This window comes from Lentzea sp. NPDC004789 (assembly GCF_053601075.1).
Genome location: NZ_JBSGBE010000008.1, coordinates 170786 through 286128 on the forward strand (window position 1 = coordinate 170786; position 115343 = coordinate 286128).

Below are 115343 nucleotides of genomic sequence, written 5' to 3' on the forward strand. Positions count from 1 at the left end.
GGCATCAGCTATCCGAATCACCCGGTTGGCCTTGTACGTCGAGGCAAAACCAGCCCAAATCCGACAACCAGCGGATGTTGTCCGGCCGTCGGTTGCCCGAATGAACAGAAGTGGTTGCCCTACCGGGATTTGCGGACGGTGACCTCGGCGGTTGCCGCGTCGCCCGGAACGAGGCGGCTGACGGCGCGTGCGGCGAGCAGGAACCACAGCAGGTCCCAGCCCGCGATGGTCCAGAGCGCGAGCGGGGCGGGTGGGCCACCGGAGCCGATCATCACCGGGATCAGCACGAGGACGGTGTACAGGCCCAGGGCGAGCGGCAGGAGCCGGGACGACCCGGTCCAGGCCTTCGTGCGGATCGTGGCGGCTCCGGCGGTGATGAGACCGGCTCCGGTCAGGATCGGGGCGACGCCGAACAGGACGTCGGCGAGGCCCGGTGTGCCCGGCCAGATCAGTTCGGCCGCGGCGAGCAGGAGCTGGCCCGCGATGGCCGCGGCCAGGCCCAGGCGGGCGAACCGGCCGCGCCCGGCGGCTCCTGAGCGCGCCAGCGCGACGACGGCCGACAGCTCGCCGAGGTGGATCACGGCCTGGATCAGCCAGCCCGCGGACGGCTGCCAGCCGGCGATCGCCGACCCGCCCGCGTACACGACGCCGAACCCGGTGATCAGGAGGGCGGCCACGCCCGCCGGGGACTTGTTCATCTGGAGCTCCTCACGGTGGTGAACGGACTGCGGACACCGTGACTCGCCGGACGGGGCCGGGGCAGCCGGGCCGGCACCCGTTGCGCAACAGGTGCCAGCACGCTTGTGGCCGGTGCGTTCACCCCGCACCATCGCGGCATGGTCCGGTTCGGGATGCGTGCGCTGCCGACGGCGCTGCTGGCGCTGGCCGTCCTCGGCGCGGTCGCGTCGGTGCCGTTGTCCCTCGGCCGGGAGCCGCTGTACGACACCGTGTGCTACCCGCTCAACGGGATCGGCCTCGCGCTGGCCGGGGCTCTGGTCGCCTCGTACCAGCGGGCGAACCCGGTCGGCTGGTTGCTGGCCGGCATGGGCGTCGAGGCGTCCTGGGTCGAGTTCGCCGGAGGCTACGGCCACCACCCGGAATGGCCGGCCGCCGACACGATGGAGTGGGTCGGCAACTGGGCCAACATGCTCGGCATCGGGGCGACCGGGCTCGTGCTCACCTTGTTCCCGACCGGCCGGGGACTCGGCCGCGGCCGGCGGGCGCTCGTGTGGGCGGGGGTGGTGTCGATCGGTCTCCTGACGTTCGGAGCGGCGTTCTCGCACACCTCCGACGCGGCCTTCCGGTCGGGACGCAACCCGTACGCGGTGGACGGTCTGGAACCGGTCGGCCTGGCCGGTCAGGTGCTGTTCTCGACATCGCTGGTGACGGCGATCGCCGTGCTGGTCGTCCGGTTCGTCCGGTCGAGAGGTGTCGAGCGGCAGCAGTTGAAGTGGGTGGCCTACGCGGTGAGCCTGCTGGCGGTCGCCGGCCCGCTGGCCATCTTCCTCTACGACGACAGCGTTCTCGTCCAGATCGCGATCGCGGTGATCGCCACCGCTCTTCCCGCGGCGATCTGCGTCGCGATCCTGCGCTTCCGGCTCTACGACATCGACATCATCATCAACCGGACGGTGGTCTACGGCCTGCTCACCGTGCTCCTCGCCGCGGCCTACCTCGGCGCGGCCTTCGTCCTCGGGGCACTGCTCGGCCAGCGCGGGTCACCATGGGTGACCGCCGGATCCACCCTCGCCACGGCTGCCGCGTTCCGGCCGCTGCGCTCGCGCGTCCAACGCGCGGTGGACCGGAGGTTCCGGCCGGCCCAGTACGAGGCGTCCGCTCGCGTCGACGCCTTCCTCGCCGACCTCCGCGCCGGCACGGCGGACCCCGAAGGACTCGAAGCGCTGCTGCGAGCGGTCACCGAACGGCCCGACCTCGAACTGCGTTACGTCCTGCCGAACGAACCGGTGCCGCAGCAGCGGACCGGCGACGGCCGCGTCCACCGGATCGTCGAACGGGCCGGTACCCCGCTGGCCGTCCTGACCTACGACGACACCGCGCCGGACACCACGCGACTCCTGGTGGAAGTCGTCGAACGAGCCGGCCTGGCGGTCGAGATCGGACGGTTGCGCGCCGAGCTGCACCGGCAGCTCCTGGAGGTCGAGTCCTCCCGCGCCCGCATCGTCGCGGCCGGGTACGAGGAACGCCGGCGCCTGGAACGGGATCTGCACGACGGGGCCCAGCAACGGCTGGTCAGCGTTGGTCTGGCACTGCGCCACATCCAGTTCTCGCTCGGCGGCACGCCGGCGGCCCAGGCCATCGACGACGCCGTCGAGGACCTGACGACCGCCATCTCCGAGCTCCGCGAGCTGGCGCACGGCGTCCGCCCTGCCTACCTCGACGACGGACTCGACGTGGCCCTGCGCGATCTGGCGAGCCGGACCCCGCTGCCCGTCACCGTCCACGTCGGACCGAACCGCTTCCCGCCCGACACGGAGGCCACCGCCTACTTCGTCGCCTCCGAAGCGCTGACCAACGCGGTCAAACACTCACAAGCGACCAATGTGGAGATGCAGGTCCGGGTCACCGGCGATCTGCTGGTGCTGACGGTCCGCGACAACGGTGTCGGCGGCGCCCGGCCGGCCGGCGGAAGCGGGCTGCGCGGGCTCTTCGACCGGGTCGCGGCCCAAGGCGGCCGCCTGGACCTCGAAAGCCGGCCCGGCTCGGGCACCACCGTGACCGCGGAGCTGCCATGCGGATCGTGATCGCCGAAGACCAGGTCCTTCTGCGCGAAGGGATGGCCCGGCTCTTCGCCGACCGCGGCCACGACGTCGTCGCCGCCGTCGGGAACGCCGAGGCCCTGCGGTCGTCGGTGGACCTGCACCGGCCCGACCTCGCCGTGGTCGACATCCGCATGCCACCGACCTTCACCGACGAGGGCACCCGAGCCGCTCGCACGATCAAGGACACCCATCCGGACCTGGGCGTGCTTCTCCTGTCGCAGCACATCGACACCAACCACGCCGTCGCTCTGGTCAGCCGGCCCGGGTTCGGCTACCTCCTCAAGGACCGCGTCCTCAACGTGGAGGACTTCCTCGCCGCCGCCCGGCGAGTCGCCGACGGCGGCTCCGCGCTCGACCCCCACGTGGTCGGCGCGTTGATGGCGGCCCGCCACGACGATCCGCTCGCCACGCTGTCCGCGCGGGAACGCGACGTCATCGCGTTGATGGCGGAGGGGCTCAACAACCCCGCCATCGCCCGGCGCCTGGTGGTCAGCGAACGCACCGTCGAGGGCCACGTCCGGCATCTCCTGCTCAAGCTCGACCTCGCCGAGTCCGACGACGGCCACCGCCGGGTGCTCGCGGTCCTGACCTACCTCCGCCGGAACCCACCCCCTCGTCAGGAGATGCGGTAACCGATCCCCGGCGTCGACACCATCACCGGCTCGGAGTCGGCGGACGGCGAGCGGTGGCACACCGCGGCGACGGTGCGGCTCGACGGACTTCCCGCCACCGCGCAGGTCGGCCTCTTCGCCGCCTCGCCCGGTGACCTCACCCTCCGCGGAACCGGCGTCGGCGGCGCGACGGAGGAAGTCCGGTTCACCCAGGCGGTCGGCGCCTTCGACAACGTCGCGGTGGAGGGAGCGACCGCCGGCACGTGGCAGAGCGAACCGGTCGGCGAGATGAACCACACCGACTGGGAGAAGCACCACAACCCGTCAGGGGCCGTGGAGAAGAACGGCGTCATCACCATCAGCGGCACCGGCGACATCGGCCCGATCGGCGACGGCGCCGCGCACGGTCCCGAGAGCTCCCTGAGCGGCCTGGTGATCGCGCTGGTCATCGTGATCGTCGTCGCGGCCCGCCACGGCGCCCGCGCGGCGCACGGCTCCCGGCCGGTGATCGCCGCACGTGCGGTGATCACCGGTGCGGCCACCTTCGTCACCGGACTGGTCGCCGTCGCCGTCGTTCTCCCCGTGAGCACGGCGATCCTGAGGAGCAACGGCGTTGCGGTGCAACAGATTCCCGCGCTGACCACCGTGCGGCTGGTCGTCGGCGTCGCGGCGGTGCTGGCGCTCTGCGCCGTCCTCGCTCACGCGCTCGGCGTGCTGGTGCGCCGCGGCTGGGCGGCCGTCCTCATCGGACTGTCGCTGATCGCACTGCCCTTCGCGGTGTCCACGGCGCCCCTGCTGCCCGACCCGGTCGCCGGCTGGTTGTTGCGGCTCACCCCGGCCGCCGCGTTCGCCGTCGAGCAGACAACGGCCGAGTACCCGCAGGTGGTCGCACACTACGCGCCGTCTGCCGGGTACTACCCGTTGCCCTGGTGGGCAGGTCTGATCGTGCTGGTCGCCTACACCGCTCTCGCGGTGGTGCTGGGCAACGTGCGAACGCTCAGCCCTGCTTCCGGGCTCGACCACGCGGCGCGGCGACAGCGGGTGCGCGGAGGTCTTCGAGGAGCTCCATCTGACCGGTGATGACGCCGGTGAGGATGAGCCGGGCTACGGCGAGCAGTTCGGCGACGTGCGGACTGGTCAGCGAGTAGAAGACGTTGGAGCCTTCCTTGCGCGTGGTGACGAGTCCGGCGCGACGCAGCACGGCCAGCTGCTGGGAGAGGTTGGCGGCTTCGATGCCGACCTCGGGCAGCATCTCCGCGACGGAGTGCTCGCGCTCGCTGAGCAGTTCGAGCACCCGGATGCGCGCGGGGTGGCCGAGGTTCTTGAAGAACTCCGCCTTGACCTGGTACAGGGGCCTGCTCATCGAAGCCCCTTCCCGCCGACCGTCATCATTTGCTGATCCTCCCTGGTGGATCCCTGCTGGCGCGACCCGGGATGCGTGTCAACGGGGTTCAGCAGTTGCTGATCTTACCAGTTTCGCAACCCAGGCCGTGGTGTGCGGTCATCGCGCCGCCTCCCGGTGCAGCGCGTCCGCGGCGAAGTCCGCGATCTGGCGGGTGAGGGTGTCGTCGGCACGCCGGGGCAGTTGTTCGCCGGGCGGGGTGGCCGCGGACAGCGCCACGGCGCAGGCGTGCTGCACTTCCGGGGTCAGCCGCGCGTGCGGGTGCCGGGTGAGCGCGAGCAGCAGGCCGGGCAGCGCCAGCACCGGGTCGCGGGCGGGGTCCGGCACGATCACGGCGGGTGCGGCGTGGCGCGGCCAGGCGAACCGGCCACCTCCCCCGACCAGGTTGATCACCGCGTCGGCGTTGGCGGCGATGCGGCGCAACGGGAACGCGAGCGCGTCGGAGGGGTTCCACGTGGTGATGTCCCGGATGCCCGCGGTCAGCAGCACGGGGTTGAGCAGCGGCATGGTGTTCGCGCCGGCGATGACGACCCGGCTCGTCTCCAGCGTGCGACCGGCGCGGCCGAGCGAGGTGAGCAGCGCCGCGGTCAGCGCGATCGCGGTGCAGTCCCGGTCGGTGAGCACCGGGATGCCGACGACGCAGGCGCGTGCCTTGTGCTCACGTTCGGGCGTGGCGCGGACGAGCAGCACCGCGCTGGTGCCGTCGGGAAGGTTGGGCAGCCCGTAGTCCGAGGCGATCACTCGGGTGGCGAGCCCCGTCTGCTCCTCCACCAGAGCGGCGTAGCGGCGCAGCACGGAGGTCGTGGCGGCGATACCGCCCACCACGGCGACGACCGCGCGTTCCGCGGTCAACGTCCGAGTCCCGAGTTCTCCAGCAGCGCCGGATCGATCCAGCCATCGGTGTCGATGCCGTGCTGGGCGGCCCGGTCGAGCAGGTCGCGGATCCGGGCGCTGTGCAGGTGCATCTCGTAGTCGTGGCCCGCCTCCCGCGCTTCACGCAGCGTCAGCGAGGCCTCGGCGACCTTGCGCCGCAGCTCTGCTTCGAACTCGCTCATCGTCCTCAACACCCCTCCTCGTCCGCAGGCTCCATAATCTGCACACTTAAACAACTATGCAAGTGTTTGGGTCCAGCGTCACTACAGGTCGTTGCCGGCGTAGGACAGGTTGAAGCTCTTGTTGGTCAACGGGAAGTCGGGAACGATCGTGTCGGCCATGGCGACCGGCAGTGCGGGCCAGTTGAAGAAGCTGGGGTCCACGATCTTGACCCGGCTCAGCCGCCCGTCGCCGGCCAGCTCCACGCGGTGCACGATCGTGCCGCGCCAGCCCTCGACGATGCCGACCCCGCCGCCGGCGGTGGCCTCGGCCGGTGCGGTGGCGGTGGTGCGGCCGCCGAGCATGTCGACCAGGCTGGTGATCATCGCGATGGACGTCGCGAACTCCTCCACGCGCACCAGGAAGCGGGACAGCACGTCACCGTCCGTGCGGGAGTGCGCGGTGCGGGGGAACTCCGCGGACAGGAACGGGTGGTCGTGCCGGGCGTCGACGTCCAGACCGCTGGCACGGGCGACGACACCGAGCGCGCCGAGGTCGGCCGCCTGGCCGCGGCTCAGCGGAGCGGTGCCGGTGAACCGGTCGGCCACCACGGTGTTGGACAGGGCCAGCTCGGCGATCTCCGCCGCGTCGGCGCCGATCGAGGCCAGCTCACGGGGGTCGGGCAGGGTCTTGACCGTGGCACCGCCGGGGTGCACGGCGCCGCGCAGCAGCCGGTGACCGGTGACGGTGTCGTTGAGGCGCAGCAGGCGCTCGCGGACGCGCTGGGAGTGGGCGTTGAGCACGCCGTGGGCGACGTCGTTGCACAGGGCGCCGAGGTCGGTGATGTGGTTGTAGAGGCGTTCGAGCTCCAGCAGGATCGCGCGGATGCGTTGCGCGTCCTCGGGCACCGGCCACCGCCAGGCGTTCTCGACGGCGAGGCAGTAGGCGAGCGTGTGGCCGACCGTGGTGTCGCCGCTGACCCGTTCGGCCAGTTCGACCCCCTCCTGCGGGGTGCGCCCGTTGAAGAGCTTTTCGAGTCCTCTGTGGGCGAACCAGAGGCGGGCCTTGAGGTTCAGGACGGTCTCGCCGACCACCGAGAACCGGAAGTGGCCAGGGCCGATCATGCCGGCGTGCACCGGGCCGACCGGGATCTCGTACACCCCCGGCCCCTCGACGGTGCGGAACGGGTACGGGCCGTCGACGCTGCCGAACTCGGGCGGGTCGCCCGCGTCGGTGAGCATGGGGTACCAGCCCTTCGGCCAGTGGAAGTGGCGGACCAGCCGGCGTGGCAGCGGGTGGCCGGTGGGCACGATGCCGAACAGGTCGTGCATCTCGCGTTCGAACCGTCCGGCGGCGAACGACAACCCGGCCAGGCTCGGCACCTCCGGGGTGTCCCGGTCGAGCGCGACGTGCAGCTCGACCCTGCGCGCCGGGGCGGCGGCGGTGAACAGGTACACCGCGCGCAACCGGTCCCCGTCGTCGTGCCCGGCGACCAGCGCGAGCCGGAACCCCCGGTACAGCAGGGCCTCGGCCTCGCCGGGCAGCTCGGCCGGGAGGAGAGCTCTCGTGATCATCGCGTCACCGCCAGCGGATGGGTGGCCAGGTCGAGCAGGTCGGGCAGTGGTCCCGCGGCGACGCCGAGCACGGCGCAGGCGAGGAGCCCACCGGCCAGGGCGAGCGGGACCGCCGGCGCACCTGCCGCGTCCGAAGTGGACGGTTCGCCGAGCAGCATCCGGCTGGTCCGGACGAGCAGGGCCGCGGCGATCACCAGCACGAGCAGCAGCGCGGCCGCGGTGAACCAGCCGAGTCCCGCGGTGAAGCCGGCGCGGACGATGCCGAGCTCACTCGCGAACAGGCTGAACGGGGGCAGGCCGATCAGGGCGAGCACGCCGAACCCGAAGGTCGTGGCGAGCACGGGATGCCTGGCGAGCAGGCCGCGCACGCCGTCGATCCGGCTGGTGCCGGTGAGCTGCAGGACGCGGCCGGCGCCGAGGAACAGCACCGCCTTGGCCAGCCCGTGCCCGAGCACGTGCAACAGTGCCGCGGTCAACGCCAGGGGGCTGCCGATCGCGGCGCCGAAGGCGACCAGGCCGAGGTGTTCGATGCTGGAGTAGGCCAGCATCCGCTTGTAGTCGCGCTGCCCGATCAGCAGTGACGCGGCCAGTGCGAGCGAGGCCAGCGCCATCACGATGAGCAGGGTGCGGGCGAACGCGGTGCCCAGCGCGGCGTCGCTGATCACCTTGACCCGCAGGATCGCGTAGAACGCCACGGACAGCAGCACTCCCGACATCAGTGCCGACACCGGCGCCGGGGCCTGGGAATGCGCGTCGGGCAACCACGCGTGCAGCGGCGCCAGGCCGGCTTTCGTGCCGAAACCGAGCACCAGCAACGCGATCGCGATCCGGGTGACGCCGGGATCCAGCCCCGGCGCGTGCGCGCTGAGCGCGACCAGGTCCAGGCCCGCGGTGCCGGGAGCGCGGGAGGCGGCGAAGTTGAGCACGATCGTGCCCAGCAGCGCGAGGGCGATGCCGGCCGAGCAGATCACCACGTACTTCCACGCCGCCTCGACCGAGGCGCGGGTGCGGCGCTGCCCGACCAGGAACGCCGTGACGATCGTGGTGGCCTCGACCGCCACCCACAGCACGCCGAGGTTCGCGGCGAGCACCGCGAGCGCCATCGTGGCCAGGAAGAGCTGCACGAGCAGGCTGTGCCGGGCGGCGGTGCGGTGCGTCGCCCGGCCGGCCTCGACTTCCGCGCGGAAGTACGCGGGTGTCGCGGCGGTGGCGATCAGCCCGACGGCTCCGATCACCAGCAGCATGAACGCGGACAACGCGTCCGCGCGCAGCAGCCCGGCCACCGCGGTCACCGGTCCGGACCGGCTCACCCGCACCGCCAGCGCGAGCGCGACGGCCAGCACGGCGGCCGCGGACGCGGCACTGACCCAGGTGGTGGCGCGGCGCCATCCGAAGACCAGGTGGACGAGCGCACCGAGCACGGGCACCCCTACGGGAACGAGCAGTGTCATCAGTCGCGCAACTCCCGCAGTTCGTCGAGGTCGGTGTCGCCGAAGGTCTCCCGCATCCGGGTGGTGAGCACCTGCAGGACCAGCACCGCCAGCAGCACGTCCAGCGACACGCCGAGCTCCACCACGAGACCGACGCCGGTGGTGGTGAGGAAGCCGACCGCGGTGATCCCGTTGTCCATCAACAGGAACCCGACCAGCTGCGACAGCGCGCGCCGCCGGGTGACCAGCACGAAGAACCCGATCAGCACCACCGTCACCCCGACCGGGATGGCCTGGGTCGCCGCGGACGGCGCGAGTGCCACCAGCGGCTGGGACACCGCGTAGGCCAGCAGCGTCAACGCGGCGGCGGCCAGCAACGACGCCGACACGTTCACCAGCGGCCGGGTCTCCCCCTCGCCCGCCAGCGCCCGGCGTAAGAGGTACGGGAGCAATCCCGCGCGCAACACCAGCACCCCGACGGCGACGATCCACAGCTCGGCGGAGTTCTCCTGTGCCGCAAGCACTCCCACGAGCACAGCGAGCGCCACGCCCTGCAACGCGAACACCCGGATGATCACCGCGAGCTCGCGGCGCCACAGCACCAGCACCGCGGTCAGCAGCAAGGCACCGCAAGCCAGGTACAACAGCTGCACGGTTCTCCTTTCAGGCCAGGAAGAACGAGGCCGCGACGGCCAGCAGGGCGAGCAGGAACGACCCGGCCAGCAGCTCGGGCACCCGGAACAGCCGCAGCTTGGCGACGAACACCTCACCGGCCGCGAGCAGCCCGCCCAGCAGACCCACCTTCACCACCAGCGCCAGCACGCCGATCAGCACCGCCAGCGGCGTGGCCTCGGCAGCGATTCCCCACGGTGCGAACAGGTTCGCCAACAACCCGAGGAACACCGACAGCCGCATGGCCGAGGCCAGTTCCACCAGCGCCAGATCAGGGCCCGCATACTCCAGCACCATCGCCTCGTGGACCATCGTCAGCTCAAGATGCGTCGACGGGTTGTCCACCGGGACACGGCCCGTCTCGGCCACGATCACGACGACCAGCGCCACCGCGGCCAGCAGGCTCACCGGCGAGATCACCCGCGCCGGGTCGTGCAGCGTCGACGAGACGATGGCGCTCAGGTTGGTCGACCCGACCCGCACCGACAACGCGAAGATCGCCACCAGCAGGGTCGGCTCGACCAGCGCGAGGATCGTCATCTCCCGGCTGGCGCCCATCCCGCCGAACGCCGTACCGGTGTCCAGACCGGCCAGGGCGAGCGCCACCGCGCCCAGCGCGAGCAACGCCACCACCGCGAACAGGTCCGCCACCGGATCCAGCGCGGACTCCGTCGCGACGAACGGCACCACCACCGCGACCACCAGCGTCGTGGCCACCAGCACCAGCGGCGCGAACCGGAACACCTCGCTCGTGCCCCGCGGTGCGACCCGCTCCTTGCGCAGCAGCTTGCGCAGATCGCGCCACGGCTGCCACACCCCCGCCCCCGCGCGTCCCTCCAGCCGGGCCCGCACCTGCCGCATCAGCCCGACGAGCAACGGCGACCCGGCCACGATCAGCACCGGCTGCACCACCCCGCCGACCAGCCCGAGGGCGCTCATCGCGTCACCGCCAGCAGGATCAGCACACAGCAGACCGCGTAGAAGCCGTAACCGAGGTAGCGGTGCACGCTGCCCGGCGCCAGCCTCCGCCCGGCCCGGCCCCACCCGGCGACCAGGCTCAGCACCGGTTCGTAGAGGCGCCGCTCGATCCGGTCGGGCACCTTCCGCCGGTACTCGACGGCCTGCACGAGATAGCGCGACTCCTGGTGGTGCGACACGTCCACGTCCAGCTCCGGTTGCACCACGTCGTCGAACACCCGCTGCAACGGCTCGGCGAACGACGTCGCGGTGTACTCCGTCCGCGCCGACATCGGTCCCCCACCGCAGTCCCACAACCGCGCCTCGCGACGCGCTCGCCGGGTCGCGGCCGCCCGGACGACCCCGGCCACCACGACCACGGCGCCCACCAGCCCGAGAGTCAGCAACAACGGCGACAACGCACCGGTGGCCTGCCCCAGCCGCAGCGTCACGTCGCCGGAGACCGCGGTCTCCCCGGCCGCGGCCTGGACCGCGGGCAGGACCGCGGCCGGCCACAACGCGACCACGACGCAGACCGCCGCCGCGATGCCCATGCCGGCGAGCATCGTGAACGGGCTTTCGTGCGCGCCGGCCGCGGCCTCGCTGCGCGGTTTGGCGAGGAACCCCACGCCGAAGGCCTTCACGAAGGTGGCCACCGCCAGCCCCGCGGTCAGCGCCACCGCCGCCACCGCGACCGGCATGGCGACCGCCGCCGCCACCCCGCCCGCGGGCAGGCCGTGGATCAACGCCTGCAGCAACAGCCACTCCGACACGAACGCCGTTCCCGGCGGCAACGCCGACGCCGCCAGTGCCCCCAGCCCGAACGCGGCCGTGGTCACGGGCATCACCGGCCGCAACCCGCCCAGCGCGTCGAGGTCGCGGCTGCCGGTGGCGTGCAGGATCGAGCCCGCCGCCAGGAACAGCACCGTCTTGAACGCCGCGTGCCCGGCCACGTGCAGCAGTGCCGCGGTCAACGCCAGCGCCGCCAGGGCGTGATCACCGGCGGAGGCGAACAGGCCGGCCGCGCCGACCCCGACGAACACCAGCCCCATGTTCTCGGTCGTCGACTGCCCCAGCAGCCGTTTCAGATCCGAGCTCATCGCGGCCTGCAGAATCCCGTACACCGCCGACACCGCGCCCAGCGCGAGCACCAGGAGCCACCACCAGGCCGCGCCGCCGCCGAGCAGATCGACGCCGACCCGCACCACCCCGTAGACACCGAGGTTGACCATCGCCGCCGACATCAACGCCGACACGTGACTCGGCGCCTCCGGATGAGCCCTCGGCAGCCACGCGTGCAACGGCACGATGCCCGCCTTGGACCCGAAACCCACCAGCGCCGCCACGAACACCACACCCGCCACCGCCGGTGACAGATGCCTGCCGGCCTCGCGCAACGCGGTGAACGAGTCGTCCGAGGCGTGCGCGACGAACACCATCAGTCCGATCAGGACCGACACGAACCCCAGGTGCGTCATGACCGCGTACCACCGGCCCGCCGAGGCCACCTCCGCGCCGCGCCGGTGCTCCGCGACCACCAGCACCAGCGACGCCAGCGCCATCAGCTCCCAGCACACCAGCAACGTGCCCACGTTCGCCGCCGAGGGCACCAGCACCATCGCCACCACGAACACCGGCAACGCGGCCTGCACGCCACCCCGTCCGTCCACATAGGACATCGCATAGGCGCCCACGGCCACCGCGACGCCGCCGGTCACCGCCACGAACAACCCGCCCAGCGGATCGAGCGTCAGCACCACGCCCGACAGCGGCAACATCCCGGGCAGCGCAACGGAGAACCCGCCACCGGCCGACGCCGCCACGCCCGCGACCACCGCGGCCGCACCCGTCAACGCCGTCCCCGCGCCGACCACGGCCGCCCGCACGCGAGCCACGGCCAGCAGTGCCGTCACCAGTCCGATGGCCACCACCGCCGCCATCCCCGTCGCAGCGAGGTTCATCGGCCGGTCAGCTTCCGCAGTCCTTCGACGATCGCCTCCGGCCGCGGCGGGCAGCCAGGGATCTCCACGTCGACCGGCACGACGTCGCGCACCGCACCGACCACCCCGTAGGCGCCCGCGAACACCCCGCAGTTGCGGGCGCAGTCCCCCACCGCCACCACCAGCTTCGGCGCGGGCACCGCGTCGAACGTCCGCCGCAACGGCTCGGCCATGTTCCGCGTCACGACCCCGGTCACCAGCAACGCGTCGGCGTGCCGCGGCGAAGCCACCAGCCGCGCGCCGTACCGCTCGCCGTCGTGGACCGGCCCGAACGCCGAGCCGATCTCGACCTCGCACCCGTTGCACGAGCCCGCGTCGACGTGCCGGATCTGCACCGATCCGCCCAGCACCGCCGCCCGTTCGGGCCGCTCTCCCACCGGCGGCGGTGGCGGAGGTTCGGCCACTCGCCCGGTCCGGCGGATCTTGCGCCACAGACTCAGCACGCTCGCTCCCGCGGTGGAGTCGGTCAGTTCGGAGAAGAAGGTGCGGTCATCCCGCCGTCGGGGGAGGGACACGGGATGACCGCGGCTCACGGCTGAACGTTGCGAGGGACTCCGCCTTGAGCCGGTACAGCGGCTTGCTCACCAGCGCACCCCTTCCCGCTCGCGTGTCGCTTGGTCGCACGCTTCAGCACTTGCTAACCTTAGCAAGTCTTGAAACAGTACAACCCGACAGGACCACACCGATGTCGGGAACACCCGCTCAGCTGCGCGTGAAGCTCGTCGCGTCGTGCGGCTTCATCGACGTGCCGCCCGAGACCGAGCCGAGGAAGGCGCCATCCCGTGACACTGCGCGGAACCAGACCCAACCCGCTCCAGTGGCTGTGGTACGCGGTGGGCGGGCGACTCCCCCAGCGCTGCAACCCGTGGGTCCTGCACGACGTCACCTGCCGCACCTGGGCGGTGCGGCACTTCGTCCGCGCCTTCGTCCAGATGTCGCCGATCCTGCTGCTGCTCCTGCTGCCAGGACCGCTGCTGATCAGGATCCTGTCGATCCTGCTCGGCGTGTTCGTCGGCTACTTCTACTCGATGACCTACATGTGGCACACCACCGAGCAACGCCTCGTGAAGCAGGGTTTCGAGAGGGGCCTCGGCGCCCGGACGCGCCGCGCGAAACACGCCGAGGCGGACGCCCGCGCCAAGGCCGCCTACGAACGGCTCTACCGCGGCAACTCCTGACCCCGGGAGCGGGTCAGGAGTTGCCGCGGCCGTTGATCGGGCCTACCGGTCAGCTGAAGAACAGGCGGGCGGGATCGGACCAGCCGGCGGCGATCATCTTGTTCTCCTGGTACGGGAACGCGTCCAGGCCCTTGACGTTGGTCCAGGACCAGACCGTGCCGTCCGTGCGCGCGGTGACGATCTCGGCCTTGCCGTCACCGGTGATGTCGGCGAACCAGGTGCGATCGGAGGTCCAGCCGGAACCGATCTCCTGCGAGGTGTCGTAGGTGCCGTAGCCGAGACCGTTGAGGTTGCGGTAGGCCGACACGGTCTGGCGTTCGTCGGCGTTCACCGTGATGAACTCCGCCTTGCCGTCGCCGTCGACGTCCGCGAACCGGACGGCCTCCGGAGCCGCCGTCGTGACCTTGACGATCACCGGGGTGGTCGAGAACGCCGTGGACTGGCCGCGGTCGTTGAGCCCGAAGAGGTTGCGGTAGACGCGGACCCTGCCGTCGGTGTCGAGGGAGATGCGGTCCGCGCGACCGTCACCGTCGATGTCGGCGAACTTGATCCGCTTGGTCTCGCCGGGCGCCGAGCCGATCACGATCGGGTCGATGAACGGGAAGCCGTTCATGCCGTTGACGTTCCGGTACGCCTTGATCGTGCCGTCCGCGGCCACGTTGATGATCTCGGACTTGCCGTCGCCGTCGATGTCCGCGAACCACGTGCGGTCCGGCGTCCAGCCCGTGCCGATCTGCTGTCCCTTGAACGGGTAGGCGCCGTTCTCGTTGAGGAACGCCCGGACGGTGCCGTCGGCCGCCACCGAGATGATCTCGTCCTTGGCGTCACCCGAGATCGACGAACCGGTGCGGGGCGTCGCCGGGAGGGCGGCCGGAGCCACGACGCCCTGGAACGTCCTGAGCTCGTCGACGTTGCCGTTGAAGAACTCCCCCGCGCTGCTGCGGCCCACCGACAACACGCCCGTGGAGTTCCAGCCGGCCACACCCGTCACCGTGCTCTTCAGGGTGTCCGGGCTGTCCTGGTAGCCCACGGTCAGCTTCAACGTGCGTGCGTCGGCGTCGTACACCGCCACCAGGTGCGTCCACTTGTTCGCCACCGCGTCCGCCTTGGCACGCCACCACGTCGACGGGTTCGACGACGCGTTCGGCATCTCCGCCGACCACTGCGCACCGTCGTACCTCAGCGCGAACGGGTCCACAGTGGACGGACCGCGCTGCACCACGACGGCTCTGGCCGTGCCGGTGTCGTTGAGCTTCGCCCACACGTCGACCGAGAACGACTGCGCGGTGTTCAGCACGGACTCGTTCGTGCTCGCCGAGCCGCTGGTGCCGTTGAGCGCCAGACCACCGGCACCCGCCACACCCTGACCCCACGACGCGCCACCGGCCAGGTTCAGCTTGAAGTCACGGGCGTACGGCGAGGAGTCGAACGCGATGGAACCGCTGTTCTCGTTGAACTTCCACTCGCCCACGTTCTGGGGAGCGGCCGTGGTGACGGACTCCGGCTGGGTGATCGTGCGGTTCCAGGCGCGCACCTCGGCCAGGTCGCCGTGCCACGGCTCGGCGGCCGCAGAGTTGCTCAGCGCCTTGCCGATCCACAACTGGCCGGTGGCGCTGAAACCGTTGTCCACCACAGCGATCGTGCGCTGCAACGCGCCGTCCACGTACAACCGCACCTCACGGTCAAGGCTGTCGTACGTGCCGGTCAGATGCGTCCACACGTCCTTGACCGCGGCCGCGTCGGACACCGCGGCCTTCCGCACGGCGTTCGCGGCATCGCTCTCCGCCAGCGAGAAGTTCCACTTGTGCGACGCGGAGTCGTAGCCGAGCTTGAACGCCGAAGCCGCCGAACCCTGCTGGCTCACGACCGTGCGGCTCGCGGTGTCATCGGTGAGCCGAACCCACGCCGACACCGAGAAACCCTTGCTCGTGTCGACGACCTTGGCCGTCGTCGCACCGTTCGCGACCGAGCCGGTGAAACCGACCGACGTCTGGCCACCCGCGGTGCGACCTGCCCTGGCCGGATCGAGGCCGGTCACGGTGAGGTCGTGGCCGTTGCCGGTGGCGTCCAGCGCGGGATCGTCACCGTTGAACCAGGACGCCTCGTTGACCTTGGCGCCCGCCACGGTGAACTGGAACGACTTGCGGGTGAAGTTGCCCGCCTTGTCGTAGGCCTCCACGAACAACGTCTTCGGGCCCGACGACGGCGGCGTCCAGCGGACCGGAGTGCCGACCGGGACCTCCACCGAGGGCGGATCGGTGAAGCCCCACTTGAACTTCACGACATCGGTCGACGTGCTGGCGAAGGTGAACGTGTCCGCGATGCCGAGCGAACCACAGCCCTCCGCAGCGCAACCCGTTGTCCGGTAAACGGAAGAGCTGAAGGTCGGCGCGTCCGGCGGGGTGACGTCGACGGCGAACTCGCACCAGCCGGACGGCGCACCCCAGCGCATCCAGTCACCGGCCGTCACGCGGTACTGGTAGTTGCCGGTGGCGATGCCGCGGCTCGCGATCGCCCACGGGCTGCCGGTCCTCGCCGCGGTACCCAGCACGCCGGGGTAGAGGTGGTAGTAGTCCGCCGCCCACGGCACCTTGGCGACGATGTCCGGCGCGCCGTCGGCGTTGAAGTCCGCGATGGTCCGCGCCTCGGCGCCCGCCCAGCCGGTGTCGATCTGGTAGCGAACGGGGTTGCCGCTGTAGGCCGCCCTCGCACCGCTGCCGAGGTACAGGTACAGGACGCCGCCGTTCTCGGTGATGACATCCGGCTTGCCGTCGCCGCTCTGGTCGACGACACCGAGGTAGGTGTACCCGCTCCAGCCCCCGCCCAGGGACACCCGCTGCGCGCTGAACGGCACCCGCGCACCCTCACCGGGGTACAGGTAGAGCACGTTCTCGACGTCCCTGGTGATCAGGTCCATCTTGCCGTCGCGGTCGTAGTCGGCCAGGCCCGCGAAGGTGTAGCCGTTCCAGTTCGGGCCGAGCTGGACCCTCGCCTGCGTCGACGGGGCGCGCTTGCCCTCGCCGGGGTAGAGCCACAGCAGGCCGGTGTTGTCGTCGCGGGCGATGATGTCCTTGTTGCCGTCGTTGTCCCAGTCGGCGACACCCGCGATGGTGAACCCGTTCCAGCCGCTGCCGATCTGCACGCGGTCGCCGACCCTCCGCCCGGAAGGCGTCTCCACGGTCGGCATCAGGTACAGGTAGCCGTCGGAGTCGCGGACCAGCACGTCGGGACGACCGTCGTTGTCGTAGTCACCGGTGCCGACCAGGGTGTCCGACGCCTCGATGACACCCGAGCGGAAGCCCTCCGACAGGGCGATCGTGTGTTCGGCGGTGGTGCTGTTGCCCCACGGGTAGTGGTCCGCGCTCGACGTGGGGCCGAAGGAGCCGTCGGGACGCATCCGGCGCCACTCGAACCGGGAGTTCATCGGCTCGCCGGGGTCGGGATCGCTCACCCTGGCGCGGATCGTCGGCGTCGCGGTCGGCACCAGCGGACGGGCGGCACCGGTCGCGCAGGCCTTGCCGTCGACGGAGAGCTGGTCCGGCACGTTCGGGGTCGAGTTGTAGTCGATGGCGAGCACCGCGGAACCCGCGTTGAAGCGCTTCCAGGAACTGACGGTGCCTTCGTCGACGTACAGCACCATGGTGAGGTGGTCCCAGCTGTTGTCCGCCGCGGACTTGATGGCGTCGGTGAAGGGGAACTCGACGTCACCCGGCCCCGCGCAGTTGTGGACCGCGCCGACCTTGCGGTTGGCCCCGACCGTCGAGCCCCACTTGGCGTCCCACAACCATGCGGGCTGGTTGTTCCAGGTGGTGCCGTTGGCGATCCCGTCGCTGGCCCGCAACGTCGCGTTGGAGTTCGGATTGCAGGTGAACGACCACCTCTGCTCGATCCGGAACGACGCGCCGGTGACGTTCTTGCCCTTGACGCCGGAGGTGTCCATCCGGAAGTACGAGCGGACGTTGTACTGCGCGCTCAGGCACGAACCGGTGGACGACACGTCGTCGCAGATGCGACCGGTCCCCGCTCCGCCCTTGTCACCCGCGTCGGACAGGTAGTCCTGGCCCTGGTTGTTGCGGCCCTGCCAGAAAGCGCTGTTCTCATGGCCGCTCTTGTTGGACACCAGCGTCCACGCGTTGTCGTACAGGCGGCCCGACCACGACGGGTCGATCATCACCGGGTACTGGGCGTCGTTGAGCAGCCCGGCGTCCGGGGTGACCGTCAGCTCGCCGTTGGCGGCGGTCACCGGCATGGTCGCCCGGCGCTTCTTCTTGCCCTCCACTGTGGACTTCGACAGCACACCGACGTGCGCCACGTTCTCCTGACCGGAGTCCCACATCACCGGTGCGGGCGAGGCGAAGACGACCTTGCCGGCCGAGTCCTTCGCCTCCAGACCACCATCGGCCGCGTGCGCGGTGATGCCCTTGGTCCCGAACCCGAAGGTGACCCTGGAGAGCTTGGGGTTGCGCGCCGCCTCGCGGTTCTTCACGACCAGCACCTGCGCGAACCCCTGCGCCGACGCGGTGAGCTTCAGGTCGACGCCCGGCAGCACCTCCGGGTAGGTGGCATCCGCGCCGGACAGCACCGGTTTGGGCAACGGCCCGAACGGCCAGGTGATCGCGAGCTCGCGGTCACCGTCACGCAGCTTCGCCGCGGGTCCGGTGCCACCGGCGGAGAACTCGACCGGCAGCACGGCCGCGGCCGGCGTGACCGTCTGGCCGTTGACCCGCAAGGTCGTGTCCACCCGGGACCACGAGCCGCCCGGCTGACGGGCGAAGCGCGGCTCGGCCGACTGCTCCTCCGTGTAGCCACCCTGGGGCTTGGCGAACGTCTGCCTGTTCTCCGAGCGCAGGGAGATGATCTCCACGCGCTGGTCGCAGCGCTTCGCCATCTCGATGGCGGCCTGCGGAGTCTCTTGTGCGTCAACGCACTCAGGAGCGGCCACCACGGCCGGAACGGGCAGCACCGGCAGCACCATCACAGCCGTGACCAGCAACGTGCGCAGACCGAATCTGCGCGCTCTTGAAGCGCGACTCATGTTGATGCCCCCCAGGCGTCCGCGCGTGTCTCCCGACAACCCGCGTCAGTTCAAGCTCGCCGGAAGCATGCATGCCCGACGAGCGAATGGCAAGAGCTTCCGGCACCCGGACCACAGCACCCCAGGACACGAACAAGAGCCGGAGCGGCCGCGGGTGAGTCCGGTGTGGACAGTGACGTCCACACCGGCGGGTTCACTCGTGCCAGTTGTTGGCCACGATCGGTGACACCGAAGCCAGGTTCCTGACCTTGTCCGGCGCGAAGGCGTACGCGTTGAAGACGGCGGGACTGGTGATCCACCGGTACCCGCCCAGGTGGCCGTCCCAGACGTAGATGGCGTCACCGGGCCCCTTGGCGAGGTGGCCGTCGCTCAGCGTCCCCCAGCCGGTGTAGCAGTCGGCGAAGAGGTTGTCGTAGATCACGACACCGCTCTCGGTCCGGAACAGGCTCAGGTAGACGTCCGGGCTCGGGATCCAGTACAGGCGCCCGTCCGGGTCGACGACGTAGATGGCAGGCGACGACGAGGTCTTGACGCGCTGGCCCGGTACCGGACAGGCGCCGGTGGCCGCCGCCGTCCTCACCAGGGCCGCGCTCCCGGCCGTGGTGCCCGAGACAGCGCTGCCGGCGCCCGCGAGCAGCGCCACGACGACGAACGCGAGCGAGAGTGCTTTCCCCATGTTCGATTCCCCCCAGGTCAAGTGCTCGGAGAATGTACGTGGCGCTGCGCACTCCCGTCCAGGAGATGTGCTTCACGGCCGGACCGGCAGGAACCTCAGACCGCGGAATCGTGGACCGGATCGATGGGAGTGATGACGCCGACGCGGTCCTCGACGGCCTGGGCGGCGTCCAGGATCCAGCTCTCCCGGAAACGACCACCGATGATCTGAACCGAGCCGGGCAGCCCGCCGGCGACCCCGGTCGGCACGGTCGCCGCCGGCAGCCCCAGGCACGGCACGAACGTCATGGGCCACTGCGCCCAGATGAGCTCGCTCGCCCGCTCCAGCGAGGCGAAGTCGGCGCCGTGCTCCGGTGCGCGGACCGCCGAGAACGGTGTCAGGAGCAGGGGAACATCGGTGAAGTGGTTCTCCATCAGGGACAGGAGCTCGTTGCGCCGGGTGTGGCCGCGCAGGAACGTCTCCAGGGTCGCGTCCGGCCCCCAGGCCGCGTCCTCGACGGCGAAGTTGTACTCCATGGCCTGGCGCAGTTCCGCGCCGCCGACGGCCAGCATCTCGGGTGCGCCGATGCGCAGTTCCTCGAAGAGCAGGAGAAGCCAGAGCCGGTGCGCTTCAACGATTTCCGGGAGGTCCACCTCGACCGTCCGGTAGCCCGCGTCCTCCAGCCGGGTTGCCGCCTCGTCGACCGCGCGCAGGTTCTCCTGGCAGGTGTCGACGCCGGGCACGGCGCGCACCACGCCGATCTTGGTGCCTGGAGGCAGCGCCGGTTCGTCCCGGTAGCCGACCGGCAGCGAGGCCGGGTCACGCGGGTCGTGAGTGGACATTGCGCGGAGGGCGAGGCGCAGGTCCTCGACGTGCCGTGCGATGGGGCCTTCCACCGCCATGACGGTCTCCGCGATCGACGGGGCATGGCTCACGAGCGACGGCGCGGACCACTTCGGCACAAGACCCGCGGTGGGACGGATTCCGGTGACACCGCAGACCGCCGCGGGGTAGCGGATCGAACCACCGATGTCGTTCGCGTGCGCGATCGGCACGATGCCGGCCGCCACGGCCGCCGCGGCGCCGCCGCTGGAGCCTCCCGGGGTGCGCTCCGCGGTCCACGGGTTCAGCGTGCGGCCGAACAGCTCGTTCTCCGAGAACCAGCGCAGCCCCCACGCCGGCAGATTGCTGCGCCCGACGAACACCGCTCCGGCCGAACGCATCGCGGCGACGACGGAGGCGTCCTCCTCGGCCACGTTCCGGGCGGCCTCGACGACCCCGCACGTGGTGGCGTGGCCGGCCTGGTCGGTGTTGTCCTTGATCGAGACGGGGACGCCGTGGAGCAGCGCGCCGCGGTCGGACCGCGGGCGGGCGTCGAGCTCGCGGGCCGTGGCCAGCGCCTCCTCCGGTGACGTGCTGACCAGTGCGTTGATCGAGCCGTTCACGGCGTCGCAGCGATCGAGGTGCGCTGTCACCACTTCGGTCGCGCTGATCTCGCCGTGGCGGATCGCGTCGCGAAGTGACGTCGCCGACCAGCGCCAGAGGTCGGTCGGCTTCTCGGTCTGGCTGCTCATGACCGGGCATCTCCTTCTTCGTGGGGAACTGCTTCGTCACGAGCCAACAGCGCGATCGTCTGCGGCCGGACTCGTCGCAGCACGAGGCCGCCGAGGAGGCCGAGGACGAGCACCGCGGGGACCACCGCCACGAGTGCGTCGTTGGTCTCCTTCGGCGCACCGGTGAGCACGTCGAGATGCTGGACCACGACGTAGACGACGGAAGCCATCAGGACGGCGGCGATCACCGAACTCCCGACGAGGAACGTTCGTCGCGCGATCGACCGGCGACGGAGGAAGAACGCCACCGCGGCAGCGGCCGCGAAGCCCTGCAACACGATGATGCCGATGACGCCGGGGGTGTTCACCTTGATCAGCAGGTCCTGGAACGGATCGAGGCCCGCCAGCGCGAAGACGACCACGACGGTCAGGGCGAGCACGCTCTGCACCGCACCGGCGAACGCCGGGCTGCCGGATCGGTTGGTGCGCGCGAACATCCGCGGAAGCGCACCGCTTTCCGCCATGCCGAAGACGTAGCGGTTGATGGCGTTGTGGAACGCGAGCTGGGCCGCGTACACGCTCGTGACGATGAGGACGTACATCGCGTGCTCCGCCCACGCGCCCACGTACTGGTGGATGGTGACGAAGAACAGCGCCGCACCCTGCTTCCCGGCGGCGGACTGGACGTCGGACCGACCGAGCGCCTGCACCACGGTCCAGGCGATGAAGCAGTAGAAGATGGCCATGAACGCGACCGCCGCGTAGGTCGCCCGCGGGATCGTGCGTGCGGGATCGCGTGCCTCCGCACGGTACAACGCCGTCGACTCGAAACCCATGAACGCCGCGAAGCAGATGCCGAGGACCGCCAGCACGCCGCCCTGGAAGACGTTGCCCGGCTCGAACGACGCGAGGCCGAGGCCTTGGGCGCCACCGCGGACGACGATGGCGATGGCCATGACCGCCATGGATCCCGGACTCCAGGGTGATCAGTGCGACGAGCACCTTCGCGCCGACGTCGATTCCCAGTGCTCCCAGCACGAACACGGCGACGACCGCGATCGCCGAGACCACCCACCACGGAACGCTCACGCCGAAGATGTTGTCGAGCGCCGCACCGGCCTGGGTCCCCAGCAGGCCGTAGGTGCCGATCTGCAGCAGGTTGTAGGACACGATCGCGAGCACGGCGGCGGCGAACCCGGCCACTCCCCCGAAGGCATGTCCGATGTAGACGAAGAAGCCGCCGGTCCGCTTGATGTGCGCCGCCATCGCGGTGAAACCGATCGCGAAGACGATCAGGACGACGCCGGCCAGCAGGTACGCGCCCGGCACGCCGACGCCGCCGATGGCCAGCGCGATCGGGGCGACACCGGCCATGACCGTCAGCGGCGCGGCCGCCGAGACGACCGTCGCCGTCACGCCGACCGTGCCGATCGAGTTCGCCCGCAGGGTCGCGGACGGCGGTGGTGTGGAGCTCGGCGACGTGGAGGTGGAGGGGTGTGCGGACATGGCGACCTCGATCCGGTGCCCGAATGTGGTTCGCCCAGCATCATTGTGGACTGAGTCACAGTCAAGAGGTTTGTACGAAAACTGGCACGCGCACCTCGAATACTCCAGTCAGAACAGACCTTGCCTCGCGAACGAGCCTCATGCATGATTCGTACGAACGTACGAGATTGCGGAGCCGAGGGGTGCCCATGGAACGAGGTGACCGACCGGTGGCAGTCGTCACCGGCGCGGGCAGCGCGGACGGGATCGGCTTCGCCTGTGCTCGCCGGCTGGCGGTGGACCACGCGGTGGTGATCGCGTCGACCACGGACCGCATCCACGAGCGCGTTCACCAGCTGGGCGGCGAGAAGTCGGGCGTCGTGGGCTTCGTCGGCGACCTGACCGTCTCCGCGACCGCCGACGCGCTGATGGCCCTCGCGCTCGACGCTTTCGGCAGGATCGACGTCCTGGTGAACAACGCCGGTCTGGCAGCGGTCTCGGGCACCGAGGAACCGGCGGCCGTCATGTCCACTTCGGACGACGACTGGCGTGCGGCCATCTCGCGCAACCTGGACACGACCTTCTACGTGACGCGGGCGGCCGTTCCCCTTCTCACGGACCAGTTGGGACGGATCGTGAACGTGTCGTCCGTGTCGGGTCCTCTGATGGCGTACGCGAACGACGCCGCCTACCACGCGGCGAAGTCAGCCGTGATCGGACTGACGCGGTCCGTCGCCGTCGACGTCGCGTCACGAGGCATCACGTGCAACGCGGTGGCCCCAGGTTGGATCGCGACGGCCTCGTCGACGCCTCACGAGCTCTCGATGGGCGCGGCCACACCGATGGGCCGCCCCGGCGACCCGGACGAGGTCGCCGCGGTCGTCCGGTTCCTCGCCTCGCCCGCGGCGTCCTACCTGACGGGCCAGATGATCGTGGTCGACGGAGCCAACTCGATCGCGGAGGAGCGCGGTTCGCGGAGTGCGGCCGCCATGGTGAAGAGTTCGTCACCATGACTCGTACCGAGGATCTCCCCGACGACGTGATGGGCATGCCCCCGAGCCGCAAGGGAGCGAGGCGCAAGACCGAGATCATCGACGCGGCGCTCCGCATCATCGGCAGGGAGGGCATTCTCGGGGTGTCCATGCGAGCCGTGGCGGTCGAGGGATCGGTACCGCTGGGCACCGTCACGTACTACTTCACCAACAAGGAAGAGCTGATCGAAGCGGCCTTCCTGCGCCACACGCAGCGGGAGACCGCCCGGATCGTCAGCGCGATCGCGCGGCTGGGCACGCTCACCCGCGCCGATCTCGCCCGCGGGCTCGCCGACTTCGTCATCCAGGGCCTGTCGGAGTACCGCGAACAACTGAGAACGGAGTACCAGTTCCTCAACGCGTCGGTACGGCACGAGAACCTTCAGCGGGCCTCAGCCGCCTGGCTGCAGAGTCTGGCGGCGCACCTCGAGGAACGGCTCACCGCGTTCTCCTCCTCGAACCCGAAGACCGACGCGAAGCTGATCCTCTCCGTCATCTCGGGTCTGGAGATCGACAACCTGAGCGCCCCGCTGACACCGGCGGACGAACGCGCGATCCGAGCCGTGCTGGAAAGGCTCTTCCACGGCCTCGGCGAACTCTGGGACCAGGAACGGGAGTGATGGTGGAGAGCGTTTTGCGGGCCGGTCGGCCGCGGTTGTCGCCCGGCGGAGCCGCCGCCCTGCTCGGTGAGCTGTTCGGGGTCGCCGCGGACGACGCGCGGGACCTCGGCAGCGAACGGGACCAGGCGTTCCTCGTGCTCTCCGGCGAGAACCCCGTGGCGGTGCTCAAGGTCTCGAACCCGGCCGAGGACCCCGAAGTCCTCGACATGGAGGCCGCCGCGGCGCTGCACGTGCACCGCGTCGACCCCGGCCTGCGGGTGGCCCTGCCGTGGACGGTTCCGGGCCGTCCCGACACTTACCGCGCCAAGTGGAACGACGGCGAGTGCTGGGTGCGCGCCTACGACGTCCTTCCCGGAGCCGGACGGGTCAGCGCGACGGCGCTCGACGACCGCGCGTTGCGCGCCTGGGGCAGCACGTCGGCCCGGCTCGGCCGGGCTCTGCGGGGGTTCACCCACCCCAAGGCCCATCGCACGATGCTCTGGGACGTCCAGCACACCGCCCGCGCGCGTGACCTGCTCGCGCACATCCCGGACGACGTCCAGCGGGCCGCGGTGGAACGGGTCGTCGACCGGTTCGAGGAGGTCGTGGCCCCGGCGTGGCCGCGGTTGCGCGCGCAGGTCGTGCACGGCGACTTCACCGTGGACAACGCGCTGACCGCGGCCGACGGCACGGTCACCGGGATCGTGGACTTCGGCGACATGAGCCACGCGACGCTGCTCACCGATCTCGCGCCGCTGCTGGAGTCACTGGTGGGCGGGCGGACCGGCGAGGAGATGTTCCGCGCGGCCCGGCTCGTGCTCGACGGGTACCAGCAGGTCACGCCGCTCGAACCCGAGGAGGTCGACCTGCTCGGTGAGGTGTGGGCGGCCAGGTCGGCGCTGACCATCGCGATCAGCGAGTGGCGGGTCGCGCAGGGGCTGGAGGACCCGGTCTTCGCGCGGCGCTACAACGCCTCCGCCGCGGCGACGATCGCGAGTCTCGAGGCGGTCGGCTGGGACGGCGCCCGCCGCCGGCTCGGAGGCAGCCGGGCCGAGGCGCCCACCGCCGGGCTGGCGCGGCGGCGTGACGCCGTCTTCGGTCCGGCCGCCGAACCGCTGTCCTACGACGAACCGCTGCACGTCGCGTCGGCGGAGGGTGTGTGGATCACCGACGTGGCCGGCCGGCGGTACCTGGACGGCTACAACAACGTGCCGTGCGTGGGGCACGCCCATCCACGCGTCACGACCGCGATCTCCCGGCAGGCGCGCCGGATCAACACCCACACCCGCTACCTCTCCGAGCCCGCCGTCGAGCTGGCCGAACGGCTGGTCGCGTCGTGCCCGCCCGGCCTGGACACCGTGCTGTTCGTGAACTCCGGATCGGAGGCCAACGACCTCGCCTGGCGGCTCGCGCGCGCCGCGACCGGTCACGACGGCGCGCTGTGCACCGACTTCGCCTACCACGGTCTCACCGAGGCCGTCGCCGCCGTCTCCCCCGAGGAGTGGCTCGACGGACGCGGCCCCGACCACGTGCAGACCTGGACTCCGCCCGACCCCTACCGCGGCACGGCGCTCGGCGAGGAGTCCTTCGCGGCGGCGCTGGAACGGCTGAGAGCACGAGGTCACGAGCCCGCGGCGGTCTACCTGGACGCAATTCTCACCAGCGAGGGCGTCGTCGACCTCGATCCGGCGTACGTCCGCGCGCTGCACCGCCGGACGAAGGCGGCCGGCGCGCTGTGGGTCGCCGACGAGGTGCAGTCCGGCCACGGGCGCACCGGGGAGGCGCTGTGGGCGTTCTCCCGCTTCGGGATCGAGCCGGACTTCGTGACCCTCGGCAAGCCGATGGGCAACGGGCACCCGGTCGCCGCCGTGATCACCCGCAGCGACCTCGTGCGGGCCGTCGTCGGCCGGACCCTCCTCTTCAGCACCTTCGGCGGCAACCCGGTCTCCGCCGCCGCGGCACTGGCGGTGCTCGACGTCATCGACGACGAACGCGTGCTCGACCGGGTCCGCCACACCGGCGAGACGCTGCGCGCCGCCCTGCGCGAACTGGCGGACCGCCACCCGTCGATCGGCGACGTCCGCGGCGTCGGGCTGGCGGTCGGTGTCGAGATCGTTCATCCCGGCAGCACTCAGCCCGACCGCGCGACCGCGGTCGCCGTCCGGAACGACATGCGCGGCCGTGGCGTGCTCGTCGGCACGACCGCGCGGGCCGGCAACGTCCTCAAGATCCGGCCGCCGCTCGCCTTCACCGACCGGGAGGTGCCGTTGCTCGCCGACGCGCTCGACACCGCTCTCACCGACCGGACCCACCGCCGGCGCGATCGTCGTTGCTAGCCAGGTAATTGGCCGGGCGCCCACCGTTCATGTCGTAGACCGTGATCTCGCCGCACAGCTTCGACAGGAGGTGGTTCACCGCGTCCGAGGCGCTCATCCCCTGTTCGGCCATCAACTGGGCGAGGCGGCCGGTCACGGTCGCGGCAGCGAACGACGTGCCCTCCCACACGGCCCAGCCGGCCTGGTAAGGGCCTGTCACCTCCTCGCCCCTGGCGTACAGGCTGAGCCAGCTCCCGTAGCTGCTGAACTCGGCCACCCTGCCGTCCGCGGTGGCTGCTCCCACGGAGATCACTCCGGGAAGCGCGGCCGGGTAGTTCCTGAGGGTCGAGGCGTTGTTGGCCGCCGCCGCGACAACGACGATTCCTTGTGACTGTGCGGTTTCGACCGCTTCCTGCAGCGCGACGGGTGCCGCGTGTTCCCACGTCGCGCCCCCGAAGGACAGGTTGATCAGGTCGACCTGCCCGACGAGCTCCATGATCGCTTCGGCGACCTGCTCGTCCTCGCGCTTGCCGTCGGCGTCGCTCACCACGCCCTTCATCCGCACCACGGCGCCAGGAGCGTTCAGCAGCACGACTCCCGCGACGAACGAACCGTGCCCGCGCAGGTGCTCGTCGAGTTGGCTCGGCTCCGGATCCCCGGAGACGCTGCGCTTCAGGAAGGGGTGCCGCGGCTGCGCGATACCGGTGTCGACCACGCCTACGCGCACGGGGCTCGCGGCGGCGCTGGGCGTGGTGCGGTTGTCCGATGGCGACAGGTCGATGATCGCGGGGAGGCCGGCTGCGTACGGGTCGCGACCGCCATAGAGGCCGTAGTCGACCATGATCTCACTTCCTTCTTACGGATGAGCATCTCGTCAACCAGATGACCCAACCACCGTTCCCTGATACACAGCGCGAATGACACTCGTTCGGGCTGAGGCGGCGGTGGACCTGGCGTTCACCGCACCGGCACGGGCGCGGCGGATCGCCGAGGGGTTGCTGGGCGGTGACGACGAGACGGTGTCGGTGGCACGGCACGCGCTCGGCCTGGCGAGCGCGGCCGTCGGCAGGCTCGACGACGCCGAACGTCACCTGACTGAGGCGATCGGCCTGGCCGAACGCGCGGGCCTCGCGGCACGGGCGGGACAGGCGCGGGGGTCGTTCGGCTACGTGCTGACGCTCACCGGCCGCACGGCGGAGGCGCTGTCGGAACTGGACCGGGCCCAGCCCGCGGTGAGCGGGGTGTCGGCGGCACGGCTGCGGATGCAGCGGGCGTTGATCCTCACCGAGATCGGCCGGTACGACGAGGCCGCCGACGAGTTCGCGGAGGCGTTGGAGCTGCTCGGCGGTTCCGACGACCTGCTCGAAGCGAAGATCCGCAACAACCGCAGCATCCTGCGGGCCCAGCAGCGGGACTGGCGTGGTGCGGAGGACGATCTGCGGCTGGCCGAACGGCTCTACACGTCGACCGGCCACAGTGGACGGACCGCGACGGTCTACCACAACCGCGGGGTGGCGGCGGCCGCGCACGGTGACGTCCCGGCCGCGCTGGCCGCCTACGACGAGGCCGCGCGGCGGTACCAGGAGGCGGGTCGCAGTCCGGGCCTGCTGCCGATCGAACGGGCCGAGGCGCTGCTGTCGGTCCGCCTGGTCGCTCCCGCCCGACAGGTCGCGGAGGCGGCGGTGGTCGAGTTCGCCCGTGAGCACAACGCGGTGGACCTGGTGCAGGCCAGGCTGCTGCTCGCGCGTGCCGCGCTGGCCGACGACGACCCGGCGACCGCGTTGACGCAAGCGGCCAAGGCCCGCCGGTCGGCCAGGCGGCAGAACCGGCCGGGCTGGGCGGCGCTGGCCGACTACCTGGCGTTGCGGGCGCGGTGGCAGGCAGGCGCGCGCACGGCCGCGACGTTGCGCGCGGGGACTGCGGTGGTCGAGGCGTTGATGAGCACAGGGTGGGTGGTGGAGGCGCTGGAGGCGCGGCTGATCGTGGCCCGGCTCGCGCTGGAGCTCGGCCGGACCGAGCAGGCGAAACGGGAGCTGGCGGCGGTGGCGCGGGCCGCCAGGACCGGGCCGGCCGAGCTGCGGGCGCGGGCGTGGCACGCGGTGGCGCTGCTGAGGTTGTCCGACGGTGACAGCAGGGGCGCGCAGGCCGCGCTGCGTGCCGGGATGGACGTGCTGGCGGCGTTCCGCGACAGCCTGGGCGCCTCCGAGCTGCGGGCGCACGCGTCCGGTCACGCGGGTGAGCTGGCCGCGACGGGACTGGAGCTGGCCGTCGCGTCCCGGCGACCGGCCGCGGTGCTGGCGTGGGCGGAGAGGTGGCGTGCGGGGGCGTTGCGGATGCGCCCGGTGCGGCCTCCCGACGACGCGGAGCTCGCGAAGGATCTCGCCGAGCTGCGGCGCGTGGTCGTCGAGCAGGGCCGCGTCACCGACCAGCGGGCGTTGCTGCGCCGCCAGTCCGAGCTGGAGGAGGCGATCCGGGCGCGGGCGCGGCACGCCACCGGGATCCGGGCGCCGGACCGGGTGCCGTCCGCGGCCGGGCTGCGTGCGGCACTGGGGCCGGCCGCGCTGGTCGAGTACGTGGAGACCGGGGAACGGCTGTACGCCGTGGTGCTGGCCGGCACGCGGCTGCGCCTGCGGGAGCTCGGTTCGCTGGCCGTGGTGAAACGGGAGATCGAGGTCCTGCGGTTCGGCCTGCGGCACCTCGCCAACGAGATCGGCACGGCCCGGTCCCTCGCGGCGATCGCGGACCGCGTCGACCACGCGTCGGCGTTGCTGGACGAGGCGTTGCTCGCCCCGCTGCACGCCGAGATCGCCGGGCGGCCGCTCGTCGTCGTGCCCACCGGCGCACTGCACGCGTTGCCGTGGCGGGCGTTGCCGGGGTGCACGGCCAGGCCGCTGACCGTGGCACCCTCGGCCGCGCTGTGGCACCGGGCGGTGACCAGCACCCGCGTCTCCAGCGGCAGCCACGTGTTCGCCGCCGGACCCGGCCTCGACCACGCCGCACCGGAGGTCGCGGCACTGGCTCGGCGGACTCCGGGCGCGTCCCGGTTCACCGGGCGGCGCGCCACGGTCGCGAACGTGCTGGCGGCGCTGGACGGCGCGGAACTGGGCCACGTCGCCGCACACGGCGCCTTCCGCGCGGACAACCCGCTGTTCTCTCAGCTGCGGCTCGCCGACGGCCCGTTGACGGTGTACGACCTCGAACAGCTCACCGAACCTCCGCGGCTCGTCGTGCTGTCGGCGTGCGACACCGCCAACTCCGAGGTGCGGCCGGGCGACGAGCTTCTCGGGCTGGCGGCCGCCCTGCTCGCGCTGGGCACCCGGACGCTCGTCGCGTCCGTCGTCCCGGTGCCCGACCACGCGAGCAAGCGCCTCATGCTGCGCTTCCACCGGCTGCTCGCGCACGGCCACACGCCGGCCGACGCGCTCGCCGCGGTGCAGCAGGGCCACACCGACATGGGCTTCCAGTGCTACGGAGCAGGCTGACGGCTGCGGACGCCGAGGACGTCACACAGACCCGACAGCGCGACGATCCGGTCCGGTGCGCTGCCCGCGAGCGTGATCGTCTCCAGCCCGCGCCCGGCTCCGCGCGCCTGCTCCGCGAGTTCCAGCAGGAGTGCGACGCCCGAGCTGCTGAGGTAGCCGAGAGCGGTGAGGTCGAGGCCGATCGCGCGCCGGTCCGCCGAGCCGACCACGTGTCCGAGCAGCGGGTCGCGGAGTGGACCGGACGTGTGCGCGTCGAGATCACCGGTCAGGCGGAGCACGAGGACGTCTCCGGCACCCTCTTCCGCCGTCAGGTCGACCGTGTCGGCCGGCACCGGGGCGACCGGTGAGGGCGCGCCGGTGGGTGAGGTCGCCGGTGCGACGGAGAACCCGAACCGGATCGTCGTGCCGGACTCGCCCTTGTCGATGTCGGTCTCGTCGGCCATCGTGCGGATCAGGTGCAGACCACGCCCGCGATGACCGGGGTCCTCCGGCTCGGGGCGCCATGTGCCGTGGTCCGCGACGGTGACCTGCACCGTCGTGCCCACTCGGGTGACGTGGGTGTCGAACGTGCCGGAGCCGCCGGCGTAGGCGTGGTCGATCACGTTCGCGGCGGCCTCCCCGTACGCGAGCAGCACGTCGTAGGCGAGGTCCTCGGACAGGCCGGCCGTCGCCGTCCACTCGGAGACGGCGCGGCGCAGCACGGCCAGCTGCCCTGCCTCGGCCGGCGCCGTCCGGTGCAGCGGCGGCGGCAGGAACCGGGCCACGACCAGCGCGGCGTCGTCGTCCTGGCCGTCGGCGAGCAGCACGTCGATGATGGCGTCGGTCAGCTCGGCGGCGCCCTTGGCGTGTTCGGCCCGCACCACGCCGACCAGCCGGTCGAGGCCCGTGTCCAGCACGGTTCCGCGCCGCTCGACCACGCCGTCGGTGTACAGCACGATCGACGCGCCCGGCGCCAGCACGGTGCCGGACTCGCCGTAGCGCGCCCGTCCGCGAGTGCCCAGCACGGCGCCCGCGCCACCCGCGAGCAACCGCGCGTCCCCGTCGCCCGCCACCACGGGCGGAGGGTGCCCGGCACTGGCCCAGCACAGCTGCCCGGTCGTCCAGTCGAAGGTGAGGCACGCGCAGGTGCTGCCGGCGGCGCCGTTGACCCTGGAGGCGAACGTGTCCAGCCGCTCCAGCGCCGCGGCGGGCGAGTGCCCGTCCAGCAGGTAGCCGGCCAGGGCGCTGCGCAGCTGTCCCATCACCGCGGCCGCGGTAGGCCCCTTGCCGACCACGTCACCGACCGAGAACCCCACGACGGTCTCCGCGATCGGAAGCACCTCGTACCAGTCGCCGCCGATCTGCGCGTGGGTCGAGGCCGGCAGGTAGCGGGCCGACGTGTCGAGCCGGTCCAGCACGGGCAGCTCCCTGGGCAGCAGGCTCAGCTGCAGGGCACTCGCGATCTCGTGCTCGCGCTGCAGCAGCAGCTCCCGCTGGGCCTCGGCGCGCTGCCTCTCGGTCACGTCGCGGCCGATGGCCTGCAGTCCGGTCGGGGTGAGCTGAACGCTCAGCTCCAACGCGACGATGGCGCCGTCGGAGCACCGCATGGTCCACACCACGGTCTGCTGGTCGGCGAGCTCCGGGCGGGCCTGGTCCTCGTCGAGCACCACCAGCTCCGCGGCGTTGCGGCCGACCAGCTCCTCGCGCCGGTACCCCAGCAGCGCGCACGCGGCCGGGTTCACCTCGACGAACCGCAGTTCCCGGTCGAGCACCCAGATGCTGTCGGTGGAACGGTCGATCAGCCGCCGCAACCGCTGTTCGCCCTCCCGCAGGGCGCGGTCGGCGTGGGCGCGCTGCATCGACTCCCAGCACCGGTTCACCACCACCGACACGAGGTCGATCTCGTCCTGCGTCCACCGCCGACTGCTCGCCTGGTGGACGGCCATGGCGGCGACGAACCTCCCACCGCGCAGCAACGGCAGGCAGATGACCGCGCGGATGCCGGTCAGCCGGTACGCGGCCAGATCGTCCTCGTCGAGCCTCGGGTCGTTCGCGCTGTCGACGACCACCCACGGCTCACCGGCCCGCATGGCGCGCAGGGCACCGGAACCGAACTCCCGCATGGCGAACCGCCCCGGCAGCGGCGGCAGACCGGTCGCGTGGTCGCCGCTCATGACGAAGTGGTTCTCGTCCTCCTCGGCCCTGGCGTAGGCGCAGCGGTCGACGTGGAGGTGCTCGCCGAGCAACCGGGTCGCCAGGGACATCAGGGCCTCGGCGTCGTCGAGCTGCTGCGACTCCCGGTCCAGCACACCGAGGAACCGCTCGCGGTCGGCGTCGGCGCGGTCGCGGGTGACGTCGACCAGCACGCCGTCGAGCAGCTGCCGCGCGCCCGCCTCGTCTCGGCGGACGCGGACCTTCTCGCGCAGCCACAGGACATCGCCCCGTGCGCTGAGCGCGCGATACGTCAGCTCGTACTCGTCGGCCTCCTCGCACCAGCGCAGGCGTTCCACCTCGGCGCGGTCCTCCGGGTGCACGATCGACGCCCAGAACTCGCGTTCCGCGAGCCAGCGCCGGACCGGATGACCGAGCATCCGCTCGGCGTGCCGTGACACGAAGACCACCCGGCGCGTCCGGACATCGGCCTGCCACACCACCGCCGCGAGGTCGTCGACGAGCGAACGCAGTGGCTCTGGATCCCCTTCGGTGGCGCGCACGTGGTCAGCGTGTCACGTCGGGGAAGCTCCGGCGAACGACGTCACGACCAGGCCGATGTTTGTTTCGCGGCCGAGAAGGGTATGGGTTCCACGATCAAGACATGGTGATGGAGGACATCATGGGCACGGCTGATGGCGGCGGCCTCAGAGAGCTCGCCGAGACGCTCAGCGACGTTGCGAGAACACTGCAGGCCGAACCCGACGTCAGTGCGACGTTGCGGGCGATCGTGAAGGCCGCCATCGACTACATCCCGGCCGCCCAGCACGCGGGCATCTCGTTGATCGAGGACGGTGAGATCCGGACCGTCGAACCGACCGACCACATCGTCGAGATCATCGACCAGCTGCAGTACGACCTGCGCGAAGGGCCGTGCGTCGACGCGATCACCGAACACCGGACGTTCCGCGTCAGCGACGTCGGCACCGAGGCTCGGTGGCCGGCCTTCGGCCCAGCGGCGGCACAGCAGGGCATCCACTCGTTGCTGTCCTACCGGTTGTTCGTGACCCACCGGACGCTCGGCGCGCTCAACCTCTACTCCAGCCACGTCGACGCCTTCGACCAACGCACCGAACAGGACGGCCAGCTCTTCGCGACGCACGCCGCGATCGCGCTGATCGGTGCGCAGCGGGAGGCGCAGCTCGGCACGGCCGTCGAACGGCGCGACGTCATCGCCACCGCCAAGGGCATCCTCATGGAACGGCACGACGTGGACACCGCTTCCGCGTTCCGGATGCTGGTGGAGACCTCCCAGTCGAGCAACCTCAAGCTGCACAAGGTCGCGACGTGGCTCGTGGAGAACCGCAGCGAGATCTAGCGGATCAGCCCTGGTCGCCGTGGCGGATCGCCACCACCGCGATGTCGTCGGTGGCCGGCTGGTCGCCGACCATCGTGGCCATGATCCGGATGCAGGCCGCCTCCGGGTCCGTCGAGGTGACGACCCGGCGCAGCCGCTCCAGGCCCTCGTCCAGGTCCTCTCCCCTGCGTTCCACCAGACCGTCCGTGTACAGGACGATCAAGGTGCCCGCGGGGACGTCGACGTCGACGCTCCTGCGGCCGGTGCTGGCGAGGTCGTAACCGACGGGCGGGCCGAGGGGAAGCGACGCGAACCGCGCTCGGTCTCCCGGCGTGGCGAGGACGGGCGGCAGGTGTCCCGCCGAGGCGAGGCTCATGCGGTGGGTCGCGGTGTCGATGATCGCGTAGGCGACCGTGGCCATGGTGTCGGTCTCGAAGTGGCTGGCCTTGCGGTCGAGCTTGCCCAGCACCTCCGCGGGATCGGCGTACTCCAGCGCGTAGGCGCGCAACGCACTCCGCAACCGTCCCATCACCACAGCGGCCTGCAGCCCGTGGCCGACGACGTCGCCTATCACGACGCCGATCCGGTCGCCGGGCAGCTGGAACACGTCGTACCAGTCGCCACCGACACCGCTCTCCGCGCCGGGGACGTAGCGGGCCGCCAGCTCCCACCCCTCGGTGCTCGGCAGGCGCGCCGGCAGCAGGCTCTCCTGCAACAGCGCGGCCGCGGCGCGCTCGGACCGCGTCCGGTCCATGTACACCGCCACCGCGAGGCGGTCAGCGACCAGGTGGAGGGCGTCGACCTCGTCGTCGGTGAACCGGCGTGACGTGGTGCTGCCGACGTGCACGACGCCGGTCAGCTCTCCCTCGGCGATCATCGGCACACCGAGCAGCACCTGCAAACCGTGCTCCCACAGCAGCGGGTTGACCACAGTGGACTCGTCGACGCGCTCGATCTGCACCGGTTCCCGCAGCTGGGCCACGCGACCGGCGAAGCCCTTGCCGACCGGCACGCGCACGCCCTGGAAGACCTCCTCCTCCAGCCCCGAGGCCGCCCTGGCCACCAGCTGCCGGCCGCTGCGATCCACCAGCAGGACCGTGACGGTGTCGACCGCGAGCAGGTCGCGCACGCGCCTCAGCAGGACCTCCAGGAGCTTGTCCAGCTCCAGCTGTCTGAGCGTGCCGTCCGTGACGGCGTTCAGGACCTGCAGACGGATCGACGAGCTTCGGGCCTCAGCCATGTCGAACTCCGTCCACGCCGATCGTGCCCAAGACACTACTTCGTGTGGCTAAGGGATGGTGAACTCGGTACCCGTGTGTTTCAGGCCGGTTCCACGGCCACCAGGCTCCCCTTCCTGCCCAACGGGTCGGTGAGCTGCGCGTGGTACCTCACCGCGCCGGGCGGCACGGTGCAGGTGAACGCGGGCGACGTGGGCGAGGTCACCAGGTCGACCAGGGCTCCTGCCGGGGTCTCCGCCCACAGCTGGACGCTGCCGGGTGGCAGCGCTCCCGAGATCACGTCACCGGGGCTGAAGGTGAGCAGTCCGGTCAGGTCCGGGACCGCGGCCGGCACGCGCATCGCGGTGGCGGGCAACGAGGTCCGGCTCCACATCGACTCGACATCACCCGTGGGGACGCCCGCGGGGGTGCCGACGGTGCTCGGGATCGGCAGCACCCCCGGTGGCAAGGCGGGCTCCGGGTCGTGCCGTGCCTCGGCCCAGTAGGTGGCGCGCTGGTAGTCCGCCAGCGGGCTGTCGGTCCACGGACCCCGGACCGTGGCGACCACCGGCACGTAGCGCGGTTCGGCGGTCATCGCGCGAGCACGCCGGATGCGCACCTCGCCGTCGAACCCGGCATCGACGGAGACGCTGCCGTCGTCCGCCACGGTGACCCTCACGGTCGGCGGAGCGGGTCGCTCGGTGTGCGGCACCGCCACCGGAACCAGGCCGCACTGGGCGAAGTCGGACTCGACGTTGCCCTGCGTCAGCGGCACGATCCGGACGAACAGCACGCCGCGCAGGCTGCCGGGCACGCTGTGCCGCAACGACACCACGCCCGCCGCGGCGGTCAGCGGCGGATCGGTGATCAGGCTGAAGTCGGCCTTGTCCCGCAGTTCCGCCCGGCGGGCCCAGATCGCCCCGGCCAGCGAGGCGCGCAGCGGATCACCGGGCAGCCTGCCGTCCACCAGGCCGATGCCCAGCGCCGCGGCGAGCCGGTCGGACGTGGTCAGGTACACCCGGTACCGCGCGTCTCCCGGCCAGGTCAGGGCGAGCTCGCTGGCACCGGTCGCGTCGCGGCGGCCGGACCACAGCAGCGCAGGACCCGTGCGCACCACCGGAAGCGGCCGGGGGTCGTGCACGGTGACGACCGAACTGGCCACTGTGGACTGCACCCCGGCGGTGTCGGTGAACACCGCGTCCACCACCACGTCCACCGACGATCCCGGCGTGGTCGCCGGAACGTCGAAGAACTCCACCATCTCGGCCTGGGCCGCCACGGTGCGAGACGTGCCCGCGACGGTCAGCGCCAGACTCGCGACGGGCAGCCCCCCGGCCTCCGTCCGCACCGGAAGCTCGACGGAAACCCTGATCTCGCCTGGAGATCGAGGGCTCGTGTCGGCACGGTCGAGCGCGGCGGCGAGAACGTGGCTCTGCGGCACCGGAGGCCGGGGCGCGGGGCGGGGAGGCGGCGACGCGGAGACCGCCGCGGGTGCGCCCCAGCGGCCGAACCGGTCTGCCTGCACCACCTGCCACGTCGCCGGTTCCGGCGGCACCGACGGATCGGACAGGGTGCTCGGCCGTTCCCCCGTCATCGTGGTGGCCGGAGCGCCCTTCGGCACCCGGCCCGCGAACAACGCCACCGCCCGCCCGAGGGTGAACCGATGCCTGCTGAGAGCGCCTCTGGCCAGGGCGACCGGGCCGGCGGGCGGCGCGCCGTGCAGCAGGATCTGCTGCTGCCACGTGTCATCACCGCCGTGCCACCGTCCCGGTGGCACCGACAGCGAGGGCGCGTCCGGGACGTCGGGCGTCGCGCCGACCCCGGCGGCCAGCGGCAGGAAACGGATCTCGCGTGGGCTTTTGTACCTGTCCTGCACGGCCGTCAGATCGAACTTGGCGGCGGCCCGGTTGGCCAGGACCTGGCTGAGCGGGGTGTCCACCGGGATGACGTCACGCAGCCGCCACGGACCGAGCCGCTTGGTGCGGTGGATCCCGAAGAACGCGCCGACCACCACGACGAACGGGCGGTCGCCACGAGGTGGCTCGATCGGCAGCACCGTGGCGAGACCCAGGTAGCGGGCCAGGCCCGGATCACCGGCCTGGATGGTGAGCGCCTGCACGCACGGCGTGGTGCTCGTCGTGTCGCGCGGAACCAGGTGCGCTCCCGGCGCCACGAGCGTGCCAGGTGGGTTGGTGCGCTTGAGGATCGCCTGATCGGGCACGTCCGGACCGAAGAACGCGGTGTCGATCCACGGGTGGATCGACGAGTGCAGGTTCCGCACGCGGTCGGACTCGTCGCCGGGTCCGACCGGCGTCCCCGGCCCCAGCGGCTCGTCCGGTGGTCCGAGCCTCCTCGGCGCCCCCGCCTCGACCCGGTCGAACGCCGGCCCTTCCCCCGCTCCGCCCGCGTACCACGGCGCGTCGCCGATCGGCAGCCCGAACGGCCGGTGCCACTCGATCCGCTCGGCCTGCCGGATCGCGTGCCGAGCGGAGAAACCCATGACGTTGCGGACGATCCCGCGGCCGGACAGACGTAGCCTCCGGATCGCGCTGGCGCCGAAGGAGTACGGCTCCTCCGACCGCCGGGCGAACGGCCGGCCGTTGCCCACCGTGTCCAGCGCCTCGACCACGGCGGGCCCGTCGACGAGCACGACCACCCAGATCCACGGCTCGCCCGAGTCGTCGCCCAGGACCACGTCGACCGGGCCGTGCAGGTCGAGATCGATCGGCCCCGCGATCCGGTTCCCCTCGCGGTCCAGGAACTGCGCGGGCACGTCGAACACCTGCTCCGGTTCGAACACCCCGCAGACGAACGGGTGCAGCGGCCAGCCGAGGATCGGGTGCAGCGACAACGCCGCGTGCACGCCGTCCCCGGCGTCCAGGTCTCCGCGCACGCCGAGAGTGCTCAGCCGCAGCAGCGCTTCCAACGACTTCAGGGCCGTCATGACAGCTCCTCGGCGAATGCGGGCGAGGTGGGGACGACCGCGCGCGGCACGAACGACGTCTGCGCCGCCGCGGCCGGATGTTCGAGCACGGTGAGCGACAGCAGTGGTGGCAGCCAGGTGATCGGCCCGATCCGGCGCCGCCGCGGCACGACCGGCGTGCGGGTCAGGTACAGCACCCTGGTGCCGGTGGCGTTGCGGCGCACCACGTCGAACGGCACGCTCATGCAGTCCAGCGCGCCCAGCCGCAGGCGGCCCGGGCGTTCCAACGGCTCGGGGCTCTCCAGCAGCACCCCGCCCAGCCGCCACGGCCCGGCGTCCGGCCGTGACCACAGCAGCGTGCAGGCGCCGTCGGGATCCGGTTCCCACAGGGCCAGCCCGAGCTGGTCCAGGAACACCGCGAGCACCGAGTCGGCATCGCGATCAGTGGCGGGCACGCCGGTGAGGTCCAGTGAGGGCGCGAGCAGGTCACCGGTCGTGGCACCGTTGAGCGGCGCGGTGAACCCGAGCGCGGTGACCTGCTCGCGCGGGTTGCGGTAGCGGGAGGTGGTGAACACGACGCCCGGCAGCGCGATGCCCAGTTCCGCACCGGTTTTCGGCACCTGGACCGCCAGGTCGTAGGTCGCGCCCGGCACCAGTCCGGCCGGGCCGCCGAGCGTGCTTCCCTGCAGGGGCACCGGACAGCCGCTGAGCGCGGCCATCTCCAGCTTGCGCTGGTCGACGACGAGCTGCTGGTCCTTGGCCTCGGCCCAGATCTCGGCCAGCACGGCGGCGATCGCGGCGGGAGGCTGCGGAGGTGAGCCCGGCGGGAGGTCGGTTCGCTGCAGCACCAACGAGATCCGGTGCTGGTACTTCATCGCCAGTGCGCCCACGTGGTCGGCGCTGAAGTGCGCACCGACCGGATCATCGGAGTAGTAGTTCGCCACCCGATCCGTCGGCGTGTAACCCAGCAGGTAGCGCCGCAGGGAGCTGACGTCGAACTTGTCCTGTGCCACCAGCCTCTCCGCCAGGTGGCCCGGAGTGGTGGCACCGACCTCGGTGTGCCCCAGCGCCGGATAGCCCTTCGGCGGTGGCGTCGGTTCCGGAACCGGTGCGGTCCGGAACCAGTAGGTGACCGGGGCGTGGGTGAAGGCCTTTTTGCCGACCTCCTTCCCGTTGTCGGTGCGCTTGCCGACGCACGCCATGGTGACCTCGACGCCGTAGGTCGTGCCGGGTTCGAGCAACGTCCGGCGGTCGCCCTTGGCCTTGCCCAGCAGCAGCCCCTTGTCCTTGCTCGCGGCCGCAGCGGCGGCGGCTGCTGCGGCCGCGTTGTCCCGCGCGGTCTTGCTCTGGCCGTGCAGGCCGAGGATCGCCAGGTTGGCGCCGACCGGGTACTGGAGCACGATCTGCGAGACCAGCACGCCGGCGTTGCTGGTGAGCACCACGAGGGTGTGGCCGGCCGTGCCGGGCAGGTACGAAGGCACCCAGCCACTCGCCGACACCTGGCCGGCCGAGAAGTCGTCCACCAGCAGCACCAGCACGTCCGGCACGACCTGATCGTCCACAACGGTCAGAGTCGCGTGCTGCAGACCCAGTTCGTGCGCCAGGTACCGAGGCGCCACGAGCCCGGGGAGGCCCAGCGCGCCGCCGAAGTCGTGGCCGCCGCCGGACAGCGGCGCGGAGAACACGATCAGGCCGCCGGGCCGGTAGTTGACCTCGCCCGGCATGCCGAGCAACGCCGGCCGCACCGGCAGCTCGCGGAAGGTCACGTCGACGTCGACCCAGAACCGGGACACCAGCGGGTCACCGGGACCGGCCTCCGGCGGCATCCGCCAGCCGTCGCCGACCGGTTTCGCCGGTGCGCCGAGCGCCCAGCCCCCGGCCGCCCGCGGCTGGATCTGGCAGTGGCCGACCTCCGGTTCGAGCGGGTCGTGCGGCAGGCTCTTGCCGCCGTCGGCGAGTCGCGAGGTCCACAACGCGGTCTGCCACGTCAGCAGGGCCAGCTCGCCCGCGACACCGCCGGACGCCGCGCCACCGGACACCTTCGGTTGCTGCCACGCGGCTTCGAGGTCGCCGGCGACCGGCGTGCCGGCCGCGGTGATCAGCCGCAGGCCGGTGAGCGCGAACTCGTAGCTCAGGTCGTCGGCGCCGGTCCGGCCGGTGCTCGTGGCGACCGCCGGGTAGCTGCTCTTCCACGTCGTCCCGTTCAGCAACGCCTTGCCGAACTGCGCGGACGCGAACCCGGCCGGTCCCGGCACCACCGGGAAGCCGAGGAGCGGGATGACGTCCGGCCAGACGAACGGCGGGTCGCCCGCCTTCACCGCCTCACCGGTGCGGCGGTAGGCGTGGTCGCACAACGTGACCTCGGGCAGCGGCCAGTCCTTCTCCGGAGGTTCGGGCACGGACTTGTCCTCGTCCCCGATGGTGATCGTGACGCAGCCGGAGATCTCGAAGAAGAACAGGTCGACCTCGCCGCACACGGAGAACTTGGCCCACCGCACGTCACCCGGCCCGATCTGCGCGTCGATGTCCGCCGACGCGCCGATCGACACCGGTCCCAGGTGCAGCGAGCCTTCGAGATGGCCGTGGCCGCGCACCACGAGAGGCGAGGTGCCGATGCCGAACTGGGCGTCCGCCGCGAGCTCCAGCCAGATGATCCCGGCGCCGAACACCGCGTGGAAGCCGGCGCCGAACGCGACGGCGAACCCGTTGAGGTCGAAGTCGCTGCGCCCGCCGACGTTGTGGATGTCCTTGCCGTGCACCATGAGGAAGGCCTCGGCGCCGAGGTCGAGCAGGTCGGGCAGCACCCGGACCCGCACCGGTCCCGGTGTGCGGCCGTCGGCGCCGTCGGATCCGATGTGGACGCGCCAGTCGGGGTTGTTGCCCGGGAACACCGCGTCGATCGGGACCAGGATCTCCAGCAGGGGCTTGAGGTCGAAGCTGCCGCGCAGCCCGATCAGCACACCGCTGCTGTCGTAGACCAGGACGCCGGTGATCGCGCCCTGCGAGATCGGCTGGTCGTTGCTCGCGAGCCGTCTTCGCTCGCCGAGGAAGCCGGCGTCGAGGCCCGCGCGGAAGGTGAAGTTCGGGGCGGTGAGCAGGATCCGGCCCGCCGCGCTGAACGCGAAACCCTGGTCCGGCAACGTGCCCACCACCGCGGCGAAGCCGAACATCAGGTCACCGGCGGAGAAGTGGGTCTGCTGCGGCGTCCACGCGAGCTGGAACTCGACGGGGTCCCGGTCACGCGGCGGCAGGTCGGGCAGCGCGTTGAAGCCGAACGCGCCACCGATCGAGTAGAGGCCGAGCCCGGTGGGCCCGAGCGGGATCGCACCCGGCAGGTCGACGCCCAGCTCCAGCACGATCATCTGCCCGACGAGCTTGAGATACGCCGCCGCCGCGAGGTTCAGCGGCACGATGTCGACGCCGAGCGCGGCTTCGAACCCGTTGCCCACCAACGCGAGCTTGCCCCGTCCGTTGATCACGCCCGGCACGGCCAGACTCGCGTCCAGCCCGCGCAGCGACACGTCCGGCACCGGCCCGCCGTCGAAGGTGGCCCTGACGGTGGCACCGCTGACCTTGACCGGCCCGAGGTCGAGGGTGAACCGCAGGTCGATCTCGAACCAGGTCGACCCGTGCCCGGCCCGGTTCCCGGTGACGTCGAACGGCGCACCCGGCACCCGCCAGCGTCCTGGGTCCTCGACGTCCGTGCTCGCCTGGTCGAACGACAGGTGGAACTTGCCGAGCCCGTCCGCGGCCGGGTCGATCTCCAGCCGGACGTCGCGGTGGCGCACCCGCATCGGCACGTCGTCCTGCATGCCGATGCTCAGCCCGGCGAAGTCGATCGACTTGACCAGCACGTCGACGCTGTAGTCCAGCGCCAGCACCAGTTTCGGCGTGCCGACGGTGCCGATCAGGGTCACGCCGTGCACGACCACCTTGCCCTGCTTGCAGAAGCTCGACAGCACGGCCGCGACACCGAGCAACGACACCAGCCCGGCGCTCGACGCGTCGCCGGAGGGCGCGGTGCTGGCCGGGGTGTCCGCGAGCAGCGCCTCGGCCAGCGCCGCGGCGGTCACGAACACCCGTGCCGCCACGTTGCCCGCGAGCCCGTCGTCCACGGCGACCCGGACCAGCCCGTCCGGCCCGTCGCTCACGACCGTGACGTCGAACTGCTGCACGGAGGCGCTCTGCCGGGTGTCGCGCGCGTATCTGGCCCGGAGCCTGAGCGGCCTCCCCGCCGCGACGACCACCCCGCCGACCGGCGTGTCGAGCGCGCCGTCGACGTCGAACTCGGCACTCAGGTCGATCAGCGTCGGCACACACGCGGCCAGCGACAACGCCCCCGGATCGTCCCACTCGACCACCCCGCGGATCCGCGGCCTGCCGTCCGCCGCGGGCACGTCGACCTGCGCGCGCGCCTTCACCCCGGACGGCACACCGAGCGCGAACTGAACGGGCGCGACCGTGCCACCGACGTAGGGCACGCCGCGCGGCAGGAACAGCTCGGCGTCGACCGCGATGCCGTCGTCGATCACCAGCCCGTCCGGCACGTGCAGCCCGAAGGCACCGCCGGGCAGCACCATGAACGGCGGGTCCAGCGGCACGTGACCGTTCGGCATCAGCCGCATGGTCGCGGCGGCTCCCGGCGTGCCCTCCAGCCGGAGCACCGCCGACAACAGGGCCTTCACCGGAGCGCCGGTCGGCTGCACCCACCGCTGCAGGCTCCGCCCCGCGCCGGAGCTCTGCGGGGTGCCGCCGGTCAGGCCGGGCACGGTGACGCCTGTGCCGGCGATCGTGATGTCCGCGCGGAACCCCGCGGACAGCGTGACGGTCACCGGCAGGCCGGGATCGAGCTGCAGGGACGCGAAGCCCGGCAACGTCTGCGCCGACTTCACCTCGGCGGCGGCCACCCCTTCGCCGGCCGGCCACGCTTCCGACTGCACGGCGTCCATCACGCGCTTGACGTCGCCGGGAAGCGCGACCGAGGCCGTCCAGCCCAGCAACGCGAGGTGGTCGGTCAACGAGGAGAAGGCCATGGCGGGCTCCCGTCGGTGGGGTCACCACCGGAGTCGCCTGGCAGCGGCACAACGTTAACCCCGCGATCTCGCCGGTACCTTCGGTGGGTGACCACACCCGACTGGACCTCACCGGAGGAGAGCGTCGCCGCCTTCCTCGACGACTACGACCGGCTCGGCAGTGACGGCGGCGGGCTGGACGGCGTGTTCGCCGCGACGTTCCTGGCACTGGATCCTCATCGGGCGCTCGCCCTCACCCCGCAGCAACTCGGAGCGGCCCTGCCGGCCAGGCGCAAGATGTTCGCCGACGCCGGTGTCACCGCGTTGCGGCGGCAGTCAGCCCGGCAGCAACGGCTGGACGACCGGCACGTCCTGGTGAGCGCCGAATGGCTCGCGGAACGGGCCGCCGGGCCGCTCACGGTCGCCTCGACGTTCCTGCTGCGGCAGGAGGACGACCGCCACGAGATCGTCGTCTACCTCAACCACACCGACCTGGCGCAGCTGCTCTGATCAGCGCTTCCGCCCGACGGCCGCGAGGCCGGTGAACCGCTCGGGATGCTCGTCGACCTCGTCGAGCGACTCCGGCCGCCACAGCGGCAGGTACACCACACCGGGATCGACCACGTCGAAGCCGCCCAGCAGCACCTCCAGCTCGGCGCGCGAACGCATGGACATCGGCGTCGCGGTGCGCTGGTACAGCTGCTGGTGCTCGTCCGCGCGCTGCGGCTGCCCCTCGTGCGTCGCGTGCGAGACCACGAGGAAGCTGCCCGGCGCCATGGCCTCGCGATAACCGGCGATGACCGCGGCCGGGTCGTCGGCGTCCGGCACGAAGTGCAGCACCGCGACCATCATCACGGCCACCGGCTTGCTGAAGTCGAGCAGACCGGTGACCTCGGGACGCTGCAGCAGCAGGTCGGGGCGCCGCAGGTCGGCGTGGACGACCGACGTGCGCGGATCGTCACCGAGGATCGTGCGACTGTGGGTGACGGCGACGGGGTCGATGTCGACGTAGACCACCCGCGCGTCCGGATCGGCCGACCGCGCGACCTCGTGGACGTTGCCGACGGTGGGGATGCCGGAGCCGAGGTCGAGGAACTGGTTCACCCCCGCGGCGACGCAGAACCGCACCGCGCGGCGCAGGAACGCCCGATTGGCCTGCATGATCAGTGGCAGGTCCGGCCACATCTCGATGGCCCGCTCGGCCATCTCCCGGTCGGAGGCGAAGTTGTGCGCCCCGCCGAGGTAGTAGTCGTACACGCGGGCGGCGCTGGGGCGGTTGAGGTCGATGTCGCTGGGCACCGTGTTGGACTCCGATGGCATGCGTTCCTCGCTTCCCGCGCCTGATCGCCGTCACGTTAGCCGTACCGGGTGAGCGCCCGCACGCCGGGAGGGACAGCCCACACGCCGCGCAGGCACGCCCGCACGCCACACGCCAGGTGGGCAGGTCACACGCCAGGTGGGCAGGTCACACGCCGGGCGGAGAGTCCACACGCCAGGCAAGCGAGCCACACACCCGGCAAGCACGCCATACGCCGGGCACGCACGCCATACGCCAGCCGGTGAGCTCACATGCCAGGCAGGCAGCCCACACTCCGAACAGGCAAGCCACACGCCAGGCCGCAAGCCCACACGCCCAGCAGACAAGCCCACACGCCAGGCCGCAAGCCCACACGCCGAGCAGACAAGCCCGCAGGTCAAGCAAGCTCCGCCAACCGAGCAAGCGAGCCCCGGCCACCGAACACGCAAGCCCGCCGAACAGGCGAGCCCACCGAACAGGCGAGCCCACCGAACAGGCGAGCCCACCGAACAGGCGAGCCCACCGAACAGGTGAGCCCGCAGGGCCGTGCCAGGCGCCGTCGGCGCCTGGCAAGGCCCCCACGATCAGCCGATCGCGATGGCGAAGATGTGCATCGCCGCCTCACCCTTGTTCGCACCGTTGCTGATGTCCGGCAGGGTCAGGTACTTCACCGTCTTGCCCGCCTGCAGCGGAATCGGCGCGTAGTACATGCTCACCTGCTGGTTGTTCCGCCCGGTGCTGGTGTTGAGGTAGGGAACGGAGGCCACGATGTCACCGCCGGTGGCCGCGTTGGCCCACCAGTCGGCGAACGAGACGGTCGCAGACTGGGTGGTGCCGTCGGTGTAGGTCACCGTCGCCGTTCCGGACGGGCTGCCGTAGTCACCCGCGCCGATCAGGCCGAGGGTCTTGCCGGAGCCGGAGATCTCGATGATCTGGCCACCGGCGTCCCCACCGGCCACCACGTTGTCCTTGGTGCCCGGCGACGAGCTCGGCCAGGTGAACCTCAGTCCGTTGTGGACGAACGTGGCACCGGGGGTCAGGCTCGGTGTGGCGGCTGCCAGTGCCTGGGCGGAGAAGCTCGCGCCGCCGCCGTCGAAGTTGCCAGGAGCGGTGTTGTTGTCGTCGGTGATGCCGACGTTGTCGAACGCCGCTGCCAGCGAGGGGTACGGGGCGTGCGGCAGGATCAGGGTCGTCGAGTCGCTTGAGGTGCCGCGGCCGTTGGCGGAGGTGAACGTCGCCTGCGCGGAGACCCCGAACTTGCCGGGCTGGGTCGTGGCGGGTGCGGTCACCTGCCAGGTGGTGGTCACGGTCTGCCCCGGCGGGACGGTGGCGAACCTGGACGGCGTGGTGGCCTGGACGGTCCACCCGCTCGGCGCGGTGAGCGTCATCTCGACGTCGCGCAGGGGGCGGGCGTTCGCCGGGTTGGGCAACGTCGTGGTGGCGGTGAAGGCCGTGCCCGGTGACACCCGCGTGGGCGCGCTGAGCGTGAACGGCTGTTTCACCACGACCGGCGTCGTGCCGGTGACGCCGTTGACGGTGACGCTGATGGTCGCCACGCCGGGTGCGACCGTGGTGACCTTGCCGGTCCTGCTGACCGTGGCCACCTTCTGGTCGCTGCTGCGGTAGGTGACGTGTGCCTTCGTCAGGTCGACGAACGACTCGTCGTTGTTGACCGCCTCGACGACGCTGTCCGCGACCGGGTGCTCGCCGGGACGTCCGGTGGTGTCGGCGATCCACGGGTTCTTGCCGGTCAGGTCCATGCTCTGGCCCGGCGCGAACACCGTCTGGGCCGGCTGCACGGTGACGTACTGGACGCGGGGCTTGATGGTCCCCTTCACCGTCACCGGTCGCGCGGTGACGACGTGCTCGGCGTCCGCGCCCACGCCGAACGCGTACTGTCCGTTGTAGACGGTCTGCTTGCGCTGCTGCTGGTCCCAGAACGCCAGGTCGCTGATCCGCACCTGGACGGCGACGTGCTGCGTCTGGCCGGGCTTCAGCACGGCCGTCTTCTGGAAGCCGGCCAGCCTCTTGCGGGGCAGTTCCACGCCGGGCACGGTGAACGGCGTGGCCACGTACACCTGGGCCACGGTGGCGCCCGGCACCGAGCCGGTGTTGGTCACGTCGGCGTGCACGGTCACCCGGCCGTCCGCGGTGACCGACCGCGCGTTCGTCGCCACGTGCGAGTACGCGAACGTGGTGTAGCTGCCGCCGTAGCCGAACGGGTAGGTGGGCTCGCCGGTGAAGTACTGGTACGTGCGGCCGATTCCACCGGTCTGGGACGGCGTGAGGCCGTAGTTCTTCACGTCCGGCAGCTGCGTGTCGTCCTTGTACCAGGTGAAGTTCAGCCGCCCGCTCGGGTTCTGCTTGCCCAGCAGCACGTCCGCGAGCGCGGTGCCCTGGCTTTCGCCGTTGTAGCCGCTGAACACGATGGCCGGGAAGTTGCCCCGGACGTCGTCGAGGGTGACCGGGCCGTTCGACTGGATCGCGAGCGCCGTCCGGTGGTTGCCGACCGCGCCGACCTGGTCGATCAACGAGCGGTAGGCGCCCGGCATGGCGATGGTGGTGCGGTCCTTGCCCTCGGTCGCCAGGTTCGTGTCGGTGCCGACGAACACGACCACCAGGTCCGCGGAGGAGATCGCGGCCAGGGTCTGCGCCGAGCACTTCGCCGGGGTGGTCGACGTCGTGGACGTGCCGCAGGCGTCGAAGGTGACGGTGGCGGCGGGGTTCGCCGCCTTGACCGCCGAGGTGATGCCCTGGACGGGGCTCACCTGGACCGCCGGGTCACCGGAGTAGCCGCCCAGGGTGACCACACCGGCCAGGTCGCCGACGATCACGACGTTGTTCAGCTTCGCCGGATCGGCGGGCAGCAGCTTGGCGCTCGTGCCGGGAACCGCGTCGTTCTTCAGCAGCACCAACGAGTTGGCGGCGATCTTCGCGGCCAGCGCCTGGTGTTCCTGGCTCTGGATCCGGTCCTTGGTGATCTTCGTGTACGGCACGCTGCCGGCCGGGTCGAACTCGCCGGTCTTCATGCGCGTGGTGAACACGTGCACCAGCGCGTTGTCGATCACGGCCTCGCTGAGCACGCCCGCCTTGATCGCCTCCTCGATGTTGGCGACGGTGGCCTCGGCGCCGGTGCAGTTGAGCTGCGTGCCCGCGCGCAACGCGTACGCCTGCCCGCCCGCGGCACCGGAGACCTTCGCCCCGGTCGCGGTGTTCGTCCAGACGGCCGAGCCGTCGACGGTCGCGGTGGTCCAGCCCGGCGGCGCCCAGTTGTGGCTGCCCGGCGCGTACACGTCGCCGACGGCACCGCAGTCGGACGTGGTGTAGCCGTTGAAGCCGTAGGTCCGCTGCGCCAGCGTGTTCGCGAGGTACGTGTCGGCGGGAGCCGGGGTGCCGTTGATCGCGTTGTACGACGTCATGAGCCCGTTGACGTGCGCGTCCTCGATCAGGCTGCGGAACTGCGCGGTGTAGTAGTCGCGGATGTTCGCGTCGGTCGTGTCCGAGCTGTCCGCGTGCCGGTTGTTCTCCACGTCGTTGAGCGCGAAGTGCTTCGCGGTGGCCGCGACCTTGAGGTAGCGCGACATCGGCTGCCCGGTGGGCGTGTGGCCCTGGTAGCCGTTGACGAACGCGCCCGCCATCCTGCCGACGAAGAACGGGTCCTCGCCGAACGCCTCGTCGTTGCGGCCCCAGCGCGGGTCGCGGTCCATGTTCACCGTCGGCGCCCAGTAGGTCAGCACGCCGTAGTTCGACTTGTCCGGGCCGATGTTGTTCTGCGCCACGCCCCACAGCGACTTGTCCAGCATGCCGCGGGCCTCGTCGGAGATCGCCGTCGTCTCCTGGTAGAGCAGCGCGGGATCCCACGACATGGAGCTCGCGAAGTTGGTCGGGAAGCTGGTGGCGTGCACGCCGCCGCCCACTCCCCCGTCGTTCGTGTTGGCGCCCAGCAGGTTGAGCCCGTGCTGGCCTTCGCTCCAGTAGGTGTACGGCTGCACGCCCAGCCGCGGGATGCCCGGCGCGCTGTTGGTGCGCAGCTGCAGCACCTTCTCGCCCAGCGTCATCCGCGACACCAGGTCGGCGGCCCGTTCGGCGAAGCTGTACCGGGTGTCCAGGTAGACCGGCCGGTCGCTCGCGGCCTGGGCCGGCACGGCGGGCACCACGAGTGCCACGACCAGCACCGCCACTACGCCCACCCACCCACGTCGGCGACGGGTCAGGACTGGGGACATGAGTACCTCCGACATCGCAGGTGGCTCTCGTCGTTCTGACGCTATTAGGCGGCGGCAAGCTAGCGCGAACCACAGACTTCGCCAGTTTTGGACAGTAGGCAAGGTCCATCCGGGTCCTCGGCGGGGTCACTTAACGTCAAAGTCGGCTGAACCGTCCTGCTACCGTGACCGGATGCCGCACCCCGTGCCCGCTGTCCGGCCGACGCCCGATCCGCCGGTGAACCTGCGCAGCCTGGGCAGGGTGCGCGTGCTGGAGGCGCTGGCCGAGTCACGGCGGCTGTCGCGGCCGGAGCTCGTGCGCCGGACCGGGCTCGCGCGGGCGACCGTCGGCTCGGTGATCGCCGACCTGATCCGGGCCGGCGTCGTGACCGACGAGAACGCGAGTCCGCAGGACGGCCTGCGCACCGGCAGGCCGGCGCGAACCCTGTCGCTCAACCGGAACGCGGCCTACGCGCTGGGCGTGGACATCGGCCGTGATCACGTCCGGGTGGTGCTGTGCGACCTGTTCGGCGAGCCGGTGTGGGATCGCGACCTGCACCGGCTGGTGGACGACGACGCCGACGCCGTCCTCGCCGAGACCGCGGACCTGATCGGGCAGGCCCGGCTGGCCACCGGCGTCCCGGCCGAGCGGATCCTCGGTGTCGGTGTCGGCATCGCGTGCCCGATCGACCGGCAGGGCACGTTGCTCGCCGGGGGCATCATGCCCGGCTGGGTGGGTGTGCGGCCCACCGACGAGCTGCGGGAGCGGACCGGGTTCGCGGTGCGGCTGGTGAACGACGCGAACGCCGCCGTGCTCGCCGAACACCGTTACGGCGTCGCACGGCAATGCGACGACGTCGTCTACATCAGACTGTCCACCGGCATCGGCGCGGGCGTCATCTCCGACGGCCGGCTGCTGCTCGGCGCGGGCGGCCTCGCGGGCGAGCTCGGCCACGTCATCGTCGAGCCGTCCGGCGCGATCTGCCGGTGCGGCAACAGGGGCTGCCTCGAAACCGTCGCGAGCCCGGCCGCGATCGCGAAGCTGCTGTCGGCGAGCAGTGGCGGGCCCGCGTCGACCGCGGAGCTGATCGACCTGGTGCGCGGCGGCGACCGCGGGGCGATCCGGGCGATGGAGGACGCCGGTGACGCGGTGGGCCGCGCGCTCGCCCAGGCGGTCACGATCGTCAACCCGGAACTGGTCGTCATCGGCGGTGAGCTGGCCGCGGTCGGCGACGTCCTGGTGGCGCCCGTTCGCCGGGCCGTGCAACGAAACGCGATGAGCTGGCACACGAGCGAGCTGCGCCTCGTACCCGGCGCGCTCGGCGACAGCGCGGGGGTGCGGGGCGCGGCGGCACTCGTGCTGGCGGACGCGCCCGAACGGCTGGCGGTCCTCGTCGCCGGCTGATTTCCTTGAAACTCTCCGGGAATTGCGATCAGCGCGGATCTGAGGGAGTCACCGACGTGGTCGAGACGCACGACATCGTTCGCCCGCCCGCCGAGCTCAGTGCGGCCATCGCGGCCATCGGCAGCGCGACGGCCAGCGCCGAGCTCAGCCGCATGGGCATTCGCAGCGCGTTCATCCGCGGGCCGGTGTCGGTGACGCCCGGCGTGCGCGTGGCGGGCCCGGCGCTGACGCTGCAGTTCCTGCCGAAGCGGGAGGACCTCTACCCCGTCGACGAGTACGCCGCGCCGGAGAAGCAGCTGCACCGGCACGTCATGTACCACGCCCAGCCCGGCGACATGATCGTCGTCGACGCGCGCGGCGACATGGGCAGCGGTGTGTTCGGCGAGATGATGCTGACCTACTTCAAGGGCCGCGGCGGTGCCGGAGTGGTGGTCGACGGGTGCCTGCGCGACATCGGCGAGGCGCGCAAGCTCGGCCTCGGGCTGTGGATCCGCGGCGCCACACCGAACTTCCACGCCCAGACCGACATCGTCCCGGCCGCCGTCAACGTGCCGGTGGCGTGCGGTGGCACGCTCGTCGAGCCGGGCGACATCGTGGTCGCCGACGACGACGGCGCGGTCGTCGTGCCGATCAAGCTCGCACCGGCCCTGCTGGCCGCCGCCCAGGAACACGCGGAGTGGGAGGAGTTCTCCCGCATCCGGCTGGCCGAGGGCGGCGACCTGCGGCGGTACTACCCGCTGTCGGAGGAGGCCCGGCCCGAGTACGAGCGGTGGCGTGCCGAGCAGGGCCGGGCCTGACCTCTCACCCCTTCACGGCCCCGGCGGTGAGGCCCTCGGTCAGGAACCGCTGCCCGAACCCGTACATGAGCACGACCGGGACGCTGATCATCAGCGAGGCCGCGGCCAGCTGTCCCTGCGGCACCACGTCACCGAAGATCATCGACTGCATGCCGACGGGCAGCGTCTTGTAGTCGTCCTTGGTGATGAACACGAACGCGAACAGGAACTCGTTCCACGCGTTGGTGAGCGTGAACAGCGCGACCGCGAGCAGCCCCGGTTTGGCCAGCGGCAGCACGATCCGCACGAACGCGCCGAACCGCGTGCAGCCGTCGACCAGCGCGGCCTCCTCCAGGTCGGCCGGGATCGACTTGAAGTACCCGACGAGCAGCCACGTCGCGAACGGCAGCGTGAACGTCGGATACGCGAGCACGAGCGACCACAACGAGTCGTTGAGCCCGATCCCGCTCATCAGCTGGTACAGCGGGATGAACAGCAACGCGCCCGGCATCACGTAGGTGAGCAGGATCGTCACGGTGAAGCTCTCCGAGCCCCGGAACCTCAACCGCGCCAACGCGTATCCGGCCAGCGCCGCGCAGACCAGGGCGATCGCCGTGGAGGCCACCGACACCAGGATCGTGTTGACGTACCAGGTGCCGAACGCCCGGCCGGTGAACAGGTTCGTGAACTGCTCGGTCGTCCACGGCGTCGGCCAGAGGTCGTCGGTGCGCGCGACGATCTGGTCGTCGGACTTGAAGGCCGTGACCGTCATCCAGTAGAGCGGGGTGAGCACGAAACCCAGCAGCCCCAGGAGCGCGATCCCGCTGCCGGTGCCGCTGACCAGACGGGCGGCCAGCCGGTTGCCCCGCGCGGCGAGCACCGACACGAGCCGTCCGACCGCGGCCGCGAGCACCACGAACACGCCCAGCACGAGCGCGGCCTTCCACACGATGTGCGGCGACGCCCAGGCCAGCACGAGCACCGAGGCCACGACGACCACCCACGGCAACGCCCGGCGCTGGGCGGGCGTCAGCCGCCTGCGCCCCAGATCGCCTGCGCCAGGACGGTCGTTGCGGCGCATCATCCGCACGAGGATCACCACGAGGACGCCGATGATCGGCAGCATCACCAGCGTGACCGCCGCGCCCGCGCCCAGCTGCAGCTGCTGGATGGCCTTCGAGTAGGCCACCATCACGTACGGCGCGGTGGCGTCCCCCGGTCCGCCCTGGGTCATCAGCCAGATCAGGTCGAAGTTGTTGAACGTCCAGATCGACGACAACAGCACCGTCACGATCATGATGTTGCGCAGCCCCGGCAACGTGATGTGCACGAAGCGCTGCCACGGCGACGCACCGTCCACAACGGCCGCTTCGTACAGGCTGCCGTCGATGGCCTTGAGCCCGGCCAGGAACGTCACCGCGAAGAACGGGATGCCCTTCCAGACGTTGACCAGGATGACCGCCGGCAGCGCGAGCGCGGGATCGGACAGCCACTCCGCGGGCCACCGGTCGACGAGCCCGATCGCCGCGAGTGCGGGCCCGATGCCCGAGTCGGTCAGCAGGACGTTGACGCTGCCGAAGATCGGGTCGAACAGGGACCGCCAGGTGAAGGCCGTGACCACCGTCGGCACCACCCACGGCAGCAGGATCACCCCGGCGACGACCGCCCGGCCGCGCCGCAGGTGGTGCAGCATCATCGCGGCGATGAGGCCGAGGGTCACCTTGAAGATCTCGGCGTACGCGGTGAAGACGAACGAGTTCAGCACGCCCTTGTGGAACAGGGCGTCGCCGACAAGGGCGGTGTAGTTGTCCAGCCCGACGAACACCGTCTCGGCACCGTGGCGTTCGGTGACGCTGGTGAGCGCCGAGCTGACGATCGGGACCAGGATCAGGCCCGCGACCAGCACCAGCGTCGGTCCGATGAACACCGCCGCGAGCCGCCAGTCACGCCCGAGCAGCCGCTGCGACCTGGTGAGCGAGGAGGACGACGGACTCTGCGCCGAACGGACCGGCGCCGGCCGCGTGCGCAGGACGGTCACTGCTTGTAGCCCTGCTGCTCGAAGATCTGGACGATCCGGCCGTGCGTCGTGGCGACGGCCTCGGCCGGCTTGGTGCCCTGGATGACCGACTGCATCATGTCGGTCAGCACGTAGGCGGCGACGGCGGCCTGCTCGCCGGGACTCGGCGCCTGGGGGAACGCGAAACCCGTGCTGGTCTTCACCGGGAGCGGCGTGCGGGTCTGCTCCCGCAGCGCCGGGAACGCCGGGTCACCGCTGGTGTAGTACGGGTCGGAGTCCCACACCTTCTCCCACGAGGGGTTGACCAGGCACGGCGCTCCCTTCGCCACACCGAGCAGCGCGCTCCCGCCGACCATGAACTTCGCCACCAGCCTGGCGAGATCGGGGTTCTTCGCCCCCTTGAACACGACGAACGAGTTGGACTCGCCGTACGCGAGCGGCTTGTCGAGCGCCGGACCGGTGGCGCCGTTGAACACGTGCGTGTTGCCGTAGACCGGGTTGTTCTTGGTCTTCGAGTCGGCGTAGACGCTGAACTGGTTGAGCGTGAGCCCCAGGATCTGGGCCAGCCAGTTCTCGTTGTTGCTCGAGTCGGTCCAGCTGCCGACGCCGGGTGGCAGCATCGGCGTGTACTTCGGGTTCGTGTAGATGTCGCCGATGAACGTGACGGCGGCGACGGTCTCCGGCGAGTTGAACACGACCTTCGTGCCGGTGTTGTCCGCGATCGCCCCGCCGTAGGTGTTGATGACGTTGGTGATGAAGCCGTTGGCGTCGCCGGACCGGTTCACCGTGAGGCCCCAGCCGAAGCGCTTCTTCGCCGGGTCGGAGACCTCCAACGCGTTGTCCCGCAACTCCTCCCACGTGTAGTGGGGTTTGAGCGGGAGCCCCTTCTCCGTGTACCAGTCCTTGCGCAGGTACATCGCGGTGGCGATGAAGTGGTACGGGATCGCGAACCAGCGACCGCCGAACACGCAGTAGGTGCTCGCCTCTGTCGCGGGTTCCCCGTAGAGCTTGCGCATCTCGTCGACCACGTCGGTGACGTCGGTGAGGGCGCCGAGGTTGTGCAGCTGGCCGACGAACCGCCGGTCGCTCACGAAGGCCAGGTCGCGGCTGGTGCCCGCCTTCACCTCGGCGTCCATCTTCGCGACCATGTCACCGGCGTCACCGGAGACCAGGTCGTTGTGGATCGTGGTGCCGGTGGCCTGTGCGAACGCCTGCAGCGACTTGTCCAGCGCCTTGTTGGCGGACTCCGAGTACAGCTTCTGCGACAGCATCCCCACCGACCCGCCGCGCAGTGCGGCGGCCTGGTCGAGCAGCGCCTGGGGCACCTGGACGTCGACCTGCGACGCGGGCGCCGGTCCACCTCCGCAGCCAGCGAGACCGAGTACGCCCAGCGCGCTCATCCCGAGGAACGTGCGCCTGGACAAGTCCGACTTCTCTTCCATGACCACTCCTCTCGCGTCCGGTCGAGCGGACGCTTGCCGACGGGGCGACAGTGCAACCGGCGGGACAGCGAGGCTCGCTGCCGGATCGTTCATGCGGCGAGGGATGCGGTGCGCTAGCGACGCCGAGCGGCCCGCTTGGTCTGCTTCCCCTTCTCGGCGATGAGGGTGGAGTAGTTGTTGCTCAGGTGTCTGCGCATCGCCGCGCGGGCACCCTCCGGGTCGCGCGCCACGAGAGCCTCGTAGATCTCCGCGTGCTCGGCGGTGGCGCGGCACAGCCCGGCCGGCGCCTCGTTGGTGATGCGCCGGCTGGCCGTGCCGAGCCAGCGGGCGGAGTACATGATCCGGTCGAGGATGCGGTTGTCCGCCGCCCGGCAGATCTCCATGTGGAACTCGTGGTCGACCTCAAGATAGGCGTTGGGATCCGACTCGAGTTCCGACATGCGGCCGATCTCGGCCCTGAGCCGCTCCAGTGTCTCGTCGGTGACGCCGGCCGCGGCCATCGCGGCCAGCTCGGGTTCGAGCAGCACGCGCATCTGGTGCAGCTCCTGCAAAAGCTCGCCGACGATCTCCGCGGGCAGCCACTCGATCAGCAACGGGCTCAGGTAGTCCCACTCCGCGCGGGGACGCACGACGACGCGGCGGCCCTGCGCGACCTCGACGATGTCCAGCGAGGCAAGGATCTTGAGCGTCTCCCGCGCGACCACGCGGGACACCCCGAACTCCCGGGAGATGTCGAGCTCGGACGGCGCCCGGCCGTCCGCGATGTCACCGCTGACGATGCGCCGGGTCAGGTGTGCCGCCACCTGGACCGGAAGAGTCCGCACCTTGACAGCGTCCAGAGACTCTTGTCTCCTTTGCATGTCATCAGCTTATAGGACAAGTTCGACGCCGCGACAGTCCGTTCACCCGCACAACCGGACGACGGGGAGAGCAATGCGGATCGTCAACGTCACGACGGCAGTGGTGGCCTACCACGGTCAGGCCACGCTCGTGCGAATCGACACCGACGAGGGCCTCAGCGGGTTCGGCGAGGCCAATCCCGACGCCGGCGCGGGTGCCGTCGTCGGAATGATCAACTCCCTCACCCCGCTGCTGCTCGGCGAGGACCCGCGCAACGTCGAGCGGTGCTGGGAGAAGCTGCGCCGCAACAACGTCTTCGCGGGCGCCCAGGGCGGGGTGTTCGTGATCGCCCTGTCCGGCATCGAACTCGCGCTGTGGGACCTCGCGGGAAAGGCCGCCGAGCAGCCTGTCCACCGGCTGCTCGGCGGGAAGTTCCGCGACCGCATCCGCCTCTACGCCGACTGCGGCGACGGCGACGACCCGGCCGGCTCGACCGCCGGCTGCGTCGACCGGGCGCAGCGGATGGTCGCCGAAGGCTTCACCGCCCTCAAGTTCGACGTCGACAACCTCAACCACCCCAACAAGTTCGACGCGTTCAACCACACGATCAACGCCGCCGAGCTGCGCTCGATGGTCGAACGCGTGGCCGCCGTCCGCGAGGCGATCGGGCCGGACGTCGACCTGGCGATCGACCTGCACGCCCGCTACGACGTGCCGAGCGCGTGCCGGATCTCGTGGGAGCTGGAGCCGTTCGACCTGATGTGGCTGGAGGAACCGCTGCCCGCGGAGAACGTCGACGCGCTGGTGCGGGTGCGCGCCCAGACCCGGACGCCGATCTGCGCGGGCGAGAACCTCTACCTGCGGTGGGGATTCCGCGAGCTGCTCGAACGCGGTGCCGTGGACGTGATCGAGCCGGACGTGCCGAAGTGCGGTGGCCTCGCCGAGGCCAAGAAGATCGCCAACCTCGCGGAGCTGCACTACATCCCCTTCGCACCGCACCTGGTGTCGACACCGCTGGGCACGATGGCGACGTCGCACCAGTGCGCGGCGATCCCCAACTTCTTCGTCCAGGAGTGGCACGCCCTCGACGAGCGCGCGGTGTGGGACAGCTACGTCCACGCGCCCGACGGGAGCGGTTCGATCGTCAAGGACGGCTACATCACCCTTCCCGACACCCCGGGCATCGGCGTGGAACTCGACCTGGACGGCGTGCGGGCCCACGCCGTCCCGGGCTACGGGGTGTTCGAGTAGCGATCACCCCTCTGCTCACCGGGGAACGAGTGTCACGTCCCAGTCGCCGGTGGTGCGTTCGGGAATCGCGGTGATCTTGACGGACTGCCCCTCCGAAAGCCCGCGGCGGTCCCCGTCGAAGGAGGGCCACTCGGCCTGCGTGGCGCACACGCTGTAGGTCCAGCAGGAGAGGTCGATGAACTGAATGTCGTTGACGAGCACCCGGATCCTGCCCGGCGTGTTCAGGTGCGCCAGCAGCAGGCTGTGGCCGCCGGGCCACGCGACGGTGGCCTCCTTCGCCGCGGTGGGGTCGGCCGGGTCGGCCTGCAGCTTCACCAACGGCTTGGTGATCGGCCCGAGCCGGCCCTCGTTGATGTTCTGCAGCGTCGGTGGCCGCGGCGGGAACGAGTACTCGTTCACCGGCACCGTCTCGCCGACGCCGAGTGCGAACGCACCACGGGCCGGGAGTGGCAGCAACGATGGCGACCCAGGGCCGAACTCGCCCTGCTCGCCGAGCACCGTCAGGGTGATCACGGTCGGCTGTCCCACCACCACACCCAGCGGGCTCCAGTCCGGCGTCATGGTCGCGCCGCCGCAGCTGCTCTGCTCCATCAACGGCCGGTCGTTGACCGTGACGGTCACGAGCAGGGCCCTGTTGCGGTCACCCACGTCGCACTGGGTGAACACCTTGAGGTCCAACGACTTCGGGACGAACCGCACGGTGACGCTGGTCGACGGTAGATCTCCCCACGCCTGGGCCGTGAGCCGGGTGCCCGACTGGTACTCCGGCAGGCTGCGCGGCGGTACCGCGGGTTCGGGTGACGGGCCTCGGCCGGGGAGCACCGCATAGACGATGCCCACCAGCGCCAGCACGACGCAGGCGACACCGGCGACCGCCCTGCGCCGCCGGGTGGCGGCGACCCTCGCCCGCACCCCCGCCATCCGCGCGTCGTGGGCCGAGTCCGGCAGCTCGGCGCGGGCGTGCAGCACCTCGCTGAGGTCGGTCAGGTTCATCGCCGCACCCCTTCGAACGTGGTAACCGTGTCGTCCAGCCGCAGCTTGGCCAGCGCCTTGCTCGCCTGGCTCTTGACCGTGCCGACCGAACAGCCGAGCAGCGCGGCCACCTGTGCCTCGGTGAGGTCCTCGTAGAACCGCAGCACCAGCACGGCCCGCTGCCTGCGCGGCAACCGGCCGAGCGCGTGCCAGAGCCACTCGCGGTCGCCCACCGCGTCCTGCGGGGACTCGCCTGGCAGTTCCGGGAGCTCGCCGGTGGGCTCCTCGCCTCTCCACCGTCGTCGCCACCACGTGGCGTGGGTGTTCACGATGATCCGCCGCACGTACGGTTCCGGATCACCGTTGACGCGGTGCCAGGCCCGCCACGCCCGCGCGAGCGCGGTCTGCAGCAGGTCCTCCGCGTGCCCCGCGTCCCGCGTCAGCAGGAACGCCGTCCGCAGCAGCCGTGGCGACGCGCTGGCCACGAACTCCTCGAACCCAACAGGTGCACTCACATCGCGGCCTTTCGCCTCGGTCCGTCACCGTGGTTACCAGCCGGGCCGCGGGAATGGTTGCCCCGATCGCACGCCGAGATCGAGCTCAGGTACGTTACCTGGTGGCGTACGGGTCTTGACTGAGCAAGTGGGCCTTGTAGCCCTCGCCGACGCCGGGTTCCGGCGTGCCGTTCCAGTCCTTGATCAGCACGGCGCCGGTGCTGCAGCCCCACGGGTTCCAGGTCCACGCCAGGTAGCTCAGGTGGTGCGCGTCGGCCCAGTCCGCCAGCTGCCGCATGTAGTCGAACCCGCAGTTGTCCTGGCCGAACTCCCCGATCACGACGGGCACCTGCTCGGCGACCGGGGCGACCTGGCTGTCCCAGCAGGACTGCGCGGCGCAGGCGTTGTTGCTGTAGGAGTGCCAGGACGCCGCGATGTTGTGCAACGGGTCATTCGGCTTGTGGGACAGCCACTCCCGCATGTCGTTGGCCCACTCGAGGCCGCCGAGCATGAGCACGTTGGTCGCGCCGGTCGCCCGCACCGCGTCGACCAGCTTCTGCATGCCGGCGGTCTCGTACGGAAGACCGGTGCACATGCCCCCGTCGCGCCAGCACTGCCAGCCCAGGGTCTTGTTCCAGTCACTGGCGATCTCCGGGTACGGCTCGTTGAACAGGTCGAAGACGACGGCGTCGTTGCCCTTGAACGCGGTGGCGACGCCGGTCCAGAACTGCGGGGCGTACCGCGCGTCCGGCATCGGCTTCTGGCACACCGCGTGCTCGTCCTTGCAGTGCCAGTCCGGCCCGGTCGGGTAGGCGCCCCAGGTCCAGTGCAGGTCGAGGATCACGTTGATCCCGTTGGCCACCAACAGGTTCACGTAGTCCTTGACGGCCTGCTGGTAGGCGGCACCGCCAGGTGAGCCGTTGACGCCCAGCCAGCACTCCTCGTTCAGCGGGACGCGGACCGCGTGGATGTTCCAGGTCTTCATCGCGGTCACCGACGCCTGGTCGACCGGACCGCCGTCCCACATGCCCTTGCCCTGCACGCAGGCGAACTCGCCGCTGGACCGGCTCACCCCCAGCAGCCGGTACGGCTCGCCCTTCGCGGTGACGATCCTGTTGCCGGAGACGTGCAGCGCCGGTGCGGGACCGTCGACCGGCGGGGTGGTCGTGGTGGTGGTGGTGGTGGTCGTCGTCGGGCCGGTGCCGGTGCACGCGGCACCGTTGACGGCGAAGTCCGTCGGCTTCGCGTTGCTGCCGCTGTAGGAGAAGTTCGCCCCCGTGCTGACGCTGCCGCCCGCCGGGACGGAGCTGTTCCAGCTCAGGGCGGTGACGGTGATCTTCTTGCCCGACTGGGACCAGTCACCGTTCCAGCCGTTCTGCAGCCTCTGGTCGCCGGCGTAGGTGTAGGTCAGCGTCCAGCCGTCGATCGCGGACGAACCGAGATTCGCGATGGTCACGCCGGCGCCGAACCCGCTGCCCCAGTCGTTGGTCGTGTAGTCGACCCGGCACGCGAACGGGGCCGCCGCGCTCGTGCCGCTCGCCCACGATCCGCCCGCCGCCGTCAGGACCGTGCAGGTGATGGACACCGCCGCGGCCAAGGCGGCGAGCGCGGTGCGGCGTTTGCTGGTTCCCGGCATCAGCACTCCTTCGTGCGAGTCACGGGCAGCACCCTGGGAGCGCTCCCAGCACTGACGGTAGCGAAGATGCCGCTGCACGTGAAGACCCGTCCGCACCGCCCGCGTCGCCGATCCCCTTCTGCGCCAACAACTCTGTCCGGCATCTGGCAGCGCGCTTGACATGATCCAAGCAGCCGCGAACACTGGCCGCGCCTCAAATGTGAACGTTAACATCATGGAGTCGACCACGTGCGCGCAAAGCATGACGGCTGCTCGGTTTCGGTGGCGGTGACAGCGGTTCTCCTGGCCGCGCTCTGCTCGCCGAGCGCGGTCGCGCAACCCGGCGGCCGCGACGTCACCGCCGACATCCGGGCGAACCGCAACGTCACGCTGAGCGGGGACGCCGTCGTGCGGCTGCCCGGAGGCGTCAGCACCTACTCGGGCGTGATCTCCGGCGAGGGCACCTTCACCGTCGGCGGAACCGGCACCTTGGTGCTGATGAAGAACAGCGACTTCACCCTGCCCAAGGACCGCCGCCGGCAGAAGGTCGTCACCGTCGGCGGCAACCACCCGGTCACCACGATCGAGAACCCCGACCCGCCCGCGGTGATCGTGCAACGCGGCGCGACCCTGCAGTACGGCGACGGATCGGGCGGCGACGGCGCCATCGTGCACGTCACCCAGGCGCCCGAACTGGCGCTGAACGCGCTCAACCACCAGGTCGACGGCACCCTGGACCTCGCGCTGCGCTCACGGCTGAACCTGGGCGTCATCAGCGGGTCCGGCCTCGTCAAGCAGCGCAGGGGCACCTGGCCCGGCATCGACCTGCCGGGCACGCACCCGTTCTCGGGCACGCTCTACGTCGGTACCGGCGCGGACTACGGCAGCCTGCACTACCTGACCGCCCTGCCGCACGTGCGCAAGGTGGTCAACCAGGGCTCGTTCATCCACAACGCCCCGGACCGCGAGGTGGTCACCGACGCCGCCGACATCTACTCGCAGTTCTACGGCAACGACATCAACTTCCACACCTGGGGCTCCGGCGTGGTGCGGATGTCGGGCGTGTACAGCTGGTCGGACAACGGATCGGACACCGACCCCGCGCTCAGCGACCCGTCCCGCAACTTCGCCTCCGTGCCGCACCGCGACAACAAGCGCGGCATCAACATCGAGGGCGCCACGGTGACCTGGGGCGACGGCACCCACAACCGCTTCTTCCTGCCCGGCAACGAGAACACCGTCTACATCAACATGCACGCGGACAACAGCGGCGCCCGCAGCCTGCTGACGTTCGACTACAACGGACCGGTCACCCTGGACGCGCCCATCTCCGGGGGCAGGTACCACGACACGATGGCGGACGTGGGCCGCGGCGACGTCGTCATCGCGGCGACCCGCGGCAACGCGGTCACCTTCACCGCGCCGCAGAACTACGACGGTGACACGACGATCGGGGACGGCGCGTCGCTGCGGCTCGGGGACGGCAGCCCGCAGGGCGACAGCGCGCTGCGGCCCACCGGCAAGATCGTCGACAACGGCGAGCTGATCGTGCAGAACGCCGCCAAGGGCGCCGAGCTCGGCCGCATCGGCGGCAAGGGTTCGATGACGCAGGCCGGTCCGGCCGCCACCACCCTCACCGGCGACCTCACCTACACCGGCAGGACCACGGTGAAGGCGGGCACGCTCGCGGTCACCGGCGGCACCCTCGCCGCGAGCACCGCGGTCGACCTGCCGGCGGCCGGGGCGACGCTGGACCTCACCAAGACCGGCGACCAGACGATCAACAACCTCTCCGGCGCCGAGGGCAGCACGGTCGCGGCCGGCCGCACCCTGACCGTCCACGCCACGACCGCCACGACGTTCGGCGGCACCATGACCGCCGCCGAAGCCATCACCAAGACCGGCCAGGAAACGCTCACCCTCACCGGCTCGCACACGACGCCGGGCGTTGCGTGGACCGTCCGGGAGGGAACGGTCGCGCTGCCCGGATCCGTGCAGGCCCGGCAGTTCGGCGTGGAACCCTCCGGCACGCTGCGGGCCACCGGCACCGTGGAGGGCGCGGTGGACAACGCCGGCACGGTCGCGGCCGACGGCCTGACCGTGCGCGGCGCTTACACCCAACGGTCAGGCGCGCGCCTGACCGCGACCCGGATGAGCGTCACCGGCCCGGTGACGCTCGCGGGCACCTTCGAGCCGGACCCGGCGCACGCCCCCGGCGTGATCATCGACAACCGGGGAACCGACCAGGTCAGCGGCACCTTCGACGGTCTGCCGGAAGGTGCCGCGGTCGGCCGGTTCCACCTCACCTACCGCGGCGGTGACGGCAACGACGTCGCGCTGGCGGGCGATGCCGCTCCGACGGCGACGGACGCCACCTCCACGGCGGCCGCGAGCCTGTCGCGGTTCGGGCCGTGGTGGTGGCTCTCCGCCGCCGTGGTGCTCGCGGTGCTGATCGCGCTCGCGTTCCTGCTGCGCCGGCGGCGCGAGCGCAGGCGCCCCGAGGTCAGATGAACCGCCAGAGGTGGTCGTTGGTGCCGTTGTCGTCCCAGATCACCACTTGCGCGCCTCGTGCGGTGGAGGCACCGCTGACGCCGAGCACCCGGCCGCCGTTGGCGCACTGGATGCGGAAGTAGCCGCCCGTGCCGTAGCGCAGGCGCCACCTGTGGTCGTTGGCGCCGTCGTCGGTGAACTGCTGGACGCGGGCGCCGTTGCCGGTGGCCGCGCCTTCGACGCCGAGCACCTTGCCGCTGTTGCCGTTGCGCAGCCGGAAGTAGCCGTCGGTGTCGAGCACCGCGGTCCACAGGTGGTCGGCGGTGCCGTTGTCGTCCCACTGGATCACCAGACCACCGTCCGATGTAGACATGCCCTGCACGCCGAGGAGGAGCCCGCTGCCCAGGTTCTGGACGCGCCGGGTGCCGGTGGGCACGAACCGCCAGTTGTTGTCCGCGCTGCCGTCGTCCGGTACCTGGACCGCCTGAGCGCCCTGTGCGGTGGACCCGCCGAGGATGCCCAGCACCTTGGCGCTGTTGGCGTTGCGGAGCTTGTGGGTGCCGTCGCCGTTGTCGGCGATCGTCCAGCGGTGGTCGGCGGTGCCGTTGTCCGCCCACTGCAGCACGCGGGCGTCGTCCGCCGTGGACATCTTGTCCACGCCCAGGACCTTGTCGCTGTTGAGGTTGCGCAGCCGGACCATCGTGCCGTCGGGCACCAGCTGCCAGTTGTGGTCGGCGGTGCCGTTGTCACCCCATTGCAGGGCGTCCGCGCCGTCCGTTGTGGACATGCCGCGAACGCCGAGCACCAGGCCGCTGGCGGCGTTGAACAACCGGTAGCCGGCGTTGTTCCCGATGTTCCAGTAAACGGTGTAGTTGAACCCGTGGGCGTCGTAGAACGGGCCGAGGTCGACCTTCGCCCCGTCGGCCGTGGCGGTGAACGTCAGCGCCGACGTGCTGGTGCGGGTGATGGACGCGGGGTTGAGCGACGGCAACGTGCTGAACACCTTGTCGCCGTAGTTGCCGGACAACACCACGGGGCCGTAGGTAACCGCAGCGACGTCGGGGTTGTCGTTGGAGGGCTGCACGACCACGCGCATCGGCAGGCGCACGGTGACGGTGTCACCCGAGGCCCACGAGCGGGTCAGGCTCGCGTAGGTGCCCGGTGTGGCGGTGATGTTCTGAGCGACGCCGTTGACGCTGACGGTCGCGCCGCTGGTCCACGAGGGGATGCGCAGGCGCATGGTCCACGAGCCGCTCGCGTTGCCCGTCACGGTCAGGGTGGTGGTGTCGCCGACCGGGAAGTTCGTGGTCTGCGTGACCGTGATCCCGCGGTCCTGCCAGTCGAGCACCGAGGCCGTGTAGAGGTTCACGGTCAGCGTGGTGCCGTTGTGGAAGTAGACGGAGTCGGCCAGGCGCGTGTTGACCTCCAGCGCGGTGCCCTGGCAGCACCAGAAGGTGCCGTAGTCGGTGCTGAAGCTGCCGCCGCCCAGACCGGGACCTGTCACACCCCGGTGGGCGCCGGGGTTGAGCGCGGTGAAGTAGCAGACGTGGCCGTGGCTGCTGCTCGGATCCTGCTGGCCCAGCAGGTGGTTGAGCAACGCCCGTTCGTAGAAGTCGAAGTACGAAGCCTTGTCCGGGGCCAGCAGCCACAGCTCCCTGGTCAGCTTCAGCATGTTGTAGCTGTTGCACGCCTCGCACGTGTCGGTCCTGAGGTAGCCGGCGATGGCGTTCGGGGCGCGGAAGTGCTCGGCCTGGCTGTTGCCACCGATCGCGTAGGTGTGCGCGCCGACCGTGATGTCCCAGGCGTTTCCGGCGATGTCGCGGTAACGCGTGGTGCCGGTGGCCTTGTACTCCCGCGCCGCGCCGATCCACTTGGGCACCTGGGTGTTGGCGTGCAGGCCGTTGAGCTTGTCCTGGCCGGCCGCCAGCGGGTCGAACACCGCCGCGTGGTCGAACCGTTGTGCCACGGTCAGCCACCGGGAGTCGCCCGTCTGCTGGTACAGGTCGGCGAGCACGGCGTTCATGCCGCCGAACTCGGTCTGCAGCGCGGCCTGCATCTGGGTCGCGCTCAACCGGGCGGTGCGCCAGTCCACCCAGCCCGCGAACGCCAGCAGCACGTCCCTCGCCTCGGTGTTGCCGATGTAGCGCCACACGTCGAGCAGGCCGGCCAGCGTCTTGTGCAGGCAGTAGTACGGCACCCCCTTGGGCTTTCCCGACTCCAGCAGGTCGAAGTCGGACTCCGGGAACCCGGACAGGTAGCCGGTGTTGAACCCGGCCGCGGCGTTGTTGGCCTGGCACTTGGCCAGCTCCGCGACCATCTGGTTCGCCTTGTCCCGGCACGTGGTGTCGCCGAGAACCGCCCAGGCGTTGGCCCACGCGCTGAGGAAGTGACCGTTGCTGTGGCTGCGGAAGTCGAAGTTCGGCGCCTCCCAGCCACCGCACGCCACCGCGCCGTTGGTCGACAGCCCGTGGTTGGCGCGGAAGTTGTAGAGCAACCGTTCGACGTCGATGAACCGCAGGTACGACAGCGTCCTGTTCTGGTTGTCCAGCCAGCGGCTCGCCGTGAGCCGGACCTGGCCGAGGTCGAACGCGAACGCCGCCGCGCCGACGTCGGCGCGGGCCGGTGGCACCACCGCCGCCCCGGCGACCGGGGTCAACGAAGGAACCAGGGCGGGCACGGCGGTCGCGAGGGCGGCGACACCCGCGGCCTGCAGCAGTCTGCGACGGTTCAGGGCTGAAGAGGACATGTTGCTCCTGGGTCCACTGCCGCCGCTGCGCGAACAGCCGCGGGCACGCCTTTGGTCGATGGGATGGCAGGCCGAAGCCCGGATTCTCGTTGCGAGGGCGTCGGTTCGGTCAGCGTGGGACGGTCGGCACGGCGGGCGCGGTCGTCATCTGCGCGGGCATCGCATTGTCGACAACCTCTCGGCCGGGGTTGCGCGGTCCTAGCCACCGGACAGGTGTTATCGCTAACAGGACGACCCGTGCGGCAGGTCGTCGTCCGATTGCGTTGCGGCGTATAGGTAACCTCCGCGTAGACGCCTTGTCAACAGTCCGACACAGGGGCATGTCTGCCCGAACGTGCGAAATCTGTTAGCGCTAACAGGACACATCGGACACAATCCGCCCGTATTGGACCGGTTCGCACGACCGACAACGATGACAAGGGCCATACCGGCGTTCTCGCAACTTGAGGTTCGCCAGCTGCACCGGAGCACAACCCGTTGACGTGAAAGTTGCCGTCATGTTCTCATCTAACTCAACCGACAAATGTTAGCGCTAACAATTTGTCCACCCATTCACACGCATTCACACGCTCACTCCTCCATCGCCCCGCTCAACGAAGATCGGAGCACGTCGTGGACCAACGAGCACATCCGACCGGTCGACAGTCCTTTTTGCACTGACGCAGCGGTCCGCGCCCGTTCCGGCACACCACTTCGGCTTTCAGCCGGCCACCTCCGCATGACGTGCTGATTCCGCAACGAAGGAGTTCTTCATGTCCGAACCGCTGCCGACCCGCCGCGCCAAACGCGCATTCCTCGCCGCGGGCGCCACCGCCGCGCTCGCCGCCGCCGTGCTCACCTCCACGGCCGCCACCTCGCAGGCCGCCACCCAGGGGCCGTGCGACATCTACGCCGCGGGCAACACCCCCTGCGTCGCCGCCCACAGCACGACCCGTGCCCTGTACGGCAACTACAACGGCCCGCTGTACCAGGTCAAGCGCGCCTCCGACAACGCGACCAGGGACATCGGCCTGCTGAGCACCGGCGGCTACGCCGACGCCACCGCGCAGGACTCGTTCTGCGCCGGCACCAGCTGCGTCATCACGGTCATCTACGACCAGTCCCCCAAGCACAACAACCTCGCGCAGGCGCCCAAGGGCCACTTCTCGGGACCGGCCGAGGGCGGCGCCGACAACATGGCCAACGCCTTCGAAGCACCCATCACGGTCGGCGGCCACAAGGCGTACGGCGTCTACGTGGCCCCCGGAACCGGCTACCGGAACAACAACACGAACGGCATCGCGACCGGTGACCAGCCGGAGGGCATGTACGCGATCTTCGACGGCACGCACTTCAACGGCGGCTGCTGCTTCGACTACGGCAACGCCGAGACGAGCGGCAACGACGACGGCAACGGCACCATGGAGGCCATCTACTTCGGCAACAACAAGGGCTGGGGCACGGGCAGCGGCAACGGTCCGTGGATCATGGCCGACCTGGAGAACGGCCTGTTCTCCGGCGTGAGCCCGAAGTTCAACGCCGGCGACCCGACCGTCACCGACCGGTTCCTGACCGCCATCGTCAAGGGCGGCCCGAACCAGTGGGCCATCCGCGGTGGCAACGCCCAGTCCGGCGGTCTGTCGACCTTCTACAACGGCGTGCGTCCCAACGTGGCCGGCTACAACCCGATGAAGAAGCAGGGTGCGATCCTCCTCGGCATCGGCGGCGACAACAGCAACGGCGCCGCCGGCACCTTCTACGAGGGAGTCATGACGTCGGGCTACCCCTCGGACGCCACCGAGAACGCCGTGCAGGCCAACATCACCGCGGCCGGCTACAGCAGCGGTTCGACGAGCACCGGCTCACTGACCCCCGGCTCCCGGATCTCACTGCAGGCCACCACCGCGCCCTGCTGCACCTCGCACTACCTGCGCCACAACGATGCCGACTCCAAGGTCGTCATCTCCTCCATCAACTCCTCCAGCTCGGCCACCGACAAGGCCGACGCCACCTGGATCGTGCGCGCCGGCCTGGCCAACACCTCGTGCCTGTCGTTCGAGTCCACCGACAGGCCCGGCCAGTTCCTGCGCCACTACAACTACCAGCTCTACCTGAACTACGACGACGGCGGCAGCGCGTTCGCGAAGGACGCCACCTTCTGCCCCACCACGGGCAACAGCGGCACCGGCAACTCGTTCCAGTCCGTCAACTTCCCGACGAAGTACCTGCGCCACTACAACTACACCGCCTACATCGCCAGCAACGGCGGCGCCAACGCCTGGGACTCCACGACCTCGTGGGCCCAGGACACCAGTTGGCTCACCGCGTCTCCCTGGAGCTGACCGAACGCCCGGTGTTCCCGTCCTCGGCGGGAGCACCGGGCAATACCCGCTTGACGGAGTGAGCGCTCACTCCGCACCATGGGTGCATGACACCAGCATCGGAAACTCGGCGAAGAGCGCCGAGCATGAGCGCCGAGGACCGGCGCGCCATGATCGTGCACGCGGTGCTGCCGCTCCTGATCGAGCACGGCGCGAACGTGACGAGCAGCCAGATCGCCCGCGCCGCCGGCATCGGCGAGGGCACCATCTTCCGCGCGTTCAAGGACAAGGACGAGCTGTTCGACGCCTGCACGGCCGAGGCCCTGCGGCCCGACCACGTGCTCGACGCCATCGCCGAGATCCCCGTGGACCAGCCGTTGGAGGACCGGCTCGTCGAAGCCGCCGAGGCGCTCGGCGCGCACCTCGAACGGATGGGCGCGCTGATGGGCGCCCTGCACGCGTCCGGCCGGGTCAAGCACCGCGACCCCGAACAGCGCCGCACCGCGAAGGGTGGCCGTCGCGAGTCGATGGCCGCCATCCGAGAGGCCATCGTCGAGCTGTTCACGCCGGAGAAGGACCGGCTGCGGCTGCCGCCCGAGCAGCTCGCCGGCCTCTTCCTGACCTTGTTGTTCGGCGGCCGCAGGCTGGCGCCGGACGTCGGTGCGCCCACCACGCGCCAGGTGGTCGACTTCTTCCTGCACGGCGCCGTGGAGGCCGGATGATGCCGGGCGGTGGGGGCGGCATCGAGTTCGTGCTGAGCCGGCGCGGCCGCCGCCGGCACGCCACGACGGTGCCGGACAGCGGGCTCACCGGCCCGGTCGACATTCCCGAACCGAAGCAGGACGACGAGCCGAAGGACCTGCGCTCCCGGCTGAAGCGCGCGAGGACGTCCGTGGCGGGCACCGTCCGCGGCCTGCCGAAGGTCGCGAAGCTGACGTGGCAGGCCAGCCCCGTCCTGACCGTGCTGCTGGCGCTGATCACGCTGATGTCCGGGCTCATGCCGACCGTGACCGCGTACATCGCGAAGCTGCTGCTGGACTCCGTCGTCGCGGCGATCCAGCACACCGGCACCACGCGCGACATCGCGAACATCGCGTTGCTGCAGTTCGGCGTATTGGCCGCGACCGCGATCAGCAGCGCGCTCACGTCCATCGCGCAGTCGTTGCTGCAGGAGCGCATGACGCTGACGATCCGCCACCGGGTGATGGCGCACGCCAGCGAGCTGCACCTCGCCTACTTCGAGGGCTCGGCGTCGTACGACATGCTGCGTCAGGCCGCGCAGGAGGCGCCGACGCGGCCGCTGTCGATGATGAACTCCGCGCTGGGGCTCCTGCGGACGCTCATCACGTTCGGCAGCATGATCGCGTTGCTCGTCTCGATCAGCCCGCTGCTGGCCCTGGTCGCGCTGCTGGCGCCGATCCCGGCGTTCATCTCGCAGTCGAAGTACGGTTCGCGCGCGTTCTGGCTGACGTTCATGATGTCGCCGATCAAGCGGCGCATGGACTACCTGTCGTCTTTGGTCACCACGGACACCTACGCCAAGGAGACGAAGCTGTTCGGGCTCGGCCCGTACTTCGTCGACCGCTTCCTCCGGCTCGGCACCGTCTCCTACCAGCGGCAGCGGAAGCTGACGATCAACCGCAACATCAGCTCGACGTCCTGGGGCCTGCTGAGCACGCTCGCGGGTTCGGCGATCATGTTCTACATCGCGCTGGAAGCGGTCGGCGGACGGCTCACGCTGGGAGACCTGGCGCTGTACACGGCCGCGGCGGCATCCGTGCAGGCATCGGTGTCCGGGCTGTTCACGGCGTTCTCCGGGATGTACGAGAACAACCTCTACCTCGACACGCTGTACCGGTTCCTGGACACGAAACCGGAGATCACCGCACCGCCGTCACCGCGCCCGATGCCGTCCACCGTGGAGGGTCACATCGAGTTCGACTCGGTGACCTTCAGCTACCCCGGCGCCGAGGAACCCGCGCTGGACGACGTGAGCTTCGAGATCCGGCCCGGCGAGACGGTGGCGGTGGTGGGCCGCAACGGCGCGGGCAAGTCGACGTTGTTCAAGCTGCTCTGCCGGCTCTACGACCCGACCGGCGGCCGCATCCTGCTCGACGGCGTCGACATCCGCGAGTACGACCCCGTCGACCTGCGCACGCGGATCAGCGCGATGTTCCAGGACTACGTGACGTACCAGGGCACGGCTGCGGAGAACATCGGCCTCGGCGACCTCACGCGGCTCGAGGACCGGCCGCACATCGAGGACTCGGCCCGCCGGGCCGGCGCGGACGAGCGGATCGAACGGCTGCCCCGCGGGTACGACAGCCCGCTCGGCCGCTGGTTCGACCAGGGGGTGAGCCTGTCTGGCGGTGAGTGGCAGAAGATCGCGCTGGCCAGGGCGTTCCAGCGGGAGGCACCGATCCTGGTGCTCGACGAGCCGACCTCGGCGCTGGACGCGCAGGCCGAGCACGACCTGTTCTCGCGGCTGCGGGAGCTCTCGGAGGGCCGCACCACGCTCTACATCTCGCACCGGTTCTCCACCGTGCGGCAGGCGGAGCGGATCCTGTTGCTGGAACACGGGAAGGTCGCCGAGTACGGAACGCACGAGGAGCTGATGGCGGCCGGGGCGGGGTACGCCGAGCTGTTCACGTTGCAGGCGAAGGCCTACCTGGACGAAGTGCCCGGCTGAGCCTCACCCGTCGACGAGACGCTGGATGGTGACTCCCAGCCACGCCTCGAGTTCTGCGGGGTCGCCGAGCGCGGACCGCAGAACTCGAAAGCGGGCGGACACACCGAGAACGAACGCGTCGATGGCCGCGGCTTTGCCGTGCGCCTCGGCGTCGCTCATTCCGCTGTCGCGCAGGTACCGGTGCAGTGGCGCCAACGAGTTGGTGTCGAGGAACGTCGCGAGGGCCTCCGCCGCCTCCGGCCGTTCGCCGGACGCGCGCTGCAGCACCAGCAAGGGATCGTCGCCCTGCTGACCGAACCACCGTTGGACGATGTTCGCCGCGAGACGCCGCCCCAGTGCGGACGGATCGCCGTCGAAGGAGTCCTCGACCGGGATCTCCACCTGGCTCGCCGCCAGGAACAGGCCGTCCTTGCCGTCGAAGTAGCGCGTGATGAGGTTCGGCGACACCCCGGCCGCGTCGGCGATGCCCTTGACCGTGACCGCGGTGTACCCGTGCCGGGCGAACTGCCGCCGTGCCTGCTCGAGGATCCGCGTCTTCGTCATCGCCGCATCTCGCATGTGTACGACCATACACGTCGATGTGTATGGTCGTACACATGACCGACGAGATCCGTCAACGACTCCACCGGACGCGACGCGTGACAACGCCGTGGGGCGGTGACGAGACACGGGGTATCACCGAAACCGCCCTCGACGACCTGCTCGAACACTGGGCGAACGGCTACGACTGGAGCACCCACGAACGCCGCATCGCCGCGCTCCCCTGGGAAACGGTGCCGGTCGGGGAGGAAGACCTCCGCGTCGTCCACCAGCGAGCCGGGAACGCGGATGCCCCGGTCGTGGTGCTGCTGCACGGCTGGCCGGACTCGGTGCTGCGCTTCGAGCGCATCCTGCCCCTGCTGACCGACGTGCACGTGGTGGTTCCCGCGTTGCCCGGCTTTCCTTTCGCGCCACCGCTGCGCACCGCCGGCATCTCCGCCGGCCGCATCGCCGGGATGGTGGCGGTCGCCATGGCCGAACTCGGCTACGAGCGGTACACGGTGTCCGGCGGCGACATTGGAGGCACGGTCGCGGAGATCCTCGCGACCGAACACCCGGACCGGGTGGCCGCGCTCCACCTGACGAACGTGGCTCCGCAACGAGCGCTGACCGCGGACCCGGCGACGCTCCCGTCCGACGCGGCGGCCTACCTCAACCGGACGGCGCAGTGGTTCCGCACCGAAGGCGCGTACATCGCCGTGCAGTCGACGCGGCCGAACACCCTGGCCGTGGCACTCGGCGACTCCCCCGCCGGCCTGGCCGCGTGGCTCGGCGAGAAGCTGCTGTCCTGGTCGGACGGTCCGGCCTTCACCTCGGACGACCTGCTCACCTGGATCACCGCCTACTGGGTCACCGGCACGATCGGCACGTCGTTCACCACGTACACCGAACCCGGCGCGCTTCCCGGCCGGATCGAGGCCCCGACGGTGTTCTCGGTGTTCCCGCACGACATCAAGCCGGAACCGCGAAGCTACGCCGAGGCGTTCCTCAACGTGCGCGAGTACGTGGAACACGCCGCGGGCGGCCACTTCGCCGCCTGGGAACAGCCTGCGGCCTACGTCGAGGACCTGCGCCGCGCGGTCGCACTCGGCAGTTAGCGCGGGATGAGCACCGTGCGGTCGAACGGGCCTGCGTGGGAGGCGGCGTGGGCGAGTGCTTCGTTGACCTGGTCGAGGGTGAAGCAGGTGACGCGCTCGGCGGCGAGGTCCACCAGTCCCGCGGCGATCAGGCGGATCATGCCGACGTTCGCCGTGCGCGGGTACATCCACTGCCCGCGCACGGTGACCGAGTTGCGCATGATCCAGGGGTAGGGCAGCGCGAGGTCCGCGCCGCCCAGCATGCCGACGCCGCCCATCAGCACCACCCGTCCGCCCTCGCGGACAGCCATGGCCGCCGCCCGTGCCACAGAACTGGGCGCGCGGGGCGGCAGGAGGTCGAGCACCACGTCGATCGGACCCCCTGCGGTCATCGCCGCACGGTCGGCGTCTTCGTCGCCGGTGAGCTCAACTGGGCTCACCCGCGCGCCGAACCGGTCGGCGAGCAGGTCGAGCGCGGCGCGGTTGCGGCCTGGCGCCACCACCCGTCCCGCGCCCATGGCCAGTGCGATGGCCACCGCGGTGCTGCCCAGGTTGCCGGTCGCGCCGCTGACCAGCAGCGTCTCCCCGGGTTCGAGACCGCCGGCCAGCAGGCCGCCGTAGGGAATGGTGTAGGCGGTGAGCGCGGACCACCTCGCCGGGTCGGCCGTCGCCGGCAGTGCGTGGACGTTCTCCGTGGGAACGCGCATGAGTTCGGCGAACGACCCGTCGTGCAGGTGGCGGGCCAGCCGTGCGCCGCCCTCGCCGCGGGAGCTCCAGCCCTGCAACGCGATGTCCGGTGTCAGCGCGTCGTCACGGGCACGCACCGTCGTGTCGCACCACACCAGGTCTCCCGCGGCCAGCTTGGTGGCGTCCGGTCCCGCCGCCACCACCCGGCCGACGCCACCGACCCCCGGGACCATCGGCAGTTCGATCGGATAACGCCGTTCACCGCTGAACACCTCGCCGGCGTACGGGGGAACCGAGGCCGCGAGCACCTCGACGAGCACCTCGCCTCCGCCGGCTCGCGGGTCCGGCACGTCGCCGACGGTGAGCGGGTGGCCGAGGGCGGTCAATGTCGCTGCTCGCATCGGAAGAACTCCTTCACGTCTGTTCGTCTTCGACGTTAGGAACGAACCCGTCATGCGGGAAGCGAAGATCTGGCATCTCTGGTATGCGTGATCAGCATGGACGTGTCGAGCGCGAGCCTGCGGGTGCTGTGCCGGATCGCCGAGTCGGGCAGCTTCACCGCGGCGGCCGCCCAGCTGGGGTACACGCAGTCGGCGATCTCCCGTCAGGCGGTCGCCCTGGAACGCAGCGCGGGCGTCGCGCTGTTCGAACGACGGCCGGACGGGGTGCGGCTCACCCCTCAGGGACTGACGCTGCTACGCCATGCCAGGACGATCCTGGCGTCCGTCGACGCGGCCGGCCGGGACCTCTCGGGTGAAGCCCGCGCGGAACCGGTGCGGCTCGGCATCGTCCCGAGCGCCGGCCCCGTCGTGCTGCCCGCCGCACTGGCCCGGCTCACCACGACCGCGCCGTGGCTCCACGTCACCACGAGGGAGGGCACCACGCCTGGTCTGGCCAGGGCGTTGCGCACCGGCTCGATCGACCTCGCGGTGCTGACCTCCCGGCCACCGCACCGGCCACCGGACGACGAGTCACCGCGGCTGCACCTCACGACCGTCCGGGACGTGGAACTCGTCGTGGCGGCGTCCGCGACCGGCACCTTCGCCGGCCGCACCTCGGTGCACGTCGACGAACTCGTCGAGGCGGCGTGGATCGCCACCCCCGCAACGGCTTTCGAGCCGCAGCTGGGCGTGTGGCCGGGCCTGCCGGGGCGAGCGCGCGTCGTCCACCACGCGAAGGACTGGCTGACGAAGCTCCACCTGGTCGCCGGGGACTTCGGCATCACCACCGTCCCGGCGGCCATGGCACCGGTGCTGCCGTCCGGCGTGACGACGCTGCGCGTCGAGGGCGCGCCGGCCGAGATCCGCCGAGTCCTCGTCGCCAGGCTCCCCGGCCCCGGCACACCGGCGGTCGCGGCGGTCACCGAAGCGATCACCGCCGGCTGACACCGCTGCCGCGGCAGGTCACACGAGCGTCTCGTCCACGAAGCACCAGCGCCAGGTCTCCCCCGGCTCGAACGAGCGGATGACCGGGTGCCCCTGGTCGGCGAAGTGCTTCGAGGCGTGCTTGGCGGGCGAGGAGTCGCAGCAACCGACCTTGCCGCAGCTCAGGCACAGCCGCAGGTGCACCCACCTGCCGCCGCTGGCCAGGCAGTCCTCACACCCCTCCGGCGTGGTGGGGGCGGGCTCGGGACCCAGCTCGGCGACGTGTTCGCAAGTAGTGGCCACGGCAAGACGTTACCTCGATTGCTGTGATCGGCGAGCTCTGGTGTTTGACTGAGCGCATGACGACTGCCGACCGCGTCGCGCGGCCTTCGATTCTCACGGTGGACGACGACCCCGCCGTGTCGCGGGCGGTGGCACGCGACCTGCGCCGCAAGTACGGCGAGCACTACCGCGTCGTGCGGGCGGAGTCCGGGCCGCAGGCGCTCGAGGCCCTGCACGAGATCAAGCTGCGCGGCGAGGAGGTCGCGGCACTGCTCGCCGACTACCGGATGCCGCAGATGAGCGGCATCGAGTTCCTCGAACAGGCCATGGACGTGTTCCCCCAGGCGCGCCGCGTGCTGCTCACGGCGTACGCCGACACCGACGCCGCGATCCAGGCGATCAACGTCGTGGACCTCGACCACTACCTGCTCAAGCCGTGGGACCCGCCGGAGCAGAACCTCTACCCGGTGCTCGACGAGCAGCTGCGGGCCTGGGCGGTGAGCGACCGGCAGCCACCGCAGCGGGTGCGGGTGGTCGGGCACCGCTGGTCGCCGCGGTCCTACGAGGTGCGCGACTTCCTGGCGCGCAACAGCGTTCCGTTCCGCTGGCACGCGCTCGACGAGCCGGAGGCACGCTGCCTGCTCACCGCGGCGCACCAGGACGGGACCGTCCTGCCGGTCGTGGTCACGGCTCAGGGCAGGGCGCTGGTCGACCCGTCGGACGCGGAGCTCGCCGCCGAGGTGGGGCTGAGCACGCAGCCGTCGGCCGAGTTCTACGACCTGATCGTCGTGGGCGGCGGGCCCGCCGGGCTCGGCGCCGCGGTGTACGGAGGGTCGGAGGGCCTGAGAACCGTGCTCGTCGAACGGATCGCGACCGGCGGCCAGGCGGGCACGAGCAGCCGCATCGAGAACTACCTGGGCTTCCCCGACGGCGTGTCCGGCGGGCAGCTGACCGAACGGGCCCGCAGGCAGGCCGTCAAGTTCGGCGTCGAGCTGCTCACCACTCGCGACGTCGTCGCCCTGGAGCGCCGGGGAGCCGCGCGCGTCGTGCGGTTCGGCGACGGCACCGAGCTGGCCGCGCACACGGTCATCCTCGCGACCGGCGTGTCGTACCGCCTGCTCGACGCGCCCGGCCTCGCCGGGCTGACCGGGCGGGGCGTGTACTACGGCGCCTCGACCACCGAGGGCCCGAACTGCGCCGGCCAGGACGTCTACCTGGTCGGTGGCGCGAACTCCGCCGGGCAGGCGGCCGTCTACTTCTCCGGGCACGCGCGCAAGGTGGTGCTCCTGGTGAGGGGTGACTCGCTGGAGCAGTCGATGTCGCGGTACCTGATCGACCAGCTCGCGGCGATCCCGAACGTCGAGGTGCGCACGCACACCGAGGTCTGCGGCGGCACCGGCGAGGACCACCTGGAGACGCTGACGTTGCGGCACAACAAGACCGGCGAGACGACGACCGTTCCGGCGAGCTGGGTGTTCGCGTTCATCGGCGCCGCCCCGCGCACCGACTGGCTGGACGGCACGCTGGAGCGCGACGAGCACGGGTTCCTCCTCGCCGGTCCCGACCTCGGCGGCTCACCCCCTGGCTGGGACCTCGAACGGGCGCCGTACCACCTGGAGACGAACGTGCCCGGCGTGTTCGTCGCGGGCGACGTGCGGGCGGACTCGGTGAAGCGCGTCGCGTCCGCGGTCGGTGAGGGCGCTATGGCGGTCACCCTGGTCCACCGCTACCTGGCGAGGTCCTGATGCAGCGGCCCACCCCGGCGGAACTGCGCGAACTGTTCCTGTTCGAGAAGCTCGACCCCGGCCAACTCGACTGGCTCGCGGAACACGGCCACGTCGAGGTCCGCGAGGCCGGCACGGCCGTGCTCACCGAAGGCGAGCCCGCGACGTGTTTCTTCGTGCTGCTCGAAGGAACCGTCGCCCTGTGCCGCAACATCGGCGGCCAACGGGTCGAGGTGAGCCGCAGCAGCCTGCGCGGCTCGTACTTCGGTGCCACGCAGGCGTACCTGGAGCTCGACCAGCCGACCTACCAGATGACCGTCGAGTCGATCACGGCCACCTCCATGCTGCAGTTCGACGCCGGTGAGTTCGGGCCGATGGTCCGCACGTGGTTCCCGATGGCGATGCACCTGCTGGAGGGCCTGTTCTGGGGCATGCGCAACACCCAGGCCACGGTGGGCCAGCACGAGCGGCTGACCGCGCTCGGCGCCCTGTCCGCGGGCCTCACCCACGAGCTCAACAACCCGGCGGCGGCCGCCGTGCGGGCGACCGCCGCGCTGCGCGAGCGGGTCGCCGGAATGCGGCACAAACTCGCCCTGCTGGCCCAGGGCGCGATCGACCCGACCGTGCTGCCGGCTCTGGTGAAGCTTCAGGAGAAGGCGGTCGAACGCGTCGCCAAGGCACCGAAGCTCAGCCCGCTGCAGGCGAGCGACGCCGAGGACGAGGTGGCCGACTGGCTCGACGAGCACGGCATCAGCGGCGGCTGGGACGTCGCACCCGTCCTGGTCGCCGTCGGGCTCGACGTCGAGTGGCTGGAGACGTCGCTCAAACCGTGCCCCGCGGCGGTCACCGGGTCCGCCGTGCACTGGCTCAGGTACACGGTCGAGACCGAGATGCTGATGAACGAGATCGAGGACGCCACCACCCGAGTGTCCACTTTGGTCGGTGCGGCCAAGCAGTACTCGCAGATGGACCGCGCGCCGTTCCAGGTGGTCGACGTGCACGAGCTGCTCGACTCCACCCTGGTCATGTTCGGCGGCAAGCTCACCGGCGTGCAGGTGGTCAAGGACTACGACCGCTCGCTCCCCCACATCCCCGCCTACGCCGGCGAGCTGAACCAGGTGTGGACGAACATGATCGACAACGCGCTGGGCGCGATGGGCGGTTCCGGCACGCTGACCGTGCGGACCTTCCGGCAGGACCGGCACCTCGTCGTGGAGATCGGGGACACCGGTCCCGGCATCCCCGCCGAGGTGAAGAGCCGGATCTTCGAACCGTTCTTCACCACCAAGCCGGTCGGGGAGGGCACCGGGCTCGGGCTGGAGATCTCGTGGCGGATCGTGGTCAACAAGCACCACGGCGACATCCGGGTGGAGTCGGTGCCGGGCGACACGAGGTTCCAGGTGCTGCTGCCGGTGGAGGCGACGGGACCGTGACGGTCACCCGCTCACGTGACGAAGGCCGTCGCAGACGACGGTGAGGACGCGCATCGCCGTGTCCTTGTCGCCGCCCGTCCGTTCGGCGGCGAGGTGCACGCTGTTGAGCAGCACCTGGATCTCGGCCATGCCGACGTCGGACCTGACCGCACCGGCCGCCTGAGCGCGTGCGACCAGTCGTTCGAGGGTCCGGTCGAGCTCTTCGGCAACGGCCGCGACCTTGGCCTTGGCGTCGAACCCGACACCGGCGAGCACCTCGGCCAGCGCCCGGTTCGCCATCCCGCGTTCGACCATGCCGAAGCAGAACCCGAAGAACGCCGCACCCGCGTCGGGCGCGTCCTCCAGCGCACGTGCCTCCTCGACCAGCAGCTCGACGTGGCTGACCACGATCGCTTCGAGCAGGGATTCCTTGGTCGGGAAGTGCCGGTGCATGGTGCCCGCGCCGAGCCCCGCCCTGCGCGCGATCTCGTCGACCGGCACGGAGAGCCCCTCGGTGGCGAACGCCTCGCGCGCGGCTTCGAGCAGCTTGTCCCGGTTGCGGCGCGCGTCGGCACGCATGGGGCGGACCTGCGCTGATGCTGCCGGGTCGGTCGCCATGACGCTCCTCGTTCTCCCCACCACTTCACAACCGGGGTGGAGGTCCCGTATATTCAGAAACGGGGCCTCCACCCCGGTCAGCCTCTCGCCTGATCAAGGAGATTACGCGTGTCAGCTCCGGCAACCCCTCGCGAGATCCTCACGAAACTGCACGAACTCACCCTCGAAGACGCCGCGCGAACGGTCGACCTGTACGCCGAGGACGGCGTGCACGAGCTGCCCTTCGCCCCACCGGGAGCACCGAAGCGGCTGGACGGCCGCGAAGCCATCCGGGCGCTGATGAACGCGCAGGGCAGCGGCCCCTCCCCCGTCCAGTACCAGGCGTTCGAGAACGTCGTGGTGTGGGAGACCACCGACCCTGAGGTGATCGTCGCCGAGTACGAACTGGTCGGGAACGTGAGCGGCGAGCCGTTCCGCGTGCCGAACCTGCTCGTCCTGCGGGTCCGCGACGGCCGGATCCGGTTGACCCGCAGCTACTTCGACTCCACCCAGCTCGCCGAGCTGCTCAGGTGAGCTGGACCGCGGCCCGGTACTGCGGCTCGTCGGCCCGACCGGCCGGTGGCCGATCTACGAGCGGCTCGTCCGCGTCGACCACGCACATCGGGCCGACCCGGCCGGCTCGTCCGCGTCGCTCACGAACACCGGTGCCCGCCTCGTCGAGCTCGGCCGTCGCGACCAGGCACTCGACGCGACGGGGCTCGCGGAGCTGAACAGGCGCCCGGCGCTCGCGCGCGGTCAGGACTGAGCTGACACCTTTGGAGGAGTTCACCGCGGCGGAGCCTGGGATACGGTCCCCAACCGTGGGCGACCCGGAGGTCTGCAACACCACGGCCGGCGTCGTCAACGGGCCGGTCGTCCAGGCGGGGTCGATTCACGGTGACGTGCACCTCCACGCGCCGTGGTCGGTGATCACTCCCCGGCAGCTGCCCGCGGCGGTGAACCACTTCGTCGGGCGCACGGCCCAGCTCGCGGCGTTGAGCCGGCACGTGGACGAGGCCGCAACCCGTCCCGGCGCGGTGACGGTCGCGGCGATCGAGGGCATGCCGGGGGTCGGCAAGTCCGCGCTCGCCCTGCGGTGGGCGCACGACAACGTGAGCCGGTTCCCCGACGGTCAGCTGTACGTCGATCTCCGCGGTTTCGCACCGAGTGGTGCGATGGACCCCGGTGAGGCGCTGTGGGGCTTCCTGCACGCCCTCGGCCTGCCGAAGGACGCCCCGCCGCTCGACCTCAACGCCCAGGCGGGCCTGTACCGCAGCATGCTCGCCGGACGACGGATGCTGATCGTGCTCGACAACGCGCGCGACACCGACCAGATCCGGCCGTTGTTGCCCGGCACCGCGGCCTGCCACGTGCTGATCACCAGCCGCTACCGGTTGACCGGCCTGGTCGCGGAGACCGGCGCACGTCCGATCTCACTCGGCTGTCTCACCCACGACGAGTCCGCCCTGCTGCTCGGCACGCTGCTGGACGACGACCGGAGGACCACCGCCGCCGGCTCGGTCAGCACGCTGGTCGAGCACTGCGGACGGCTTCCCCTCGCGCTGCGGATCGCGGGCGCCCGGCTGGCCGGATCACCGGACCTTCCCGTCGAGCTGGGTGAGGATCGGCTCGGCACGCTGGACACGGGCGAGCCGGAGGCGAACGTGACCGCCGTGTTCTCCTGGTCCTGCAACGCGTTGCCGGCGCCGGCGGCGAGTCTGTTCCGGTTGCTGAGCGTGCATCCCGGGCCCGACTTCGGAGCAGCGGCGGCGGCGGCGATCGCGGGACGGCCGCGGGCCGACCGGCTGCTGTCCGAACTGACCCGCGCCCATCTGCTCGAACAGCGTCCCCGCCAGCGCTACGGGTTTCACGACCTGTTGCGCCTCTACGCCGAAGAGCAGGCCCTGGAAGTGGATACGGCGCAGGACCGGCAAGCCGCCACGCACCGCATGCTCGACCACTACCTGCACACCTGCATCGCCGCCGACTCCTATCTCGGCACGCCTTGGGACCCCGTCCACGCCGACGCACCGCTGCCCGGCGCCAAGCCGGCACCTGTCGGTGACTCGCGCGCCGCCACGGCCTGGTTCGCCGCCGAACACCCGGTGCTCATGGCTCTCGTCGTCGAGCAGGCGCCGGACGAACACGCGTGGCGGATCGCCCACACCATGGTCACGTACCTCGACCGGCAAGGGCACTGGCGTGATCTGATCACCACCCAGCGCGCCGCCCTCGCCGCCGCCGAGCGCCTGGCGAACCCCGCCGCGCTGGCCATGTCCCACCGCCTGCTCGGCCGCGCGCTCAGCCGCGCCAGGCAGTACGAGGCCTCACGCCACCACCTCGACCTGGCACTGGCCGCGTTCCAGGCGAACGACGACGTACCCGGTCAAGCGCACACCCACTACGCGTTGGCGTTCCTCGACGTCGTGACCGGCCATCACCGCGACGCCATCACCCACAACACCCGGGCACTGGCCCTCGCCCGCGCCTGCGGACGCGCGACCTGGGAAGCCAAGGCGCTGAACAACATCGGGTGGTGCCACCTCCGGCAAGGCGATCACCGCCAGGCGATGCGGCACTGCCGCCAGGCCCTCGCCCTGTTCGAGAAGCTCGGCACGGATCCGGACGGGCAGGCCCACGTGCAGGAGTGCGTGGGCGACGCCCACCGCGGTCTCGGTGAGTTCGAAGCGGCACTGCGGCATTACGGCGAAGCGTTGCGCATCCGGGAAGAGCTCGGCAACCACTACACCCAGGCCGGCACCCTCCGGCACATCGCCGCAGTACATCGCGCGTCCGGCGACGTCCACGCGGAGCAGAACGCGTTGCGGCACGCGCTCGTCATCCTCGACCGCCTCGGCCACCCCAAGGCGGCCGCGGTCAGAACCGCGCTGCAGTCCGTGGAAACGCTCTCACGAAGCCGCCACCGCCGGTAAGGTCGTCTTCGTGGATCTGGAGCACACCGCCGCCCTGCTCGGCGTTCCCGTCGACGAGGTGGACCGCGTGCACCGTCTCGCCGGTGACCTGCCGTCCGCGCCGCTGCCCGCGAAGTCCGGCGCGCCCGTACTCCTCGACCGGCTCTCGGTGCCACCGGAGGACGCCGCCGAGATCATGGCCGGCTGGCCGGACTCCGGCTCTCCACTGTGGACACCGGAGCTGCGGTGGCTGCTGGACCGCTCGACCGCCCTGGTCCGCGCCGATCTCGGCGGTCACGGCTGGCTGCCGCCCGGACCGGAACTGCCGCGCGACCGGGGTCCCGCCTGGCGGCATCTCTACGTGTACGTCTACCTGGCCCTGGTCGGCGTGGCCAGGAGCTACCACCGCGAGCACGGCATCGCCGACGCCGTGTCGTGGACGACCCTCGCGGACCTCGGCCGCAACCTCGCGGTCGACCGCCGCATGCGCGGCGAGGGCTGGCCGGTCATGCAGAGCTGGCTGACCCTGCACGTCCGCGGCGGCGTCCACGAGCTCGGCCGGCTGCAGCACCAGCGCGGCGACGACGCCATCTCGTTGCACATCCCCGACTCGGGACCGCTGACGCCGGACGCGGTCACGGCGTCGCTCGACGAGGCCCGCGCGTTCTTCCCGCGCCACTTCCCCGACGAACACCACGCGGCGTTCTCCTGCGGTTCGTGGCTGCTCGATCCGCAACTGCGGGAGTACCTGCCCGCGGACTCCAACATCATCCGGTTCCAGCAGCGGTTCGAGCTGGAGCCCTACGAGGAGCCGGAAGGCATCGACGCCGACGTCGAGGTGCTGCGGTTCGTGTTCCGCACCCTCACCACGCCGCTCGACCGGTTACCGCGCCGCACGGTGCTCCAGCGCGCGATCGTCGACCACCTGCAGGCCGGTCGCCACTGGCGGTGGCGGCGCGGTCGCTTCCCGTTCTAGCGGGATTCCGCGCTGTCCAACGCTTTCCGGATGCACTGCCCCTCGGACATCGATCCGGTCACAGCCCAAGGCTGGGAAGTTCCCATTTCCGAAGCAGGCGCGAATCGTTCCGAAAAGCACCGCATTCTGTTTCGTCCGCACTCGAACCCCGGCAACGATGACGCACAGATCCCGATCCGGAACTGAGAGTGAGGACGTCTCGATGGAACGTTCGACGCGGACGAAGATGCTCGGCCTGGCCGCTGCCCTGACCACGGCACTGGCGACGATCACCCTGACGGGCTCACCGGCCCAGGCGGCCGACTGCCGCGCCCCGCAGGGCGAGTCGTGCGTGCGGATCACCAACGCCACCAACCAGATCCGCAGCCTGCGGGAGAACCGCAACGGGCGCTGCCTCACCGGCATCGAGCCCGGCCAGACCCGCGAATGGCCGAACATCTCGTTCAACTACTGGCGCCACCACCTCATGCTCACCGGCTACACCGGCCGCAACTGCGAGGGCAACACCCAGTTCAACGGCTGGGACGGGCAGTGGGACGGACCCGACTCCCGCAACTACTACTCCATGACCATCCGCAACAGGTGACCTGAGCCGGCAACTCCATGTCCGCCAACGGATTTCACCGGCTGTGCCGGGCGGTCGGGCTCGCGGTCGCCGTCTGTCTGCTCGGCGCCGGCACGGCCGAAGCGCACGTCACCGCCCACGTCTACGGCGCACCGCCGGAGAAGGGCGGCGACGGCGCGATCGTGCTCAGGGTGCCGAACGAGGGCACGCAGCCGACGGTCCGGATCGAGGTGACCGTGCCTGCCGGGTACGACATCACCAGGGTGCGCACCAGACCGGTGCCCGGCTGGACCGCCGAGATCGGGCGGGCGGCCGGAGGTGTCGTCACCTCGATCACGTGGACCACGCTGGACCGCGCGATCCCGCCCGGCGACGAGCACTACGACGAGTTCTCGTTCACCGCGTCGCCGCTGCCGTCGGACGTCGACCGGATCCTGTTGCCCACCAAGCAGCTCTACGCCGACGGCACGCTCACGGACTGGGCCGAGGAGCAGGCCGGGGACGCCGAGCCGAAGTACCCGGCGCCGGTCGTCGCGCTCGCCGAGCCGTCGGGCACCGCCCACGGGCACGGGCACGCCCAGCCGACGAGCGGCCCGACCTGGCTGGTGGCGGTACCGCTCGGCAGCGCCCTGCTGATCATGGTCGGGTTCGGCGTGATCGCGCTGATCCGGCCGCGCCGGAGGAGTCCGAAGTGAAGAAGCTCTGCCTGATCGTCCTGGTCGCGCTGTTCGGCCTGGCCGTCTCCTGCCCGCCCGCCTCGGCCGCCGGGCGGCTGGTGTCCTCGACGCCGGCGGCCGGCGCGCGGCTGCCCAAGGCACCCGAAACGGTCCGGCTCACCTTCGACCGGCCGGTGCTCGGCGGCGGCGCCAACGTCGTCACCGTCACCGGGCCCGACGGCAAGCCGTGGGGCTCCGGTGCGATGGGCATCGACGACAACGTCGTGACCGCCATCCTGTCGCCGCAGCCGCCGCACGGCGACTACGTCGTCGACTACACGATCCGCCTCGGCGAGCCGTCCCCGCTGACCGGGCAGCTCAGGTTCACGTTCGCCGAGCCGGGGTCGTCCGGCGGGATGAGCTGGCAGACGTGGGCGAGTCTTGCCGCGATCGCCCTGGGCATCGTGGCGCTGCTGACGTTCGCGGGTGTCCGGCAGGCGCGGGCGCGCCGGTGACGGTCCGGCACGAGCTGGGCGTCGTCCTCGCGGACGTCGGGGCGCTGCACCGAGCCGCGGACGGACCGTCCGAACAGGACCTGACGCGGCTGCGCGAGCTCGGCATCGCCTGGGGGCGGCGGGAACGACCGCTCGCCCCGCTCGTCTTCGCGGTGCGGCACCACACCGAGTCGACCGTCGCCGCCATGATCACCAGTGATGCCGACGGTGACGTGCCGCAGCTCGTCGAGGCGGTGCGCCGCACCGGGGTGGCGGCCGTGCGCGCGCTGGTGAGCGGTTTCGAGGAGGCGGCGACCGGCGAGGACGTGACGGCCGCGAACCTGTTGTGGGCCGGCCAGGTGCCGTCCGAACCGGACTACGCGGTGATCGCCCTGCGCGGCGACGGCGACCTCGGCCCGCGGATCGACGACGTGCTCACGGCGCGCGGCCGGCTCGGCGCCGTGCACCTGCTCTCCGACGGCGGCGGGTTCCTGCTGGCGCCCGCGCACGACGAGAAGGACGCCGTCCAGCTGTGCGAGGAGCTGCGCGAGGAGCTGGCGGGCCCGACGTGGTTCGCGGTCACGTGGCGGCCGAACACCGAGATCGAGGACGCCGGGGTGCAGGCGAGCGTCGTGCTCGACCTCGTCACGAATCTGGCCGAACCACCGGGTGTCTACGACGTCGAGGACGTGGTGGTGGAGTACGCGCTGATGCGCGACTCCGAGGCGTTGGTGGCCCTGCTCGCGCTCATCGCACCGGTGGTGCGCCAGGAACCGCTGCGCACGACGGTCGAGGCTCTCGTCGCCACGGCCGGCAACCGCAGCAAGGCGGCGAGCGCGCTGAACATCCACCGCAGCACGCTGGACTACCGGCTCAACCGCGTCGGCCAGCTGACCGGCTGCCTGCCGATGACCGCGCGCGGACTGCAGACGCTCGCCACCGCGCTCACGCTGCACGGCGTGGTGCACCGCCGGCTCAGGCGCACAACGCGTACGCCGTGGTGAGCACCTGCAGTCCCCGCACGGTCAGCGGGGACTGCCCGGTCAGCTGCTCGATGCGCGTGAGCCGGTAGTCGATGGTGCTGCGGTGGATGATCAGCCGTTCCGCCGCGCCGGTCCGGTTGCCGCCCTCGGCGATCAGCGCCGCCAGCGTCGTGCGCAGCGAGTGGCTCTCCATCACCGGCGCGATCAGCCGGCGCAGCGCCGCGGAGCTCTCCGGCGAGCGGGCCACCGCGTCCTCGATCAGCACGTCGGCACGGCCGTAGACGCCGCGCGGCAGGTCCAGCGCGGTCGCGATGCCCAGCAACCGTGTCGCGGCGGCGAGGCCGTCCGGTCCCGAGGCGACCGCCGCCCTGACCGACCGGCCGGGCAGCTTCGCGAGGACGACCTCGCACTCGCGCACGGCCGTCTGCTCGCTGCGCAACGGCAGCAACACCTCTGCCCGGTCGCCCTCCACCAAGCACGTCACATCCGTCCGCGCACCCCGCTGGAACGCGGCCGCCACCACGTCGGCCGATCCCCCGTCGACCACGAACACCGCGGCCGTGCCCGCAGGCGCCGCCACCGGCTCCGGTGGTTCCGGTGGTTCCGAGGCGGCCGGGCGGAAGCCGCGCACCAGCTCGACCGCGAGCCGCCGGCAGCCCTCGTACCGCGGCGCGCCGTTGCCGTCGAGCTCCGCCGCCATCGCGTTGAGCGCGCTCAGCAGGTCGTCCACCAGGCCGCCGGACCGCGCCCACAGCGCGCCGATCTCCCGCACGCCCGCCATGACCTCCGCCTCGCCGTGCTCCGCCCGCGGCAGCGCGGCCAGGCACACCGCCAACACCTGACGAGCGCATTCCCGCGCCGAGATGACCACCGCTTCCACCCGTCCACTACATCGAACAAAAGACGCGGTTGGCTTTCCGAAAGAAGAGGAAAGGAATCCGACGGTGCCGAAAAATGCGACCGAACGGCAGGCGATGCGCGAATCGCTGATTCGGACACCGGACCCGAGATCACCTTTTCCGAACATCGTGGATGGACGATTACCGGACGGACGCCGCAAGATTTTCATCGTTCCGCCCCATCCATTTCGCGCTATCTCGCGTTTTCGAGGGAGGGTTTTGTGGGATTTCTGACGAGAGCCGGTAAAACAGCCGTGCTCGGCACCGTCACGGCGGCGGTGACGGCACTGCTCACCGCGGCGCCGGCCCAGGCTGCGAAGCACTGCGACTTCTCCATCAGCACGAACCGGTACAGCTGCAGCGGCAGCGGTTCGGTGCGCAATCCGAGCGACGTGATCGGCGGGAAGCTGTTCACGGGCCTGGACTACACCGGCGACTCGCTGACGATCTGGGTGCCCAGGCCGTGCCCCAAGAACGACCAGGTCGACTACTGGGTCGACCTCGGCACCGACATGCGGAACAAGGTCAGCTCGGTCCAGGCGTGGTCGAGCTGCTGGGTGTGGCTCTACTTCGCGGACGGCCAGCGCGACGGTCCTTACAAGGGTAACGAACCGGACGTCGGTACGTGGGCCAACGACAGGGCCGTCACGGTCGGACTCAGCTGAAGCAAAGGGACGAGATGAACACGTTCGGACATCGGGTGGTCGCGGTCGCGATCGCCGCCTTGACGGGTACGACCATCGCCATCGCCGCGCCGGGAACGGCCTCGGCCAACCACGAGGGCCAGCCGACGACCCGAGAGCTGCTGGACCTGTGCAACCAGGGTCGCACCGACAGTTGCGACTTCCGGCCCAGCGGCATCTCGACCTTCAACGGGCCTCGCCAGCTCGCGGGCAGCTCGACGAACTGCACGAACTTCAACCAGACCAGGGTGATCAGGTACGAGGCGAGCCGGGGCACCTCGCACTCGTTCGGCGTCGACTTCTCGGCGGGGTCGTCGATCGGCAAGTCGTTCGAGTGGTCGATCCAGACCTCGTACCGCCGCGAGTGGACGTGGAACGACACCACGGCCGACGAACTCCGCCAGGACATCGGGCCGAGGGCGCGGGTGCTCATCTACGCGTCGAAGGTGCGTTCGCGGGTCACCGGCACCTACGAGCTGCACTTCGGGAGCCGGTACAAAGGGCACTACTACTGGTACGTGAACGGCCAGGTCGAGGGCCAGACCCGCGGTCAGCCGTGGGACATGTCGACGGAGCAGGTGCGGGCGTCCTGCTGAGACGCGGGTCGTGGGTGGTTTCCGGTTCGCCGCCGCGGAACCATCCACGTCCTATGCTCCGTCGGCGTGACCTCCTTCCCGATCGTCAACGCCCTGGGAGAGCTGGACGACCCGAACGTCGAGGACCTCACCGTCGACGACCGGGTCCTGCGCGAGGCCAAGGCCTCCGGGCTCACCGCCGTGAACATCACCATCGGCTACACCTGGGGTGACGAGGACCCGTACGAGCACACGGTCCACGACCTGGACGTCTGGGACGAGATCCTGGCCGCGCACCCCGATCACCTGCTTCAGGTCCTGCGCGCCGACGACATCAGGCAGGCGCACGCGGAAGACCGCATCGGTGTGATCTACGGCTTCCAGAACGCCGTCATGGTCGGCACCGAGCCCGCCGAGCGGGTCCGGTTCTTCGCCGAGCGCGGCGTCCGCATCATCCAGCTGACCTACAACCAGGCCAACCACCTCGGTGACGGCTCGATGGCGCCGGAGAACCGCGCGCTGACCGACCTCGGCCGCGAGACCGTCGCCGCGCTCAACGACCACCGGATCATGGTCGACCTGTCCCACAGCGGCGAACGCACCTGCCTGGAGGCCGCGCGCGTGTCCGCGCAACCGGTCTCCATCAACCACACCGGCTGCCGCGCGGTCACCGACCACCCGCGCAACAAGACCGACGAGGAACTCCGCCTGGTCGCCGACCGCGGCGGCTTCGTCGGCATCTACTTCATGCCGTTCCTGGTCCTCTCCGGCAACGCCGCCGCGGCCGACGTCGCCGAACACGTCGTCCACGCGGTGAACGTCTGCGGCGAGGACGCGGTCGGGATCGGCACCGACGGTCCCATCACGACGGTCGACGACCTCGACGCGTACCGCGCGCACCTGGCCCGGCAACAGGCCGAGCGCGTCTCGGCCGGAGCCGCGGCCGCCGGCGAGTCGGGTGCCTGGCCGTTCGTCGAGGACCTGCGCGGAGTCGACCAGTTCCGGCAGCTGGCGCGGCTGCTGGAGGAGCGGGGCTACCGGGAGGACCGCATCGCCAAGATCATGGGAGGCAACTTCCTCGCCTACGCGGACCGGATCTGGACGGCCTGAGCGTCACTCGTGGTTCAACGCCCCTGACCGGAACTCCTTGAGCTCCACGCCGGTGAACCCGGCCGCGCGGACCACCTCCACCAGGCCCGCGCGAAGCTCCGGCAGGCCGGCGAGGTGCGGGTCGAGCTCCACCCGTCCGACGTCGCCGAGGTCGCGCACCCGCAGATCCCTGCTCGGCGTGCCGGCGTCCGCGAGCCACGCCCGCACCGCCACCTCGGCGCGCTCCACCCTGGCCAGCCGCGCGGGCGTGATCGTCAGCCCGTACCGGACCCGGCTCGCCAGGCACGGCAGCGCTGGTTTGTCCCATGTGGACAGTTGCCAGTCCCGGCTCACCGCGCGCACGTCGGCCTTGGTCATGCCGAGATCGCGCAACGGCGTGTGCACGCCGATCTCGTCGCCGGCGCGGATGCCGGGCCGGAACGGGTCCCGCGCGTCGTCGGCGTTCGTCCCGGTCGCCACCGCCGTCAGACCGTGCTCGCGTGCGACGGCGGTGATGGCGTCCAGGACCGTGGACTTGCAGAAGTAGCAACGGTCGCGGCCGTTCGCGGCGTAGCTGGGGTTGTCCAGCTCGGTGGTCGCGGGCGTGACGTGCCGGACACCCAGGGCGTGGGCGAACGACGCGGCGTGCGCCAGTTCGGCGGCGGCCACGCTGGCCGAGTCCGCCGTGACGGCGAGGACCGCGTCCGGTCCCGCGGCGCGCACGGCGGCGGCCAGGACGAGCGCGGAGTCCGTGCCGCCGGAGAACGCCACGGCCAGCGGCCCGATCTCGGCGAGGCGCGCCACGAGGCGGGTGTGCATCAGCTCTCCTCCTGCGATTCCGCCGCCATCCGCAGCACGGTCCGCAACGGCAACCCGGTCTGCCGCGCGACCGCCACCGCGTCGTCGTACTCGGGTTTGCCGTGGTGCGGCCCGTGCTTGCGGCGGATCGGCATGCCTTCGACGTGCACGATGTCCGTGCTGCGCGCGACGGCGGTGCGGCGCACCGTGCTCCGCCGCACGCCCAGGCTTCCGGTCTCGGCGAGCATCAGCCGTTCGACGTCGTCGGCGTTCTCCGGAGCCGCCAGTGCGTGCAGAACGTGCGCCGGACGCCCCTTCTTCATCACCGCGGGCGTGATCCAGCTGTCGAGCGCACCGCGGTCGAGCAGGTGCGCGACCACGTAGCCGAGCACCTCGCCGGTGACGTCGTCGAGGTTGGTCTCCAGCACGACCAGGTCCCGCACGTCCGCGTCATCGGTGTCGCCGAGCCGGACGACCGCGACGTTGGGACGGTCGGCCAGCACCCTGGTGCCCGCGCCGTAACCGGTGGAGGACAACCGCATCGGAGGTGCCGGGCGGAAGCTCGCGTCGATGGCCCGCAACAGAGCGGCCGCCGTCGGAGTGACCGTCTCGCCACGCAGCTCGGACCCGGTCACCGTGGCGCCGTCCAGCAGGGCGGCGGTAGCCGGGGCCGGACACGGCAGCACCCCGTGTGCGGTGCGGACCGTGCCGGTGCCGAGCGGCAGCGGTTCACAGTGGACAGTGCGGATGTCCAGCGCCTTGATGGCGGCGGCGACCCCGACGATGTCCACGAGGGTGTCGTGGCCGCCGAGCTCGTGCAGGTGCACCTCGTCGGGATCCTCACCGTGCAGGCGGCCCTCGACCTCGGCGATGGCGCGCAACGCCGTGACCGCCACGTCCGCCACCGCTCGATCGCGAACCCGGCCGGCCATGGCGATCAGCTCGGCCGCCTTGCGGCTGGTGGCGTGGTCGGAGACCTCGACCTCGGCGCGGCAGGCGGTGAGGCCGTGGTTCACGGTGCGGGTGACGGTGAGGTCCCAGCCGGTCAGGCCGGTGTCGGCGACGGCGGCGCGGATCGCGTCCAGCGGAGCGCCCGCGTCGACGAGGGCGGCCAGCAGCATGTCGCCGGCCAGGCCGGTGAACGGGGAGATGACGCAGACACGGCTCATGGTGCGCTCCGACGGGCAGACAACGGGACAACGCGACCACGGCGAGTGGGCGCGCAGACGGTCCGACCGCGCCTCATGGCTTGCTCCGGACGGCGACGCGGGACAGACGGAAAGCGGCCATCGCCGCACCGAACCCTGAGTCGATGTTCACCACGGTAATCCCGGCCGCGCACGACGCGTGCATGGCGAGCAACGCGGTGATGCCCTCCAGACCGGCGCCGTACCCAGTGGAGGTGGGAACGGCGACCACCGGGCAGGCCACGAGGCCACCGATGGCGCTGGCCAGCGCGCCTTCCATGCCGGCCACCACGATGACGGTGTCGGCGGCGCGCAGGCGGTCCTGCTCGGCGAGGAGGCGGTGCAGGCCCGCCACACCCACGTCGGTGACGGTGGTGACGGTGAGGCCCACGGCGGTGGCGATGGCGGCGGCTTCGCGGGCCACGGGCTGGTCTGCCGTGCCTGCGGCGGCGACGACCACGGTGAAGCCGGCCGGTGCGGCGGGACGCCAGACGAGCAGACGTGCGGAGGGGTCGTACGTACCGTCCGGAACCTCAGCCAGAACGGCGGCAGCGGTGTCCGCGTCGACGCGGGTCGCCAGCACCGGACCGTCGTTGTGCCGCAACAACGTCCGAACGATCGACGCGATCTCGGCGCCCGTCTTCCCGGTGCCGTACACGACCTCGGGCAACCCCTGCCGCGCCTCCCGCCCGACGTCGACCCTGGCGAAACCGAGGTCGACCGCCTCCGGCCCGCTCACGCCGCCCCTCCCCGTGCCACGACGGACGGCAGTTCCCGCCCGATCCGCTCCAGCAGCTCGGGCGCGCGGCCCAAAGCGGCCTCCAGACTCCCGGCGCGGGACAGCAACGACCACGTGGCCACCACGCCGATCTCGCGCAGTTCGTCCGCGGAGAGCCGGACATCTCCGGCGACCACCGCCACCGGCACGCCGTGCCGCCGGGCGGCCGCGGCCACTCCGCAGGGTGCCTTGCCGCGCAGGCTCTGCGAGTCGAACCGGCCCTCCCCCACCACCACGAGCGACGCGGAGCGCAGGGCCTCCTCGACGCCGAGCTCGCCGAGCACGAACTCCGCGCCGGAGACGCGGCGGGCGCCGAGGGCGGCGAGCGCGGCGAAACCGGTGCCGCCCGCGGCTCCCGCACCGGGCGACGAGCTCAGGTCGCGGCCCGTCGCGCGGGCCATGGCCGTGGCGAACTGGCACAGGCCGCGCTCCAGCACCTCCACGTCACGCGGACAGGCGCCCTTCTGCGGGCCGAACACCGCGGCGGCACCGAAAGGACCGGTCAGCGGGTTGTCCACATCGGACACCAGCGTCACCCGCGCCAGGCGTAAGCGGAAGTCCAGCAACGACAGGTCCACGTCCACGGCGTTGGTCAGGGCCGCGCCGCCGGGGCCGACCGGTACGCCGCGGGCGTCGGTGATGCGGGCGCCGAGGGCGCGCAGCAGGCCCGCTCCCCCGTCGGTGGTCGCGCTGCCGCCCACCGCGAGCACGATGTCCAGGCAGCCGTGGTCGAGGGCGGCGCGGATCAGCTCGCCGGTGCCGTGGCTGTCGGCGACGAGCGGGGCGAAGCCGGCCGGCAGCACGTCCAGGCCGCTCGCCTGGGCCATCTCGATCACCGCACGGTTTCCGCGCACGGCGAACGCGGCGCGCACCGGGCGTCCGGTGGGGCCGGTGACGTCGGCGAACACCTCACGATAACCGGCAGCGGCCAAGGCCGCGAGGGTGCCCTCGCCGCCGTCGGCCACCGGCATCTCCACCGCGCGGCCACCCGCGGCGGAGACTCCCGCGGCGACGGCCGCGCAGGCCTGCGCCGCGGTGAGGCAGCCGCGGAACTTGTCCAGGCACACCAACACGTTCATGGGCGGTCCAGGTACGGGATCGTCTGCGGGCCTTCTGGCAGCACGCACAGGCGGGCGTCCGGTCCGGCCGCGGCGAGCGCCTCCCGCACCGCCTCGGAGACGTCGGCGGTCTGCGAGAGGTGCGCGGTGGCCAGCTCGTCGTCGCTGAGGTACGACGTGTGCATGACGACCCGGCAGGCGGCCTGGATGCGGGCCTGGATCTGCACCTGCCACTGGTCCGGCACGGTGACCGTGCGCGCCGAGATGTCCGCGAACAACGCGGCGGGCGAGTCCGCAGACGCCAGCACCGAGCGGTACGAGCCGTGGTCGGGGAACCCGTCGCGGCACTCGGCCGCGCACACGATCGTGCCGCCCGGCTTGACCACCTCGAACGCCGCCGACATGCCCTTCACCGACTGGTAGAGGTTCTGGTCGAGCGGGTAGCCGGAGTTCGTCGTCACCACCACGTCGAACAGGTGCGGCACCGGCTGCATCGCGACCTCGCGGGCCGTGCGCACGGCCGCGGCGTGCATCGCGAGCAGATCGCCGCCGAACGCGGCCACGACGTCCTTGTCCTGGTTCAGCACCACGTCGAACCCGAACGTCACCCCGGTGGCGGCGGCGATGGCGCGCACGTCGTCGTGCACCGGGTTGCCCTCGATGACGCCCCACGTCGCCCGCGGGTGCCCGATCCGCCGGGCGTCGTGCAGCACCAGCACGGTTTCCAGCGCGGCGAGACCGGGAGCGACGAGCTTCGGGCCGCCGGAGAACCCGGCGAAGAAGTGCGGTTCGACGAAACCGGTGGTGATCCGCACGTCCGCGGCGACCCATTCGCTGTTGAGCCACACCGGCACGTCCGCGCCCATGCGCCCCAGCCACGTCAGACTCGCCTCGTCGCGGGCGTCGTGGTTGACGATCCGCACCGAGTCGACGACTTCGTCACCGAACATCGCGCGCAGCTCGGCCTCGGTGTTGCCGCGGTGCGTGCCGGTCGCGACCAGCACCACGACGTCGGAGGGGTCGACCAGCCCGTCGAGCTCCTCCAGGATCGCCGGGATCATCAGGTGCCGGGGCTGCGGGCGCGTGCCGTCGCAGGCCGAGATCGCCACGGTCTGACCACGGCGAACCCGGTCCCGCAGCGGCGGCCCGGCGACCGGGGACCGCAGTGCCCGCCGGAGGATCTCGCGGGGCGGCTCGGTCACCTGGTGGTGCTTCGGCACCACGACGGTGGTCCTCGCCGGGTCGACCCTCAGGTCCAGTCCCGTCTCGCCGTACGCCAGTCGCACGGTGTGCATCAGCTCGTCCCCAACCGGTAGACGCGCTCGGCCGTGCCCCCCAGAACCTGGTCGCGCTCCGCCTCGGAAAGCCCGGCGACCAGCTGCGCGGCGCTGTCGACGACCTCGCCGTAGGACGCCGCGAGCAGGCAGACGGGCCAGTCGGTGCCGGCCATCAGCCGGTCCGGGCCGAACACCTCCAGAGCGATGTCCACGTACGGCCGCAGGTCGTCGACCGTCCACTTCGGACCGGCCTCGGTGACGAGACCGGACACCTTGGCGACCACGTTCGGTTCGGCGGCCAGTGCGGTCAGGTGCGTCGCCCACGGCTGCAGCACGCCACCGGCGATGTCCGGTTTGGACAGGTGGTCCAGCACGAACACCAGGTCCGGCACCGCCCGCGCCGCCACCAGCGCCGCCGGCAGCTGGTGCGGCCGGGTCAGCACGTCGTAGCCGAGCCCGGCGTCGCGCACCGCCCGCAACCCGGCGAGCACGGCGGGACGCATCAGCCAGTCCGGGTCGGGCTCGGGCTCGACCAGGTGCCGGATGCCCACCAGCCGCTCGCCACCCGGTCCGGAACGCAGCCGGTCCAGCTGCTCGGCGACGTCGGGCGCGGTGAGGTCGACCCACCCGACGACACCCTTGATCAGGTCGGATTCCCCCGCCACGGCGAGGAATTCAGCGGTCTCGTCGATGTCGTTCAGCACCTGGACGAGCACGGTGGCGTCGATGCCCGCCGGTCCGGTCGCCTCGCGCAGGTCCGCCGGGCCGAAGTCGCGGCGGATCGTCTTGAGCTCCGGCCCGTCGAGCCAGTCCTGCGGCCGGGCGGAGAGGTCCCACAGGTGGTGATGGGCGTCGATCCGGCGCATGGCGGTCACGCCTGCCCGATCCGCTGCCGTTGCGCGCCAAGACGATCGATGCTGAGCTCGACCGTGTCGCCGGCACGCAGGTACTCGAAGTCGTTGACGCCGAACGCCACCCCCGCGGGCGTACCCGTGTTCACCACGTCACCGGGTTCCAGCACCATGAACTGGCTGAGGTACCAGATGATGTGGTGCACGCCGAACAGCATGTTCGCGGTGTTGCCGTTCTGCCGGAGCTCACCGTTGACGCTCAGCTTCAGGCCGAGCGCCTGCGGGTCGCCCACCTCGTCGGCGGTGACCAGCCACGGTCCCAGCGGGTTGAACGTCTCGCAGGACTTGCCCTTGGTCCACTGGCCACCGCGCTCGGTCTGGAACTCGCGTTCGCTGACGTCGTTGGAGATCGCGTAGCCCGCGATCACCGCCGCCGCGTCCTGAGGGCTCTCCAGATACCGGGCGGTGGCGCCCAGCACGACGGCCAGCTCCACCTCGTAGTCGGTCTTCACGCTCGCCCTCGGCACCAGCACGGTGTCGTTCGGCCCGACGACGGTGTTCGACTTCTTCATGAACACCACCGGCTCCGCGGGCGGTTCGGCCGACGTCTCTGCCGCGTGGTCGGAGTAGTTGAGCCCGATGCACACCAGGGCGCCGGGACGGGCCACGGGCGCGCCGATCCGCAGGCCCGTGACGTCCAGCTCCGGCAGACCGGTCAGGGCGTCGCGCACCCGCGCCACCCCGCCGCCGGCCAGGAAGTCGCCGTCGATCTCACCCGTCACCGGGCGCAGATCGCGCACCTGGCCGGCGTCGTCGAGCACCGCGGGAATCTCGGCGCCGGGGTCGCCCATTCTCAACAGTCGCATTGCCGTTCCTCATCCATGTGTTCTTCGAAGCCGTCACGGGTCACGGGGTTGGCACGTCGGATTCAAGCAGCCCGGCGGCACGCAGCTCCGCCCACAGCCCCGGCGGAGGGGGCGTGGCGAACGCGGCCACGTTCGCGTGGAGCTCGGCCTCCGCGCGGGCGCCGATCAGCGCGCCGGTCACGGCCGGGTGCCCGAACGGGAACCACAGCGCCGCCGCCGGGAGCGTCGTGCCGTGCCGGGCGCAGACCGCGGCGATCCGCCGGGCACGGCCGACCACGTCCGCCGGCGCGGTCCGGTAGTCGTAGGTGGCGTCGTCGGGCACGTCCTGGCGGGCCAGCAGACCGGAGTTGAACAACCCGGCGGCGAGCACGTCCACCCCGCGCTCGGCGCACAACGGCAGCAGCTCGGCCAGCGCGGGCTGCTCCAGCAACGTGTAGCGGCCGGCCAGCAGCACGGTGTCCACATCGGACTCCCGCACGAACCTGGCGAGCATCTGCCACTGGTTCATCCCGGCACCGATCGCGCCGACCACGCCCTGCTCGCGCAGTGCCACGAGCGCGGGCATCGCCTCGTTCGCCGCCTGCTCCCAGTGGTCGTCCGGGTCGTGCAGGTACACCACGTCCACCCGGTCGAGCCCGAGCCGGTCCAGCGACGACTCCAGGCTGCGCCGCACGCCGTCCGCGCTGAAGTCCCACACCCGGCGCGTGGTGGCGGGAACGACGAAGCCGTCGTCGTCGAGCCGTCCCGCTCCGGACGGGTCGGGCACCAGCAGCCGCCCCACCTTGGTGGACAGCACGAACTCGTCGCGCGGCCGGTCGCGCAGCGCGGCACCGAGCCGTCGTTCGGCCAGCCCCAGGCCGTAGTGCGGGGCGGTGTCGAAGATCCGGATCCCGGACTCCCACGCCGTGTCCACCACGGCACGCGCCTCGTGGTCGGTGACCTCGGTGTACAGGTTGCCCAGCGGGGAGGTGCCGAGCCCCAGCCGGCTCAGGACGTCAGCCACGGGGACGCAGCCGGAGAGCGTCCATGCCGCCGTCGACGGCGAGCACCGTACCGGTGGTCGACCCCGACAGCGGGCTCGCCAGGTACGCGATCGCCGCGGCGATCTCGTCGGCCTTCACCAGACGACCGTGCGGCTGCCGAGCCTCCAGCGCCGCCAGCTCGGCCTCCGGGTCCGGCGCCGAGTCGAGCAGCCGCCGCACCCACGGCGTGTCGGCGGTGCCGGGCGCGACCGCGTTGACCCGGATGCCCTCCCGGACGTGGTCGGCGGCGAGGGCACGGGTCAGCGCGTGCACCGCGCCCTTGCTCGCCGAGTAGACCGCCCGTTGCGGCAGGCCCGCGGTGCCCGCGATCGAGCCGGTGTTGACTACGGCGGCGAAGTGCGAGTTCCGCAGGTGCGGCAGGCAGGCGCGGGTCACCCTGGCCATCCCGACGACGTTCACGTCGAACACCCTGAGCCACTCTTCGTCGGTCGCGGCGGCCACGTCACCCTGCGCGCCGATGCCCGCGTTGTTCACCACCACGTCGATACCGCCGAACCGGGTCACCACCGCCTCCACGGCGTCACGGACGCTGTGGTCGTCGGACACGTCCGCCCGCACGAAGAACATGTTCTCCGGCAGGTCGCTCGCCGCCAGGTCGAGCACGGCGACCCGCGCACCGCGGGCGGCCAGCAGTTCGGCCGTGCTCCGGCCGATGCCGGAGCCGCCGCCGGTGACGAGAGCCACCAACCCGTCGAAGTCACCCATGACCGATCGCTCCGTTCGTCGATTGAGTCGGTTGAGCCGTGGCGGAATCCTTGTCCGCCAACCGATGCGTGCTGTCTAGCGAGCCAGGCGCCCAGGCTCTCCCACGTCGCTGCGCCGCACCAGCCACGCCTCGGTGATGTGGGTGAACATGGCCTCGGCGGCACCGTCCGGGTCGTGCGCGGCGATGCGTTCGCAGATGCGGCGGTGACCCTGGTTCGAGGCCGCGCACAACCGGCGGTCGGTGCGGCCGGTGTAGCGGGCCGTGTTGAAGACCTGGCTCTCCAACGCTCGCACCACGCCTCTCGCGATCCGGTTGCCGGACGCCTGCATGATCAGGTCGTGGAACAGGTGGTCGTGCTTGCGATAGGCGACGGGGTCGCCCACCAGCCGGTCCATGCGGTCGACGAGGTCGCACAGCTCCGCGATGGTCTCCTGACCGGCGACACGAGCGGCGACCAGGGCCATGTCGGACTCGAGCAGCCTGCGGGTGACCACCAGGTCGTCCAGCACACCGAGTGAGTCGTCCTCGGCGACGGCGGCGCCCAGGACGAGCTCGTCGAGCATGTTCCACGCGGACGGTGGGGTGACCATCGTGCCGGCGCCCTGGCGCACCTGCACCAGACCCTTCTCCTGCAGCACCTTCACGGCTTCGCGGATGACGGTCCTGCTCACCGAGAACGACTCGCACAGCGCGGGCTCCGGCGGCAGCGACGTGCCGGAGGGGTGCTCGCCGCGCACGATCCGCCCCACGAGCTCGGCCGTGACCGCCCTGGCCAGGTTCGCCGGCCGGTGCGCCCAGCTCGGCGCGGCATGGGCGGTCACGATCGCGCTCGGTCGCTGGCGTGGTGCGGTCATCGTTCCTCCGGTTGCACCCCTCGCCGACGCGATGGAGCGTGCCGATGACTGTACCGACAAACGGCCGTTGACGTAATACGTCATACGAATTACGTTCAGCAGACCCTCGTCGGGCCCTCGACGCCCGGCCCCATCTCGAGAAGTGAGCAGCAATGAAGCAGCGCACACTGTGGTGGTCCGCAGCCCTGGTGGCGGGGCTGACGCTGACGGCGGGTTGCGGGAGCGCCGCCGGACCGGGCTCGCAGTCCGGCGGATCGAGCGACAAGCTCGTGGTCTGGGACTGGAAGTCGGGCGACGCGAAGGCCGCCGGGTACGTGGCGAAGGCCAAGGCCGACTTCGCGAAGAAGCACCCCGGCGTGAACGTCGAGTTCGTCGCGCAGCCGTTCGACCAGTACTACACCCTGCTCGGCGCGGCCATCCAGGCCGGCAAGGGCCCCGACGTGATCATGTTCAACGGTGGCGGCCAGATCCGCGACCGCTCGGACGCGCTGGCCCCGCTGGACTCCTATGTGGACGCCGACCGGTCGCGGCTGGCCGGGTGGGACGCGTTCACGAAAGCGGGAAAGGTGTACGCCGAACCGGTGACCTTGCAGGGACACCCGATCTACTACAACAAGGACCTCTACCAGAAGGCCGGTCTCAGCCCCGACACCCCGCCGAAGACGTGGGACGAGTTCACCAGGAACTGCGGCGTGATCACCCAGAAGACCGGGGCGAAGTGCTTCGCGCTGGGCAACAAGGAGGGCATCGGCATCCAGTTCTGGCTGTCCGCCCTGGGATCGGCCGTGCTGACCCCGCAGGAGTACGACGACTGGATCGCCGGCAAGCGGGACTGGACCTCCGCCGACGTCAAGAAGATCTTCGAGCTCTGGAAGCAGGCCGGTGACTCCGGGCTCAACACCGACGGCGCCAACTCCACCGCGATGTTCAACGACGCGTTCGCGGCCTTCAACTCCGCCAAGGCCGCCAACGTCATCGGCCTGATGTCCGACGTCGGGCACTGGAAGGACTTCGCCGAGTTCCTCACCCCGGAGAAGGTCGGCGTCATGGAGGCGCCCCTGGTCAACCCGGCGGCCAAGCCGAGCCTGCCCTACGACGGCGGCATCGGGTACGCGGTCGCGAAGTGGACCAAGGACCCCAAGCTCGCCGCGGACCTGGTGCACTCGCTGACCTCCACCGACGCGCTGAAGGCGTTCTACCTCGACGGCGGCGCGATCGCGTCCGACACCACGATCGACACCTCCGCGGGCGGCCCGGCCGTCAAGACCATCGTCTCGGAGGTCAAGACCGGCAAGCCCGCCCTGCACGTCGCGCTGGGATCCAAGACGATCGACCTCATGGGACGCCTGTCGCAGCAGTTGCTCAGCGGTTCGATCACGGTGGACGAGGTGCTGCAGCAGCTGGCCGCCTCCGACAAGACGGGCTGATCGCGTGACCGCTCAGTCTCTGTCCTCTGTGGACCCGGCCGCGGCCGGGTCCACCCCGAGGTCCGCCGGCCCCACCCAGGCCGCGCCACGACGCCGCCGGCGGGGCCTGCGGGCCGAGCGCCTCGCGCCCCTGGTGCTGCTCGCCCCGGCGTTGCTGATCATCATCGGACTGCGGTTGTGGCCGCTGGTGCTCGGGATCAACTTCTCCTTCACCGGTGACGGTGACCGCAACGGCATGGCGGTCGGCTTCGACAACTACGCGACGCTGTTCGCGGACCCGTTGTTCCGCACCGCGTTGCGCAACGTCGGGCTGCTGGTCCTGCTGCTGCCGGTCGCGGTGGCGATCCCGGGCCTGCTGGCCACCTTCATCTACCTCAAGGTGCCGGGCCACCGGCTCTACCGCGGCGTCTACTTCTTCCCCGCCGTGCTCTCCCCCGTGATCGTCGGCGCGATCTTCAACCTGCTGCTCGCGTTCGACGGCCCGCTCAACGAGCTCCTCGGCGTGCTGGGCCTCGGCCCGGTGGACTGGCTCGGCGACCCGGACGTGGCGATCTTCGCGGTCGTCGGGGTGCACGTCTGGGCGACGTTCGGCATGGCGCTCGTGGTGTTCCTGGCCGGATTCGCCACCTTGGACTCCTCGTTGCTCGACGCGGCCAAAGTGGACGGAGCGACGTTGCCCCAGACCATCCGGCACGTCATCGTCCCCGGCCTGTCGCGCACCATCCAGTTCGTCTTCGTGACCACCATGATCGGCATGCTGACCTCGATGTTCGGTCTCATCTACGTGATGACCACCGGCGGGCCGGAAGGGTCGACCTACCTGCCCGAGTACTACGTCTGGATCCAGCAGGGACAGATGAACCGGCCCGCCCTCGCCTCCGCCGCCTCCACCGCACTGTTCCTGATCATGCTCGTCGTGGGGCTCGCCCAGATCGGCATCCTGCGACGCGCCGGCAAGGAGGACTGATGACCGGCCCCCGGCTGACCAGATGGGTCGTCGCGGTCCCGATGGCCGCACTCGCCCTGGCCACGATCTACCCGCTGGTGTTCACCACCAACGTCGCCATGAAGACCCGGCGCGAGTACGTCCTCGACCGGTTCTCCCTCGCCGACTCGCTGAGCTTCGCCAACATCGTCAAGGCCTGGACGAGCGTCGGCATGTCCCGGTACTTCCTGAACTCGGTGGTCGTGGTGACGTGCTCGGTCGCGCTGCTGCTGCTGTTCGGGTCGATGGCGGGCTTCGCGCTCGCGCGGCTGACGTTCCGCGGCTCGTCGACGCTCTTCCTCGGCGTGCTGGCCGCGTTGTTCGTGCCGTTCCAGGTGATCATGGTGCCGCTGGCGCGGATCATGGCCGACACCGGCCTGATCGACACCTACCCCGGCCTGGTCCTCGCCTACGTGGCGCAGTTCCTGCCGTTCACGATCTTCCTGCTGACCAGCTACTACTCCACCGTGCCACCGGACATCGTCGACGCCGCGCGGATCGACGGGAACACGGTGTACGGGGTCTACTGGCGGATCATGCTGCCGATCGGTGCTCCCGCGTTGTTGTCGGTCGGCGTGCTCAACGCCCTGTTCTGCTGGAACGACGTGCTCATCTCGTTGCTGATGATGCCGTCCGCCGAGCACCGCACGCTCATGGTCGGAGTCACCTCGTTGCGCGGCCAGTACTCCGACGACATTCCGACGTTCGCGTCCGGTGTGCTCATCGCCGCCATACCGGTGCTGGTCGTCTACCTGTTCCTGCAACGCCAGATCGCCGACGGCGTCACCGCCGGGTCCACGAAGGGCTGACATGCGCATCACTCACTACCGGACCCTCACCACCGTCCACGACTGGGGCCGTCCCGTCGGCGACGCCAACGGCGTCTACGCCGACGGCCGCGTCCGCGTGCCGATCGTCGTCGTCGAGACCGACGAGGGCATCACCGGCGTCGGCCTCGGACCGCACGCGGACATCGAGAACGTCTTCGCCGCCATCGAGGGCGAGGACCCGCGCTCGGTCACCACCCTCTACGACCGCATGCTGCGCCAGGTGTTCAAGGCGGGCCACGCCGGCGCGGTCTTCGGCACCATCGGCGCGCTCGACACCGCCCTGTGGGACATCAAGGCGCAGGCGGCGGGCGAGCCGCTGTGGCGGTTGTTCGGCGGCCGCGACCGCCGCGTGCCCGCCTACGCCTCGGCCCTCGACATCGCGCTGGACGACGACGAGTTCGTCGCCACGTACCAGGAGTACGCCGACCGCGGACTGCGCGCGGCGAAGGTGAAGGGCGGCCTCGACATCGAGCAGGACCGCTACCGCCTCACCCTGGTCCGCGACGTGCTGGCGAAGGCCAGCCGCGGCGCGCGGCCGAGCCTCATGCTCGACGTCAACGAGACCTGGACCCGCAAACAGGCGGTGCGGCACGTCAGCGAGATCGAACGCACCCTCGACCTGACCTGGATCGAGGAACCGGTCCGCCGCTGGGACGCCGAGGGCCACGCCGCCGTCGGCCGCGGCATCCGCGCCTCCGTCGCCACCGGCGAGAACCTCACCGGCCTGGAACAACACCGCGCGCTGATCGCGGCGGGCGCCGTGGACATCGTGCAGACGGCCGCGGTCTGGGGCATCACGCACTTCCTGCGGGTCGCCACGCTCGCACACGCCCACGACCTGCCCGTGAGCCCCATCGGCACCACCCCGGTGGGCCTGCTGCACGCCGCCACCTCCCTGCCGAACCACCTGGTGAGCGAACTGCAGGACCTCCGGCCCCCGCAGGGGGTCTCGGTGGACCTGCACGTCGAGGACGGCGCCTACGTCCTCGGCGACACCCCCGGCCTGGGCGTGCGCATCGACGAGGAGGCCATCGCCGCGGCGAGCCACCTGGTCCCCGACCCGCTGGCCGGCGGTTCGCACATCCGGCCGGAACGCGCCGGCCGCAGGCTGCACCCCGATGAGACCCTCAACAACGCCTGACCCGTTTCCCGAGGAGCCCCAACGTGACGACACCCCAGCGATTCGGCATGGTCATCCGGCTGCGCCCGGAGAAGCGCGAGGAGTACCTGCGGCTGCATTCGGCCGTCTGGCCCGCCGTCGAGAAGACCATGCTCGACGCCAACATGCGCAACTTCACGATCTTCCTGCACGACGACCTGCTCTTCGGCTACTACGAGTACATCGGTGACGACCACGAGGCCGACCAGGCCCGCATCGCCGCCGACCCGGAGACCCAGCGGTGGTGGACCCTCACCGACCCGTGCCAGGAGTCGCTGGTGGAGCGCGGTTCCGGCAGCTGGTGGGCGCCGATGCAGGAGGTCTGGCACCTGGGCGACCCGGCGTAGGCCTGACCGGATTCGGTTGCGCGCCAGCGCGGTCGGTGGGTCGCGGCCTCAGCCGCGGCCCACGTGCCAGCGCCGCAACGCGGTCAGCACGTCGCGGCGCAAGTCGCTGCCGCCCACGTGCCTACGCGCCAAACGCGGTCAGCGCGCCGCCGCGGTCAGCGCGAACGCGGTCAGCGCGCCGCCGCGGTCAGCGCGCCGCGGTTCCGTTGCGCACCAAGGCCGTCAGCGCGCCTCGCCGCCGTCGCCGCGCCCCACGTGCTCACGCAGCCACCGCTCGGTCGTGTTGACGTGCATGAGGGCCGCGGCCTGCGCGAGCGCGGCGTCCCGGTCGGCCAGCGCCTGGTAGATCGCCTCGTGCTCGGCGAGCGTGCGGCTGGCCGCGTGGTCGTCGACCAGTCCGCGCCACACCCTGGCGCGGATCGTGCGGCTGGAGATGCCCTCCAGCAACGTGGTCAGCGTGGCGTTGCCGGTGGCGGCGACGACCGCGCGGTGGAACGCGGCGTCGTGCGAGTTGAGCAGCTCCACGTCGTCGCGGGCCGCGCGCATCGCGTGGAGGTGCCGTTCGACCTCGGTCAGTTCGCGGGCGGAGATGCGGGTGGCGGCGAGGCCGGTCGCGATCGGCTCGAAGAGCCTGCGCACCTCGGTGAGTTCGAGCAGCGTGTCGCCGCGCAGCAGTTCCACGGCGGAGGAGATGCCGCCGAGCAGCACCTCCGGCTCCAGGCTCGTCACGTAGGTGCCGTCGCCGCGCCGGATCTCCAGCACGCGCGCCACCACCAGCGCCTTGACCGCCTCGCGCATCAGGTTGCGGGACAGGCCCAGCTCGGCCGCCAGCTGCTGTTCGGGCGGGAGCTTCGAGCCCGGCGGCAGCTCACCCGACCCGATCAGGTCTCTGATGCGGTCGATGGCCTTGTCGGTCAGTGACACCGCAGGAGGGTAGCAAGACATCCCATCTCTGCCAAAGAGATGGGATGTCGTCCGCCCCAAAGCGAGGTGACCCCCAAAGCCGCTACCTGCATTTGGTCGTACTTTGGCCGTCGACCGTGGACATTCCAACCGCCAGTGGCCTATAAATCCATCCCATGTCCGCCTACGAACTGTTGCCTCGCGGACACGCCGCTGACACACGAGGGGGAACGATGACCGAGCTGATCACCGCGGTCGATGCGGTGGACGTGCGGTTCCCCACGTCACGCGAGCTCGACGGCTCCGACGCGATGAACCCGGAGCCCGACTACTCGGCCGCCTACGTCGTCATCCGCACGAGCGAGGGCGCGGAAGGCCACGGGCTCGCTTTCACCGTGGGCCGGGGCAACGACGTCGAGGTGGCCGCCGTGCGCGCGCTGGCTCCCCTGGTGACCGGGCTGTCGGTGGACGACGTCCTCGGCGACCTCGGCGCTTTCTCGCGCAGGCTGACCGGGGACAGCCAGCTGCGGTGGCTCGGGCCGGAGAAGGGCGCCATCCACATGGCCGCGGCCGCGATCGTCAACGCGGTGTGGGACCTCTACGGCCGCCGGGAGGGCAAGCCCGTGTGGCAGCTGCTCTCCGAGCTGTCGCCGGAGCAGCTGGTCGACCTCGTCGACTTCCGCTACCTCGAAGACGCGCTCACCCGTGACGAGGCGCTGGACATCCTCCGCCGCGCCGAACCGGGACGCGCCGCGCGCACCGCGCACCTGCTGCACCACGGTTATCCCGCGTACACGACCACGCCCGGCTGGCTGGGCTACGACGACGAGAAGCTCGTCCGGCTGTCCAGAGAGGCCGTCGCGGACGGTTTCACCCTGATCAAGCTGAAGGTCGGCGCCGACGCCGAGGACGACCTGCGCCGCCTGCGCCTGGCCCGGGAGGCGGTGGGGCCCGGCATCAGGATCGCCGTCGACGCCAACCAGGCGTGGGGCGTGCGGCAGGCGATCGACTGGATGGCCAAGCTCGCACCGTACGACCCGTACTGGATCGAGGAGCCGACCTCGCCCGACGACATCCTCGGCCACGCCACCATCCGGCGGGCGGTGTCGCCGGTGAAGGTCGCGACCGGCGAGCACGTCCACAACCAGGTGATGTTCAAGCAGCTGCTCCAGCTCGACGCGATCGACGTCCTGCAGCTCGACGCCAGCCGCACCGCGGGCGTCACCGAGAACATCGCCGTCCTGTTGCTGGCGGCCAAGTTCGGCGTCCCGGTCTGCCCGCACGCGGGCGGCGTCGGGCTGTGCGAGATGGTGCAGCACCTGGCGATGTTCGACTACGTCGCCGTCAGCGGCACCACCGAGAACCGCGTCATCGAGTACGTCGACCACCTGCACGAGCACTTCACCGACCCGGTGCACGTGCACGACGGTCACTACCTCGCGCCGACGGCGCCCGGCATCAGCGCCGAGCTGCACCCGGCGTCCGTCGCCGCGCACCGCTACCCCGACGGACCCGTCTGGAACCACGCCTCCGATCCCGCCACCCGTTAGGAGATCCGCCGTGCACACCAGATCTCGCACCTGCCTGGGCATCGTCACCGTCCTCGCCGCCGTCCTGAGCGCCTGCGGCACCTCGGGTTCCGGGACAGGCGGCGGCGCCGCGGTGGTCGGCGTCGACTACCCGCGGTCCGACACCGACTTCTGGAACTCCTACATCAAGTACACCCCGGAGTTCGCGAAGGAACTGGGCCTGGAGCTCAAGACCACCAACTCGCAGAACGACGTCGCGAAGCTCACCGCCAACGCCCAGACGTTCATCAGCCAGGGCGTGAAGGGCGTCGCGATGGCCCCGCAGGACACCGCGGCCATCGCGCCCACGCTGGAACAGCTGGCGGCCAAGAAGATCCCGGTCGTCACGGTCGACACGCGGCCGGACAGCGGTGACGTGTTCATGGTCGTCCGCGCCGACAACCGGGCCTACGGCGAGAAGGCCTGCCGGTTCCTCGGGGCGAAGCTCAGCGGCAAGGGCAAGGTCGTGATGCTGCAGGGCGATCTCGCGTCGATCAACGGCCGGGACCGCACCGAGGCGTTCAACGACTGCATGAAGAAGAACTACCCCGGCATCACCGTGCTCGGCGAGGCCACGAACTGGGACGGCGCGGTCGCGGCGCAGAAGCTGCAGACCGACCTCACCGCCAATCCGGACATCAAGGGCGTCTACATGCAGTCGAGCTTCGCGCTCTCCGGCACGCTGCAGGTGCTCAAGCAGAAGAACCTGCTGGTCGCCCCGACCGACCCCAAGCACGTCTTCATCGTCTCCAACGACGGGATTCCCGAGGAGCTCAAGGACATCGCCGACGGCCAGATCGACGCGACCGTCTCGCAGCCGGCCGACCTCTACGCCAAGTACGCCCTGCAGTACCTGAAGGCCGCGATCGACGGCAAGACGTTCGAGCCCGGCAAGACCGACCACGACAGCACGATCGTCAAGGTCCGCGACGGGCTGCTGGAGGACCAGCTCTCCGCTCCCCTGGTGACCTCCGACGGCGGCACCTACGACGGCGTGTCCAGCCTCAAGCACGACGACAAGTCCCTGTGGGGCAACAAACTCAGCTGAGCAGAGGACGACATGGTTGCAGCGCCACCCGTCGTCGAGGCGACGGGCGTGACGAAGCGGTACGGGTCCACCGTGGCCCTGCACGAGGCCGCCATCAGGATCGAGCAGGGCCAGACCCACGCACTGGTGGGGCGGAACGGGGCGGGCAAGTCGACGCTGGTGTCCGTCCTCACCGGACTGCAGGCGCCGGACGAGGGCACCATCGCGTTCGGCGGCGAACCCGCACCCAAGCTCACCGACCGCGACGCGTGGCGGCAGCGGGTGGCCTGCGTCTACCAGAAGTCCACGATCATCCCCGACCTCACGGTCGCGGAGAACCTGTTCCTCAACCGGCACGACCACGGCCGCAGCGGCCTGATCAGCTGGAAGTCCGTGCGCCGCAAGGCGAGGGACCTGCTCGACACCTGGTCGGTCGACGTGGACGTGCGGCTGCCGGCCGGTGATCTGGACGTCGAGCAGCGCCAGTTCGTGGAGATCGCGCGGGCGCTGTCGTTCGGGGCGCGGTTCATCATCCTCGACGAACCGACCGCCCAGCTCGACGCCGCCGCGATCGCCCGGCTCTTCCGCCGGATCACCGAGCTGCAGCAGCAGGGCGTCACGTTCCTGTTCATCAGCCACCACCTGCAGGAGGTCTACGAGATCTGTGACACCGTCACGGTGTTCCGCGACGCCCGGCACGTGCTGACCGCCCCGGTCGGCGAGCTGCCCAGGGCCGACCTGGTCGCGGCCATGACCGGCGAGGTGGCGGCGGAGACCGGTGCCGCCCACCGCGCTCCGGCCGTGCACTCCGCGCCCGTGCTGGAGCTGACGAACGCGTCGTTGCCCGGCACGTACGAGGACGTGTCGTTCCGGGTCCACGCGGGCGAGATCGTCGGTCTGGCCGGAGCGGCGAGCAGCGGGCGGGTCGAGATCGCGGAGACGATCGCGGGCCTGCGCGCCGCGACCTCAGGCGTGGTGGAGATCGCGGGCACCCGGCCGAAGCCGGGCAGCGTGCCCGCGGCGCTGAAGGCGGGCGTCGGGTTCGTGCCGCAGGACCGGCACCACCAGGGTTACGTGGCGCAGATGTCCATTGCGGACAACGGTACCCTGACCATCCCGGACCGGCTGGGCCGCGCCGGGTTCATCGACGGGCGCCGGCGTGACGGGTTCGCCCGCGACATGATCGGCCGGCTCGCGATCAAGACACCGGGGCCGGAGCTGCCGGTCTCCGGCCTTTCCGGCGGCAACCAGCAGAAGGTCGTGATGGCCCGCGCCCTCGCGAACGACCCCGGGCTGCTGGTGATGATCAACCCGACCGCCGGCGTCGACGTGCGGTCCAAGGAGTTCCTCCTCGGCAAGGTCGAGGAGATCGCCGAGTCCGGCGCGGGCGTGCTCATCGCCTCCGACGAGCTCGACGACCTGCGTCTGTGCGACCGGGTCCTGGTGGTGTTCCAGGGCCGCGTGGTCGCCGAGATCCCGCGCGGCTGGCACGACCACCGGCTGGTGGCCGCGATGGAAGGAGTGGACCTCGATGGCTGACACCGCCGCACCCGCCACCACCGTGGCCGGCCGGAGGATCGCCTTCGCCCGCCTGCGCGACCTCGCGCTGATCCCCGCGATCATCGTCATCGCGATCGTCGGCCAGCTCGTCAGCCCCGTCTTCCTGCGCGGCGACAACCTGATCAACGTGCTGCAGACCATGTCGGAGATCGCGATCCTGGTCCTGGCGCAGACGCTGGTGCTGATCGTCAAGAAGATGGACCTCTCGCTGGAGTCCACGGTCGGGCTCGCACCCGGCATCGCCGCGTGGCTCACCGTGCCGGTCGGCGCGGGTCACGGCCTCGGGCTGGTGCCGGGCGGCTGGTCGGTGCCGATCACGCTGGCGGTCGGCGTGATCGTCGGCGTGATCAACGCGTTGTTCATCATCCGGTTCGGGCTCAACGGGTTCATCGTCACGCTCGGCATGCTGATCGTCCTGCGCGGCATCCTGACCGGCGTCTCCGGCGGCCAGACCTTCTTCCGGCTGCCGAAGTCCATGCTCTACCTCGGCACCGCGGAGTGGCTCGGCCTGCCCGCGTCGGTCTGGCTGTGCCTGCTGCTGTTCGCCGCGGGCATCGTCGTGCTCGGCTTCACGAGCTTCGGCCGGTCCCTCTACGCGATCGGCGGCAACGTCGACGCGGCGAAGGCGGCGGGCATCCGCACCGACCGGGTGCTGTGGATCGTGATCGTGACGGCGAGCCTGCTCGCCGCGCTCAGCGGCCTGCTGCTGTCCGGGCGGCTCGCCTCGGTCGCCTCCGCGCAGGGCAACGGCTACATCTTCACCGTGTTCGCCGCCGCGGTGATCGGCGGCATCTCGCTCAACGGCGGCAAGGGCACGATGTTCGGCGCCTTCACCGGCATCCTGCTGCTGTTCATGATCCAGAACGTGCTGACGCTGGCCGGTGTGCCCGCCCAGTGGATCGGCGCGCTCAACGGCACGATCATCCTCATCGCGCTGGCCCTGTCCCGCGTCACCGGCGGCAAGGCCCAGGACTAGGAGTTCTCGTGGCACCCTTGAACCGCAGGCGTTTCCTCGCCGCCACCGCGCTCACCGCCGGAGCCACGGCGTTGCCGGGCGGCGCGGCGAGAGCCGCCGCGGTACCGGACCGCGGAATCCTCGACACGAGCCCGGCGTCGTCGTGGACGGACGGTTTCCTGACCGGCAACGGCGAGTACGGCGCCGTGCTGCACGGTGCGCCCGCCGCGGAGAAGGTGATCTTCAACTACCACCGGCTCGTGCTGCCCAACGGCACCCGCTCGGTCACCCCGCCGGTGATCTCCGGACGGCTGAACGGCGTGCGGGACAAGGCGCTCGCGGGTGACTACGCCGGTGCGAACAGGGACTTCGCGAACGGCTGGTCCCTGCGCTGGACCCAGACCTACCACCCCGCGTACGAGCTGCGGATCACCACGTCCGGCCTGACCGCGGCGAACTACAGCCGCACCACCGACTTCCGCACGGGCGAGGTCACGTCGAGCTGGACCGACGGCGCGGGCACGTGGACGCGCCGGGCGTTCGTCTCCCGTGCGGACAAGGTGATCGTCCACGAGCTGCTGCCCGCGCCCGGCCGCACGATCGACACCGCGCTGAGCGTGAACACCGCGCTGGACGGAGCCCCGTCGAGCGTCGGCTACACCACCCTCGCCACGATCTCGAACGGCAACGGCTACCTGAACCTGCGCGGCACCTACCCGTCCGGGCAGGGCGCGTTCGGCTACGAGGGCGTCACCAGGGTCGTCCCCACCGGCGGAACGGTCACCGCGAGCGGCGCCACGATCGTCGTGGCCGGTGCGAGCAGGCTGCTGCTGCTCACGAAGCTCGACCGGTACGAGTCACCGAACGCCTGGGACGCCAAGCCGTTGCACGCGGCGCTGGCCGCCATCAGCGGCGACTACGCGACGCTGCTCCCCCGGCACACCGCGATCCACACCGCGATGTACGACCGTTCGCGGCTGGACCTCAACGTGTCCGACGCCGACCGGAAGCTCCCCACCGGCGACCTGATCGCCCGGCAGAACAACAACAAGAGCGTCATCGACCTCGCGTTGCTGGAACGGCTCTACGACTCCGGCCGCTACCTCTTCATCAGCTCCAGCGGTGTCCTGCCGCCGCGGCTGACCGGCATCTGGACGGGCACGTGGTCGGGTGCCTGGGCCGACGACTTCACCACCGACGCCAACGTCAACCTCCAGGTCGCGGGCGGCAACATCCTCGACACGACCGAGGCCATGCAGGGCTACTTCACCCTGATCCTCGGCCAGCTCGCGCACTGGCGCACCAACGCGCGAAACCTCTACGGCGCACGCGGTTTCCTCGCTCCGTCCCGCACCGACGGCGAGTACGGCCACATGCTGCACTTCGACAGCGGCTTCCCCGGCCAGACGTGGACCGGCGGCGCCGACTGGCTGCTCTACCCGCTGCTCGAGTACTACCAGGTCACCGGCGACCAGGCGTTCCTGCGCGACCGGCTCGGCCCCGCGCTGATGGAGCTCGCGCTGTTCTACGAGGACTTCCTGACCCGCACCGACTCCAGCGGCAAGGTCGTGTTCGTGCCGTCGTTCTCGATGGAGAACGCGCCGAGCAACACCGGCGTGCTGCTGTCCATCAATGCCACCGGCGACATCATGGCCGGCAAGCACGCCCTGCAGGCCGCGATCTGGGCCGCCGAGACGCTCGGTGTCGACTCCGACGGCGTGCGGCGCTGGAAGGCGTTGCTGGCCAAGATGCCCGCGTACCGGACCAACAGCGACAACGCGCTCGCCGAGTGGTCGTGGCCGGGTCTGAACGACCAGTACAACCACCGGCACGTGCAGCACCTGTACGGCGCCTGGCCGTTGCACGAGATCAACCCCGAGGAGACGCCCGACCTCGTCCGCACCGCTCTGCGGGCGCTGGAGGTGCGCGGCGACCAGAACATCTCCGCCCACGGCAGCCTGCACCGCGCCCTGGCGGGCGCGCGGCTCAAGGACGGCGGCAAGGTCTACGACAACCTGCGCAAGATCATCGGCAACAACATGGTCTTCCGGTCGCTGATGACCTCGCACAACCCGAACCTCGACATCTACAACGCCGACGCGGCCAACGCGATCCCGGGCGTGCTGGCCGAGGCGTTGCTCTACTCGCGGCCCGGCGTGCTGGAGCTGCTGCCCGCCCTGCCGGGACAGCTCACCAAGGGCACGATCACGGGTGTGCGGGCGCGTGGCCGGATCCGCGTGCACAGCCTCAGCTGGGACCTGGCCGCCCGCACGGTCACCGCGTCGGTCACCTCCGACGTCGACCAGACCGTCACGCTCATCAGCCGTCGCGGCATGGCGTCGGTGACCACTACGGCGCCGGTCGCCCCGTCACCGGTCGGCCCGCACGCTCGCCAGCTCACCCTGACCGCCGGCCAGCGCACGGACGTCACCGTGTCGCTGCAGGGCGGCTGGTTCCGGCTGGCCAACCGCAACAGCGGCAAGGTGCTCGACGTGAACGGCGCGAGCACCGCCGACGGCGCCAAGGTCATCCAGTGGACCTGGTCGGGCAGCACCAACCAGCAGTGGCAGCTGCTGCCCAACGCCGACGGCTCGTTCCGGCTCTCCGCCCGGCACAGCGGCCTCGTGCTCACCGCCGGGTCCACCCAGGGCGCCCAGCTCGAACAGCGGGCCGACACCGGCGGCAACGACCAGTGGTGGAAGCTCGTCGACGCCGGCGGCGGTCAGGTCACCCTCGTGAACGTGCGCACCGGGTGGTGCGCGGACGTCGACGGCAGCTCGAAGTCCGACGGCGCCAAGGTGATCCAGTGGCCGGCCAACGGCGTCGCGAACCAGCAGTGGCAGGTCGTCTGGGTCTGACGAACCTCAGTTGCTGATGCAGTTCCACGTCACGAACCACTCGGTGAACTCGGGCTCGTCGGAGTACTTGGCGAAGAGGTCCCGCGGCTTGGTCTCGCGAGCCCGGAAGCCGTACTTCTCCACGCACCTCCGGTCGGCCTCTGGCTGCGTCCACCGCACCGCCTCGTCGTACCTCGGCCTGGTCATGCCGTAGTGACCGGTGGACACGTCGTAGGTGACGGAAGCGGCATTCGCGGGTGCGACCCCGAGAGACATCGCCGCGCTCACCGCGAGGACGGCGACTACCGCCCTGCTTGCCCTGACACGCATGGAACCTCCTGCGGAACACGTCTGTGATCCACAGTCTTCGGACCGGCGACGCCGCTGCTCAAGGCGTCCCGGCCGAGTTCCGCGTTGTTCGGGGATCTGTCCGGCATCCTCGGCAGCGCTCTCACCGGTTCAGGCGACCGGGATCCCCGGCGTCACCGCGGCGCACCAGCCACGCCTCGGTGATGTGGGCGAACATGGCCTCCCGCGCGCCCTCCCCGTCACGCGCGGCAACGCACTCGTAGACGCGCCGGTGACCGCGGTTGGACGCCTGGCACAGCTCGCGGTCGCTCCTGCCCTGGTACCCGGCCGTGGTGATGGCCTGACCCTGCAACGACCGCACGACACCGCGGGCGATCCGGTTGCCCGACGCCTGCATGATCACGTCGTGGAACAGCCGGTCGTGCTCCTCGTACGCAGGCGTGTCGCCGACCAGCTCGTCCATCCGGTCCACCAGGGCCCGCAGCCGCTCCACCGTGTCCGGTCCGGCGGTGCGCGCGGCGACCTGCGCCATGTCGGACTCCAGCAACCGCCGGGTCACCACGAGGTCGTCGAGGATCGCGAGACTGTCGTCCCCGGCGATCGCGGCACCGAGCACCAGCTCGTCGAGCATCTTCCACTGCGCCGGCGGGTTCACCCTCGTGCCGGAGCCCTGGCGCACCTGGACCAGGCCCTTCTCCTGCAGGACCTTGACCGCCTCGCGGACCACGGACCTGCTCACCGCGAACGTCTCGCAGAGCACCGGCTCCGGCGGCAGGGCGATGCCCGTGGGGTAGCTGCGCCGGACGATCCGCTGCGCCAGCTCGGCGGTGACCGCCGCGGCGAGACTGGCCGGTCTCCGCGTCCACTCCGGACTCGCCGGCCTGCCCCGTTCCGGCTGGTGCCCTGTCGCTGTCACCTGCGCAGAGTGGCACAGGTCACCCGCACCGGCAGAGCGAGCCGGCCAGCGCACGAGGTTCTGCGGAAGTCGTTCCGAAGACTGCTGAAGTCTGAGCGTGAGGCGGTTGCACACCGGTGAATTTCGGATTTCAGCGTGTCACCCTGTCGGTGCCACCTTACTCCGAAAGGACCAACAATGCCGAAGTTCGTCGCGAAGCGCTCGGCCCTCGCCGCCGCGGTGGTCGCCGCCGCGGCCGCGCTCCTCGGGGCTCCCGCCGCTCACGCCGACTCGCCCAACGGTCAGCACATCGTCGCCTTCTCGAAGGTGCCGTCGGAGACCAAGAGCGTGCTCCTCGACCGCTCGAACAGCTCAAGCGCCCCCAGCTCCACCATCTGCCTGCGGAACCTGCCGTCCGGCCAGTCGTACAGCTCCAGCGCGCACGTCGACAACGACTCGACGCCCCAGCTCACGTTCTACTCCTCCTCCGACTGCTCGCGCGGTGCGCAGAGCAGCGGGTTCATCGACGTCCACCACGACAACCTGACCAAGGTCTGGGTGTCCTGGCGCAACTACCACCCGTACTGGGGTCACGTCGGCCTGGCCGGCTGAGCAGCTTCACCGCGGAACCGCCGAGGCCGTCCACGGCCTCGGCGGTTCCGCTGTCCTCTGTGGACCGGATCAGGCGGTCGTCCCGGTGACCGCGCTGCCCGACTTCGTGACGTAGTACGTGACCTTGGTACCGCTCCAGTAGTGGAACGTGAGCGTCACGCGCTGGTTGTCCTTGACCGCGGCGAAGAAGTCCGGCGTCACGACGGTCTTGCGATCGGTGTAGTTGGGCACGAACGTCTTGTCGAACTCCTTGAAGGACGTCCAGTCGTTGGGGCCGGCGAACGTGCCGTCGTCGTACTTGGCCTCCATCGTGGCCAGCTGGTCACCGCGGTAGTTCGTCGGGATCTCGAACTTGTCGGTGGTACCGGTGGCGTTGGACAGCACCGGCGGGTCGTAGGTGATGACGTAGAACCGCCACGGCACCCCTTGCGAGAACCGGGCCGTCAGGATCGCGTTGACCCCATAGGTCCGCGAGCCGCTCAGCTTCGTCAGCGCCGAGGCGGTCAGGGTGAGCTGGTCACCGTCGAGCGTGTAGTCACGGCCGCGCGCCAGGGCGATGCTGCCGTTGTACAGACCCGTGAACGACGCGCCGTTGAGGTTCAGCTTGATCGTCCTCGCGGTGATGGAACTGGGCTTCGCGAGGAACACCTGGTCGGTGAAAGCGGTGGCGGACCGCGTCGTCCAGCTCGACTTGAGCTGCGCGTAGAGCTCCGGGTCCTTCCACTGGAACGCGGTGCGGTCGAAGTGCTGGCCGTTGTCCCACAGCATGGTGGTGATCTTCTTCGTACGGGCGTAGTAGCCGATGTACTCGAAGAACTTCAGCTTCTCGCCCTGCTCGATGGTGCCGGTGTGCCGGTCGAACCCGAGCAGCCCGTACTCACCGAGGATCACCGGGATCCCGCGCGCGATGAAGCTGTTGTACACGCGGTCGAACGAGTCGGTGTCGTACTGCTGGGCGGTGGCGTCGTAGCGGATGCCACCGGCGACGTTCGCGCTGAACGGCCAGTAGCCGTAGGAGTGCACGGTCGCGGCCAGGTTCGGGTCGTTCAGCCCCCGGATCTGCGTCACCAGCGGGTCGATCAGCTCCTGCTCGGACGAGGTGTGCAGGGTCGGCAGGACCAGCAGCCGGGTGGCGTTGTTGCCGCCCGACCGGCGCACGACGTCGTGGAACGAGGCGTTCAGCTCGGCGTTGAGCGCGATCTCCTGGGCCTTGCCGGTGCTCCCGGCGAACTGCGGCTCGTTCCAGCTCTCGAAGGTCAGCTTCGGCCCGAACTCGGTGAAGGCGGCCGCCAGCTGCGCCCACATCTTGCCGAACTGGTCGAGCACCTGGTCGTGCCGGGCGGGCATCTGCGACATCCACAGCCACGAGTCGTGGTGGATGTTGGTCAGCACGTACAGGTCGCGTGCCAACGCCCAGCGCACGACCTCCTTGACCCTGGCCAGGTATTCCGGCTCGATGGTGTAGTCCGGCGCCGGGCCGACGTGCACGTTCCACGTGACGGGAATGCGGATGCTCTTGAAGCCCTGGGCCTTCACGTTGTCCAGCAACGCTTCCGTGACGCGCGGGTTGCCCCACGACGTCTCGTCCTGGCCGGTCGCGTCGAGCGTGTTGCCGAGGTTCCAGCCCGGCTGCATCGCCGCGGTGAGTTCCATCGCGGTGAGCTGCTTCCCGCCGTGCACGCACGTGACACCGTTGAGCGAGAACGACAACGGTGCCGTGTTCGCGGCGCCCTTGGTGCCCATGAAGCCGAACTTCACCGTCTCCTGGGACGCGATCTTGGCGTTGTAGCCGGCGTCGGTGGCGGTGACCTGGCCGTCGGACTCGGTGAGCTGCGCGTGCCAGGCCCTGCCCGCCTGCTGGCCGGACGGCCACTCCCAGGTCAGCTTCCACCCGTCGACGGCGGCACCGGTGTTGGTAACGGCGACGTCGGCCTGGAAGCCGCCCTCCCACTGACCGGTCACCGTGTACGTGACCTTGCAGCCGGCCTCCGCCGCGGCGGCCGGGCTCGCGGTCGCGACCACGAGGCTCGTGGCCAGCGTCATGACGGAGGCCAGGACGGCACCGAGCCGTCGCCGAGTTGTGCGTGTCTTGCCGGTTGAGGTGAACATCATTGGGCTCCTCAATCTCAGGCGACGTACTCGAACCAGTCGAAGTGAACGGTGCCGGTCGCGGCGTACACGCCGATGACCCGTCCGGTGAAGCCGCCGGCCACCTCGGTCGAGAGGTACCGGCCGTCGAGGGTCGCGAGCACGGTGAACGTGCCGTCGGGTTCCTCGACCCCGAAGGAGATCGTGTCCGGACCGGACCGCGCGTCGCGGAGCTCGCGCGCCTCGTCCACCGCGACGCCGAGCACGAGCGGTCCGTCCGGCACCGGCCGGGAGGCCACGACCGTCCGCAGTGGACCGATGCGGGCGAGCACCTTCACCTCGCCGGACGTCACCTCGATCTCGTAGTGGTGTTCCTCGTCGTACCGGACGGCCAGACCGCCACTTCCGCTCGCGGGATCGATCAGCGTCCGGGCGCGGCACGACAGGTGCTGCTGACGGCGTCCCGTGAACACGACGGCGGGATCGTCCACACCGGACCCGCGGGCGTGCAGGGTGAGCCAGCCGGAGCGTTCCTTCGTGGTGCAGTACTGCTCGGAGCGGTCACGCACGGAGATCCAGCACGGTCGCAGCTCGCTGTCCTCGAAGTCGTCCCGCTCGGTCACCGCGGTGGCGGCAGGACCGGAGACGAGCTCTCCGACGACCGGCCAGCCGTCGACCCAGGTCACCGGGGCGAGGAACGTCTCCCGGCCGAGCACGTGCCAGCCGGGCGTGCCGCCACCCGGCCGCACACCGAGCAGCACCATGTACCACGATCCGTCCGGCCCCTGCACCAGATCGGCGTGACCGGTGTTCTGGACGGGCTCGTCGGTGCTGCGGTGCGACAGGATCGGGTTGGCCGGGCACGGTTCGAACGGACCTTCCGGCGACGAGCCGCGGGCGACCGAGATGCCGTGGCCGCGCTCGGTGCCCCCCTCGGCGATCAGCAGGTACCAGTACTCGCCGATCCGGTACAGGTGCGGCGCTTCCGGAGCCTTGGCGCCGGGCGTGCCGGACCAGAGCCGTTTCGACTCGCCGAGCGTCTCACCCGTGGCCAGGTCGATCCGGTACTGCCCCACGCCCGCGACGGTGCACCAGCAGTTGCCCTCGTCGTCCCACGCGAGGTCCGGGTCGATGCCGCCGACGTCGGGCAGGCGGATCGGGTCGGACCACGGCCCGGCCGGGTCGGTGGCGGTGAACACCATGTTGCCGCCGCCGTGGCTGACGCTCGTGACGATCAGCCAGAACCGGCCGTCGTGATGGCGCAGCGTCGGCGCGTAGATCCCCGCCGAAGACGGCATTTCGGTGGGCAGCATCAGCTGGCTCGGCCGGTCCAGCGCGTTGCCGATCTGCGTCCAGTGCACCAGGTCCCGGCTGTGGAAGACCGGAATGCCGGGGAAGTACTCGAAACTGGAGCACACCAGGTAGTAGTCCTCCCCCACCCGGCACACGCTCGGGTCGGGGTGCATTCCGGGGATCACGGGGGTCGTCACGCGTCAGCTCCTTTGGTCGTGAGCCGGTACAGCACGGCGGAAGGTGCGGTGGGCAGCGTCACCACGAGCTCGCCGGTCCGCCACTGCGCCGAGGCCGCGGTGCCGCTCGGGTAGAGGACCTCGACGTCCACATCGGACAGACCGGGCAACGGCAGGGTCACCGTGCCCTCGTCGCCGCGACGCCGCCAGACGGTGACGTAGGTGGTGGACGGTGCCGACATGGCCAGGGCGACCCACGGGTCGTCCCAGCCGGGCAGGCCGAGCGGCCACGCCGGAACCGCCCGGGCGAGGTCGGCCCGGATGGTCTTGTACACGGCCGTCGCCTCGCCGACGAGAGCCAGTGCCTCCGGCTGGAGCTCCAGGATCCGGCCGGACAGGTGGATCCGGCCGAGCAGCGCGTTCGCCATGGTGACGGCGACCTCGTCGAGCGAGTCCTGCGGTAGCGGGTAC

The 115343-nt window shown here is 70.9% G+C and carries 93 protein-coding genes (1 of these 93 cut by a window edge); 43 read left to right on the plus strand and 50 right to left on the minus strand.

Annotated features, from left to right (window positions below; translation table 11 throughout):
- Nucleotides 1-119: 119 nt before the first annotated feature.
- Nucleotides 120-698 (minus strand): hypothetical protein, encoded by a 579-nt coding sequence (locus ACWEIJ_RS20520; RefSeq protein ID WP_449838770.1) that lies wholly within the window; start codon nt 696-698, stop codon nt 120-122.
- Nucleotides 699-836: 138 nt separating this feature from the next.
- Here ACWEIJ_RS20520 and ACWEIJ_RS20525 point away from each other — a divergent pair, with 138 nt between their 5' ends.
- From ACWEIJ_RS20525 to ACWEIJ_RS20535, 3 genes are all read left to right on the plus strand, one after another.
- The gene (locus ACWEIJ_RS20525; protein ID WP_449838771.1) at nt 837-2762 is read left to right on the plus strand and encodes a sensor histidine kinase; all 1926 of its coding nucleotides are present in this window, start codon (nt 837-839) and stop codon (nt 2760-2762) included.
- Entirely contained in the window at nt 2750-3412 is a 663-nt protein-coding gene (locus ACWEIJ_RS20530) for a response regulator (protein ID WP_449838772.1), read from the plus strand. The genes ACWEIJ_RS20525 and ACWEIJ_RS20530 overlap by 13 nt, the downstream gene beginning before the upstream one ends.
- 72 nt (nt 3413-3484) lie before the next feature.
- Nucleotides 3485-4471: a hypothetical protein gene (locus tag ACWEIJ_RS20535; RefSeq protein ID WP_449838773.1), complete on the plus strand. Its 987-nt coding sequence runs from the start codon at nt 3485-3487 to the stop codon at nt 4469-4471.
- On the opposite strand, the gene ACWEIJ_RS20540 is transcribed toward ACWEIJ_RS20535, so the two are convergent.
- The 9 genes from ACWEIJ_RS20540 to ACWEIJ_RS20580 all read right to left on the minus strand — a co-directional run bounded on the left by ACWEIJ_RS20540 (nt 4389) and on the right by ACWEIJ_RS20580 (nt 12901).
- A complete protein-coding gene (locus tag ACWEIJ_RS20540; protein ID WP_449838774.1) occupies nt 4389-4754 on the minus strand; it encodes an ArsR/SmtB family transcription factor in 366 nt (121 codons plus the stop codon). The genes ACWEIJ_RS20535 and ACWEIJ_RS20540 overlap by 83 nt on opposite strands.
- 138 nt (nt 4755-4892) lie before the next feature.
- On the minus strand, nt 4893-5645 hold the full coding sequence (locus ACWEIJ_RS20545) for a hypothetical protein (RefSeq protein WP_449838775.1): 753 nt from the start codon (nt 5643-5645) through the stop codon (nt 4893-4895).
- Nucleotides 5642-5848, minus strand: coding sequence for a hypothetical protein (locus ACWEIJ_RS20550; protein WP_449838776.1), 207 nt, complete (start codon nt 5846-5848; stop codon nt 5642-5644). The genes ACWEIJ_RS20545 and ACWEIJ_RS20550 overlap by 4 nt, the downstream gene beginning before the upstream one ends.
- Nucleotides 5849-5929: 81 nt before the next feature.
- Nucleotides 5930-7399, minus strand: coding sequence for a hydrogenase large subunit (locus ACWEIJ_RS20555; protein ID WP_449838777.1), 1470 nt, complete (start codon nt 7397-7399; stop codon nt 5930-5932).
- Nucleotides 7396-8850, minus strand: a complete 1455-nt coding sequence (locus tag ACWEIJ_RS20560) for a proton-conducting transporter transmembrane domain-containing protein (protein WP_449838778.1) — start codon at nt 8848-8850, stop codon at nt 7396-7398. The genes ACWEIJ_RS20555 and ACWEIJ_RS20560 overlap by 4 nt, the downstream gene beginning before the upstream one ends.
- Nucleotides 8850-9482: a hypothetical protein gene (locus ACWEIJ_RS20565; RefSeq protein ID WP_449838779.1), complete on the minus strand. Its 633-nt coding sequence runs from the start codon at nt 9480-9482 to the stop codon at nt 8850-8852. Before ACWEIJ_RS20565 ends, ACWEIJ_RS20560 begins: the two co-directional genes overlap by 1 nt.
- 10 nt (nt 9483-9492) lie before the next feature.
- Nucleotides 9493-10440: a respiratory chain complex I subunit 1 family protein gene (locus ACWEIJ_RS20570; protein WP_449838780.1), complete on the minus strand. Its 948-nt coding sequence runs from the start codon at nt 10438-10440 to the stop codon at nt 9493-9495.
- The gene (locus ACWEIJ_RS20575) at nt 10437-12419 is read right to left on the minus strand and encodes a proton-conducting transporter transmembrane domain-containing protein (RefSeq protein WP_449838781.1); all 1983 of its coding nucleotides are present in this window, start codon (nt 12417-12419) and stop codon (nt 10437-10439) included. Before ACWEIJ_RS20575 ends, ACWEIJ_RS20570 begins: the two co-directional genes overlap by 4 nt.
- The gene (locus ACWEIJ_RS20580) at nt 12416-12901 is read right to left on the minus strand and encodes an NADH-quinone oxidoreductase subunit B family protein (RefSeq protein WP_449838782.1); all 486 of its coding nucleotides are present in this window, start codon (nt 12899-12901) and stop codon (nt 12416-12418) included. Before ACWEIJ_RS20580 ends, ACWEIJ_RS20575 begins: the two co-directional genes overlap by 4 nt.
- Nucleotides 12902-13240: 339 nt before the next feature.
- Here ACWEIJ_RS20580 and ACWEIJ_RS20585 point away from each other — a divergent pair, with 339 nt between their 5' ends.
- A complete protein-coding gene (locus ACWEIJ_RS20585) occupies nt 13241-13636 on the plus strand; it encodes a DUF5313 family protein (RefSeq protein WP_449838783.1) in 396 nt (131 codons plus the stop codon).
- A 49-nt stretch (nt 13637-13685) separates the two neighbouring features.
- Here ACWEIJ_RS20585 and ACWEIJ_RS20590 read toward each other — a convergent pair whose 3' ends face one another.
- The 4 genes from ACWEIJ_RS20590 to ACWEIJ_RS20605 all read right to left on the minus strand — a co-directional run bounded on the left by ACWEIJ_RS20590 (nt 13686) and on the right by ACWEIJ_RS20605 (nt 21835).
- Nucleotides 13686-18671 (minus strand): FG-GAP-like repeat-containing protein, encoded by a 4986-nt coding sequence (locus ACWEIJ_RS20590; protein ID WP_449838784.1) that lies wholly within the window; start codon nt 18669-18671, stop codon nt 13686-13688.
- Nucleotides 18672-18864: 193 nt separating this feature from the next.
- Nucleotides 18865-19347 carry a hypothetical protein gene (locus tag ACWEIJ_RS20595; protein WP_449838785.1) on the minus strand — a complete coding sequence of 161 codons (483 nt, stop codon included), beginning with the start codon at nt 19345-19347 and terminating at the stop codon, nt 18865-18867.
- Between the two features lie 95 nt (nt 19348-19442).
- Nucleotides 19443-20900 carry an amidase gene (locus ACWEIJ_RS20600; RefSeq protein ID WP_449838786.1) on the minus strand — a complete coding sequence of 486 codons (1458 nt, stop codon included), beginning with the start codon at nt 20898-20900 and terminating at the stop codon, nt 19443-19445.
- Nucleotides 20897-21835 carry an APC family permease gene (locus ACWEIJ_RS20605; RefSeq protein WP_449838787.1) on the minus strand — a complete coding sequence of 313 codons (939 nt, stop codon included), beginning with the start codon at nt 21833-21835 and terminating at the stop codon, nt 20897-20899. Before ACWEIJ_RS20605 ends, ACWEIJ_RS20600 begins: the two co-directional genes overlap by 4 nt.
- Between ACWEIJ_RS20605 and ACWEIJ_RS20610 the strand changes: the two genes are divergently transcribed.
- The 4 genes from ACWEIJ_RS20610 to ACWEIJ_RS20625 all read left to right on the plus strand — a co-directional run bounded on the left by ACWEIJ_RS20610 (nt 21834) and on the right by ACWEIJ_RS20625 (nt 26330).
- The gene (locus ACWEIJ_RS20610; protein WP_449838788.1) at nt 21834-22439 is read left to right on the plus strand and encodes a hypothetical protein; all 606 of its coding nucleotides are present in this window, start codon (nt 21834-21836) and stop codon (nt 22437-22439) included. The two genes, ACWEIJ_RS20605 and ACWEIJ_RS20610, sit on opposite strands and share 2 nt — an antisense overlap.
- A gap of 155 nt (nt 22440-22594) precedes the next feature.
- A complete protein-coding gene (locus ACWEIJ_RS20615) occupies nt 22595-23377 on the plus strand; it encodes an SDR family NAD(P)-dependent oxidoreductase (RefSeq protein WP_449838789.1) in 783 nt (260 codons plus the stop codon).
- The gene (locus ACWEIJ_RS20620) at nt 23374-24015 is read left to right on the plus strand and encodes a TetR/AcrR family transcriptional regulator (RefSeq protein WP_449838790.1); all 642 of its coding nucleotides are present in this window, start codon (nt 23374-23376) and stop codon (nt 24013-24015) included. Before ACWEIJ_RS20615 ends, ACWEIJ_RS20620 begins: the two co-directional genes overlap by 4 nt.
- The gene (locus ACWEIJ_RS20625) at nt 24015-26330 is read left to right on the plus strand and encodes an aminotransferase class III-fold pyridoxal phosphate-dependent enzyme (RefSeq protein WP_449838791.1); all 2316 of its coding nucleotides are present in this window, start codon (nt 24015-24017) and stop codon (nt 26328-26330) included. The genes ACWEIJ_RS20620 and ACWEIJ_RS20625 overlap by 1 nt, the downstream gene beginning before the upstream one ends.
- Here the strand turns inward: ACWEIJ_RS20625 and ACWEIJ_RS20630 are convergent.
- Entirely contained in the window at nt 26290-27150 is an 861-nt protein-coding gene (locus ACWEIJ_RS20630; protein ID WP_449838792.1) for a S8 family peptidase, read from the minus strand. The genes ACWEIJ_RS20625 and ACWEIJ_RS20630 overlap by 41 nt on opposite strands.
- A gap of 76 nt (nt 27151-27226) precedes the next feature.
- Here ACWEIJ_RS20630 and ACWEIJ_RS20635 point away from each other — a divergent pair, with 76 nt between their 5' ends.
- Nucleotides 27227-29791 (plus strand): CHAT domain-containing protein, encoded by a 2565-nt coding sequence (locus ACWEIJ_RS20635; RefSeq protein WP_449838793.1) that lies wholly within the window; start codon nt 27227-27229, stop codon nt 29789-29791.
- Here ACWEIJ_RS20635 and ACWEIJ_RS20640 read toward each other — a convergent pair.
- Nucleotides 29776-32484 (minus strand): SpoIIE family protein phosphatase, encoded by a 2709-nt coding sequence (locus ACWEIJ_RS20640; protein WP_449838794.1) that lies wholly within the window; start codon nt 32482-32484, stop codon nt 29776-29778. The two genes, ACWEIJ_RS20635 and ACWEIJ_RS20640, sit on opposite strands and share 16 nt — an antisense overlap.
- Before the next feature lie 101 nt (nt 32485-32585).
- Here ACWEIJ_RS20640 and ACWEIJ_RS20645 point away from each other — a divergent pair, with 101 nt between their 5' ends.
- Nucleotides 32586-33299, plus strand: a complete 714-nt coding sequence (locus ACWEIJ_RS20645) for a GAF and ANTAR domain-containing protein (protein ID WP_449838795.1) — start codon at nt 32586-32588, stop codon at nt 33297-33299.
- 4 nt (nt 33300-33303) lie between these two features.
- On the opposite strand, the gene ACWEIJ_RS20650 is transcribed toward ACWEIJ_RS20645, so the two are convergent.
- From ACWEIJ_RS20650 to ACWEIJ_RS20660, 3 genes are all read right to left on the minus strand, one after another.
- The gene (locus tag ACWEIJ_RS20650) at nt 33304-34518 is read right to left on the minus strand and encodes a PP2C family protein-serine/threonine phosphatase (protein WP_449838796.1); all 1215 of its coding nucleotides are present in this window, start codon (nt 34516-34518) and stop codon (nt 33304-33306) included.
- A gap of 80 nt (nt 34519-34598) precedes the next feature.
- Entirely contained in the window at nt 34599-37439 is a 2841-nt protein-coding gene (locus ACWEIJ_RS20655) for a hypothetical protein (protein ID WP_449838797.1), read from the minus strand.
- A complete protein-coding gene (locus tag ACWEIJ_RS20660) occupies nt 37436-42451 on the minus strand; it encodes a hypothetical protein (RefSeq protein ID WP_449838798.1) in 5016 nt (1671 codons plus the stop codon). The genes ACWEIJ_RS20655 and ACWEIJ_RS20660 overlap by 4 nt, the downstream gene beginning before the upstream one ends.
- A gap of 87 nt (nt 42452-42538) precedes the next feature.
- Here ACWEIJ_RS20660 and ACWEIJ_RS20665 point away from each other — a divergent pair, with 87 nt between their 5' ends.
- Nucleotides 42539-42940 carry a hypothetical protein gene (locus ACWEIJ_RS20665; RefSeq protein WP_449838799.1) on the plus strand — a complete coding sequence of 134 codons (402 nt, stop codon included), beginning with the start codon at nt 42539-42541 and terminating at the stop codon, nt 42938-42940.
- On the opposite strand, the gene ACWEIJ_RS20670 is transcribed toward ACWEIJ_RS20665, so the two are convergent.
- Together ACWEIJ_RS20670 and ACWEIJ_RS20675 are read right to left on the minus strand one after the other, a co-directional pair.
- The gene (locus ACWEIJ_RS20670) at nt 42941-43750 is read right to left on the minus strand and encodes an SAM-dependent methyltransferase (RefSeq protein ID WP_449838800.1); all 810 of its coding nucleotides are present in this window, start codon (nt 43748-43750) and stop codon (nt 42941-42943) included.
- Nucleotides 43751-44311: 561 nt separating this feature from the next.
- Nucleotides 44312-47917 (minus strand): glycoside hydrolase family 3 C-terminal domain-containing protein, encoded by a 3606-nt coding sequence (locus tag ACWEIJ_RS20675; protein ID WP_449838801.1) that lies wholly within the window; start codon nt 47915-47917, stop codon nt 44312-44314.
- A 208-nt stretch (nt 47918-48125) separates the two neighbouring features.
- On the opposite strand from ACWEIJ_RS20675, the gene ACWEIJ_RS20680 reads away from it, so the two are divergent.
- Both ACWEIJ_RS20680 and ACWEIJ_RS20685 read left to right on the plus strand, forming a co-directional pair.
- Entirely contained in the window at nt 48126-49337 is a 1212-nt protein-coding gene (locus tag ACWEIJ_RS20680; protein ID WP_449838802.1) for an ROK family protein, read from the plus strand.
- Nucleotides 49338-49393: 56 nt separating this feature from the next.
- On the plus strand, nt 49394-50134 hold the full coding sequence (locus tag ACWEIJ_RS20685; protein ID WP_449838803.1) for a ribonuclease activity regulator RraA: 741 nt from the start codon (nt 49394-49396) through the stop codon (nt 50132-50134).
- 4 nt (nt 50135-50138) lie between these two features.
- On the opposite strand, the gene ACWEIJ_RS20690 is transcribed toward ACWEIJ_RS20685, so the two are convergent.
- The 3 genes from ACWEIJ_RS20690 to ACWEIJ_RS20700 form a co-directional block, all read right to left on the minus strand.
- The gene (locus ACWEIJ_RS20690) at nt 50139-52151 is read right to left on the minus strand and encodes an ABC transporter permease (RefSeq protein WP_449838804.1); all 2013 of its coding nucleotides are present in this window, start codon (nt 52149-52151) and stop codon (nt 50139-50141) included.
- Nucleotides 52148-53572: an ABC transporter substrate-binding protein gene (locus ACWEIJ_RS20695; RefSeq protein WP_449838805.1), complete on the minus strand. Its 1425-nt coding sequence runs from the start codon at nt 53570-53572 to the stop codon at nt 52148-52150. Before ACWEIJ_RS20695 ends, ACWEIJ_RS20690 begins: the two co-directional genes overlap by 4 nt.
- A gap of 113 nt (nt 53573-53685) precedes the next feature.
- Nucleotides 53686-54396 (minus strand): FadR/GntR family transcriptional regulator, encoded by a 711-nt coding sequence (locus ACWEIJ_RS20700; protein ID WP_449838806.1) that lies wholly within the window; start codon nt 54394-54396, stop codon nt 53686-53688.
- 109 nt (nt 54397-54505) lie between these two features.
- Here ACWEIJ_RS20700 and ACWEIJ_RS20705 point away from each other — a divergent pair, with 109 nt between their 5' ends.
- The gene (locus ACWEIJ_RS20705) at nt 54506-55663 is read left to right on the plus strand and encodes a mandelate racemase/muconate lactonizing enzyme family protein (protein WP_449838807.1); all 1158 of its coding nucleotides are present in this window, start codon (nt 54506-54508) and stop codon (nt 55661-55663) included.
- A 15-nt stretch (nt 55664-55678) separates the two neighbouring features.
- On the opposite strand, the gene ACWEIJ_RS20710 is transcribed toward ACWEIJ_RS20705, so the two are convergent.
- The 3 genes from ACWEIJ_RS20710 to ACWEIJ_RS20720 form a co-directional block, all read right to left on the minus strand.
- Nucleotides 55679-56656 (minus strand): hypothetical protein, encoded by a 978-nt coding sequence (locus tag ACWEIJ_RS20710; RefSeq protein ID WP_449838808.1) that lies wholly within the window; start codon nt 56654-56656, stop codon nt 55679-55681.
- Nucleotides 56653-57150 carry a SigE family RNA polymerase sigma factor gene (locus ACWEIJ_RS20715; RefSeq protein WP_449838809.1) on the minus strand — a complete coding sequence of 166 codons (498 nt, stop codon included), beginning with the start codon at nt 57148-57150 and terminating at the stop codon, nt 56653-56655. Before ACWEIJ_RS20715 ends, ACWEIJ_RS20710 begins: the two co-directional genes overlap by 4 nt.
- Before the next feature lie 94 nt (nt 57151-57244).
- The gene (locus ACWEIJ_RS20720) at nt 57245-58765 is read right to left on the minus strand and encodes a cellulase family glycosylhydrolase (RefSeq protein WP_449838810.1); all 1521 of its coding nucleotides are present in this window, start codon (nt 58763-58765) and stop codon (nt 57245-57247) included.
- A 228-nt stretch (nt 58766-58993) separates the two neighbouring features.
- On the opposite strand from ACWEIJ_RS20720, the gene ACWEIJ_RS20725 reads away from it, so the two are divergent.
- The gene (locus ACWEIJ_RS20725) at nt 58994-61255 is read left to right on the plus strand and encodes an autotransporter-associated beta strand repeat-containing protein (RefSeq protein ID WP_449838811.1); all 2262 of its coding nucleotides are present in this window, start codon (nt 58994-58996) and stop codon (nt 61253-61255) included.
- On the opposite strand, the gene ACWEIJ_RS20730 is transcribed toward ACWEIJ_RS20725, so the two are convergent.
- Nucleotides 61248-63980, minus strand: a complete 2733-nt coding sequence (locus ACWEIJ_RS20730; RefSeq protein ID WP_449838812.1) for a beta-L-arabinofuranosidase domain-containing protein — start codon at nt 63978-63980, stop codon at nt 61248-61250. The two genes, ACWEIJ_RS20725 and ACWEIJ_RS20730, sit on opposite strands and share 8 nt — an antisense overlap.
- Nucleotides 63981-64732: 752 nt before the next feature.
- Here ACWEIJ_RS20730 and ACWEIJ_RS20735 point away from each other — a divergent pair.
- The 3 genes from ACWEIJ_RS20735 (at nt 64733) to ACWEIJ_RS20745 (ending at nt 68969) form a co-directional block, all read left to right on the plus strand.
- Entirely contained in the window at nt 64733-66301 is a 1569-nt protein-coding gene (locus tag ACWEIJ_RS20735) for an alpha-L-arabinofuranosidase B (RefSeq protein ID WP_449838813.1), read from the plus strand.
- 125 nt (nt 66302-66426) lie between these two features.
- Complete coding sequence (locus ACWEIJ_RS20740; protein ID WP_449838814.1) at nt 66427-67002, plus strand: TetR/AcrR family transcriptional regulator; 576 nt, start codon at nt 66427-66429, stop codon at nt 67000-67002.
- A gap of 20 nt (nt 67003-67022) precedes the next feature.
- Nucleotides 67023-68969, plus strand: coding sequence for an ABC transporter ATP-binding protein (locus tag ACWEIJ_RS20745; protein WP_449838932.1), 1947 nt, complete (start codon nt 67023-67025; stop codon nt 68967-68969).
- Nucleotides 68970-68972: 3 nt separating this feature from the next.
- On the opposite strand, the gene ACWEIJ_RS20750 is transcribed toward ACWEIJ_RS20745, so the two are convergent.
- A complete protein-coding gene (locus ACWEIJ_RS20750) occupies nt 68973-69527 on the minus strand; it encodes a TetR/AcrR family transcriptional regulator (protein WP_449838815.1) in 555 nt (184 codons plus the stop codon).
- 38 nt (nt 69528-69565) lie between these two features.
- Here ACWEIJ_RS20750 and ACWEIJ_RS20755 point away from each other — a divergent pair, with 38 nt between their 5' ends.
- Nucleotides 69566-70606: an epoxide hydrolase family protein gene (locus ACWEIJ_RS20755; RefSeq protein WP_449838816.1), complete on the plus strand. Its 1041-nt coding sequence runs from the start codon at nt 69566-69568 to the stop codon at nt 70604-70606.
- On the opposite strand, the gene ACWEIJ_RS20760 is transcribed toward ACWEIJ_RS20755, so the two are convergent.
- Nucleotides 70603-71673: an alcohol dehydrogenase catalytic domain-containing protein gene (locus tag ACWEIJ_RS20760; protein WP_449838817.1), complete on the minus strand. Its 1071-nt coding sequence runs from the start codon at nt 71671-71673 to the stop codon at nt 70603-70605. The genes ACWEIJ_RS20755 and ACWEIJ_RS20760 overlap by 4 nt on opposite strands.
- A 96-nt stretch (nt 71674-71769) precedes the next feature.
- On the opposite strand from ACWEIJ_RS20760, the gene ACWEIJ_RS20765 reads away from it, so the two are divergent.
- Nucleotides 71770-72657: a LysR family transcriptional regulator gene (locus ACWEIJ_RS20765; protein WP_449838933.1), complete on the plus strand. Its 888-nt coding sequence runs from the start codon at nt 71770-71772 to the stop codon at nt 72655-72657.
- A gap of 18 nt (nt 72658-72675) precedes the next feature.
- Here ACWEIJ_RS20765 and ACWEIJ_RS20770 read toward each other — a convergent pair whose 3' ends face one another.
- Nucleotides 72676-72939 carry a ubiquitin carboxyl-terminal hydrolase 14 gene (locus tag ACWEIJ_RS20770; RefSeq protein WP_449838818.1) on the minus strand — a complete coding sequence of 88 codons (264 nt, stop codon included), beginning with the start codon at nt 72937-72939 and terminating at the stop codon, nt 72676-72678.
- A gap of 56 nt (nt 72940-72995) precedes the next feature.
- Between ACWEIJ_RS20770 and ACWEIJ_RS20775 the strand changes: the two genes are divergently transcribed.
- Both ACWEIJ_RS20775 and ACWEIJ_RS20780 read left to right on the plus strand, forming a co-directional pair.
- The gene (locus ACWEIJ_RS20775; RefSeq protein WP_449838819.1) at nt 72996-74663 is read left to right on the plus strand and encodes an FAD-dependent oxidoreductase; all 1668 of its coding nucleotides are present in this window, start codon (nt 72996-72998) and stop codon (nt 74661-74663) included.
- Nucleotides 74663-76075 (plus strand): ATP-binding protein, encoded by a 1413-nt coding sequence (locus ACWEIJ_RS20780; RefSeq protein ID WP_449838820.1) that lies wholly within the window; start codon nt 74663-74665, stop codon nt 76073-76075. Before ACWEIJ_RS20775 ends, ACWEIJ_RS20780 begins: the two co-directional genes overlap by 1 nt.
- 3 nt (nt 76076-76078) lie before the next feature.
- On the opposite strand, the gene ACWEIJ_RS20785 is transcribed toward ACWEIJ_RS20780, so the two are convergent.
- Nucleotides 76079-76672 carry a TetR/AcrR family transcriptional regulator gene (locus tag ACWEIJ_RS20785; protein WP_449838821.1) on the minus strand — a complete coding sequence of 198 codons (594 nt, stop codon included), beginning with the start codon at nt 76670-76672 and terminating at the stop codon, nt 76079-76081.
- A 108-nt stretch (nt 76673-76780) separates the two neighbouring features.
- Between ACWEIJ_RS20785 and ACWEIJ_RS20790 the strand changes: the two genes are divergently transcribed.
- Nucleotides 76781-77185 (plus strand): nuclear transport factor 2 family protein, encoded by a 405-nt coding sequence (locus tag ACWEIJ_RS20790; RefSeq protein WP_449838822.1) that lies wholly within the window; start codon nt 76781-76783, stop codon nt 77183-77185.
- On the opposite strand, the gene ACWEIJ_RS20795 is transcribed toward ACWEIJ_RS20790, so the two are convergent.
- Complete coding sequence (locus ACWEIJ_RS20795; protein ID WP_449838823.1) at nt 77178-77441, minus strand: hypothetical protein; 264 nt, start codon at nt 77439-77441, stop codon at nt 77178-77180. The genes ACWEIJ_RS20790 and ACWEIJ_RS20795 overlap by 8 nt on opposite strands.
- Before the next feature lie 31 nt (nt 77442-77472).
- Here ACWEIJ_RS20795 and ACWEIJ_RS20800 point away from each other — a divergent pair, with 31 nt between their 5' ends.
- The 6 genes from ACWEIJ_RS20800 to ACWEIJ_RS20825 all read left to right on the plus strand — a co-directional run bounded on the left by ACWEIJ_RS20800 (nt 77473) and on the right by ACWEIJ_RS20825 (nt 83258).
- Nucleotides 77473-79584 carry an ATP-binding protein gene (locus ACWEIJ_RS20800; RefSeq protein WP_449838824.1) on the plus strand — a complete coding sequence of 704 codons (2112 nt, stop codon included), beginning with the start codon at nt 77473-77475 and terminating at the stop codon, nt 79582-79584.
- A 10-nt stretch (nt 79585-79594) separates the two neighbouring features.
- Nucleotides 79595-80539, plus strand: a complete 945-nt coding sequence (locus ACWEIJ_RS20805; protein WP_449838825.1) for an acyltransferase domain-containing protein — start codon at nt 79595-79597, stop codon at nt 80537-80539.
- 202 nt (nt 80540-80741) lie between these two features.
- A complete protein-coding gene (locus ACWEIJ_RS20810; protein WP_449838826.1) occupies nt 80742-81125 on the plus strand; it encodes a hypothetical protein in 384 nt (127 codons plus the stop codon).
- Between the two features lie 17 nt (nt 81126-81142).
- On the plus strand, nt 81143-81799 hold the full coding sequence (locus tag ACWEIJ_RS20815) for a YcnI family copper-binding membrane protein (protein ID WP_449838827.1): 657 nt from the start codon (nt 81143-81145) through the stop codon (nt 81797-81799).
- Entirely contained in the window at nt 81796-82275 is a 480-nt protein-coding gene (locus tag ACWEIJ_RS20820) for a copper resistance CopC family protein (RefSeq protein ID WP_449838828.1), read from the plus strand. Before ACWEIJ_RS20815 ends, ACWEIJ_RS20820 begins: the two co-directional genes overlap by 4 nt.
- The gene (locus ACWEIJ_RS20825; protein WP_449838829.1) at nt 82272-83258 is read left to right on the plus strand and encodes a helix-turn-helix domain-containing protein; all 987 of its coding nucleotides are present in this window, start codon (nt 82272-82274) and stop codon (nt 83256-83258) included. The genes ACWEIJ_RS20820 and ACWEIJ_RS20825 overlap by 4 nt, the downstream gene beginning before the upstream one ends.
- On the opposite strand, the gene ACWEIJ_RS20830 is transcribed toward ACWEIJ_RS20825, so the two are convergent.
- On the minus strand, nt 83230-84117 hold the full coding sequence (locus ACWEIJ_RS20830) for a PucR family transcriptional regulator (protein ID WP_449838830.1): 888 nt from the start codon (nt 84115-84117) through the stop codon (nt 83230-83232). The genes ACWEIJ_RS20825 and ACWEIJ_RS20830 overlap by 29 nt on opposite strands.
- 240 nt (nt 84118-84357) lie before the next feature.
- Here ACWEIJ_RS20830 and ACWEIJ_RS20835 point away from each other — a divergent pair, with 240 nt between their 5' ends.
- From ACWEIJ_RS20835 to ACWEIJ_RS20845, 3 genes are all read left to right on the plus strand, one after another.
- On the plus strand, nt 84358-84801 hold the full coding sequence (locus ACWEIJ_RS20835; RefSeq protein WP_449838831.1) for a hypothetical protein: 444 nt from the start codon (nt 84358-84360) through the stop codon (nt 84799-84801).
- A gap of 14 nt (nt 84802-84815) precedes the next feature.
- Nucleotides 84816-85415, plus strand: coding sequence for a hypothetical protein (locus ACWEIJ_RS20840; protein ID WP_449838832.1), 600 nt, complete (start codon nt 84816-84818; stop codon nt 85413-85415).
- Between the two features lie 66 nt (nt 85416-85481).
- The gene (locus tag ACWEIJ_RS20845; RefSeq protein ID WP_449838833.1) at nt 85482-86504 is read left to right on the plus strand and encodes a dipeptidase; all 1023 of its coding nucleotides are present in this window, start codon (nt 85482-85484) and stop codon (nt 86502-86504) included.
- Nucleotides 86505-86507: 3 nt separating this feature from the next.
- Here ACWEIJ_RS20845 and larE read toward each other — a convergent pair whose 3' ends face one another.
- The 10 genes from larE to ACWEIJ_RS20895 all read right to left on the minus strand — a co-directional run bounded on the left by larE (nt 86508) and on the right by ACWEIJ_RS20895 (nt 95901).
- Entirely contained in the window at nt 86508-87302 is a 795-nt protein-coding gene (gene larE, locus ACWEIJ_RS20850; protein WP_449838834.1) for an ATP-dependent sacrificial sulfur transferase LarE, read from the minus strand.
- Entirely contained in the window at nt 87302-88450 is a 1149-nt protein-coding gene (gene larC / locus ACWEIJ_RS20855; RefSeq protein ID WP_449838835.1) for a nickel pincer cofactor biosynthesis protein LarC, read from the minus strand. The genes larE and larC overlap by 1 nt, the downstream gene beginning before the upstream one ends.
- Before the next feature lie 73 nt (nt 88451-88523).
- Nucleotides 88524-89207: a nickel pincer cofactor biosynthesis protein LarB gene (gene larB / locus ACWEIJ_RS20860; RefSeq protein ID WP_449838836.1), complete on the minus strand. Its 684-nt coding sequence runs from the start codon at nt 89205-89207 to the stop codon at nt 88524-88526.
- On the minus strand, nt 89204-90325 hold the full coding sequence (locus ACWEIJ_RS20865) for a glycerate kinase (protein WP_449838837.1): 1122 nt from the start codon (nt 90323-90325) through the stop codon (nt 89204-89206). The genes larB and ACWEIJ_RS20865 overlap by 4 nt, the downstream gene beginning before the upstream one ends.
- Nucleotides 90322-91599, minus strand: coding sequence for a nickel-dependent lactate racemase (gene larA, locus ACWEIJ_RS20870; RefSeq protein ID WP_449838838.1), 1278 nt, complete (start codon nt 91597-91599; stop codon nt 90322-90324). The genes ACWEIJ_RS20865 and larA overlap by 4 nt, the downstream gene beginning before the upstream one ends.
- Nucleotides 91599-92447, minus strand: a complete 849-nt coding sequence (locus tag ACWEIJ_RS20875) for an amidohydrolase family protein (protein ID WP_449838934.1) — start codon at nt 92445-92447, stop codon at nt 91599-91601. The genes larA and ACWEIJ_RS20875 overlap by 1 nt, the downstream gene beginning before the upstream one ends.
- 5 nt (nt 92448-92452) lie before the next feature.
- Nucleotides 92453-93298, minus strand: coding sequence for a fumarylacetoacetate hydrolase family protein (locus ACWEIJ_RS20880; protein WP_449838839.1), 846 nt, complete (start codon nt 93296-93298; stop codon nt 92453-92455).
- A 40-nt stretch (nt 93299-93338) separates the two neighbouring features.
- A complete protein-coding gene (locus ACWEIJ_RS20885) occupies nt 93339-94301 on the minus strand; it encodes an aldo/keto reductase (RefSeq protein WP_449838840.1) in 963 nt (320 codons plus the stop codon).
- The gene (locus tag ACWEIJ_RS20890) at nt 94294-95046 is read right to left on the minus strand and encodes an SDR family NAD(P)-dependent oxidoreductase (RefSeq protein WP_449838841.1); all 753 of its coding nucleotides are present in this window, start codon (nt 95044-95046) and stop codon (nt 94294-94296) included. Before ACWEIJ_RS20890 ends, ACWEIJ_RS20885 begins: the two co-directional genes overlap by 8 nt.
- A gap of 75 nt (nt 95047-95121) precedes the next feature.
- Nucleotides 95122-95901, minus strand: a complete 780-nt coding sequence (locus ACWEIJ_RS20895) for a FadR/GntR family transcriptional regulator (RefSeq protein ID WP_449838842.1) — start codon at nt 95899-95901, stop codon at nt 95122-95124.
- A gap of 152 nt (nt 95902-96053) precedes the next feature.
- On the opposite strand from ACWEIJ_RS20895, the gene ACWEIJ_RS20900 reads away from it, so the two are divergent.
- Genes ACWEIJ_RS20900 through ACWEIJ_RS20920 form a run of 5 tightly spaced genes read left to right on the plus strand, consistent with a single transcriptional unit; the run spans nt 96054 to nt 100649 of the window.
- Nucleotides 96054-97328, plus strand: coding sequence for an ABC transporter substrate-binding protein (locus ACWEIJ_RS20900; protein WP_449838843.1), 1275 nt, complete (start codon nt 96054-96056; stop codon nt 97326-97328).
- Between the two features lie 4 nt (nt 97329-97332).
- Nucleotides 97333-98295 (plus strand): carbohydrate ABC transporter permease, encoded by a 963-nt coding sequence (locus ACWEIJ_RS20905; protein ID WP_449838844.1) that lies wholly within the window; start codon nt 97333-97335, stop codon nt 98293-98295.
- The gene (locus ACWEIJ_RS20910; protein WP_449838845.1) at nt 98295-99122 is read left to right on the plus strand and encodes a carbohydrate ABC transporter permease; all 828 of its coding nucleotides are present in this window, start codon (nt 98295-98297) and stop codon (nt 99120-99122) included. Before ACWEIJ_RS20905 ends, ACWEIJ_RS20910 begins: the two co-directional genes overlap by 1 nt.
- Before the next feature lies 1 nt (nt 99123).
- Nucleotides 99124-100284: a mandelate racemase/muconate lactonizing enzyme family protein gene (locus tag ACWEIJ_RS20915; RefSeq protein ID WP_449838846.1), complete on the plus strand. Its 1161-nt coding sequence runs from the start codon at nt 99124-99126 to the stop codon at nt 100282-100284.
- Nucleotides 100285-100307: 23 nt separating this feature from the next.
- Nucleotides 100308-100649: an L-rhamnose mutarotase gene (locus tag ACWEIJ_RS20920; protein WP_449838847.1), complete on the plus strand. Its 342-nt coding sequence runs from the start codon at nt 100308-100310 to the stop codon at nt 100647-100649.
- Nucleotides 100650-100871: 222 nt separating this feature from the next.
- Here the strand turns inward: ACWEIJ_RS20920 and ACWEIJ_RS20925 are convergent, their stop codons facing one another.
- Nucleotides 100872-101573: a FadR/GntR family transcriptional regulator gene (locus ACWEIJ_RS20925; RefSeq protein ID WP_449838848.1), complete on the minus strand. Its 702-nt coding sequence runs from the start codon at nt 101571-101573 to the stop codon at nt 100872-100874.
- A gap of 212 nt (nt 101574-101785) precedes the next feature.
- On the opposite strand from ACWEIJ_RS20925, the gene ACWEIJ_RS20930 reads away from it, so the two are divergent.
- The 5 genes from ACWEIJ_RS20930 to ACWEIJ_RS20950 are packed head-to-tail and all read left to right on the plus strand — an operon-like array spanning nt 101786 to nt 109520.
- Nucleotides 101786-103102 carry an L-fuconate dehydratase gene (locus ACWEIJ_RS20930; RefSeq protein ID WP_449838849.1) on the plus strand — a complete coding sequence of 439 codons (1317 nt, stop codon included), beginning with the start codon at nt 101786-101788 and terminating at the stop codon, nt 103100-103102.
- A 40-nt stretch (nt 103103-103142) separates the two neighbouring features.
- Nucleotides 103143-104168 (plus strand): sugar ABC transporter substrate-binding protein, encoded by a 1026-nt coding sequence (locus tag ACWEIJ_RS20935; RefSeq protein ID WP_449838935.1) that lies wholly within the window; start codon nt 103143-103145, stop codon nt 104166-104168.
- Nucleotides 104169-104180: 12 nt separating this feature from the next.
- Entirely contained in the window at nt 104181-105686 is a 1506-nt protein-coding gene (locus tag ACWEIJ_RS20940) for a sugar ABC transporter ATP-binding protein (RefSeq protein ID WP_449838850.1), read from the plus strand.
- Complete coding sequence (locus tag ACWEIJ_RS20945) at nt 105679-106683, plus strand: ABC transporter permease (RefSeq protein WP_449838851.1); 1005 nt, start codon at nt 105679-105681, stop codon at nt 106681-106683. The genes ACWEIJ_RS20940 and ACWEIJ_RS20945 overlap by 8 nt, the downstream gene beginning before the upstream one ends.
- A gap of 8 nt (nt 106684-106691) precedes the next feature.
- On the plus strand, nt 106692-109520 hold the full coding sequence (locus ACWEIJ_RS20950) for a glycosyl hydrolase family 95 catalytic domain-containing protein (RefSeq protein ID WP_449838852.1): 2829 nt from the start codon (nt 106692-106694) through the stop codon (nt 109518-109520).
- A 6-nt stretch (nt 109521-109526) separates the two neighbouring features.
- Here ACWEIJ_RS20950 and ACWEIJ_RS20955 read toward each other — a convergent pair whose 3' ends face one another.
- Nucleotides 109527-109829: a hypothetical protein gene (locus tag ACWEIJ_RS20955; protein WP_449838853.1), complete on the minus strand. Its 303-nt coding sequence runs from the start codon at nt 109827-109829 to the stop codon at nt 109527-109529.
- 121 nt (nt 109830-109950) lie between these two features.
- A complete protein-coding gene (locus ACWEIJ_RS20960) occupies nt 109951-110724 on the minus strand; it encodes a FadR/GntR family transcriptional regulator (protein WP_449838854.1) in 774 nt (257 codons plus the stop codon).
- Between the two features lie 177 nt (nt 110725-110901).
- Here ACWEIJ_RS20960 and ACWEIJ_RS20965 point away from each other — a divergent pair, with 177 nt between their 5' ends.
- Nucleotides 110902-111315: a hypothetical protein gene (locus tag ACWEIJ_RS20965; protein ID WP_449838855.1), complete on the plus strand. Its 414-nt coding sequence runs from the start codon at nt 110902-110904 to the stop codon at nt 111313-111315.
- Between the two features lie 69 nt (nt 111316-111384).
- Here ACWEIJ_RS20965 and ACWEIJ_RS20970 read toward each other — a convergent pair whose 3' ends face one another.
- The 3 genes in view from ACWEIJ_RS20970 to ACWEIJ_RS20980 are tightly spaced (at most 17 nt apart) and all read right to left on the minus strand, a layout consistent with a single transcriptional unit that may run on beyond the window.
- Entirely contained in the window at nt 111385-113424 is a 2040-nt protein-coding gene (locus tag ACWEIJ_RS20970; RefSeq protein ID WP_449838856.1) for a cellulase family glycosylhydrolase, read from the minus strand.
- Between the two features lie 17 nt (nt 113425-113441).
- Entirely contained in the window at nt 113442-114893 is a 1452-nt protein-coding gene (locus ACWEIJ_RS20975) for a glycoside hydrolase family 43 protein (RefSeq protein WP_449838857.1), read from the minus strand.
- Nucleotides 114890-115343: the final stretch of an alpha-galactosidase gene (locus ACWEIJ_RS20980; protein WP_449838858.1), read on the minus strand. The gene runs 1646 nt beyond the window's last position; the window shows 454 of its 2100 coding nt (coding positions 1647-2100); the start codon falls outside the window, past its right edge; the stop codon is at nt 114890-114892. Before ACWEIJ_RS20980 ends, ACWEIJ_RS20975 begins: the two co-directional genes overlap by 4 nt.

What these genes read in the sequence shown, in the direction of transcription:
- ACWEIJ_RS20520 (WP_449838770.1), bottom strand. Translation starts at nt 698, where the DNA reads ATGAACAAGTCCCCGGCGGGCGTGGCCGCCCTCCTGATCACCGGGTTC.
- ACWEIJ_RS20525 (WP_449838771.1), top strand. Translation starts at nt 837, where the DNA reads ATGGTCCGGTTCGGGATGCGTGCGCTGCCGACGGCGCTGCTGGCGCTG.
- ACWEIJ_RS20530 (WP_449838772.1), top strand. Translation starts at nt 2,750, where the DNA reads ATGCGGATCGTGATCGCCGAAGACCAGGTCCTTCTGCGCGAAGGGATG.
- ACWEIJ_RS20540 (WP_449838774.1), bottom strand. Translation starts at nt 4,754, where the DNA reads ATGAGCAGGCCCCTGTACCAGGTCAAGGCGGAGTTCTTCAAGAACCTC.
- ACWEIJ_RS20550 (WP_449838776.1), bottom strand. Translation starts at nt 5,848, where the DNA reads ATGAGCGAGTTCGAAGCAGAGCTGCGGCGCAAGGTCGCCGAGGCCTCG.
- ACWEIJ_RS20555 (WP_449838777.1), bottom strand. Translation starts at nt 7,399, where the DNA reads ATGATCACGAGAGCTCTCCTCCCGGCCGAGCTGCCCGGCGAGGCCGAG.
- ACWEIJ_RS20560 (WP_449838778.1), bottom strand. Translation starts at nt 8,850, where the DNA reads ATGACACTGCTCGTTCCCGTAGGGGTGCCCGTGCTCGGTGCGCTCGTC.
- ACWEIJ_RS20570 (WP_449838780.1), bottom strand. Translation starts at nt 10,440, where the DNA reads ATGAGCGCCCTCGGGCTGGTCGGCGGGGTGGTGCAGCCGGTGCTGATC.
- ACWEIJ_RS20575 (WP_449838781.1), bottom strand. Translation starts at nt 12,419, where the DNA reads ATGAACCTCGCTGCGACGGGGATGGCGGCGGTGGTGGCCATCGGACTG.
- ACWEIJ_RS20590 (WP_449838784.1), bottom strand. Translation starts at nt 18,671, where the DNA reads ATGAGTCGCGCTTCAAGAGCGCGCAGATTCGGTCTGCGCACGTTGCTG.
- ACWEIJ_RS20595 (WP_449838785.1), bottom strand. Translation starts at nt 19,347, where the DNA reads ATGGGGAAAGCACTCTCGCTCGCGTTCGTCGTCGTGGCGCTGCTCGCG.
- ACWEIJ_RS20600 (WP_449838786.1), bottom strand. Translation starts at nt 20,900, where the DNA reads ATGAGCAGCCAGACCGAGAAGCCGACCGACCTCTGGCGCTGGTCGGCG.
- ACWEIJ_RS20610 (WP_449838788.1), top strand. Translation starts at nt 21,834, where the DNA reads ATGACCGCCATGGATCCCGGACTCCAGGGTGATCAGTGCGACGAGCAC.
- ACWEIJ_RS20605 (WP_449838787.1), bottom strand. Translation starts at nt 21,835, where the DNA reads ATGGCCATCGCCATCGTCGTCCGCGGTGGCGCCCAAGGCCTCGGCCTC.
- ACWEIJ_RS20620 (WP_449838790.1), top strand. Translation starts at nt 23,374, where the DNA reads ATGACTCGTACCGAGGATCTCCCCGACGACGTGATGGGCATGCCCCCG.
- ACWEIJ_RS20625 (WP_449838791.1), top strand. Translation starts at nt 24,015, where the DNA reads ATGGTGGAGAGCGTTTTGCGGGCCGGTCGGCCGCGGTTGTCGCCCGGC.
- ACWEIJ_RS20630 (WP_449838792.1), bottom strand. Translation starts at nt 27,150, where the DNA reads ATGGTCGACTACGGCCTCTATGGCGGTCGCGACCCGTACGCAGCCGGC.
- ACWEIJ_RS20635 (WP_449838793.1), top strand. Translation starts at nt 27,227, where the DNA reads ATGACACTCGTTCGGGCTGAGGCGGCGGTGGACCTGGCGTTCACCGCA.
- ACWEIJ_RS20645 (WP_449838795.1), top strand. Translation starts at nt 32,586, where the DNA reads ATGGTGATGGAGGACATCATGGGCACGGCTGATGGCGGCGGCCTCAGA.
- ACWEIJ_RS20650 (WP_449838796.1), bottom strand. Translation starts at nt 34,518, where the DNA reads ATGGCTGAGGCCCGAAGCTCGTCGATCCGTCTGCAGGTCCTGAACGCC.
- ACWEIJ_RS20655 (WP_449838797.1), bottom strand. Translation starts at nt 37,439, where the DNA reads ATGACGGCCCTGAAGTCGTTGGAAGCGCTGCTGCGGCTGAGCACTCTC.
- ACWEIJ_RS20660 (WP_449838798.1), bottom strand. Translation starts at nt 42,451, where the DNA reads ATGGCCTTCTCCTCGTTGACCGACCACCTCGCGTTGCTGGGCTGGACG.
- ACWEIJ_RS20670 (WP_449838800.1), bottom strand. Translation starts at nt 43,750, where the DNA reads ATGCCATCGGAGTCCAACACGGTGCCCAGCGACATCGACCTCAACCGC.
- ACWEIJ_RS20680 (WP_449838802.1), top strand. Translation starts at nt 48,126, where the DNA reads ATGCCGCACCCCGTGCCCGCTGTCCGGCCGACGCCCGATCCGCCGGTG.
- ACWEIJ_RS20695 (WP_449838805.1), bottom strand. Translation starts at nt 53,572, where the DNA reads ATGGAAGAGAAGTCGGACTTGTCCAGGCGCACGTTCCTCGGGATGAGC.
- ACWEIJ_RS20705 (WP_449838807.1), top strand. Translation starts at nt 54,506, where the DNA reads ATGCGGATCGTCAACGTCACGACGGCAGTGGTGGCCTACCACGGTCAG.
- ACWEIJ_RS20710 (WP_449838808.1), bottom strand. Translation starts at nt 56,656, where the DNA reads ATGAACCTGACCGACCTCAGCGAGGTGCTGCACGCCCGCGCCGAGCTG.
- ACWEIJ_RS20720 (WP_449838810.1), bottom strand. Translation starts at nt 58,765, where the DNA reads ATGCCGGGAACCAGCAAACGCCGCACCGCGCTCGCCGCCTTGGCCGCG.
- ACWEIJ_RS20730 (WP_449838812.1), bottom strand. Translation starts at nt 63,980, where the DNA reads ATGTCCTCTTCAGCCCTGAACCGTCGCAGACTGCTGCAGGCCGCGGGT.
- ACWEIJ_RS20735 (WP_449838813.1), top strand. Translation starts at nt 64,733, where the DNA reads ATGTCCGAACCGCTGCCGACCCGCCGCGCCAAACGCGCATTCCTCGCC.
- ACWEIJ_RS20740 (WP_449838814.1), top strand. Translation starts at nt 66,427, where the DNA reads ATGAGCGCCGAGGACCGGCGCGCCATGATCGTGCACGCGGTGCTGCCG.
- ACWEIJ_RS20750 (WP_449838815.1), bottom strand. Translation starts at nt 69,527, where the DNA reads ATGCGAGATGCGGCGATGACGAAGACGCGGATCCTCGAGCAGGCACGG.
- ACWEIJ_RS20755 (WP_449838816.1), top strand. Translation starts at nt 69,566, where the DNA reads ATGACCGACGAGATCCGTCAACGACTCCACCGGACGCGACGCGTGACA.
- ACWEIJ_RS20760 (WP_449838817.1), bottom strand. Translation starts at nt 71,673, where the DNA reads ATGCGAGCAGCGACATTGACCGCCCTCGGCCACCCGCTCACCGTCGGC.
- ACWEIJ_RS20765 (WP_449838933.1), top strand. Translation starts at nt 71,770, where the DNA reads ATGGACGTGTCGAGCGCGAGCCTGCGGGTGCTGTGCCGGATCGCCGAG.
- ACWEIJ_RS20775 (WP_449838819.1), top strand. Translation starts at nt 72,996, where the DNA reads ATGACGACTGCCGACCGCGTCGCGCGGCCTTCGATTCTCACGGTGGAC.
- ACWEIJ_RS20780 (WP_449838820.1), top strand. Translation starts at nt 74,663, where the DNA reads ATGCAGCGGCCCACCCCGGCGGAACTGCGCGAACTGTTCCTGTTCGAG.
- ACWEIJ_RS20785 (WP_449838821.1), bottom strand. Translation starts at nt 76,672, where the DNA reads ATGGCGACCGACCCGGCAGCATCAGCGCAGGTCCGCCCCATGCGTGCC.
- ACWEIJ_RS20810 (WP_449838826.1), top strand. Translation starts at nt 80,742, where the DNA reads ATGGAACGTTCGACGCGGACGAAGATGCTCGGCCTGGCCGCTGCCCTG.
- ACWEIJ_RS20815 (WP_449838827.1), top strand. Translation starts at nt 81,143, where the DNA reads ATGTCCGCCAACGGATTTCACCGGCTGTGCCGGGCGGTCGGGCTCGCG.
- ACWEIJ_RS20840 (WP_449838832.1), top strand. Translation starts at nt 84,816, where the DNA reads ATGAACACGTTCGGACATCGGGTGGTCGCGGTCGCGATCGCCGCCTTG.
- larE (WP_449838834.1), bottom strand. Translation starts at nt 87,302, where the DNA reads ATGCACACCCGCCTCGTGGCGCGCCTCGCCGAGATCGGGCCGCTGGCC.
- larC (WP_449838835.1), bottom strand. Translation starts at nt 88,450, where the DNA reads ATGAGCCGTGTCTGCGTCATCTCCCCGTTCACCGGCCTGGCCGGCGAC.
- ACWEIJ_RS20865 (WP_449838837.1), bottom strand. Translation starts at nt 90,325, where the DNA reads ATGAACGTGTTGGTGTGCCTGGACAAGTTCCGCGGCTGCCTCACCGCG.
- larA (WP_449838838.1), bottom strand. Translation starts at nt 91,599, where the DNA reads ATGCACACCGTGCGACTGGCGTACGGCGAGACGGGACTGGACCTGAGG.
- ACWEIJ_RS20875 (WP_449838934.1), bottom strand. Translation starts at nt 92,447, where the DNA reads ATGCGCCGGATCGACGCCCATCACCACCTGTGGGACCTCTCCGCCCGG.
- ACWEIJ_RS20880 (WP_449838839.1), bottom strand. Translation starts at nt 93,298, where the DNA reads ATGCGACTGTTGAGAATGGGCGACCCCGGCGCCGAGATTCCCGCGGTG.
- ACWEIJ_RS20890 (WP_449838841.1), bottom strand. Translation starts at nt 95,046, where the DNA reads ATGGGTGACTTCGACGGGTTGGTGGCTCTCGTCACCGGCGGCGGCTCC.
- ACWEIJ_RS20895 (WP_449838842.1), bottom strand. Translation starts at nt 95,901, where the DNA reads ATGACCGCACCACGCCAGCGACCGAGCGCGATCGTGACCGCCCATGCC.
- ACWEIJ_RS20900 (WP_449838843.1), top strand. Translation starts at nt 96,054, where the DNA reads ATGAAGCAGCGCACACTGTGGTGGTCCGCAGCCCTGGTGGCGGGGCTG.
- ACWEIJ_RS20910 (WP_449838845.1), top strand. Translation starts at nt 98,295, where the DNA reads ATGACCGGCCCCCGGCTGACCAGATGGGTCGTCGCGGTCCCGATGGCC.
- ACWEIJ_RS20915 (WP_449838846.1), top strand. Translation starts at nt 99,124, where the DNA reads ATGCGCATCACTCACTACCGGACCCTCACCACCGTCCACGACTGGGGC.
- ACWEIJ_RS20930 (WP_449838849.1), top strand. Translation starts at nt 101,786, where the DNA reads ATGACCGAGCTGATCACCGCGGTCGATGCGGTGGACGTGCGGTTCCCC.
- ACWEIJ_RS20940 (WP_449838850.1), top strand. Translation starts at nt 104,181, where the DNA reads ATGGTTGCAGCGCCACCCGTCGTCGAGGCGACGGGCGTGACGAAGCGG.
- ACWEIJ_RS20945 (WP_449838851.1), top strand. Translation starts at nt 105,679, where the DNA reads ATGGCTGACACCGCCGCACCCGCCACCACCGTGGCCGGCCGGAGGATC.
- ACWEIJ_RS20955 (WP_449838853.1), bottom strand. Translation starts at nt 109,829, where the DNA reads ATGCGTGTCAGGGCAAGCAGGGCGGTAGTCGCCGTCCTCGCGGTGAGC.
- ACWEIJ_RS20965 (WP_449838855.1), top strand. Translation starts at nt 110,902, where the DNA reads ATGCCGAAGTTCGTCGCGAAGCGCTCGGCCCTCGCCGCCGCGGTGGTC.
- ACWEIJ_RS20970 (WP_449838856.1), bottom strand. Translation starts at nt 113,424, where the DNA reads ATGTTCACCTCAACCGGCAAGACACGCACAACTCGGCGACGGCTCGGT.